Below are 112254 nucleotides of genomic sequence, written 5' to 3'. Positions count from 1 at the left end.
CGGGCGCCATCTTGCGCTCCAGACTCAGCCTGTCGACGGTGGCGACCAGCGTCTCGGCGCCCAGATGGGACCGCTCGCTGCGGCTTGCAAGGTAATGGCAGCCGTCCGGAGAGAGCGAGAGAGCGCGCGCCTCGGCATGCAGGGCGATCAGCTCTTCCATCATCGCATCGTCAGGCGCGGTGATGTCGAGGCGTAGCGCGGCGCGCAGCCGCGTGCCCAGATCGGGCAGGCTGACCTCCCAGGCGCGGCCATCAGCAGGCGTGGTGGCGGTCAGCAGCAGCGGGGTGGCGCTTTCCTGAGCCCGGTTCCAGCGGTGGAACAGCGCGGTCTCATCCATGCGGTCGGCATCGTCCACCGCCTCGCCCGCGCCACTTTCGGCAAACCAGCGCGCCAGCAGGCTCTTGCCGCTGCGGGCCGGGCCGAACAGGATCGCGGTGCGAAACGGCCAGCCCTCGGTCTGCTGGCAGGCTTCGATGGCGCCGAGATTGGCGTTGCCCACCACGATACGCGACGGCGTATCACGGCCCGGCATATCGAGCGGAAGAGCAATTTGTGCGGGCATAGATGTAACCTGTTGATCTCTTTAGCGGTGGATGCGCAGCGTATTGCCCGCCACGGTCACCTGCCAGCCGCGCGAACGCAGCGCTGCGGCCAGTTCGGCCGCCGTTCCGCCGAAGGTCACCCGCATCACCGACGTGCCGCCGATGGCGATGCTGGTGGTTGCGGCGCCTTCGACGCCTTTCGTCTCACGCACCCCGCCCAGCGCCTGATCCACCGCCGCCGCATCGGGCGAGGCGAATTGCACGGACAAGGCGCTGCTGCTCGCGGCGGGTTTGGCCTCGGGCGTGGGTGCCGGGGTGGGCTGAGCCTGCCCGGCCAGCGCATCGGCCTCGGCACGGGCGCGGGCGGCGGCCTGTTCGGCTGCGGCGGCCTCGCCAGTGCGAATCAACTGGGCCAGACCCGGATCGATCGTGGGATGATCGACGCTCAGCGTCGGGTCGGATTTGAGCTGCCCACTGGTCATCGCCTGCGTGAAGATCTGGTCAAAGCGCAGCACCGCCTGGGCGAGCATGGCGGGCACCTGCCCTTCGTCAGGCGCGGTCAGCGTGAAGCTGTCGATCAGCGTGTTGTCGGGGCCGAGGCGGGCGGTAAACGTGCCCTTCACCGGGCCGCCGGGCCATTGCCGCTCCAGCCGGGCCTCGGGGATCAGCACATTGCTGGCGCCGAAACGGTCGAGCAGGGCGCGCCACCAGATGCGGCTGCGGCGCCCCGGCTGCCCCGCAGTGATCAGCAGCGAATCGCTGCCGGAACCCTGCGGGCGCACATAATCGATGGCGCTGGCCCCGGTGTGGAACTCGGCCCAAGCCTTTTGCCAGACGCCGCGTACCTCATAGACCTGCGCGACGCCGCCGGAGTACAGCACCGGCATCACCAGCATCGGCGCCGAGCGCAGGCCGCCCGTAGGCCCATGCCCGGCGAGAAAACCGCTGGCCTTGCCGCGATCGAAGACGATGCCCAGAGTCGCGCGATAGCGATGGGGGCCAAGCTGCTCGCTCTCCACCACCACGGCGGAGACCAGATTGCCGATGGCATCGGCGCCCATCTCGGGCCCGCCCGCCTTGGCCCAGGCCTGCTTGTAGGCGTCATGCCAACCGGCCTGACGCGCTTCCGCAGCGGTCTTGCCCTGCACATCGACCTGAATGCCGTTGATCTCGATATCGCCGGTGGTGATCACCGGGGCGATGCCACGATCACCCTCGATCTGGGCGATCAGCCGGGCCGAACCAAAAGCCGCGATTCCGCCTGCCAGCGCCAGCGCGCCGACCCCGGCCAGCACCGCACGCGGACGCGCCCGCACCATACGGCGCAGCGGTTCGAGCAGGGCTTCTCGGGGCAAAAGGGTCTGCATCAGGCCTTCAATCGTCAAAAGCTGTGAGCCTATTGGCGTAACCCCCATGGAAATCCAAGCCGGAAAGCGCTAGGCGGCGCTCGAAAGCTGTTCACTACTCAAAATTCGGCGCCACTTGCGCGCCGTTTCGCCGAAAGCCGAGAAGCCGCCATGACCGACGACAACAAGACGCCCACCAGCTACACCTACGAACATTCCGGCGTGTCGATCGCCGCCGGCAATGCGCTGGTGAAGGCCATTGGCCCGCTGGCCAAATCGACCGCGCGCCCCGGCGCTGATGCCGATCTGGGCGGCTTCGGCGGCTTCTTTGACCTGAAGGCGGCGGGCTACAAGGACCCGCTGCTGGTGGCGGGCAATGATGGCGTGGGCACCAAGGTCAAGCTGGCCATCGACCATGACCGGCATGACCGCATCGGTGAGGATCTGGTCGCCATGTGCGTCAACGATCTGATCGTGCAGGGCGCCGAGCCCCTGTTCTTCCTCGACTATTTCGCCACCGGCAAGCTGGAGAACGGCGTCGCCGAGCGCGTCGTCGCGGGCATTGCCGAGGGCTGCAAGATCGCGGGCTGCGCGCTGATCGGCGGCGAAACCGCCGAGATGCCGGGCATGTATGCCGCTGGCGACTACGATCTGGCCGGCTTCTGCGTCGGCGCCGTCGAGCGCGGCGAGCAGCTCACCGGCGACCGCGTGGCCGAGGGCGATGTGCTGCTGGGTCTGGCCTCTTCGGGGGTGCATTCCAACGGTTATTCGCTGGTGCGCCGTCTGGCCGCCGACAAGGGCTGGAAGCTCGACCGCCCCGCCCTCTTCGATGCCGACCGCCTGCTGATCGACTATCTGATCGAGCCGACTCGCATCTATGTGAAGACCCTGCTGCCCTTCATCCGTTCGGGCCGTATCCATGCCCTCGCCCACATCACCGGCGGCGGGTTGCTGGAGAACGTGCCCCGCGTGCTGCCCGCTCACCTGCATGCCCGCATCGACGCCGGTGCGTGGGAGCAGAGCCGCCTGATGGCTTTCCTGCAGGCCCAGGGCAACATCGAGCCTGAGGAAATGGCCCGCACCTTCAACTGCGGCGTGGGGATGGTTCTGGCCGTGGCCGCCGACGAAGCCGAGGCTCTGGCCGCCGACCTGACAGCTGCTGGCGAAACCGTCTTCACCATCGGCGCCATCGAGGCCGGTCAGCGCGGCTGCACCGTCTTCGGCGACAACGAAGTTTGGTCGGCCCGCGCGCCCTGGACCGCCACCCATAATGCCTGATGTCATCCGCCAGCCCGCGGCTCCCAAAGCCAGAGTCGCGGTGCTGCTGTCGGGATCGGGCACCAATATGGCCGCGCTGCTCTATGCCAGCCGCGCGGAGGACTGCCCTTATGAGATCGTGCTGGTGGCCAGCAACAATCCGCAGGCAGGCGGACTGGCGCTGGCCGCCGCCGAGGGTATCCCCACCTTCGCCCTGCCTCACAAGGGCATGACGCGCGCCGAACATGATGGGGCGATGGATGCCGCCATTCGCGAGGCGGGTGCCGAATATGTTGCGCTGGCCGGTTATATGCGCATCCTCACCGAGGATTTCGTGCGCGGGTGGGAGGGGCGGATGCTCAACATCCATCCCTCGCTGCTGCCCGCCTACAAGGGGCTGCACACCCACCAGCGTGCCATCGATGCGGGCGACAGCCATGGCGGCGTCAGCGTCCATCTGGTGACGCCCGAGCTGGATGACGGCCCCGTGCTGGGCCAGACCCGCGTGGCGATCCTGCCCGGCGACACGTCCGAGACGCTGGCCGCCCGCGTGCTCTTTGCCGAGCATCAGCTCTATGCCCGCTGCCTTTCGGCCTGGGTGAAGCGCGAAAAGTCGCCCGAATGGCTGACTGGCAAGGTGCGCGAACTCGCCCTTGCCCTGCCCGAGGCTGACGAAATCACCAGCCATGGCATGGCCTGTTTCGGCATCATCAAGGGCAAGAAATTCGCCTATATTGCCAACAATCACCATGCGGACGGCCATGTCGCCCTGCTGGTGAAGATCAGCGGCGCCGATGAGCAGGCCGCGTTGATCGAGCAGGATGACGAACGCTATTTCCGCCCCGCCTATTTCGGTGACAACTGGATCGGCATCCGCCTCGATCTGGGCGATACCGATTGGGACAGCATTGCCGAATGGCTGCAGCGGAGCTGGCGTGCGGTAGCTCCGCGCAAGCTGGCGCATCTGATGGATGTGGCGGATCAGTTTTAGGGAATAAAGGGAAGGTGCGAGGGCGGCGTCTTTATTGGTCGCATTCCTCAAGAGGAATGCTCCGGGCCCTCGCGCTCCCGGAACGTCTTCCGGCGCAACCTCAGTGGCTCCCGATCCAAGCGCAGCACCTCTCCACCAGTGTTGCAAAATCATCCGTCAAGCCGGGCTTTATGCGCGACGAAAGCGGCCTGTTCATCTGGCAGCAATCTTGGCAAAGGCACCACTCGGCCGTCACCGGTCAGAACCATAAGGATTATCGATGCGCTCTCCCTCGCGCAGGCTCGCCCTGCCGCTCGCCCTCATCGCCGCCTCTCTGATCGCCGCCACCCCGGCCATGGCGCAAGGAGGCATGGGTGGAATGGGCGGCATGGGCGGCGGCATGGGAGGCATGGGCGGTGGCGGCATGGGAGGCCGCGGCGGGCCGCCGATGGATGACACCCCCGCCCCCACCGGCCCGATCGGCCCCCGCGACATGAAGCCCATCTCGCTCAAGAAATTCGACGCGGCCGTCGAAAGCATGTTCCGCGCCGCCGATGCCGATCACAACGGCATCGTCACCCTGGCCGAGTTCAATCAGGTCGTCACCGCCCGCCGCGACACGATCATCCGCGCCCGCTTCAAGGCCATCGACACCAACCATAACGGCCAGATCGATGAAGGCGAGTTCATCGCCTGGCAGGCCAAGCTGGGTTCGGCCGCACTCTCCGAAAACGGCGGCGGCGAATTTGCCGAGATCACTCCCGACAGCATCGGCCCGGTTCTGGGTGATGGGGAGCGCGACGATGCCCTCGCCGCCGCTGTCGAGCCACTCAACGCCGTGGTGATCGCCAAGGCCAACACCGATTACGACGCCGGCATGAGTCTGCCCGAACTGCTGGCCTATGAACACGCCCGCTTCGACAAGGCCGACACCGACAAGGACGGCACCCTGTCGCGCGACGAGATCGACAAGCTGATGCCGGGCCGTCGCGGCGGGCCGGGCGGCTTTGGCGGTCCGCCGCCGCGTCGATAAGGGGTTAAGGGAAGAAGATAAAATGCGAGGGTGTTACACCCTCGCGCTCCCGGAACGTCTTCCGGCGAAAGGGCAGTGGCATCGCATCGTAGCGTGCCAACTCTCCATCAGCACAACAGAAAGGCGCCGCAGGCAGGAAGCCCCGGCGCCTTTTCTCGTTCGAAAGCCTGCGGCGCGGCGACCTAAGCTCCAAGGCCGAACCCGATGCGCAACGCAGACAGTAAAGGGAGCGCGAGGGCGATGGCCCTCGCATCTTCCCCTTAACCTTCTTACTTGGCTGCCAAAGCCGCTTCCAGAGCCGCCACACGCTCCTTCAAAGCCTCAGCCTCCTCACGCGCACGGGCGGCCATGGTCTTCACCGCATCGAACTCCTCGCGGCTCACGAAATCCAGACCGCCGAAGGTCTCGCGCAGCTTCTCGCGCGCGCCATCGCGGGCTTCGCGGGTGGCGCCGGCCAGCGTGCCCGCTGCGCTGTTCATCAGCTTGACGACATCGGCCAGAAGGGGGTTTTCGCTCTGCATGGGTCAGGTCCGTTCGGATAAATGGTGTTCCCGAACCCGTGCCAGCACGAGTCCGCTTGAGGAACGCCTTAACGCCCCGACGCGCGGGGCGCCAGCCTTCAGAAAGTCACATGCACAGCCCCGGCGGCCTGACCGGCGTCATGGGCATCGGGGTTGAGGCTCAGCACCTGCCAGTTGAGCAGCGTGGCGAACAGCACCCAGGCCATCACCGGAGCCAGCAGCCATGCCGCCACCGGGCGCAGCCGGGCAAAGAGGAAGATCGAGGCGGCCAGTGTGATGGCCATCACCACCACATCGCCCAGCGCCAGAGCGATGTTGTGCTGGCCGAAGAAGATCACCGACCATGCGAAATTGGCCAGCAGATGCAGGGCGAAGACACCGATTGCCAGCCCGCGTCCGTGCGAACCGCGCGCGCTGGCGATCATCGAGAGCGCCACGCCCATCAGCACATAGGCCACGCTCCACACCACCGGAAAGGTGCTGGGCGAGGGATAGAGCGAGGGCTTGGCCAGCGTGGCAAACCACGGGTTGTCAGGCCCGCCGCCCGCTGCCGAAGCGGAAACGAAGCCGAGCAGCAGCATGGCGGGCACCAGCACCACCACCCAGCGCAAGAGGCCGGCCAGCAACTGGCGCGAAGAGGCAATCTCGGTCATGCGGTAGGAGACCCTGCTCGAACGGTGATAGGCATCCTGCCCGTCGCGGGCGACATTACGGAAAGATCCGTGGGCGGGAAAGGATTCTGTTGCGGTGAACTGAGTGCCCCCACGATGCGAGATCCGGTCGGCGGGCCGCGCATTGGAGTCGGGCCGGGATTGGGGCATCGTCGAGGTCATAAGGCGGGAGAACCTTTGCATGAGATCCTTAACAAGGCGTTCATCATGCCATGGTGGCTTGCCCGCGCAAGCCTTCGCCAACAGCTTATTCCGTTTCGGAGATGATTACCCCAGCCCTCTTGCCTCCGGCAAATCCGCTATGTAGAAATTCTGCCCTCAAGCGTCCCCGCGATGGGCCGAAATCAGGAACTCGACATTGCCTTCCGGGCCGGTGATCGGGCTTTCGACGATGCCGTCGACCACGAATCCCAGACCCTCCACCCAATCGCGCACTTCGCCGCAGACACGCTCATGCAGCGCCGAATCGCGCACCACCCCGCCCTTGCCGACTTCGGTGCGGCCCACCTCGAACTGTGGCTTGATCAGCGCCACCAGACGGCAGTCGGGCGCAGCCAGCCTGAGCGGCACATCTAGCACCTTGGCCAGGCCGATAAAGCTGGCATCGCACACCACCCAGGCGCAGGCTCTGTCGATCTGCGCAGGGGTCAGCACACGGGCGCTGGTCTGCTCCAGCACGGTGACGCGCGGGTCCTGACGCAGCTTCCACGCCAGTTGGTTGGTCCCCGAATCGACCGCGAAGACATGCTCCGCACCCTTGGTCAGCAGCACATCGGTAAAGCCGCCGGTCGAACTGCCGATGTCCATCGCGGTGACGCCCCTGGGATCGAGCCCGAAGTGATCGATGGCATGGGCCAGCTTGATGCCGCCCCGGCTGACCCAGGGATGATCGCGCCCGCGCGTTTCAAGCGGCGCATCCTCAAGGATCGTCTGGCCCGGCTTGGCGATCTTGGTCTCACCGGAAAACACCAGCCCGGCCAGCACCAGCGCCTGAGCGCGCGAGCGGCTCTCGACCAGCCCGCGGTCAACCAGCGCCTGATCCACGCGGATCTTGGCCTTCTTGGCGGGACGAGGTGGTTTGTTTTCAGAAGACTGGCTCAAGCGGAAACCTGTTGACGGTGAAAGAAGGGTTCGACTCTTGCCGAGCCGGGCCCCTCATTCCATAGGGAGGCCATGAAGGCAAATCGCGCTCCCTCGCCCAAACGCTCGCCCGTCCTGCCGGATATGGGGCGCCTGCTGCGCCATGGCCTGAGCTGCGCGCTGATCGCCACGCTGGCCGCCTGCGCCAGCCCGCCGCCGCCCGCCCCGGCGCCCCGGCCACGCCCGGTAGCCCCCGCGCCGACCCCGCCGCCGCCTCCCCCGCCCGCCCGCATCACCGACTGGCACGATGCGCCGATCACGCCGGGCACCTGGCACTGGGGCCGCGAGGGCACCGAATCGGTCGCGCGTTACGGCAAGCCGGGCAACAGTGTTTTCGTGGTGCGCTGCGCGCCTGCCAGCCGCACCATCTCGCTGGACCTGCCCAATCCGGGCGCGACACAGAATGTCAGCATGAGCGTCATCACATCGAGCCAGACGCGATCCTTGTGGCTGCAGCCGCGCGGCGCATGGCTGGAAACGGTGTTGAATGCGCGCGATCCGCTGCTGGATGCCATGGGCTTTTCGCGCGGGCGTTTTGCGGTGACGGCCAGCGGCGTGGCCTCGCTCTATCTGCCCAGTTGGCCCGAGGTTTCGCGCGCCATCGAGGACTGCCGCCAGTAACGACGGAGCTGCGGTAAACCGCTGATCTCAGCCCTGTTGATAACTTGCGTGACCCGCAAAGCGCACAGCATATTGGCAGCAATAAATCGCAATTCAAGTCTTGTTGTGCAGCGCAAAAGGAGTCACACCTTGCGTCAAGGCCAGTCGGTCGATGCCGGTTGGCCCCGTCGCAAGGGTTGGGTCGGTGCCGTGCCACAAGATCCTCCTCGCGGCCAACTTGGCTCAACAGCGCGAAAGGAGGTGATCCGATGTCTCATGGTTCAGCAGAGAGGTCGGCAACCCGCATCGCGGAGCATTATCGCTGAGTTTCGATTAAGCGATAAAGGCTTCGTGGCGGCACTTCCCGGCCGCTGACCATGCGAAGGGCTGTGATGGTGACGGGCCATCGCAGCCCTTCTCATTTGGGCGAAGGGTTTGTTTGGAGATCCGGCGCAAGCCGGATGTGCAGCACCGGCCCTCTCCCCCACCCGGCCACCCAACGGCAGTATCATATGGGTGGCCGGGTGGGGGAGAGGGCCGGTGCCGCGCTGAAAATGCGCTTTCGCGCATTTTCCAAACAACCGCCCTGAGTCGTTGTTTCCTGCGCGAAACTGCCAGCTTTGCCCCCTGATCGCCCTGTGCTAGACCAGAGGCCTCGCGAATTTTTATGTCTCAAGACTTGCCCTGGGTGAAATTTTACTACAAAGAACCACCCATCCGAGTCCCCCAAGGAGTATCCATCATGGCGAGTGCCGCCGAACTGACCATCACCCCCCTGCCTCACCCTGCCCCCACCCCGGCGGATGTGCGCGCGGCTGTGCTGGCCAACCCCGGTTTCGGCACCAATTTCACCGACCATATGGTGACCATCGAATGGACCGAAGGCAAGGGCTGGCATGATGCGGTCATCGGCCCCCGCGGGCCCATCCCGCTCGATCCGGCGGCCAGCGTGCTGCATTACGCTCAGGAAATCTTCGAGGGCCTCAAGGCCTACAGCCATGCGGACGGCGCCATCGCCATGTTCCGCCCCGAGGCCAACGCCGCCCGCTTCAACGAGAGCGCCAAGCGCCTCGCCATGCCCACCCTGCCCGAAGAGCTGTTCGTCGAGGCGATCAAGACGCTGGTGCTGGCCGATCGCGACTGGATCCCGCAGCAGGATGGCGCCTCGCTCTATCTGCGCCCCTTCATGATCGCCACCGAGGCGTTCCTCGGCGTGCGCCCGGCCAAGAACTACAAGTTCATCGTGATCGCCTCGCCCGCCGGCAATTACTTCAAGTCGGGCGCGCCTGCAGTGTCGATCTGGGTCAGCCAGTACACCCGCGCGGCGCCGGGCGGCACGGGCGCGGCCAAGTGCGGCGGCAACTATGCCGCCAGCCTCGTGCCTCAGGCCGAGGCCATGGCGCTGGGCCACGATCAGGTCGTCTTCCTCGATGCCGCCGAGCATAAGTGGATCGAGGAACTGGGCGGCATGAACCTGTATTTCGTCTTCGAGGATGGCACGCTGCTCACCCCGCCGCTCTCGGGCACGATCCTGCCGGGCATCACCCGCGATTCGATCCTGGCCCTCGCCCGCGAGGAAGGCCTGACCGTCCGCGAGGAGCGTTACAGCATCGACCAGTGGCGCGCCGACGCCGCCTCGGGCAAGCTGCTCGAAACCTTCGCCTGCGGCACGGCGGCGGTGGTCACGCCGGTGGGCAAAGTGTCGGACACCGACAGCAGCTTCACCATCGGCACCGGCGGCCCCGGCCAGACCACCGGCAAGCTGAAGGAACGCCTTGTCGCCATCCAGCGCGGGCAGGCTCCCGATACGCATAGCTGGGTGAAAAAGCTGGCCTGAAACCAGCGGCCGCACGGGAATTTTCCCAACGCGGCCACCTATCATCGATTCGCATAAGGCGCCCCTCTGGCAAGGCCGGTCGGGGCGCCTTATCTGTTCACCCACAGCGTCCCCTCATCAGGAGTGCCATCGGTGACAGAGACTTACATGCCCCCCAAGGTCTGGACATGGGACAACAAGCCCGGCGCCTCGGCCGCCGCGCTTAACCGCCCCACCGCGGGCGCCACGCATGACAAGGACTTGCCGGTCGGCGAGCATCCCTTCCAACTCTATTCGCTGGGCACGCCCAACGGCCAGAAGGCGACGATCATGTTCGAGGAACTGATCGAGGCCGGTCACGCCGCCGAATACGATGCATGGTTCATCGGCATCGGCGATGGCGACCAGTTCGGCAGCGGCTTTGTCGACATCAACCCCAACTCCAAGATCCCCGCCCTGCTGGACCGCTCCGGCCCCGAGCCGGTGCGGGTGTTCGAATCGGGCTCGATCCTGGTGCATCTGGCCGAGAAGTTCGGCGCCTTCCTGCCGACAAGCGGCCCCGCGCGCACCGAGACCTTCAACTGGCTGATGTGGCAGATGGGCTCGGCGCCCTTTATCGGCGGCGGCTTCGGGCATTTCTATTTCTACGCCCCCGAGAAGATCGAATATGCCATCAACCGCTATGCGATGGAGACCAAGCGCCTGTTCGACGTGGCCGATCGCCGTCTGGCCGAAAGCCGCTTCCTGGCGGGCGATGATTTTACCATTGCCGATATCGCCACCTTCGGCTGGTTCCGCGGGCTGATCCAGGGCGATGCCTATGGCGATGCGGCGACCTTCCTGTCGACTCAGGACTACGCCCATGTGAACCGCTGGGTGGCCGAGATCGATGCTCGCCCCGGTACGCGCCGGGGCCGCTTCGTCAACAAGCCGAGCGGCGGTTTGCGCGAGCGTCACGCGCCCAGCGATTTCGAGGCGCTTGATCCGGCCCTGCTGGCCGGAACCGTGCCCGCCTGAAGACGGCGGAGGAATAAGAGGGTGGCGGGGCGAAAAAATCCCGCCTCCCTCTTGCCCCGGCAAACCAAATACGGCAAAGCGCCCGTCCTCGGCCCGACAGGGGCCGCGATGCTGGGGCGTAGCCAAGCGGTAAGGCAGCGGTTTTTGGTACCGCCACGCGGAGGTTCGAATCCTCCCGCCCCAGCCAACATCCTTTCCCAACCGTTCCCAACTGGTCCCAAAACCCTTTAGTTTCCAAGGCCTCGGGCTATGCGCCCTTCCCAACCGTTCCCAGCGGTTCCCAACTGTTCCCGAACACGTTGGGGGTATTCTGGGGGTATTTGGGAAAACCCTTGGGGGTATTGAATGTTGACGGACAAGGAATGTCGGGCAGCAAAGGGCGGCGCGAAGCCGTTCAAGCTGGCCGATGCTCATGGACTTCATTTGTTTGTGAGCACAACCAGCTTCAAAAGCTGGCGGTTGAAGTATCGATTTGGCGGGCGGGAGAAGGTGTTGACCTTCGGCCCGTATCCAGCGGTGAAGCTGGCCGATGCGCGCGAAATGAGCGCGAAAGCGCGCGAAATGCTGCGGCAGGGATCGGACCCCGGCGCCATGCTGAGCGTGAAGGCGCAGAAGAACAGCGTGGCACAGGATCTGTCTCGGTCATTCGAGAAGGTCGCGCGCGACTGGCATTCAGTGCAGAAAGCGCAATGGAAGCCCCGGCACGCGGACGACGTGCTGGCCAGCATGGAGACGGATCTGTTTCCCAAGTTGGGGAGCAAGGATCTTTCGGAAATCAAAACCGCCGAATTGGCATCGCTGCTGCGCAAGGTGCAGGATCGCGGCGCGGCGGAAACGGCCTTCAGGCTGTTGCAACGGATTTCGGCGGTGTATCGCTTCGCGCGGGCCTGCGAACTGGTGGAGCACAACCCCGCCGAGACGGTGGCCGATGCGTTGCAACCGGTGGTGAAGCGCAAGCGCCGTGCCCTGCTGACCATCGAGCGAGCGAGGGAGTTCCTGATCGCATTCGAGGCGGCGCGGGGCTTCCCGGCGACCAAGCTGGCATCTCGCTTGCTGGCGCTGACAGCCGCCCGGCCCGGCACGATACGCTTGGCCGAGGCGCACGAGTTCGAGGATTTGGACGGGCAAGAGCCGATCTGGCGGGTTCCGGCCGCAAAGCTGAAGCTGAAGCTGGCCGAGAGCCAGGAGGAAGCCTTCGACTTCATCATACCCCTGTCTTGGCAGGCCGTGGAGACGGTGAAAGCCGCCAAGCTGTTCGCCGGGCGGCGCAAGTATCTGTTTCCTTCCACGGTGCATTCGCACCGGGCGATCACGGACAATTCGCTGAACCAAGCGTATCGCGCCTTGCCCGATTGGGGCGGAAAGCACGTTCCGCACGGGTGGCGCGCCTCGTTTTCGACCATCATGAACGAGCGATCGCTCACCATGGGGCAGATCGGGGACAGGCAGGTTATCGACCTGATGCTTGCGCACGTCCAGCAGGGCGTCGAGGCACGGTACAATCGCGCGGCGTATATGCCGCGACGGCGGCAGTTGGCGCAGGAATGGGCCGATCTGCTTTGCGTTGGGCTGGCCAGTCTCGAATCGCTGGTGGACCTAAAGCGCCGCTGACCTTCGCACAGGAGGCCGCACGATGAGCGCGGCCTCTTTCGGCAATCTGCTGGGCGGCGTCATGGCCGTCGCGACCGCGCAGGAAAAGCCGCGCGCGGGCGTATGGCGCGGCAGCTTCGATATCAACGATGAAAGGTCGCAAGTGGGCCGTCGCCTTGGCGATGGCTCCTATGGTCAGGGCATGAGCGTCATTGCCGCCATTCGCGAGACTGCCTTCGAATGGATCAAGGATCTGAAGAAGGAAAAGGGCCGGGAGAACAAGCTGCGCTGGGACGTTATCAATACGCTCTGCGCGGTGTTGGGCTTTACGAACTTTAAGACCGGCGAATGCACCCCCACATATGAACAGATCGCAGCCGCCGCAGGATGCTGCCGTCTGACAGCAATCCGCCATTGCGCCATCCTGCGCGAAAACAAGCTTCTGGACTGGGTGCGGCGCAGCCGGGGCGGTGATGGGAACCGCAACGAGCAGGCACCTAGCTCGTACATGTTCGAGCTGAGCCGCTTGCCGACCAAATTTCAGATCCATATGCGCCAGATCCTGAAGCGCATGGGCATCAAGTTGGAATGCCACCCCGATAGGAAGGGTTCCGGGCCCGTGCCCAACAAGGGTCAGCGCTTGGCCGAACGGGTGCTAAAGGGATTTGCGGCGGCAACGGGCCGACTGACCCAGAAGCGCCGCCGTGAGGATCTGGAAGCCGACGCGGCCTTCGTCAGGAGCGAAATGGCGCTGTTTGGGGACATTCCCACCGACCAGTGGGCCACGATACGCCACCCCGACGATATCGACGCCCAGCGGGCTTACAGCGAGCGTATGGGCATCCCTTTTTTTGGGTTTCAGGGTAACAACAATGCACCTGATCTGGGACTTACAGAACTTTAAATAAAAGGAATGAAACAGCTTAAGGCTGTTTCATGAGCGTTGGACGATAAAGTGCCCGCTGAGAGGCCCCCAATCACCCCGAAGGATCGCCAAAGGCACCGTCGAACGGAGCCGCTTGCGCGGCTCCTTGGCTGTCCAGGGGGACAGGCGGAAATCGAGGCTCATTCTTTCAACCGTCGCGCGCGCGGCGAGTTCCCTTGTGGTGCATTTTAGTGCGTAAATCCGCATAGGCAGCGTTTGGGGGCAGGTTTGCCCCAAAAACGCCGGTTTCGGCGCTGTACGGGGCGTATAGCGGCCCGGAGGACTGCATAAAATCAATCCAAAGAGAGCGAGGGCGAGGCGTGGGGGCAACGGCGATGCTCGGGTTGATGCTCGATCCCCTCGCGTAATAATATTTCACACTCTTGCAATCTTTCGAGGCGCAGAAAAGGGGCCGAGGATCGCGCCCCGGCCCCTGTCAGGGGCTCTGAGTGTGTGTGTGTGAGGTCGGGCGGCCCTGTATGGTGCCGCGCCTGTACGGGGCTGTGAGGGGCTTAGCGCGCCACCTTCCGCGCCGCCTTCTTCGTCAACAGGTCAGCGATGGCCTCATCGAGCAGTTGCTGCACAGTCGTGCCTTCCTCGGCGGCAAGGATCTTCAGTTGTGTGCTGACCTCTGCCGGGAAGTGGCCGCCGATCAGTTTCATCCCCACGCGGTTCCGCTGCACCGCGCGCCCGGTCGCCGTGACCTGCGCCGGGTCAGTCACTGCCGCTGCGCTCGATGCCGCCCGGCGGCCACGCTGCGGCGGCGCGGCCTGTTGCTCATCGACCGGCACAACCTCGGCAGATGCGCGGTTGAGGATTGCTTGCAGGGAATTGCCCGGCCTTTTTGTCATCGAGTCGGCTCCTTCGCCGCGCCGTATAGCCGTATGCTAGTATACTTGTATAGCGCATCGACTTCCGCCGCCGCCTTGCCCTTGGGCTCATACTCTTGGGCGGCCAGTCCCGTGGACTGCGCGCGGGAGAATGCCTTGCGATCACCGATGACCACCGGGCAGACCTCTGTACCGAGTTCGGCAATGGTCGCTTCAGCGTCGGCCCGCTCATAACCGCGCGGCGAGACGAACGTCAGCACCACGGCGGCGGGCTTGCCGAGTTGCTTCACCACCTCCAGCGTGTGCACCATGCTCATGGTGTCGAACACTGCGGCGCGCGTCGGGATCAGCACAAGGTCGGCATGCTGCGCCGCCATCTGGGCAACGTCGCGGGCCACCGCCGCGCCGTCGATAATCACCAGATCGGTGCCCGCACTCTTGGCGGCGTTGATGACCGCGCTCAGGCGCACCGCCTGAAGCGAGGAAACAGCGGGCGTTTCGGCCTCACGCTCATCACTCCAAAAGCTGGCCGTGGCCTGCGGGTCCAGATCGAGGATGGCGGTTTTCTTGCCATCGGCCTCGGCGGCCACAGCCAAGCAGGTGGTCAATGTCGTCTTGCCCACCCCGCCCTTCTGCGAGAGGATCGCTATCACCTTCATCGTCACACCTCATTCACTGTATGGCAGTAAGATAGTATACTTGCATGCTATCTTACTGCTCTTGCACTTCCGTCCCCGGATTGCGCGACCGCAAGAGCGCGCTGGGGTGCATGATCTGACCATTGTTCGCATGATAGGTCAGGCGCCCGCCTTCGATCCACCGCATAGGCAATTCGAAGATGCCGCCAAGCATGAACGGCTCGATATCCCCCGGATGGTCAGCCAGATACGAAATCAGGTGGCCCGCCGTCTCCACACCACCTACGCCAGCCTCTTGGGACAACCCTTCGGCGCAAGAGTGGACCATCGACAGGAAATCGAGAAGCGACCAGCGCGATAGGCGCTCTACGCAACCCTCCCCTATCATGACTGGCCGCCGCTGGTCGGATTCCTGAAGGTGACCCTGCGCACGGGCAGCATGAAGCTGGCAAGTTCAATCTTCTGGCGCCGCTCGAAATCAGCGAACTGGACGGTAGATCGGCTCTGGGGGATCAGCGTTAGCCGATCCCCTTTGCGCGGTGCCAGCGTCACGAAATGCCCAGCGCGTTGAGGTAGACCTCAAGAATGGCGTCCTGTTCCTTGCGGTCATCGGGCTTCATCTTGCGGATACGGACAACCTGACGCATCGCCTTCGGGTCATAGCCGGAGGCCTTGCCCTCAAGATACACGTCCTTGATGTCGTCCTGAATGCCCTTCTTCTCTTCGTCCAAGCGCTCGATACGCTCGATCAGCAGGCGCAGACGATCATCCCCAGCCAAGTCGGCCATGGTCATTCCTTTCGATGTTGGAGATTGGCGCCCGTGCACCATGCACGGACGTATGCTAGTATACTTTTATACTTTCAGGACAGCGCCTGAACGGGCGGCCTATCGTGCCGCGCATTGATGCCGGTGCTGTCGCTTTCATCGATGCAGCACCATGCCCCTTCGCGGGCATCCCACCGATACCAGCGCCCCCATGTGCGGGGCTTGTCATGGGCGAGCCAGCGCAGATCACCATCGAGCGGAGGCACGAACCCGGTATCGCTGCCCATGACCACCTGCCCGTTGCGCCACAAGGGCTGCGTATCGCGGCGGCGCAGAATGACTGCCGGGGGCGCGCCCATCAGGTCCAGCAGGCCGGTCATGCCGCCCCTGCCTCCTGCGCCTGCGTGATGTTCGCATACTGGTCGATGGCGTCCTGCTCAGGGATCGCGATCTCATCAGGGTTGCCCTTGCGGATATGCCATCCACCATCGCGCGTACCAGCAATGCGGAATGCGACTGCACGGTCATATCGGCCAGCGTTAGCGATGAAGCGGGTATAGCCGCAATGGTTAGGCCCCCACCAAGCAGCATGCTCGTTGGACCAGACGAGATACTTCGGGGGGCTCATTCCGCCTCGCCCCAGATCGGCATGGGCATGATCTCGACATCGCGTGCGGAGAGTTCAAACCTCCTGAGGTTGGCCAGCAGGAAATAGGTGCCACCGCCTTCGCGCCCGCTGGCATAGACCACGGGGCTTTCCTCGTTGGCCACCATGAAGTCGCGCGCCTCCCGGCTAAGCAGGGCACCGCGCGGAACAAACGGCATCACGCCAAAGAATTTCTGCACCGCACCGACAATGCCGGTGGGATTGATCGCCTGTTGCAACATCATTGAAACCCCTCGTTTCTCTGCGTCATCGCATAAGCATGGCAGTATACTAGTTGCATAGTATACTCAAATGAAAAGAGCAGGCCGTCGCAAAAAATCTTGAATGGATGTTCGTCTTATGTTCCATTTGCGGGATGGAACGACTCACCTCACCCCTTATCGCTGAGGCCCTCCTGTCCGCCCCCGGTTGGGCGCGGGTGGGCCTGACCTCACCCAAACCGGACCTTCGCGAAAATGCTGCGCGGGAACTGGCCGACGCCATCGCGCGCGCTCTGTCGGCGCCGGAGCAGATCAGCCAGGACGAGGGGCAGCACACGCTGGCGCTGTGACGCCATGCGGTGGGATGCTGATCGGGCCATGAAGCCCACCTATCTGTTGGATGCCGCCGCGCTGCACTATTCGATAAAGCCGGTGTGCCAGTGTGGCCATAGCGCCACCTTCGACTCTATGGGCCTATGGTGGCATTACGAACGCCGGGGCTGGAATGACCACTTCCCCGAGGTCCGAAAACGCTTTTGGTGCCTGATGTGCCTGTCACGCGCGCGTCGGAAGGTCAGGCCGGTGCGGATCGAAATCGCTCGCGTGGATGGGTCAGAGATCGTGCTGCCGCTGCCTGATGAACCGACTTGGAAGCGCTACGCGAGGCTATTGCGTTAACCCCACCCCCACTTCGTTAATGCAGGTGCGGCAACCGAAAAAAATCGCTACCAGAGAGTCAGAACGAGTCTCGATTGGCGGGTTTATGTTGGTCAAGCAGCAAAAAGAATACCGTAGCGCAATATTCCTGGATGAGGAATTTCTTCACAACGTCAATTCACGTTTTGAACAATTCAAGGGACTGTACGCCAAATTTCTTTCAAAAGAATACAAACTTGAAGCGGGACAACTTGAAGCAAATTTAGAAAAAAATGAAATAAAAGACCTAAACACAAAATTTGCCGTAGAAAAATTCAGAAAGAACTCTCCCGTTAAATTTGATGCCAATTGGGAAAATGGCAAGAGCGTAAGAGGAGTCTCGCTCGAAGAACTAAAGGAAGTTCTTGAATACGAGTCAAGCAATCCAACAAGAATCCTTGTGGAGACAGGTGATTATGGGCAATTCCATATCTCACTGAATATCAAAACATCGTTCCTTTCCACGGCAGAACTGAGTGCGCACGCCGAAATGCGAGACCTTCCCGTGATTTGCGAGAGCATTGATAACATTGTATCAAAATCTACGCCCGAGTTTAGCATACTACATCACTCGATCGTCGCCCGATTAATTCAAACTTGCCTAATACTGGCGGCGCTTGTCTTTTCTTATCTGAAGCCAGTTGGTCCAGACCCCTCAATATATAAGATCGCCACAAACCTAGGTTTACTCTCTGTACTATGGGCATCGTGCTATTTTTATGTCAACTTTTTCCCGCCAGTGACATTCAAATATGGAAACTATAATCAGGGAAAGACTAGAATCGCAGCAGCCGCTTTCATTTTTACGAATATAGCTCTTCCATACTTCTCGAGCAAAATTTCTTAAATACGCCCAATAGCCTTCTGTTCGGTCGACAACAATATTGCCGTACCGGCAGAAATCCCTAGGGCGACACAAAAGGAGCGGCCAGATGCAAACGCCTGAAATTCACCTTTTGAAACAGGCTTTGCTCGAAGCCTATGAGACATTTGCCGACAAGCGCATCAAGAATATCGACCGGGGCCAGCGGTTTATTGTGGACCTTCGAACTTCCAACGATATTGCTTCCGATGGTAGCCCCTATGGCTGGTTCTGCTCGATGTTTCTTGACGTCAACGATGCACACAACGTCACGCTAAGAATAATCAATATTCCCTCCAGCCCATCTGTGGCCGATTGGCTGGAGAAAAACGCCCGACCGGCAGGGCAGTTCGCCTATCAAGCCACCTTTTCAAAGGGCGAAGAAGTCAAGCTGCTGGATCTCGCCCGCTCCGTGGATGCCATCACGGCGCGCGGCAGGCGATATGACGTACCATCCTATAAATACGCCGTGCCCCGCGTGGTTGAAGCACTACAAGTTCTTTACAGAGCGCTTGCCTCAGGCTGGCAAGCGCACGGCTAGGATTTCGTCCCAGCAGCGGAGGCGAGCAAGGTGGCCATATCCGCCGGTTCCTTAAACTTCACGGCTTCCCAGCCCAGCCATTCGTTCACTTCCTGAAGGCGCCATTGCAGTGGGCCTATTTCCATATGGTAATAGGCCCGCGCCGCGTCGATCACGTTCCCGAAACCGGTGCCATTCTTGGGCACGATGCCCAGAAGCTGCGGCGGGGTGCGGTGCGCTGACAGCATATCATCGCGCGTCACTTCCTTGATGGGCAGGAAGTGGTCATTGGCGTTGGTCTCAGCGATCGGCACCAGCTTGACGCCATCGGGCTTCCCGCCGGGGATGTGCAGGTAGAGGTTGCGGAAGTTGCCCGGCCCCTTGGCGCCGCGCAGGGCTTTGCGCAAGGCATCGCTGTCGGCGTCCATCAGCATGGGATCGGTGACATGCAGGATAAAGCCCGCGTGTGCGCCGTTCAGAAAATACCGGCGCCGGAACAGCGTGGCATTTTCGTTCAGCAGGCCCGATTGCAGCGCGGAGAGATATTCCGGCATGCCGTAAATCTCCTGCAACGGGTCAGGCTCAAGCAAATGGTGCACCGTCCCGGCAGGCAGCAGATGGGGATCATAGGTCAGACGGCCCGGCTGAACGAACCAGTGTTCTCCTTCATTCAGGCCGACGCGCGTCCATGCTGCTGGGCTCGTTTTCAGCCGATAGGTGCCGCCCAGCTTGTTGGGCACGTCCTGCAAAAAGGCATTGCCGAAAATCAGGAAATCCAACGCCCAGCGCGAAAATTCCGCCTGGCTAAAGCGGTCATTGGGCACGAAGCTGTGCGCCAGCATATTGCGCTTGAGAATGATAGCCGACTGGTGATGCGAGGCCATGCGATAGGCCCGGCCAAGCCCCACAGGGCTGATGGGCGGCTCATACCATTTGCTGCCCCGTACCACTTCGAACATGTCGAAAATCTGGCTGCGATCCAGCACGCTTTCGGGGGCGCCGAACTCATAGGCGCTCCACGGTTGCCGAGCCTCGCCCTCCGGGCCGCCAGAGGGCGCCAGATCATTGCCGGGCTCGTGCATTACCAAATCTCCATGGTGGATTTACCGCTGTTGCCTTCGGTGCTGTCGAGCGGTTCAAAATAGAGGGCGTGCATCACCGCCCACGCGAGGTCGGCATGGCCCACGCCGCCGCCACGGCTCGCGGTGAAGGTGATGACGTTGCCCTTGGTCTCTGGCTTGATGGCCATGAAAGAGGTGGCCATGTCGTTCCAGCTACTCTCAAATTCGAGGCGCCCGGCGCTGATCACGTTCTTCGCCTTCAGCACCAGCGACGTCTTGAGCGGCACCGAATATTGATAGGCATGCGCCATGGGGAACCACTTGCACACTAACGCATGCACGGCGCGGCCCGCGCCAGTGGTGTCGATACCGATCTTCGTGACGTTGTACTTGCCCGCCATCGCCTTGATGGCAGCGGCCTGCCCTTCGAAATCGAGCCCCTTCAGGCGCTTCTTTTCCAGCACGCGGAACTTGCCGCCCGCCTTTTGCGGCGGCGCCACAACCACCAGCGCGGCGTCATCCGCCGTGGCGCTCTCGCTCGCATTGGGATCATAGCCGATCCAGACCTCGCCATTGCCGAAGGGGCGTAGGGCATAAGGCTGAAAATCGCGCTTCCAGACCTCCCAACTGTCCACCATGCAGCGCCGCATGATGTTGAAGGGGAACATGGTCTGGCTGTCGTCGAGGAACTGGCACAGGAAAAGGTTCTGATATTCGGTGACCGAATAGCGCTTTTGCAGCTTCTCCGGCGTGGCCAGATCGAAACCGCTTTCCACGGCATCCTCAATCGACACGATCTGGCGCCAGATTTCATCGGGGCCCAAGGCGCCGCCTTTCAGCGCGTCATGAGTGATATCCAGTTTCACCTTCTCATGCTTGGGGCGCTCCGAATTGAAGCGGTCGCCGCACCACATGGGGTAGGCTTCATGCGCCAAGGTCGAGGGCGTCGAGAACAGCGTCACCGAATAGCGGTCATGCGTCGACATGGCCGAGGCCACGGCATAGAGTTCCTCAAAGCCGTAGATCCAGAAGCATTCGTCAATGATGACGTCGCCATGATAGCTCTGCGCGGTGCGATAGTTGGTGCCGAGGAAATACAATTCGACGGACTCAAGCGCCTCGCCGTCTTCATCCTCGCCGCGCTGAATGACGATGGGATCGCCCTTCAACTCGATTTGCAGCACGCGTCGCACCCACTGGATGATGTAGGTGCGGAAGACGTTCGCCTGCGCCCGGCTCGCTGAAATGAAGATTTGCGGGTTGCCGGTTTCCAGCGCCCGCAACAGCCGCTCGCGCGCGAAATACCATGTCGCGCCGATCTGGCGCGACTTGAGGATCATGCGCGTTTGCAGGGACGTGGTGGACAGCCACAGCTTCTGATAGCCGAACAGCTTGCCCTCAAGATCGGCGCGCAACTGTGCCGTCATCTCGGGCGTGATGAGGTTTTTGGCCTTTTCCTTCTTGGCCTTCACCTCGGGCGTGTTGCGGTTGCGCACCTTGGGGTTGAGGTCGGTCTCATTACCGCCGTCCAGATACTTTTCCACGCGGGCGAAGCGCTCGAACTGGCGCCCGAGAAGGTCGATTTCCTTGTAGTCGGAGCCGGTCTTTTTCTCTTTGGCGATCAGCACCTGATAGCGTTGGAGCGTGCCCTCCCCAGCCTTCTGGATCGCGCTGGCCTCGTCCCATTTCTGGCGGACCTTCCAACTGGCAACCGTCGCATAGGGAATGCCAAGTTCCTGCGCGATCTGGCTGATATCCCAGCCCCGCCAGTAGAGCGAACGCGCCTCCACCTTGCGCGCAACGATGGGCGCGATGTGAACGACATTGCTGGCTGCGCCATGATCGGGCGCGCCTTCGTCTCCCACCTCAACAGGCAGGTCATCGGGGGGCAGATTATCATCCATGCCCCGACCGTGGCGCAAGGATCGCGCGGCCCCCACGCGGGGCCATTGTGGGCGACGATCCGACAATATGGGCGCGTTGAGAAAGGGCCGCCGGGGCGCTGATGTGGGCTCACCAAGCGGCACCCGGTGCCGTCGCAATTCAGCCCGGCGCGCCCCGCACCAGCGCCATAACCTAGGACGGAAGTTTCAGCCTATGGCGACCCCTGCCCCCAAATTCTTCTGCGTGGCGACCGAAGGCGCGGCCACCGATGGCCGCGTCATCAGCCGCGACGACATTCTGCAGATGGCGGAAACCTATGATTTCGCCACCCGCCCCGCCCGCGTGAATGTCGAGCACGTCAGGGGCGTCGATCCGACCGGCCAGTTCGGTTCGTATGGCGACGTGCTGGCGCTGAAAACCGGCGATGTGCAGGTCAAGATCGGCGGGAAGGACGTTACCCGCCTTGGCCTGTTTGCCCAGATCAGGCCGCTGGACAACCTCAAGGCCCTGAATGAGGCCAAGCAGAAGCTGTATTCGTCCATCGAAATCAATCCCGACTTTGCCAGCACCGGCAAGGCCTATCTGATGGGCTTGGCCGTCACGGACAACCCGGCCAGCCTTGGCACCGACATTCTGCAGTTCTGTGCGGGCATGGGGGCCGCTTCCTTCCTCGCCGCGCGCAAATCCGACCCCAGTACTCTGTTCGCCGCCGCGCAAGCCGTCACCTTCGATTTCAGCGAAGCCGCCGCCGATCCTGCCGGTTCGGGCGCGAACGAAGGGGGCATTCTGGACAAGATTTTGTCCATTCTCACCTTCTCCCACCAGCAGCCGGCACCTGTGGTCACGCCCCCCACCGCCCCGGTGACGCCGCCCGCTGCCCCGGTCGCGCCTGCGGCCAGCCCGCCTGCCGGGCAGGCGCCCAGCGACCAGTTTTCGGCGGCGCTGATGGCCATCGCTGCCGGGCAGGATCAGGCTTCCGCGCGCCACACCGCCCTCGATCAGAAGTTCACCGCGCTGATCGCGAAGCTGGAAGGCACGCCCGCGCAGAACTTCAGCCATCGCCCTGCCGCCACCGGCGGCGCCAACGCCCACCAGACCGACTGCTGACCAGCCCGCCCCCGGCCCGGTCCCCCTCACGCCCAAGGAAGTCCAATGGAAGAATTTACCCAGCAGCGGTTCGACGAATACACCCAGCGTCTGGCCGAACTGAACGGCCTCTCGCATCAGGCTGTCACCACCCGCAAGTTCACCGTCGATCCGTCCATTCAGCAGACGCTGGTGACGCGCATGCAGGCCAGCAGCGACTTTCTGGGCCGCATCAATGTCGTGCCCGTGTCCCAGCTTAAGGGCCAGAAGGTCGGCCTGACGATGGGAGGCAGCATCGCCAGCAACACCGACACGTCCACCGGCACCGCGCGCAAGGGCATCGATCCCACCGGTCTGGACAGCAATGAATATGAGTGCTTCCAGAACAACTACGATACGGCTCTGCGCTATGCCAAGCTGGATATGTGGGCGCAGTTCCCGGATTTTCAGGAGCGCATCCGCAATGCCTGCCTCAAGCGCCAGATGCTGGATCGCATCTGCGTGGGTTTCAACGGCACCAGCTACGCCAAGACGTCGAACCGCGCCCAGAACCCGCTGCTTCAGGACGTCAACATCGGTTGGCTTCAGCACATCCGCGAGGATGCGCCCGAACGCCACATGTCCGAGGTCGAAGGCGGCAAGAAGGCTGGCGCGATCACCTTCGGCACGGCGGGCGACTATGACAGCCTGGACTCGCTGGTCTGGGATATCAAGGAAAGCCTGCTGCCCGAATGGGCCGTGGAAGATCCCGACCTCGTCGTCATCGTCGGCCGCAAGCTGGTCCATGACAAGTATTTCCCGCTGATCAACCGCTCCGAGGGCAGCCTCGATATGATGGCCCGTCAGGCGATCATGGCGGATATCCAGTTGGGCGGCTTGCCGGTCGAGCGCGTGCCCTATTTCCCGCCCACGGGCATCCTCGTCACGAAGTACGACAATCTGTCGATGTACTTCCAGAAGGGCTCGCAGCGCCGGGAAATCAGGAACCAGAGCGAACTGGATCAGGTCACCGACTTCCAGTCGTCCAACGATGCCTATCCGGTCGAGGACTACGATTATGTGGCCTTCGCCGAGAACATCGAAGTGCGCAATGCCGATGGCAGCAGCACCCCGGAGACGGGCACCGGCTCGTAACCTCTAACCCTTCGCGGGCCGGTTTTCGCCCTTTCTCCGGCCCGCATGGCCCCGCGCTGTCTCCCCTCCGGCGCGGGGCCACCCCTCCCCTCAAGGATTATCCCGATGATGTCTCCCGCTCGCCGCACCTTTGCCCGCAAGATGGCCGCCAAGGCCGGTAAGAGCGCCCATGCCCGCCCCGGCGTGCTGCCCGCCGCCGAGGATGGCCCCGCCGCCACCGAATATGAGCTGATGCGGGCCGCGCTGGGCAATGACCTGCGCCAACTCAGCAACACGCAGTCGCTGGAAAAGAAGATCGAACTCAAGCGGGGGATGATCGAGCGCTATCGCGACTGGATCGAGGGCGCGTTGGCCGCCGAGAAACCGGCGCAGGATGACATTGTGACCACCATGCTGGTCTGGTCGATCGATATCGCGGAATGGCCGCTAGCGCTCGATCTGGCCCGCCATGTTCTGGACCACGGCCTGACGCTGCCCGAGCGCTACAAGCGCGATCCGGCGGTGCTGGTTGCGGAGGAATTTGCAGAGGCTGGCATCGTCCCGGAACCCACCATCGATCTGGCCACCCTCCTTCAGATCGAGGGGATGACCGACATGTCCGACATGCCAGACGAAGTGCGCGCCAAGGTGAACAAAGCCATCGGCCTCGCCTTCAAGGCCCGATCCGACGCCTTCGACCCCGAGGCCGATTCCGGCATGGCCGGTGGCAAGCCCGCGCTGATCGCCGCCGCCCTCGCCAGTCTGAAGCGCGCGGTGGAGTTGGACAGCCGCTGCGGCGTCAAGAAAATCATCACCTCGCTTCAGGCCGAAGCTGCGCGCATTGAGAAGGACAAGGCCGCATGAGCCACGCTGTCGATCGTATCGCCGTGCGTTGCGCGGTGCTTGTGGACCCGATTGCGAAGCAAAAGGGGTTCACCCAAGGGGCCGATGCAGCGGGCTTCACCGCTTCATCCGGGAGCCTGATCGCGCTGGCCTTACGTGAACTGGTCGCCCAAGCATCCGACGCGGCGAAGGCTTATGCCCGTGAATGCCGCTGGCAGGGCGTCGAACCCCGGCCCGAAATCATGGCGCTCAAGGTTCCTGATGAGGCCGATCTGCTCGAAGAGGCCTTCCACACGGCCATGAAGTCCACCGATGGCACCAGCAAATTCCACACGTTTCTGCGCGGACTGGAAAAGTTCGACCTGCGCGTCGTCTTCGCCGAGCCTTCGCCCACCCCGTAATCAGTTGCGCCCCGCAGCGCCGGGGGGCGGGCGATGGCCAGCGGCTTCAGCTTGCTTTGGCCAGAAGGCCAACACCCTCACCCCCCACTTCTTTCCCGCCGGAAGGTGCCCCGCATGACCACGTCCTCGCCCATCATCTTCAAGCCCGCGCCGCCTGCCTCGGCCCCCGGCGCCGTCTTCCCCGGCGATGGCTGGTGGCCGGATATCGATCTGGCCGCCATGCGCGCCGCGATGCGGGTGGGCGAGGTCGTGACCGATCCCCGCCTGATCTTTGCGCTGGAAAGCGCCGCCGTGAAGGTGGGGGATGATCTGGCCAACTGGCGGGCCGCGCGCGAGCGGCAGGGCTGCGCCTCGCTGGCCGAGGTCGCGCCCAACCAGAAGGTCAATGGCAAGCCGCGCCTTGTCTCCCTCTACATCGGCGCCATGCGTTACGCGGCGCTGGCCGAACTGACTGCATCGGCCACTGACGTCACCGCCACCGCCACCGATGAAACACGCCAGGACGCGAAGCTGGACACCGGCTGCTATCTGGAAAGCCTGCGCCTTCAGAATGTGCGCGCCATCATGGGCTTCACGCGCGTTGCCGTCGAACTGATCTGATGACCACCACCGCCACGGCCTATGCGAACGAGCGGCTAGACCAGCTTTGCTATCGCGTGCTGGGCACCACCACCGGCGGAGTGGTCGAGGATGCCTTGACCCTCAACCCTGATGTGGCGGACGCAGGTGTGTTCATCGCAGAGGGCACGGTCGTAACACTGCCTGATGTGCCCGTCGCCACCCCCGCCACGCTCGAATCCGTGTCGTTCTGGGATTGATCGCATGAAGCCCGACACCCTGCGCGCCGCCATCGTCGCCGCCCTGCCCGCGCTGGAAAACGATCCCGAGCGCCTCGCGATGTGGATCGAAAAGGGCCGCATCCGCTCGCCCATGACGGCAGGCCGGGGCTTCGAATGGGATTATGTGCTGAACATCACCATTCAGGACTTCACCGGCCACCCATCCATCCCCTTTCTGGTCATCAACGATTGGGCACGCACCAACCAGATTGAACTGGTGCAGCCCGGCGACAAGAGCGGCTACCAGTTCGAGGCCGATGTGGTCGATGTCGGCACCATCGACTTCCATATCCAGTTGAACCTTACCGAGCGCGTCAGCGTGACGCGCGGCGAGGATGGCAGCGACACCTTGCAGCATCTGGACGACACCGCCTTTCTGCTGACCGATAATGAACCTTGGGGCACCCTGACCAAGGTCACCACCGGCGGCGAGCAGACCTATCCCGGCCCGCCCTTGCCATGAGCGATATGGACGCCCTTGAACCGTGGCTGGGCGGCCTGCTGGCCAAGACCGAGCCCCGCCAGCGCATGGCGCTTGCCCGCCGCGTCGGCCAGATCATGCGCAACTTCAACGCCGCGCGTGTGCTGGCCAATGTCGAGCCTGACGGCACGCCCATGGCCGAGCGCAACCCCAAGAAGCCCCGCAAGAGCGGCAAGGCGCGCAAGGCAAAGCAAAAGCGCATGTTCCGACGCATCGAGCTTGCGCGCAACATGCAGGTGAAGCCCTCGGCAGATGAGGTTTCCCTGTCCTTCAAGGGCCGCATCGCCAAAACGGCAGAGGTCCACCATTTCGGCCTCGAGGATGCCGTGGATCGCCGCATCCGCAATTCTATTCGCGTCCGCTACAAGGCGCGCCGCCTGCTGGGCTTTGGCCCCGGTGACCGTGACGCCATGCTGACAGAAATCATGAACTGGCTCGAAAAGCGCTGATTTCACCGCTTATAGGCTGGTAGCGCAATAAGCTTCGCGATAGGGGCATGCCGCGCCCGGTTGCAGCCATGGCCCTCCTGCCATCGTAACCGGGCCACCTTTGTGCATCCGGGTCGGGTCGCTTTCGCCCGGATGCACAATCAGCGGGCTGAGTGTCTATTTTAGTTGACACCGAAAGATCGGATGTCTATTTAAGTAGACATGAAGACGGTCAAAACCACCCCCCAATTCACCGCTTGGATGCAAGGCCTCAAAGATCGTCAGGCAGTTGCGCGCATCCGCATCCGGATTGATCGCCTCGCGCTGGGCAATCCAGGACAGACCCGCAATCTGAAGGGCGGAGTGGCGGAAATGAAGATCGACTTCGGCCCCGGCTATCGCGTCTATTTCACCGAGCGCGGCGGGGAACTGGTCATCCTGCTGTGCGGCGGCACCAAGAAAGGGCAGAATGACGATATCGCGCTTGCCATCCAATTGGCGGCGGAAATCCAGACCGGGGCGTGAAAGGAGACAGAACATGGCAATCGAACTGACCACCTATGACGTAGCGGAACACCTCGACAGCGAGGAAGAAATCCGCCTCTATCTTGAAGCGGCCTTTGAGGATGGCGACCCCAAAGTCATCACCAACGCTATCGGCAATGTGGCCAAGGCGCGCGGCATGTCCGAAGTGGCCAAAAGCGCGGGCATCAGCCGCGCAGGCCTCTATCGCGCCTTGGGCGAAAACGGCAATCCGTCGCTCGAAACCCTGTCGGCCATCCTGCACTCCTTCGGCATGCGGCTTGCGGTGGCAGCGGCGTGAAGCGAAAGTCTAGGCCGTATAGTCAAGCCGATCTGGATGCCGTGAGCGACAGCCCGGAATTGACTGCCGAGGATATCGCCCAGGCGCAGACCTTCGCCGCCGCCTTCCCTGCCCTTGCTGCCAAGATGGTACGCAAGCCGGAGGGGGAGACGGCGGCCTGAATTAGATCAGCCATAATCCTGAATAAAGGCATCAAAACATTCACTGCCTCGCCAAATGGTTTCACCACCTAGCGCGGTCCAGTTGCCTTTTAGGGTATCGCCGACCTCGATAGCACCTTCATCCCCAAGAAGCTCCACTACCGATACAGTTGAACCACTGTGTACTTTCAGCATCGAGCCGTTCGCCCAGACTTCCACGACTTTTCCGTCTTGCATATCATGCTCCTAAGAATGGAGCGGCAAGGGTATCACCAATCGCGAGAGTCGAAGGCCTGTTTCAATAGCTGTTGGCGAGAAAATCGATGCGCCGGGCAAGTCGCCGATACTCCCGCCCGGTCGGGTGAACGCGATCCGGTGACAGGCTCCGAATGCGCAGTGTGGCGTCGCCATAGCGGGCGGCCAACGTTTCCACTGCGCGGGCAGCGCGCGCGTTGCATGCCGGGATGATCCACACCACACGCGCCGCCTCGATCTGCGCCCTGATGGCCTCGATCTGGGGTGCGGTGTCGATACCGCGATCATTGCTCCCCAGACTGATGACCACGCGATCGGCCTCAATGCGCGTTGTGCGATAGCGCGCATACCAGCGGGCCGATGACCATCCCTTATGCGCGAGGTTCAGGCATCCGGGGCCAGCGGCATGCACGCCGTCAGCGATGCTGTCCCCCAGATCGATACAGGCCGTCACTTGACCGCCTCGGGCGCCGGGCTGGCGGGCGCGTCACTGGCGACCGCAATGCCCTCGGCAATCATCTCTTGGCCAGCCTGATACAGTTGGACGCGGAGCGCGGCTTCTGCGTTGATTTTGAGCCAGTCGGCGCGGGCAACGGATACCATGTCGGGAGATCCGGCGGTGTCGTCATCGCCTTGGGCAATACGATCGGTTCCGGGCAGATCGGCTTTGCAGGCGACACCTTCAGCGGCGGGCGCGGGTGACAGGCGGGCAACAGAGACAGCATGAGCAACGGCAGCAGCCGCGACATGCGCGAGATAGTCAGGGGTCTGCGCATCGGTATTCCTCGCGATGGCGGCCGATTTTTCGGCGGGTTCATGGTTTGCCTGCGACTGTGCGGCAGCGGCCTGTGGTTGGGCGGCCTTCACCTCCTGCAGCGCGGCTTGGGCCTTTGTGGCCATCTCCTTCCAGCCCTCGACATTCAGGAAGGGCAGTGTGAAGGCGCCCGCCTTGAACTGCCAATGCAGGCCGTCGATGCGAACCGTCTGAACGGTGAAGGCCAGCGCCAGAACGGCGATGGTGATACCGGCAAGGATGGCGCCAATGTTGGCGCGCAATAGGGCGAGCGTTGGCATGGGCATGGTTCCTGCGGATGGCGCCGCCGCGCACCCGGTTGAGGCTGGCGGCGGCGCGGGCTGGCGTTAGTCGGCGGACGATGCCGTGCAGGCGGCGGCGCTGTCTGCCGACATATCCGACCAGCACGACGCGCTGCTGTCGGCGGTGGAGTCCGACCAGACCACCGGGCTCCAAACATCGACCGGCGAAAAAAGGCCTGTCGTGGCCGAGGGGGCGGTGTCAGTCATGGTACTGGACGGCACCCAGCCATCGCCAGCGGGCACCCACCTGTCGTTGCTCGAACCCGTGGAGAGCGGTGCGGCCCAGTAATCACGCTCGGCTTTGGCCTTTGCCTTGGCTTTCGCCTTCCATGCGGCCCGGAAGCGCGCCAGCTTGCCGCGCAAGCCCAGCAGATAAAGGAAGGCCGAGGCCCACAGGTAGACGATCAGCAGGCCGACCGCGATAGGCACCAAGAGCGCCAGCGCGGGCACGATCAGCACCGCAAGAAGGACGTAAATCGCCAAAGTCAGCAGAGGCGACAGCCGAGCAGAAAGGAACAGCAGGAACGGCATCGAATGCCCTTTCGTTGAGGCGCTCAAAGCGCAGGATTAGGGAGAGGGAAAGGTCAGGCCACGTCCATCAGGCAGAGGGCCTGTTCACGCCCACGGCGCTTCACAAGGCCGTCCACCACTCTGCCGCCTGCCCTGTTGAACCATGTCAGGCTGGTGCAACTGGCCTTGATCTGGCCCGCGTTGATCTGCGCGCGCATGGTCGATTTGCAGTAGGTCGGGGTGCCGACATTGTAGGCCAGCGAGACGGCGGCGGCGCGCACTCGGTCGCGGCCCGGAATGGTCAGAGCGAGGCCGGGCGTGCAGGCCATGACCTCCTGTCCGGTTTCGGCCAGGCGCGATTCCAGCATGACCGCGCATTGGGCCTCGGTGAAGATCAGGCCCATCTTGATGCCCTTGCCCGTCAGGCCATCGCAGGCCGTGGCAACGCCCACCATGTCCAGATAGACCTTGAGATACTGTGGGCCGCTGACCGGCTTCACCGTGGCCGCGCCATCCTTGGCGATGGTCACGTCCACCTTGCGCCCGCTTTCCTCGGCGGGAATGTTGGTGAGCAACAGCGCGGCGGTTGCCGGGCCGACGATGAAAGCGAGCGTGCCTTTTTTCAGCAGGCCGCGCGCGGCGCTGGCTGCTTCGATGGGTTCACCGGGCATCGGGGAGCCTTTGCTTCAGGAGGCGCAGAACCGCCGGGCAGATCGCGAAAACGATGATGGCCGCCGCCGACACCGCCGCTGGGCGCCAGTAAGCGGGCACATAGGCGACAAGGCTGGTGACGATTTCCGGGTGGTTGACCACCGGGGGCACGGCCAGCCCGATCAGGGCGTAAAAACGGATGGTCCACAGGCGCCACCAGTGGCGGGCTTCATCGACCAGCGAGAGACGCTTGCAGATCATTCCGCGCCCTCCTTGCCGAACCAGCGGCGAACGGTGCGCGTCTCGAAGATGCGAATGGCCCAATAGACCACCGCGCAGGCCGTCACGATGTTGACCTCACCCGCATAGGCGAAGGCAGCGGCCACAGCCGAGGCCAGCGCATCGAGCGCGTGTTTCAGGATCGGGGGGAAAAAGGGCATGGGGGCGGCTCCGTTCTTGGAACCACCATCGCTTTTCGCCCGGCTTTCTCTATGCGCGCCCATTGTGGGCTAAGCCGCCACAAGCTTTACTTGCCGTAGAGCCTCGAAATTGTTTTAGCGTCAGGATCAAAGGGGAATTTCATCATGACCGCACCGGCGCCGTTCGGCCTCCGCTGGGAGAAGCCGTATAAGGACAACAATTGCCATCATGCCATGCTTGGCGCCGTGCAGATCGGCGCCATTGGCGAACTCGCCATCGAGCCGGGCGCATGGTGGTACAAGGTCGATGGTGTCGATGTGAAGTGGCTCGCCAAGCGCAACGGCCAAGTCAAAAGCAGGGACAGCGCGCGCAAGGCCGTCGAGCGCGCTTGGGTGGCGTGGCTCAAGGCGTCGGGACTGATGCCTGCCGATGCCCCCGCCACAAGCGAAAACCCCGCCCATGCCAGAGAGGCATAGGCGGGGCATGATCTCGAAGTAAGCCAGCCTAGAGAGCAAGCAACGCCCGGAGGCTGCGCGCTACAAATTTGGCCGTCATGCCGTAGCCGCGCTGGGGTGTGGGGTGGCGGTTATCGATGTAGCGCCCCAGCGGGTTGCTGTATTCCCAACTGACGAACAGCCGCCCGAAATCCAACAGGGGCAGGTTGTACTGCGCGGCCAGATCGCGGATAACCTGAACATACTGGCTCTGATTTGCATAATTCCCTCCGGTCGCAGCGATGTTGCTGGGAAACGGAATGCTGAGAATGATGTCGGTGGTGGGAAGCAGGGCTGTGATGATCGCCTGCATATTTGCCCGGTATGTTGGCACGGGAACATTGAGCGACCAATCGTTGATGCCCAGATTGATGAAGGCGGCCACCGGTTTGAGCGCCAGCAGCACCGACAGGGGCGAGCGGTTGTTGGTGGTGGCCGCCCATTCGACGCTCGAAGATCCAGCTTTGGCCATATTCGCCAGCATCACCTTGGGCGCGGTCGAATTGCGCAGCGTCATCCCCTGCACACGGGGAGCACCTGCGACTTTGGTAATCACCACAGGCTCAGTGCCCAAAGTCTTGGAGAGGGTGGAAAGCGTGTAGTTGCTGGGCGTAAGCACCACATTCGTGACAGAGCCAGAGCCGAACTGCACGCCTATCGTGCTAGGCGTACCCCCGCAGGAGAGGACAAGGTCCAACTTGTCATAGGCCTTGTTGTTCGTGAACGTGATCGCCCCCGTCGCAGCGTCGAGCGAGAGCGGATAGCCACCAATCGAAAAGTCGCCACCAAAGCCGACCCCAGTGCCCAGCGTAAGGCGCGAGTCATAGCCAGGGAGATCGGAAACCGTCGAGGTACTGATCTGATTGCCGTACCAGCCATTCTCATCAATGGCCATGAAGGGCGAGATCAGCGGCAGCAACTTCCACGGATAGGAGTTCGACTTGAGGTCGCCCGCCCCGCGCGTGCCCGCCATGGTGCTGTCGCCGATGAAGGCGAACAGGGTCTGGGTGAGCGCCACCCCGTTTTCCGCGTCGAGCAGGGCATTGTGCAAGCGCGGAACCAGTGTTGCGTCGAGGCGTGTGCCCCCGAAATGGCTCGTGCCCGCCGCAACCGCGCTGGCTGCTTGCCTCGCCTTCAAATACGCCGCTGCTGCTGAAACCATGAGTCAGCCTTCCTTACTGCGCGATGCGATAGGTGAGCGACCCGGCGGTCAGTGTCACCGTGAGGTAATAGGTGGCCTTCGCGTCTGTCTCGGTGCCGACCTGTTCATTGACGATGGCGCCCGTGACGGCAGTGAAGGTCCAGCTTGCCCAAGCATCGCCCCCCGCCGTCAGCCCGGCCATGGTGACGCCCCCATCGGTGGAGCGGACAAGCTGCGCCTTGCCGGTAGCGCCGGTGCCGACCAGCGTTGCCCAGATTTCGCGAACAAGCTGCGGCTTGAAGGGACCGAAGGTGTGCGCGGCGGTGTCGGCCACCGAACCGGCGAGCGGCGTGCTGGTGGCGGCCATGGCGCCGGGCGGGGCCGTGGCAACCACCTCGGCAAAGGTGCCATCGCCCATATCGCGCTGGCGGCGCTTGATCCCGTTCAGAATGGTGTTGGTGAAATCGGCCATGGATGATCCCTATTGGCGTTTAGCTGAGGACATGCGGGGCCAGCCCCGCGTCAGGTGGCGGGGGTGTCGTCCGCGTCGGTTTCGGGTTCTTCAGCAGCTTGCGCGACTGGGCCGGGGGCCTCGGGCTCGGGCGGCAGATTAACCAGCGCGCCGAGCTTGATCTTATATTTCACGCCGTTGCCCACGGCGATTACCCGCTCGGCAGTCGCGGCGGCGTCATAGGCCCCCGCCGCGTCAAGGCAGGCGTTGACGTTGCGCTGATGGGTCACCCCGGCATAGATGAAGGTGACCGGCACGCTGGGCGGCTGCGTCGCGGCGTCATAGGCACCGATGGTGATATCGACCGGATTGGTTTCCTCGGCGGTCGTGGCGTCCGTGGTGGCGGTGGTTTCGGCGGTGGCCATGTTCGATCCTTTGCTTATGCGGCTTTGAGAGCGGCAACTTCGGCCAGCAGCGCATCGATCTGCGCCTGCTGTTCCTTGGTGCGGGTGAGAGCGATCTGGAGAGCGGCGATCACCTCCGGCATCGCCTTGGTGGCATCCATGGTCTGATAGACCGGGCGCGTGCCGGTCTTTTCCCATGACCAACCCGCCGGGGTCTGAGCTTCGGTAATATCGACCAAGGGTGCGGGCGCCGTGCCGCTGGTCACCATCAGAGGCTGCGCGGTGCCGATGTCCACTTCGCCGTCCTTGACGCCCTGCACGGCATCCGGATTCACCTCCGCAAATTCATGGGCGATGAAACCGTTCATGCGTTTACCACTGGCGATCATGGTGAACTCGCAAGGCCTGTAGGCCATGATGGTCGCTTCCGGATCTTCGATTGCCCGCACCTCATCCTTGAGGCGGTGGTCGGAAACCGAGTTCAGAAACACGCCGCCATCGGTGACAGTGATCGTCCCCATCTCGCGTTGGTCGCCGCTCACCTGCCGCACAAACTGCAAGGCCCGGTAATCTTGGGTGTCGTAGGTCGATACCCCGTATCCTCCCGGCCACGGCGTCATGACCCTGAGAGCGCCAGACCCCTGAATATCCGAGGCGCCGATGCCGCGCGCGCCGGATATCTGGACTGCCCCGTCAGATTGCGAAATTGCCATGCGCTCATTGAGCGAGGCGTCGTTGTAGAAGCTGAGGCGGTTACCGTTACCGGCGATCCTCACTCCGCCGGTGGTAGCGCCAAAGTAGACACCGCTCTGGAACAGAGCATTGCCCATAAAGGTGTTTGCCTGATCGCGCCGGGCGTAGGCCGAGGGATCGACACCCGCGAGAAGCCCGGCATCAAGCCCGGAGCCTGCACCGTCATTTCCGGCGTGCCAGAGCATCAGGCCATTGAGAAATGCCTGAGCCGTCGAGCTGTAAAAATCAAGATTGCCAGACAGGGGCATGATCATCCGCACTGCGTTGGCGATGATGATTTTCAGGACATTGTTCGCTCGATCATAGAACATGTAGTCCTGGTCATCGAAATTGATCAGAGGCGTGACGCCACCGCTCAGATCGAAGTAAAATCCGTTGTCGCGCCTGATCGGCCCGGTGAACGTGTCGCCCGCCCTGTTGGCTGGCACATAGCCAAGACGATCTGTGATGCTGGTGTAATAGCTGGGAAGTTGACCGGCGAACAACCCCGCGTCGAGCCCGGAGCCCGCGCCGTCATTGTCCGGACCCCACAGGTCCTGTCCATTGCGGCGCATCGCCCAGCCATTGAAATTGATCCATGCCTTTCCGGCGGTGTCATCGGTGACAAGGTTGCCCATGTCAGTGCTATCGACCTGCGCTTTCAGGCGACCGTTATTCCCCCAGCCAATAAAGACCGTGTTCGCCAGTTGCCCGGTGCCGCCGCCTTGGCGAACAGGCGTGTAGCCCAAGCGACCGGTGATATCGGTGTAGAAGCCCGGCAACTGGCCAGCGAGCAGACCGGCGTCCAAACCCGAACCCGCGCCGTCATTGTTCGGATGCCAGACCGGCACACCGTTGACGCGATAGCTGTTCCTGACGTCGAACAAACCGGAACGGGCATCATAAAAGCCATTGATGGAACCATCAAAGGTGCGAAAGGCAAGGCCGTTCCAGAGTTGCAAGAACGCATTGGCAGTCGAATAGCTGGCGGCATCGCCATTGCCCGCGACCAGCCCGTTGGTGCCATAAGAGCCCGCAACCAAGAGGGACGGCGCTGTGAGGCTTCCGCTCATGGTATCGCCCGCCCGGTTGACCGGCGTGTAGCCAAGGCGCGCGGCAATATCGGCATACCAACTGCCATGTTGACCGTCGAGCAAGTCGGCATCGAGCGCGCTGCCCGCGCCATCCTGCCGAAGCAACCAGCCCAGCACCGCGCCGATAGCAGTAGCAGGCGTCAGCGCCGCCAACGCTTCGGCACCTGCCTGCGCCTCTGGCGTGGTGGCGAGGCGCACCACGCCAGCGGTGGTCGTGGTCGCAGGCGGGTTGAGCCATTCGGTGGCGCCGAATGTGATCGACGTGGCGGTGTTGTCGGCCAGTTGGATATCCACCGCCAACAGCGCCTGCGAAGCGGCGGTCTTGGTCAGGATCGGGTCCGCCTGACCATAGACCGCAAACAGGGTGCCATCGCTCAGATAGATGCCGATGGACCGCGCGGAATAGGCGTCGGCGCTGGCATCCGTCATCGTGACATGGATCATATCGGCGGCCACCGTCAGGCCGCCGACGGCGGTTACCTTCTTGAATTCGCCGGGCAGCGGCGTGCCGGTGACGGCGCTGGTCGACAGACCAATGGCCGCAATGACCAGTGCATTGGTGCCGGTGTGGCTGGCGTTGATGAGTGCAGCGCGCCCGGCGGCGGTGATGGTGATCGGCGTGGACATGGGGGCTCCGGTCAAGCTTCGTGACAGGTGAGGCGCGCGAAAACGGCGGGGCGCGCCGCGCGGGCGATGGTCAAGGTGGCGGTGAAACTGGCGGCAATGGTGAAGGTGAAGAAGCTGCCCACCGGCTTGGTGCGGGTAACGTCAGCCATCAGGCCTGAGATGAAATCGGCGGTGGGCGCCGCCGCCTGACCGCCCAGCGCAATCTGCAGGGTGAAGCTGCGAGGGATGCCCTTGGGCTCTTGCTCGAACCATTCCTTCAGCACCGCCGTGCCGCCATAGGCCGCAATCACATCCTGCACGGATCTGGCGGTGCCCTTCTTGCGGTGGATGGTGATCGCCTGCGCCACGCGCGTGCGGCGAAGCTGAAGTGGCGTGGCCGGGTCCCACGTCTCCACGCCCACGGTGGACGCGAGCCAGGGCAAAAAGGCCTCGGGGCAATCTTGGGCCGACCACAGCGAGCGGATCGGGTTGGTGACGGCCTCAAGGCGGGTGGTGCCCACGGTTTCGAAGGCCAGCACCAGCGCTTTGGTGTTGGGCGGCAGGACGCTGCGGGCGGTCATTCGCCCACGCCCATGTTGGCCACCGTCGAGCCGGTGCAGTTGCCCGCCTGCTGCTGATTGACCGGGATATCCTCGGGCGGGCTGTTCAGCTTCACATTCTGAACGCCCTTGGGGCACAGGGCGGTGATGATCGCCGCGCGCACGATATCGCGGCCTAGGCGGCGCGATGCCGCCTTGTAGTCCTCCAACTGCTGCAAGGCCTTGGCCAGCACCACGGCCCGGTCGGGGCCGTCGAAAAAGGTCAGTTCGGCATCGATCCCATAGTTGAGAATTTCGGCCGACTTGACCTTAACGTAATCGGTGAGCGGGCGCACATCATCGCTCGACAGGGCCGCATCGACGGTATCGAGCAGGGTTTCCGGCGCCGTGCCGTCGCCCTGCTTTGACAGGACGCAAACCTCCACCGTGCCCGGCCAGACCGCTTCATCAAGCGTGGTCTGCATGGCGGCCGTGAGCGCTGCATCCGCGCCATGGGCGGCCAGTACGCCCATAACGAGCGCCTTAATATCGTCAGGCTGAGGCGCGTTGACCGACACGTCCTGCACATCGGTCGATGCCGCCAAGGCATGAAAGATATAGGCGCCCTCCGGCCCGGCCACCGAATAGCCCTGCGGCGCCTGCACGATCAGCGCGCGATAGCTTTCATCGTCGAGCATCACGGCGGCGGTGCCGGCGGTGGCATCTGCCGGGGTGACGACAGGGCGGGCTACACCCATCAGCGCGCCCAGATTGTCCAGATCGCCCTTGATCGCATAGGCGACCATCACCGCCTTGACCGCCTCATTGACGCGGGTGCGCCAATAGACTTCGCGGTAAGCCAGCGCCGACAGGATCTTTGTCACGGGATCGCCGGGGAAGTTCGGATTGAAGTCGATCAGCGGCGTCGCGATGGCAACGTATTCGGCAAGGATCGCCTCAAAATCGAGCGTTTCCACGCCCTCGGGTGCGGGCAATTGCGACAGATCGATGGTGGAGCTTGTAGCCATGTAGATGGTAGTGGCCGAGGCGCCGCCCACCCGCGACGCGCGGCCATTGTGGCGCCCCGCCCGACAATTCCGCACCATAGAGACGCCGCTGTGGTCGCCCCATGGTCGGGGCATGAGAACGCCCGAAGACACCCCCTCTGATGCCGATCAGATCATCCGCGAAGGCACGATTGCCAGCGTGGATGCCGATACGCGCATGATCGTGGTGGAGTTGGACGACGAAAGCCTGACGCCCCCGATCAAGTGGTTCGAAGCTGGCGCCGGGCCCATGTCCACCGGGACCGACCCTGAGATTGGCGAGGGCGTCATGCTGCTGTGCCCCGGCGGCGAGATCGGCGCGGCCCGCGCGCTGCGTGGCCTGCCCCGCCCCGGCTTCCCCCAGATCGTCAAGGCCAACACTGCCCTTGTGAAATACAAGGATGGCACCACGCTGTCTTACGATTGGGCCGCGCACCAACTGGTCTACACGCTGGCCGCCGGGGCCACCTTCAAGGTGGTGGCAGAGGCCGGGGTGACCTTCGAAGGCCCGCTTCACTGCACCGGCCCCATCACCAGCGACGGCGAGATCTCCGGCGCCGAGGTCAAAGCAGGCGGAATCGCGCTGGGCACTCACAAGCATGAGAAGGTCGCGGCGGGCCTCGTCATTTCGGGCGGGCCGGTCGCATGACAACCAGCATCAGCCATACCACCGGGGCGGTCATCTCGGGCGATGCCTATGACGATGAGTGCATTGAGGACCTGCTGTCCACGCCGCTGGTCACCTACCCCATGCGCCCGGAATACGGGTGGATCGGGTTTGAAATCCTCGATCAGCCCCTCACCCGCGCCACTGGCCTCCTGCTGACCTCGGCGGCGGCCATGGCCATGCGCCGTTGGCTCCCGGCCATCAAAATCAGGAAGGTGACGCTGACCGGCGATTACGCGCGCGGCACGGCGGCCCTGACGGTCGAGCGCGTGCGGCGCGGCCCCTCAAACTCCCTGACCGCCCAGACCATCCCCCTTTCTCGCTGAAGGATCGCCCATGCACGGCATCAAAACCAATATCCTGTCGTCCACCTCTCTGACGCCTGCCACCGTCGCCACCTCGGTTATCGGTCTCGTGGCCACCGGCACGGATGCCGATGCCCTCACCTTCCCGCTCGATACGCCGGTGCTGATCACCGATGTTACCGCCGCGCTGGCCAAGGCGGGCAAGGTCGGCACGCTTTATCCGGCGCTGGCCGCCATTCAGGGCATTGTCAGCCCGAAAATCATCGTGGTCCGCGTGGCGGTCGATGCGCAGGATCAGGATACCAAGGTGCTGGGCACCGCTGGCGTGGCGGCCTACACCGGCATGCAGGCCCTGCTGATGGCCGAGGCCAAGACGGGTGTGCGCCCGCGCATCCTCGGCGCCCCCGGCCTAGACAGCGAGGACGTGACCAACGGCCTGATCGCTGTTGCCAAGCGCCTGCGCGGCTTCGCCTACTGCATGGCCGAGGGCGCCACGCGCGACGCGGCGGTCACCTATGCCGAGCAGTTCGGTGACAAGGAACTGATGCTGTTCTGGCCCGCATCGAACAAGGGCGCCACCCACACCATCGGCTGCGCGCTGGGCCTGCGCTCCTACATCGATCAGACGCAGGGCTGGCAGAAGACGCTTTCGAATGTCGTCATCACCGGTATGACCGGCACCGCCTATGATGTTTCGTGGGCAATGGACGATGACACCACCGACGCGGCGGTTCTGAACGCCGCCGGGATCACCACCATCATCTGTTACAACGGCTATCGCTTCTGGGGCAATCGCACCCGCTCGGATGAGGATGCGTGGGTCTTCGAAAGCGCTGTCCGCACCAGCCAGGTGCTTCAGGACACCTTTCAGGAAGCGCTGTTCCCCTACATCGACAAGCCGATCACCGAAGCGCTGGTCAAGATGCTGCTGACCAAGATCAACGGCGCCCTGCGCAAGATGGTCACCAACGGCCAGATCATCGGCGGCAAGGCGTGGTTCGATCCCAGCAAGAACGCCTCGGGCGATCTGGCGGCGGGCCGTCTGGCGCTGGATTACGATTTCACGCCCTGCGCGCCGCTCGAAGAGCTGACCGAAAATCAGACGATCACCGACACCTATTATACCGGCGCGCTGAGCGGGCTGGCCAACACCTCCAACGCCGCTGCCGCCTGACGCGCCGCGCCGATCCCCCCTATCTGACAGGAGCATTGCGCGATGGGCTTCCCCGCGAAACTCAAGAATATGAACCTCTATCTGGACGGTATCGGCCACAGCGGCATCGTTCAGGAAGTCACCCTTCCCAAGCTGGCGCTGAAGATGGCCGAATGGCGCGGCGGCGGCATGCTCGGCCCGCTTCAGGTCGATCAGGGCCTCGAAAAGATGGAACTGGAGGCCACCGTGGGCGGCCTGATCGCAGGCATGCTGCGCCAGTTCGGAATCGGCTCGTTTGACGGTGTGCATGCCCGCTTTGCCGGTGCCTTTCAGGAAGAGGGCGGCGGCGCGGTGCGCGTGCTCGAGGTCAACGTGTTGGGCCGCTGGACCACCATCGATCTGGGCCAGCAGAAGGTGGGCGACGACACCCAGCACAAGGGCACCTTCGCGGTCGCCTATTACGAGTTGAACGTCGACGGCGAGAACTGGCTCACCATCGACTTCCTGTCCATGGTCTTCCTCGTTTTCGGTGTCGATCGATACGAGGAAATCCGCAACGCGGTCTCCGACTAAGCCCCTTTCCCGCCCCGGCGCGAATTTGCGGGCGCGCCGGAGCGGGAAGCCATTTCACCGCATCCCCCGACCTCGAAAGGCATCCCCATGACGAAAACCCCCACCGCCCCCACCCTGACCCTGCCCGGCGTCGCCAAGGCCGTCACCGTGAAGCTGTCCGAGCCGATCAAGCGCGACAATGGCGTGACCATCGACACCCTGACCCTGCGCCGCCCCAACGCGGGCGAGTTGCGCGGCCTCAATGTCAACGGGCTGGTCAACGGCGATATCGAAAGCCTGATCGCCCTCACGCCGCGCATCGCCATGCCCACCGTGGGCCCGCATGAAGCCGCCGCGCTCGATATCCTCGATATCGGCGAGATCGGCGGGGCCATCTATGGTTTTTTCACGAAGAAGACGGCGGCCCCGGAGACGGATCAGACCACGGAGGCCTGACCGTCGATGACATGATGGCGGACATTGCCGCCGTCTTTCATTGGCCGCCCGATGTGCTTGAGCCGATGAATCTTATCGAACTGGCGCGTTGGCAGAAACTGGCCGTGAAGCGCTTCAAAGACATGCGAGGCGTTGAATAATGTCGAACGATCTGAACCTTGTCGTTCGCTTCACGGCTATGGACGGACTGTCCGGAGCGCTCAAGTCCATGGTCGGACTTGGGCGCTCTTCCAATTCCGAAATGAAGGCCATGAACCGCGAGCTTGTGCAGGCCAAGACGCGGTTCAAGGAACTGGATGCGGCGATCAGCCAGGGCAAACTTACCGACAGCATCAGGTATCGCCATGAGTTGGCGAAACAGGAAGTGGCCAGCGCCGAAGCCCTCATCACGCGCAAAAAGCGCCTGATGGAGATCGAGGGCAGCATCTCAAAGATGCAGAAAAGCGCCTCGGCCTACCGCCAAGAGGGCATGGCCACCCTGATGGGCGCCGCCGTCTTTGCCGCCCCTGTTGCCGGTGTTGCGCATGCTGCTGGCGAATTTCAGGCCATGCAGAACAAAATGCATATCCTTGGGCTGGGCGACAAGGCGGTCGATGAATTGACTGCCTATTCCAAGGCCATGGGCGTCGCCGGATCGAGCGCGAAAGACAACATGCGCTATCTGCTGGAAGCGCAGGGCGCCTTCCGCGAGAGCGGCGAACACACCATTGAGGAACAGTTGAAGGGCGCCAAGCTGATGGCGCCCTATATGGCCAAGATGGCGGCCACGCTGAAGGCCAGCGGCCATGAGATGAGCGAAGATCAGGAACGTTACTTCCTGCGCTTCGTCGAGCAGGCGGGCGGCACAACGGACACGCACCGCGCCGCCTCTCTGACCGATGGCCTGTTTCGCGCGATCCAATCGTCTGGCGGCACCGTCGATGCGGCGGCCTATCAGGGCTTTTTGGCACGCGCCGGCACTGCGGGCATGAAGCTGTCCGCGCGCACCATGTTTGCCGATTTTGAGCCGCTGATCGCGGAAATGCACGACAGCGCGGGCGTCGGCCTGCAAAGCGCCTATTCGCGCATGAACGGCATGGTCAAAAATCAGGCCGCCGCCAGCGAAATGCTGCGCCTTGGCCTGTGGAACAAAGACGCCATCATCTACAACAAGGTCGGCGGCATCAAGGCGTTCAAGAACGGCGCCAATCCGATGAACAGCGAGGCCGCCGCCAGCCTCTCCACCGATCCTGTCGAGTTTTATCGGAAATATGTGCTGCCCGCCTATCAGAAGCGGGGCGTGAAGGATGTTGAGCGCGAAAATATGCTGCTGTTCGGTAAGACCGGCGGCGCGCTGTTCAACCTGATCAACAAGCAGTTGCCCACCATCCTGCGGTCGCGCGAGGCCTTCGAAAAGACCCAGAGTCTCGATCAGGCCTATAACCAGACCAAGGATAGCTTTTTCGGGCAAGGCGGCCAGTTGAAGGCGGCGGCGCAGGATTTCCTTGTCGCTGCGGGCGGCAAGGGCGGCCTGCTGGAAAACATGACCGGCGCCCTGCGCATGGCCACCGGTGCCGTGCGCGGGCTGACCGATGCCGCCAACGCCCATCCCACCGCCTTCCGCTGGATCGGCACTGCGGTCATGGCGCTGGTCGGCATGCGCCTTGCTACCGGCGCGGCCAAGCTGGCCTTTGGCGGCCTGCTGGGGCCGGTTGCCCAGCTATGGGGCGCGTGGAGCAAGTTTCGCGCGGCGGGCACCATTGCTGCGGCCTTCCCCCAGATAGCGACGGCCTTCAACGTCGTGCGCGGCGCCGCGCTGTTTATGGCGCGCGGTGTCGCGCAGGCGGGCGCCATGATGCTTGCGAACCCCATGGTGTTGCTCTGGACGGGCATTGCCGTGGCGGTGGGCGTGGCCGCCTATGAAATCTACAACCATTGGGATGAGATCAGCGGCGCCTTCAGCCGTGGGTGGAACAACATCAAGAGCACCCTTGGCGAAGGCGTCGCATGGGTGAAGGGCAAATGGAACGCCTTTAGCGAGGGCATCAGCGGCTTTTTCGAAAAGCACTGGACGCGCATCCGCAACGTGTTCCTGACTGCCATGGTGATCTTTACGCCCATGGTGGCCGCCCTCGTCTGGGCTGGCACCAAAATCTACAACAATTGGGACCGCATCACCGCCGCCTTTCGTGAAGGCTGGGACAGCGTCAAGGCGTTCTGCGCCCCGGCGGTCGCGTGGCTGCGCCAGAGGCTCGGCGCAGTGGCGGGCGTGCTGGTCTGGCTTGGTGGCAAGGCCTATGAAGGGTGGGGCGCAGTAAGCGGCGCCTTCAGCCAAGCGTGGACCAGAATCAAGGCTGGCTTTGGCGAGGGTATCGATTGGGTGAAGGGCCGCTGGACAGGCTTCACCGCATGGCTGAGCAGCACCACGCTGGGCAAGGCTGTGCAGTGGGGCGCGGATATCGCCTCTGGCGCGGCCAATGGCATCAAGAAGTTCGGCGCCAAGGCCATGGATGCTGCGGGCAACATGGCGGACAATGTGGGCGGCAATTTCGCCAACCAGTTGCAGATCCGCTCACCCTCCCGCGTGTTCATGGCATACGGCGGCCATATCGCCAGCGGCTTGGCCATCGGCCTTGATCGCAGCGGGCATCATCCCGTCCATTCCATGCGCCGCGTGGCCACCGCTGTCGTCGGCGCCGGGGCCATGTCGCTCGCCCCGGCTGCCAGCGCAAAGCCGGTGCTTGGCGCGCCCGGTGGCCTGCGCGCCGCTGCTGCGGAGAGCGCCCGCGCGCCTGCAGCTTCGCGTGGCCCGGTCAAGTTCGAGATCCATATCCATCAGCAGCCCGGCGAAAATGCCGATGCGCTGGCTGATCGGGTCATGCGCAAAATTCATCAGGCCACCCGCGCCAAGGGCCATGACAGCTACGGAGACGATTTCTGATGTTTGTCGCCATTGGCCTTTTCATCTTCGACACCAGCACTGCGCTCTATAATGAGTTTGAGCGGCATCGCATCTGGGCGCAGGCACGCAAGGATCGTTTCGGCGTGCTGCCTGCCGTCCAGTTCACCGGCCAGGCATCGGATAACGTCACCATCAACGGGACGCTGATTCCCGAGATCACCGGCAAGTACAGCCATATCGAGACACTGGCCGAGATGGCCAATACCGGCGACGCCTATCCGTTGGTGATGCGCGATCAGGTCATGGGCTTCTTCACCATCGAGAGTCTGGAAGAGAAGCACACCAACATCATTGAGGGCGGTTACGCGCGCAGCATCGATTTCACCATCGAGCTGATGCGCGTGGAGGAAGGCGAAGACGCATGACCGGCTATGTGAACCCGAAACCGGCTTGGAAGGTGACGCTTGGCAACAAGGATCTGACCGAGAAAATGGCCCCGCGGATTATCAGCCTCACGCTGGTCGAGGACACGGGCGAGAAAGCCGATAGGCTGGAAATCTGCCTGTCGGATCACGATGGCAAGCTTGCCATGCCTAAAAAGGGCGCGCTGCTGGCGGTCTCGCTGGGCTGGGAGCGCGGCACGGGGGTCAAGGTCGGTCTGGTGTCAAAGGGCACCTTCAAGGTCGATGGCATTGGCTGGGGCGGCGGCGTGAGCCAGGAGTCCGATACGATAACCATCTCGGCGCGGTCGGCGGATCTGGCGGGCAGCTTTCGCAAGCGCAAGAACAAGAGCCACCACGGTCAGACGCTGGGTCAGATCGTCGCGGCGGTTGCGGCGGCCAACGGTCTGACTGCGAAATGCCACCCTGATCTGGCCAGCGTTGTCGTCACCTCGGCAGAGCAGGCCCACAAGAGCGATATGCAGTTTCTGCGCGATCTGGGCCGCCGGTATGACGCTGCCGCCACGGTGAAGGCAGGAAGGCTGATTTTCAGCCCGCACAGCGCGAAAACCACGGCAGGCGGTAAAACCCTGCCCACACTGACGATCACGCGCCAGATGGGCGGCAGGCCCGAATATGAGGAGTCATCGCGCGACAGCGGCCAGAACGGAGCGGAGGCACAATATTTCGACCAGAGCACCGGCAAGCGCGTGGTGGTCGGCGCCGGGGGCAGCACGCGCAAGCGGCTGAAGCGGATCTATTCCAGCAAGGCTGACGCGGCGGCGGCGGCGGGGTCGGAAAGCAACAGGCTGGCCCGGCGCGGCGGGCGCTTAAAGTTCACGCTGTCTTATGGAGATCCGGCGGTGGCGGCGGGCGCGCGGGCCAAGGTCAGCGGCTTCAAGGCTGAGATCGATGCCAAGGCGTGGCGCATGGTCAACGTGCAGCACAACATGAGCAAGGACGGCTACACCACGGATCTGGATATGGAATTGGCGGGCTGACCGGCCCATCAATCGAACATGTTCTATTGCATTCGAAGATACGGAAATTCATGCTCATCCATAAATAAACAAAATTCCGCATGAACCCAACGACCATGCCGATTTGCGGGAAGATTATGATGAAAAACAATAGGGTCTTGGGGAAAGGGCATACTGCGCCCAGCCTTGCCTTTCAAAAATTCCTCCCACAAGTCGTTAAATTTGAAAACGTAATCTTGGGAAAAATGTACTTCGATCATCTATCCGACTCCGTTGCGATAGGGAGGTCAAGATACGTCTCATGCTATCGCAAGGGCAAGCTTCTGGCCTGAATCCTTGTTGTTCAAAGCGGTGGAAAAACGATTTGATGAGAATGGCGGGCTCACCGGCCCGCCATTCCTGCAAAGAGGAGCTAGCTTTAGACCTTGACCTTACAATCGCTCAATTGCGGGCTACCCATCACTTCATCAACGCCGCCACAGATGAAGGTCAGGCTTTGCCCCTTATCGATCTTCGCGGCATCCTCCTTCGATAGACCGTGGACGTCTACATCAGAAAGCTTGCCCTCCTGAGTGAGGCCCATTCCCATGGACTCACCGAACCCGCGCAACTTGATGACAGGCGAGTCACCAATATCAAGGTCGATATCCTTGACCTTCCCGGTGACCTCGAGCGTATGCCCGTCATAGGTCAATTTGGCCTTTGCTTCATTCTTCTGGAAGGCCTTGGAAACTTCGGCAGCAGTTACCTTGAGCGCCGGGGCCCCCTGCGCTTCAGAGGCTTTGCCGCCACCAGAATTGGCGCCGTCCGAGCCACAGCCTGCCAGCAACAACATTGCAGCCGCACCTAATAAAATCCGCATATAAAAATAGCCCCTGTTACTAAGCCAATTGGCCAAGACACAGGGGCGATAGGGGGGGCTTACGAGTCGGGTAAAGATTAAATCTGAGTGGTTTAAAACTATTCTATCATGCTAGGATGCGCTCAAAGCTTTCGATGGAAGCCAGCAATTCGGCCCAAAAACTCAACATCACCTTCTGCCACAACTTCATCAGGGATCGCGGGATTACCGGGCATCAGGCGCAGGCCATTGGCCGTCTTGCGCACCCTGCGTATCATGAACATGCCCGAATAACGCATCAGCCAAATGGCATCCATTCGGTCAAGAGCGCGCAGCGAGGTATCGATCAGAAGCAAATCGGTATTCAGCAGCGTGGGGGCCATCACGTCACCGATATTTTGCACCAGCATCACAGTGGATAGGTCCGCTTGGGTGTGCATCCGCACAAATTCGCGATCCATCATCAGGGTTTGCAGCTTGGCAGGCAGATCGTTGACGTGATGGCGCGACGTTGCCGAAAGATCGATTTCCACCAAGGGGATCGTAGTGCGCTTGCGCTCAAACTGTGCCGCCGGGATATCGTCGGTGTGTATCGTATCCACCTTCGTGTTGCTGAAATCCTCCTGATTGAGCAGATCGGGCAAGCATTCCTCCGAAACAGTTCCGCCCTGCCCGTCACTCAGATCAATGCGCTGATCGGTATCGGCCAGCAGCCAAGAGACGTTGACCTTGAGCGCCTTGGCAATAGCCGGAAAATGGCGCGTCCGCTTAATCTTCAGTGTGAAAATTTGGCTGATCGCGCTGTTGCTTAGGCCCGTGGCCGAGGCAAGGCTGGACTGGTCAATCTTCAAGTCAGCCATGCGCGCTTTAATTCGCAGCACCCTTTCAGCCGTCAGATCCACGCGAAAGTTCCCGTCGCTTTCAGGGCGAAACGGGATCACGTTGTCATGGCCGCTGAATTTGCCGTCTTCGGTCATTAAAGTAGCCTTGCCTTTTAATTAAAAAATATTCATGATGCCAAGGTTATGCATACGCGCGGCAAAACTCCCCCATGCCCGGCATTCAGCGGGCCAGAGCCGATTCGCCCTTGGCTCGGCCAGTTCATAATCTGTCTTAACGACAGAGCACAGTCTGAAGTGGCGTTTCAGTGCGAGACTAGACCCCACTTCAACCGCACTTCAAAGCGGAGTTGGCGCGAAAACGGCTCAAAACCTCATCAAAACGGGTCATGCCTAACGAAAAGCCAACATTTCTTAACCATGCGTTATAAAATTCACTGAAATGAGGGTTGAAGTGATGGAAGCCGAATCCCCTCCCCTTTACCTGCCGCCAGTCGCCACCCGCGACGGCAATCTGCGCTGCCCGCATTGCACGAGGCCGGGCCAGCGCCGCACCAGCGAGGAAGTCACCATTTTGGTACGCGGCCTTCATTTCCGCTGCACCAACGACCTCTGCGGGCATACATGGCACGCAACGCTTCAGTATGATTACGGCATCGTCCCCTCGGCCATCCCCAACCCGGCGATGGCTGAACTGCCCATGCGTACCCCGCGCCGGGAAGACGTGATGGCCGCCATTCGCCGCGCTCGTTTCTGCGCCGAAGGTTCAGAAGACGATTTGAACCAGATGGACCTTTTCGACCGCTACGCGGCCACACTCTAAGGAAGCACCCCATGCAGCATGAAGCCAGCGGCCCGGTGCCGCCACAGCCTGTTCCCCACACCTATGCCCGCCGCCCGATCCGCACCCCAGACCGACGCATGCAGATGATCGTGGCGGCGGTCGAGCGCGACGGCGCGGCCTATTCCCCCTTCGCACTGGAAGAACAGACCGGCCTGTCGCTTGACGGTATCCGCCGCTTTGCGGCCCAAGCCGTGGTCGCCCCGCGCAAAGTGATGACGCCCGATGGGCTCCAAGAACTCAATATGGTCGAACTCGGCATGATCCGGCCAGAGGACGCCATCCGCATGGGCAGCGAGGCACTGGCCGCTTCCCTGCGTATCGCCCTCAAGTCCCATATGGATGGCAAACCCGAGCCCGCCCGGCACGTGGTCCGCGCGGCTGACTTGCTGCGCATGCGCCGCCTGCCGCGCGGTCGTGGCGACAAGCGCCCTGTGGTGGCGCCGCGCACAATGTGCCCGCGTTGTGGTGCGCGCTCGGACGTCGATGGTGGGTGCAAGCATCAGCGCGCGCTGGTGCCCGCCGACACTATCGAAAAAGGACGCCCGCATGCCTGAGACCGCCGCCCGCCAGTTCCCCGTCAATGTGCTGTGGGCGCTGGCCGCCAACGGCATCCGCGCGGAGGTGGTGGGCGATGCCCTGCTGATCCATGGAGATTGCCTGCGCGCGCTGCCACAGTTGGCTGAAGCCGGGGTTACGGACGTGCTGGCCGATCCGCCCTATTCGAGCGGCGGCATCCACAGCACCGCCCGCACGCTCGCCACCAGCAACAAGTATCAGGGCCCCAAGGCGCGCGGCCTCTATCCTGAGTTTTCGGGAGACAACCGCGATCAGCGTTCCTTCACGCTGTGGTCCACCTTGTGGCTGGGCCTGTGCCGCGAAGTCACCCGGCCCGAGGGCATCATCGGCGTTTTCACCGACTGGCGCCAGTATCCCGCTACCACGGATGCCTTGCAGGCCGGTGGTTGGACGTGGCGCGGCGCCGCCGTGTGGGACAAAACCGAGGGCACCCGCCCCCGCAAGGGTGCCTATCGCAACCAGTGCGAATTTCTGGCGTGGGGCAGCAACGGCCAGATGGGCAAGGAAGGCCCCTGCGCCCCCGGCGTGTTCCACCATGAGGTAGACGAACAGGCTGATTTCATCGCGCCGGAGTACGTGCGCCTCGCCACCCAGAGCGAGAAGAAGCACCATATCGCGGGCAAGCCCACCGCGCTCCTGGCCGATCTGCTGGCGATCTGCGGCGATGTGATCCTCGATCCCTTCATGGGCTCCGGCTCGACCGGCGTTGCCGCAGTCCGCACCGGGCGCCGGTTCATCGGCATCGAGATGGACGCGGCCCATTTCGAGACGGCCCGCAAGCGCATCGCGGAAGAACAGGGCATGAGGCTGGCCGAAGTCATCCCGCCCAAGGCCGTCATCTACGTATCGGCAGCCGCTGCGGAACAGGCCGAGTTGAAAGCGGCGCTCGACGCCTACATGGCCAAGCCGCTTCCCGAAGCGACCACCTTGAAATTCTGCGAGTACGCGCCCTCTTTTGAGTTGGCCACCCGCCCGCATGCGGTCTGGGCTGGCCTCGATCCCGCCGCGAAGCCTGCCGCCGCGTGATCGTGCGCGCCGCCTCCGCTGTCGATGCCTCTTGCGCGGTGGTTCTCTGGAACCCCGCGCATCGGGCGTATCTGAGTGCGGCGGGCGATCACTTCACCCGTCGCCTTTCGCGCGCCGCATGGATGACGCGCGAGGCAGCGGAGGCCCTGCGGGCCACGCCCGACCACAGCCACATGGAGATTGAACCGGTGGGCTTCGACCAGCCTTCAGTGCGCGCGCGTGACGCGAAGCGCGCCGATCTGGCGGACCTAACGGAAACGGAATTGCTGCGCCGGTTGGTGCTGGGCTTGAGCGCTAGGGATCGCTCCCAAGCCCCGCACTGGTGCGTCGTGATGGACTCGCTGGGCCTGACCAGCGCGGCGGCAGTGGGTTTGTGCCGCCGGTTGAACATCGACCCAATTGAAAGGACGGGACGTTGATTTTGTGTGGAATTCAGGGGGCAGGTTCCAATCGGTTCTTGCCAATGGGTTCGAATCCCTATAGCCATTTTCAGGTCGGCACGAAAACGGTGCCGATGCGGTGTGGTAACCGGTCAAAACGATGCGACCCATCGCAGCGTCAGAAGATTTCTGGCGCGCTTTTTTATGGTCGGGCATACACGGGAGGCTTCGCGCCTGCCGGTTTTGCATCGCTTCCCGGTTTACCACCCCGGTATCGCCCGGCCACCAAAAATCCCTTTGATAGTCGGGCTCTCCTCGGGGGTCTGAACTGATGAGCAAGGATAATGGGGACCAAACGCCCCGCGTCGTCGATCTGACGGTTTTTGACCCACATTACGTGCTGCCTGAAGCGACCAAGGAAGGCTTGGCCGATGTTTTCGGCTCGCTGGATGCTGTCGCCGCGCTGGTTGAAAGCGCCGATCAGGAAGCAATTTCGCTCGCCGGGCTCGCGCCCCTGCACCGGAGCCTTTCAGATCTGGGCAAGCGGTTGCTGGCCGATGCCACTCGCCACTTCCCCAAGCACATCGGGGCACCTTTGGCATGATGATGAGCGCAAATCTGTCTCCGGATACGGCCATGGCCATCCTGCGCCGCCCTCAAGTCGAGTCGATGACCGGTCTTAGCAGGTCGAGCATCTACCGCATGATGAACGCGGGCACGTTTCCCAAGCCGCTGCGACTCGGAGCGCAGGCTGTGGGCTGGATTGAGGGCGAAATTCGCGACTGGATCGCGGCACTTTCCCCCAATCACATCTAAATTTTGGGGGTATCTCTGGGGGTATTATGCCCCCTGCCCCCTTCCAAAAACGGCAGATTTGCGAGGCTAAAATGGCATATATGGCACCCTCCCGCCCCAGCCAGTTGTCAGGATTTTCGATTGTGGTCCGCCACTTAAGAAAATCGTAATGAAACAGCCAATTGATCTTTTCCGAATCCACTTGATTCGGCTTTTTTGTCCCTATCACGTCAAATCGCGGTGGTTCACGATGTGGACTCAGTTGGCCTGAGTTCGCCTGGTTTGGACAACAATTGTATCGCGATGTGTATCGTGGTTTTTGGATGCGAGAGCCGACCATGGAGTCGGTGATGACACGCAAGGTTACGCTATCCACCGCAGCGATCGAGGCGCTGCGAAAAGGTTGCATCGTTGACGGGATGGCCCCCGGTCTGGTCCTGGAAGTTCTCTCCAGCGGTAAAAAGAGCTGGAAATACGCACGGCGGATTACCGGGCGCAAACAGCTGCTGCGTTGGACGCTCGGGTTCTTCCCGGCTTTCCCGATTGCCGATGCGCGCAAATGGGCCACCAATATCAACGAGCAGGTCGAAAAAGGCATCAACCCGCGTGAAGTGAGCGCGCAGCAGAAGCGCGCGGAGATGACCGTCAGCCGAGCGCACCAGCTCAACATGGAGGCTGTGCTTGACGGACGGGCGTCACGCGCCAAGCCGATCAACAAGCCCCGAACCATCAAGGACAAAAGGAAGATCTTCGAACTCGACATCGCTCCGAAGATCGGCAAGCGCAGCATATACGAGGTTACGGAGGACGACCTCGTCAAGCTCGTCAACGATAAGTGCAAAACCGCGAAGGTCCGTGCCAATCGCCTCGCCGCCGAGCTGAAGGTCTTTTTCGGGTGGGCCACGGGGCTGCGAGGCCGCGAGATCGGGCTCAAGGTTGATCCGTCAAAGCAGCTCGGCGATCTCAAATTCCCCGAAAAGCCTCGCACCCGCAAGCTCTGTCAGGATGAGATCGCCTGGTATCTCAAAGGCCCGCGCGATCACCCACTGCCGCTCAGCGCGGCAGCACCCTCAGCAAGATGCGGGCACCGGCCGTCGGCGGCACGCGGCCATCGAGCAGCGCATTCTGATTGATCATCTGGCCATAAAATTCACGGGTCCGCCCACCATCCACGCCAACATTGCTGGCTTCGATCGTCGCACCTGCGTAGGCGCCCTTGGTGTTGGTGAGCAGAACCACATCGGCGCGGCCAAGATTGGCCTGATCCGCAGTCGAATAGGTGACCACCGAAAGACCGGCGTTGGCGGTCAGCGCGAATTTATTGTCGCGGCGGAAAGCGTTGACGGCCTTCTGGTTCATCAGCAAGAAGATCAAGGACCCGCCCTCACCGCCGATTTGCAGCCCGGCGCTCAAGCCACCGAAGTTGAAGAACGCGGGCGAGGTCCAGTTCGTGCCATGGCGCACCGTCACCACGCCGGCGCCGCCTTTGCCGCCGATGATAAAGCCAGCCTTCCCGTATTCCGGCACGATATACATGCCACGCGCCTGGCGCATGATACCGGCCTTGCCCTGATCGCGCTGAAACTCGACAGCGACCGAGGCCGCCTTGTCGACCAGCCTTTGCGGGCCATGCGCCTGGTCGCTGTTCGCGCTGGGCGCGCGCGCGCGGGCCAGCGCCGGGCCAACCAGTGCCAGGGTCGCCATGGCGGCGCAGCCAATGATGGTCGCTGTAATCGATCGCTTCGTCATGATGGGTACGTCCTGGAAGGTCTGGAACATGCGGTCTGTCACTGCTGTCAGCCCGGTCTCATTCCAAATCAAGGGGCATGAGGGTTGTTCCTTAATGCTTTGACCAAGATTGCGCTGACCGGAACGCCCGAACGCTCCCCGCATAAAATCCTCCCTGCGATGCACCCATTCCCGATCAGGCACATTCTCCCTTCCGGAGACAGCTTTCGGGAAAACCCTCATGGCCGCCAGATCACTGCCGTTCGAGACGCAGGAACCATCATCGAAGGGCCAGGCGAAGGCCGCGCTGCAATCCCTCAATTTCTTCATGGCCGACATGCAGGCGGGGATCGGCCCGTTTCTGGGCGTTTTTCTGCAGCAGCGCGGATGGACCTCCGGCCCCATCGGCACGGTGATGACCGCCGGGGGCGTGGCCGGCATGATCATGACGGTGCCAGCCGGCGCCTTCATCGACCATACCGAGAAAAAGCGGCTGGTGGTGATCGTCACCGGCATCTGCACCGTGTTGGCCTCCTTTCTCATCCTGTTGTCGCAATCGGCGCCGGTTGTGACCGTCAGCCAGATCGCCACGGCAATCGCCGGGGCCGCCATCGGCCCGGCGGTGACGGGCATGACGCTGGGCATCGTGCGGCAGAGCGGCTTCAACGCTCAAAACGGACGCAATCAGGCCTGGAATCACGCCGGCAATATGGTGGGAGCAGGCTTGTCGGGCTATCTGGGCTGGCGCTTTGGCATGGTGGCGATCTTCTACCTGGCCGCGGTCTTCGGCGTGCTGGCCATCGCCTCGGTTCTGGCGATCCCCGAGCGCGCCATCGACCATCGCGCTGCGCGTGGCCTGGAAGCAAAAAGTGCCGGGAACGATCAGGCACAGGGTTTCCGGATGCTGCTCGGCAATCGACCGATGCTGATCCTGGCGGCGGCGCTGGCCTGCTTCCATCTGGGCAATGGCGCCATGCTGCCGCTCTACGGGCTGGCGGTGGTGGGCGCAGGCAAAGGCGATCCGGCGATGTTTGTCGCGCAGACGGTGGTGGTAGCGCAGGGGGTGATGATCGCCACAGCCTTGCTGGCAATGCGCATGGCCGCCGGGCGCGGCTACTGGCTGGTGCTGCTGATCTCCTTTGCCGCCCTGCCGCTGCGGGGTCTGCTGGCGGGCAGCGTCATCGAGAATTGGGGCGTCTGGCCGGTGCAGGCGCTCGATGGTGTGGGCGCCGGATTACAGAGCGTGGCGGTGCCGGGGCTCGTTGCCTGCCTGCTCGGCGGCACGGGGCGGGTCAATGTCGGGCAAGGCGCGGTGATGACGGTGCAGGGGATGGGCGCCGCGCTCAGCCCGGCGATTGGCGGCTGGCTGGCGCAGGAGCTGGGATATCGCGTGGCCTTTTACGTGCTGGGCAGCTTTGCCGTGGTCAGCGTGGGGCTGTGGCTGGGCTTTGCCGGGATCTTGCGCCCGGCCTGCGGCGGAACGGACCAGTCTTGATGGATTGGGGCATGGGCGCTGTCTGGCTGATCTGCGGCGTGGCCACCGCAGGCGTGATCGCGCGCCCCTTTCGCTGGCCCGAGGCGATCTGGGCGGCAGGCGGCGCGCTGCTGCTGGTGCTGCTCGGGCTGATGCCGGTCGGGGCGGCGCTGGGCGCGGTCGGCAAGGGGCTCGATGTCTACCTCTTCCTCATCGGCATGATGCTGCTGAGCGAAACCGCGCGCGAGCATGGCCTGTTCGACTGGGTGGCCGCCACCGCCGCCATCCACGCCGGGGGCAGCCCGGCGCGCCTGTTCCTGCTGGTCTATATCGCCGGGATCGTCATCACCACCTTCCTGTCGAATGACGCCACCGCCGTGGTGCTGACCCCGGCCGTCTTCGCCGCCGCACGCAAGGCAAGGGCCGATCCCCTGCCCGCGCTGTTCGCCTGCGCGCTGGTGGCCAATGCGGCCAGCTTTGTGCTGCCCATCTCCAACCCGGCCAATCTGGTGCTGTATGGCGGCGCGATGCCGCCGCTGGGGCAATGGCTGGGCTCTTTCGCCCTGCCCTCGCTGGCTGCCATCGCCGTGACCTTCGCGATGCTGCGCTGGGCAGAGCGGCGCAGGCTTGCGGGCCATTGTATGAGCGATCTCACGCGCGAACCGCTCTCCCGCTGCGGGATGGCGGCCATGGCGGGGATCGGCGCTACGGCAGTGCTGCTGATGATCATGTCGGCCACCGATCGTCCCTTGGGCTGGCCGACCTGCCTTGCCGGTATGGCCACGGCGCTGGTGGTCTGCGGGATGGCGCGGCAATCACCAGCCAGGGTTGTACGCTGCGTGGCCTGGGGCGTGCTGCCGCTGGTCGCCGGACTGTTCGTGCTGGTCGAGGCCCTGGACCGCACTGGCGGCATCGCCCTTGTCGCCCGCGCCATGGGCCGCGCCTCCGCTGATCCGGCATGGGCTGCGGCGCTTTCGGGGACCGTCCTGGCTTTCGCGTCCAATCTGATGAACAACCTGCCCGCCGGGCTAATTGCCAGCATGGCCGCGATGCAGGCCCATCCGCCACGGTTGGTGGTCGATGCGCTGCTGATTGGTGTCGATCTGGGCCCGAACCTCTCGGTCACGGGTTCGCTTGCCACCATCCTCTGGCTGCAGGCGATCCGCCGTGAGGGCGAGGATGTGGGCTTTTGGCAATTCCTGAAGACAGGCACCGTGACGATGATCCCGGCGCTTGCCGCAGCTCTGGCGATACGGATCCTGATCGGTTGATGTTGAGCAATGAAAGTTGATCTGCTGGCAGCGACCGCTCATTCACCGATCTGTCTGCGGGATCACGACAGGCGCCCGGTCTCATCCGCTGCCTGTCGTGATGCGCCGAGCAAGGCCGCCATGCCCACGGCGAACAGGGGCAAGGCGCTTAGCGCCAGGCTCACGTCCCCGCACCAGCGCCATGCCAGCACTCCCAGAATGCCACCGATCATGAAACAGGCAATCGTCCCGGCATGCAGGCGCAGCTTCAGCAAGACGGTCGAGCGTTCCTCATCGCCCATACCGCCTCTTGGCATGACAATCAGCCGTGCCAGACCAATCCCCAGATCGGTTGCCATGCCCGAAACATGGGTCGTGCGCACGCGAGCCTGTGAAATATGGGTCACGATGGCATTTTGCAGCCCCATCAGAAAGCTGAGCCCCAAAACGAGAAACGGAATGCCAGGCCCGCGCGCCATCGTGAGCCTGATCAGCACGAGGGCCACCAGCATGGAGGCTTCGGCCAGAACAACCCAGGCATAGATCGTCGCAATGTCCCTGCGCAGGCCAAGGTCGATCGTCAGGGAGGATACGGCAGCTCCACCGATGAAGGTGAGCACAATGAGCAGATAGCCCGTCCCATGCCACCATTGCCCCATCGCGATCAGGCTCGACAGTGTCGATACGTTCCCGGTCATATTGGCGGAGAAGAAACCGACGGCGTGAAAGGCAGCAGCGTTCAGACTGCCTGCTACACCCGCCAGAATGAAGGCGAGGCGCCGATCGAGGTGCTGACTGCGATCGTCTCCGCGTTGGATCAACACTCTGTGAGGACTCCTTCCGTGGCGAATGCCTTGTTGCAGGTTTTAAGGACGCCGGGACGCGGGCAGTTCAGGGTACTCCGGCCTCGTGTTGGAAGTCGAGCTGGTTGATAGGGCGACAGGTCGGTACCGCTGACAAAACGACCCTTCTCGAGCTCTGCCCTATACGCCGAGGCCAGCCTTAGGTTCAGGTGGGGCAGTAGGGCGGCGGCGCTGCTCCGGTCCGACGTTGACTGGTGCATGGCCTATGCTTGAAATTTATCGCCAAGAATTGGGGCAATCCACCAAATTAAGTTGGGATTAATTCCACCGTCAGCTCATTGACACTTTTTTCCGCGCTCAAAAATGGCGAATTTCTGCGGCTTTTTAGAAACTGGCACGCCCCCTGCAAATACTCAGGCATCGCTGCTTCGAACAGTTCGGACAGCACCAGCAGAGGAAACCAAACCATGTTCAACACCATCCGCTCCGCCGCCCCCCGCTTCCTTACCGCCGCTGCCGCCAGCAGCGCCGTGATCGCAACCTTTGCCCTGGGCATGGCTCCGATGACCGCCCATGCTGCCACGGCGACCGACACCACCGTCACCGCGCTTCATGCGCCGGTCGAGATCAATGACAATGGCGCGCCCAGCCTGCGCGTATCCTATGCCGATCTGGACCTGAACAATGCGGCCGACCGCAATGAGATCAACCGTCGCGTCGCCCATGCGGCCACACGGGTCTGCGCCCCGCTGCGCGGCAACACCATGGAAGTTGAGCGCTCGGTCGCCTATCAGACCTGCCGCACCGATGCGATCGCCCAGGCCGTGGCGCAGATCGAAAACTCGGCAGACTGATCCGGTATGCGAAGGAGGGAGGCGAATCCTCTGTGCGCCTCCCTTCATCAGTGCAGACAATCCTCACAGAGAAAATCGATATGCCGAAGCCTGCAAGATCTCGCTGTCCATAAAGATCATGGGGAATTTTTTATTCATGGCATTAGCGACGAAGCATTGTCTTAATCCGCCCTTTTTTTTTCGGACGCCACCCTAATCGCGGTCGCGCAACATCACCGATACCCGAGCCGCAGTATGGACCGCTGACAAAGGCGACATAAAGGGACTCTGTCGTAATCATCGAAAGCGGGCCTTCGTTCATCCAACACTCCAGTGCCAACCTCTCCCGCAAAGCCGGTACGGTTGATAGCCATATCGTGATCCATGGCGCTGAAAGTTCGGGAACGCGCTTACCGCCGACCCAATACGACCAACACAGTTCCCGACATCACAACTGAATTGAGATTATCCGCGCGCCCCATAAAGATCGCCACCTCCCCTTGAGGACATCAGCCCCCTCACCCATCGTCCAGATGCTCCTGCCGTTCAACATGGGCGGCGATTTCGCTCGCAGTCAGCCAATCGGGCTTGCAGGCAAATCCGGTAAAAAGCGGCAGCTGATCTGCATAATGGCGGTCGGGCTTCCCATCTTGCGCGATAAAACCGCTTTGCCCAGGCGCCGCCGCTGAACACATCGATGCCCCCTGTCGATCGAGCGTGACGCGCAGGCTGACACTGCCCCGATTGCGATAGGGAGCGACCACCTTGTCCTCATCCTCGCCCGCCCATGGCACGCCCACCACACTGCGCGCGGCAAACTGCATCGGCGCAACAGGCGTGCGCCACCGATCCATGTCAGGGCCTTGCGCCCTGGAGAGGTCGCTCACCGCATCGCGCAAAGCGTCACGCACCAGGGCCTGCGCATCGCGGCCATGCAGGAAGTCATAGGCGAAAGGCGCGCCATCCTGCCCCCGGCGCAGCGCATACCATAGCAGCTTGGCCCCGCTGCCCGGCTTGGCGCTGAGCGGGCTGAGCGCGGGGAGATAACCGGTGGCGGCATATTTGGCGTAGACATCGGCGGGCAGGTCGGCTTTCAGCAGCCGCTCCAGCGCATGGGCGAGCCAGGCACGGAACAGGGGAACGCCGGGGCCATCATAGAAGCCCGAGACGGCGCTTTCAGTCAGCCGTCCATCCCAGCCCGCGATCCGCACGGCAGCCTGACGCAAGGGATCTCCCTCCCCAAGCCCTGCCACCGCCTGCGTGATATAGGGCACGAAATAGCGATGGTTGAGATCGGCCAATGCCCCATAGCGATCGATATCCCAGATCTCCTTGTCGCTCAGCAACGGCTTGCGGTTCAGAGCTGCTGCCAGTTCGTTGACCCGGTCGATATGCGAGTAATCAGCCCCGTCGCCCTTGAGCCCAGGCATGGTCTTGTTGTTCCAGCTCACCAGATAGCCCTGCGGCGGATTGAGCTGCTTGGGATTGGCTGAAAAGGGCAAGGTTCCGCGCCATTCCATGCTGCCATCCCCCCTGGCAGGGAACTGAACCGGCTGATTGGCGGGCCGGTCAGGCAAACGGCCAAGGCCAGCATAGCCGATGTTGCCACGCCCATCGGCATAAAACCAGGTGATGGAGGCCGAGACACGCGCGGCCTGTTTGAGGAAACCGTCCCAGTCGCGCGCCTGCCCCACATGAGCCCAGCCCATCAGCGTCTCGATTTCATGTCCCACCCAGCTTCGCTTGAGCGCATAGGCGGTATGGTTCGCCTCATCCCAGCCGGTGACAGGTCCATGCACCGTGGCCCAGGCGGTGAAGGGCACATCCGCCTGCCCCTTGACCCGGATCACCTCATGCCGCGCGATCATCGGGCGCCAGGCGCCGTTATAGCGGTAGCGATGCATGTCCTCGGGCGCGAGTGTCTCCTGATAAAGATCGTTGGTGTCCAGCGCGCCCACGGTCGATCCCCAGGCGATCGTGCCATTGGAGCCAAAGAACACCGCAGGCAGGCCGACCGGCGTGGTCCCCGTCAGATCGAAGCCCGCGCCATGCAGGCCGATGCCGTAGATGATCGAGGGGTTGAACCATCCCTGCTGCGGCCCGTTATACAGCACGGTGTGATGCTGGTCCGAACGCTTGGGGGCGATCACCCAGGCATTGCTGGCCGTGGGCATGCCGGCGGCGGCAACCGGGCCCAGACGTGCCTCCTGCCCGGCCTGATAGGCCAGAGCCGCTCCGCGTGACACGCCGCGCAGACCGGCTGCGCCAGGATCGGCCTTCGCCTCGGCGGGCGATGCGGATCCCTCGGGCGCGGCAATGGTCGGGGCGGTGGGGTCTTCCAGCCAGCGCAGCTGATGGTAAATCCTCTCGCCTTCCTCCGCTCCCTTGGCCGCCTGCAGTTCACTGAGCAGATTGAGGTTGGCCAGCTCCATATTGCCCGAGAAGAAGCGGTTGAGGATCAGCCCCACCCATACCGCCGCAACATCGTCGGCACTCCAGCTGGAAGGTTGGAAACCGGCCGTGACGAACTGACGGGGCAGAAGCTTATCAGGCTGGGCCATGACCGCATGGATGCGGGCATTGAAACCGGCAGCATAGCCTTCGAACATCGCGCGATCATTGGCCGGAAGCGCGGCGAGCTGGCGGTGAAGCGAGGCGGGGTCGAACATGCCCCGCGTCGCCTTGTCCGTCGCCAGATAGGCCCCTCCCAACACCTGCGCCACCGTGCCTTCCGCCGAACGCTTGACCATTTCCATCTGATAGAGCCGGTCTTCGGCCACGGCATAGCCATAGCCATAGAACAGGCCATAGGTCGTGTCGGCATAGACATGCGGCACGCCATAGGTGTCGCGCTTGATCGTCACCGGACGGGCCTGCAGGCCACCGGCGGTCAAAGCGAGTGTGAGGGCAGCCAGCGAGGCGAGGCGTTTGAACGGCAGGAAAATCATGACAGCCTCAATCGGCAAAGAGTTGGCAGGAAAGGAGATTGCAGCGCGAGACCATGACCGCACTCCACGCTGATGCCACTGCCGCGCATCGCGCCTTGGCAGCCGCAACAGGAGTGACGCCTCGATTGTCCCATGCCGGCTTCATGCGATCAGCGCCTTGAGCGGCACGTCGGCATCGGCCAGCCTTGCAGGATCGACAGCCGCCCCAGCCTCGACAAGCTTGCGCCCCTGCACGTAGTCCTTGGTCCGGTTGACGCAGTCGAGCGCGATCACCCGGCCCTGCTTGAGATAGATCACCGAGAAACTGCGCGCGGCCCTGTCCTCGCGCAGCACGGTGTCGTCATATCCACGCGATATGCTGGCAGTCTGCAGCTTGAGATCATACTGATTGGACCAGAACCAGGGAAAGGCGCGATAGGGCTGCGCGTCACCACAGATCGCCTTGGCCACGCAAACCGCCCGATCATTGGCATTCTGCACCGATTCCACGCGCATCGCCTGCCCGCCCGCATAGGCGCAGGCAAAGCTGGCGCAGTCACCGATGGCATAGATGTCAGGCAGCGAACTGCGGCAATGCGCATCGATCTCCACCGCCTGCGTTCCAGCAGCACCGGCAGCGATCAACGGCGTGATCGCGGGCACAATGCCGATCCCCACGATCACCGCATCGGCGGCCACCAGCGAGCCATCGCCCAAGCTGACACCGGAGACCCGCCCCTCACCCTCCAGCGCGGTGACAGTCACGCCGGTGCGCAGATCGACGCCATGGGTGCGATGTTCAGCCTCATAGAAGGCGGAAAGCTCGGGGCCAGCCACGCGGGCAAGAACGCGAGGCGCGGCTTCCAGCAGCGTGACATGACAGCCCATTTTGGTCAGCACGGCGGCGGCTTCCAGCCCGACGTAGCCGCCGCCGATCACCGCGATGTTGTTCACGCCGCCATCGATCTCGCCCATCAATCGGTCACAATCTTCACGGGTGCGCACGGCATGCACACCCGCCAGATTGGCGCCCGGACAGGACAGGCCACGCGGATCGCCACCGGTCGCCCAGACCAGCCTGCCATAGGCCATCTGCGCGCCATCCCTCAGCGTCAGCAGCTTTGCCTGCGGATCGACAGCGACCACCTCGCAGCCCAGATGCAGCGCAATGTCCTTGTCCTGCCAGAACTGCGCCGGGCGGATGTAGAGCCGCTCGAAGCTCTTTTCCCGCGCGAAATACTCCTTGGAGAGCGGCGGGCGCTCATAGGGCAGTTCGCTTTCGCGACCGATCAGGGCGATGCTGCCTTCAAAGCCCTGCTGACGCAGCGCGATGGCGCATTGGGCCCCGGCATGGCCACCGCCCACGATCACCACATCAGCCATGCTTAATCCTCGGGCGCGATGGTGACGCGCAGACCTGCCAGCGCCTCGGTCAGACGGATCTGGCACGACAAACGGCTGGCCGCGCTGCGATGGTCGCTGCTGTCGAGCAGATCGTCCTCATCGCCGCTCATTGCATCGAGGTCAGGGCTTTCGACAAAGACATGGCAGGTGGCGCAGGAACAGCTGCCACCACACAGCGCCTCCAGATCGCCGACATCGGCCTGGCGGATCGCCTCCATCAGCGAAAGCCCCGAGGGAGCCTGTGCCTGCGTCTCGCGCCCCTGGCGGTCGACAATCGTGAAACTGATCATGTCTTTCCTTTTCAATCCATTGCGCCATGCGGGATCTGCGCCACCGCATGGCAGCGCACCGCGCCCAGCGCGCCGAAATCCGCCTCGGCCCTTTGCCCCGCGGCGATGGGATGCATGCCAGTCAGCGCGCCGGTGCAGACGATCTGTCCTTCACGCAAAGGCTGGCCCAGCGCCGCGCCCTGCGTGGCGGCAAAGGCCAGCGCCGCCCAGATGCCGCCCGGCAGGCGCGATGTGTCGCCCTGGCCCACCACCGCGCCGTCGATCCGCGCGATGCAGCCCAGCGCGGAAAGGTCCAGAGCGCGCCAGTCGGCGATCGCCGGGCCCAGCAGCGCGCCATTGTTGTTGCCGAAGCAGGCGATCGAGGCCAGCGGCCCCAAAGCGTTGATATCGGCCATGGGGCTACCCGCCACCTCGATGCCGACATGCAGACCGGCCACCAGATCGCGCGCCTGTTCGGGCGAGATCGCACCATCGGGCGCATCCTGCCCCAGCACCGCGACGATCTCGCATTCCAGCAAAGCCGTGCCACCCGCGATCACCGGGAAGATGGCCTCCTCGCCCGCCTGCCGGATGGCATCGGCATCGATGGGTCCGGAGAAACGGTTAACGCCGAAACGCTCGGCCCATTCGCCCAGCACGCGGCCCACCTTCACCCCGCCTGATGGACGCCCCCAGGCCGAGGCCACAGCCTGCTGTTGGGCATAGGCGTCCTCCAGCGTCTCGGGAAAGTCAACGGGCCATGCCGCCAACCCGGCAGCCGCGCGACGGGCGCGAGCGAAGGCTTCCGCCGTCGCGGCGCTCATGCCGCCTGCTCCCGCTGGGTCAGATGGTGATAGTCGCGCCCGTAATAGGCCAGCGCGCCCTGCCCCCGGCCCGGCACCACCTGCTCGACATGGCCGATGAAGATGGTGTGCGTGCCTGCCTCGATCACCTGCTCCACCCGGCAGGGCAGCGCCACCTGCGCTTCGGCCAGAGCGGGCATGTCGCCCTCCAGCAGCACGATATCCCCGGCCTGTGCAAGGCGCTCGTCGATGGTCAGCCCCCGCGCGGAAAAAGTGCCCGAGACGCCATCCTGCCCGGCGGCCAGCACATTGACGCAAAAGCGCCCGTTCTCCACCAGCACATCATGCATCCGCGCGCTGCGGTTGATGCAAACCAGCAGGGACGCCGGATCGTCGCTGACCGAACAGACCGCCGTGGCCGTCATGCCGTGGCAGCCCGAGGGGCCATGGGTGGTGATGACATTCACCGCCGCGGGCAGCGCCGCCATGGCCTGCCGAAATTCCTGTTGCGAAACCATATCTATGCTCCTTGCGGCGGCCACAGTGGGCCACCCGCGATCAAGCCCTGCGCCAGAGCGTATTCCTCGGCCAGAATGGACAGGGCGCGCGCCACCCCCGCCTCACCCGCCGCCGCCAGCCCATAGAGCGTGGCACGGCCCGTCATCACCGCATCCGCGCCGCGCGCGCGGGCGATGGCAAGATCCACCCCGCGCCGCGCCCCGCCATCGATCAAAACCGTGGGGCCATCGCCCAGCCGGTCGCGCACCGCCGCCACCAGATCGAGCGCGGGCAGCGCCCCATCGAGCTGCCGCCCGCCATGGTTCGACAGCACGATGCCGTCGGCGCCTTTGGCCAGGGCGCGCGCGGCATCCTCGGGATGACCGATGCCCTTGACGATCAGCGGCCCGCTCCAGTGCTGGCGCGCCCAGCCCAGGATCGACCAATCGAGCGCGGGGTCGATGGCCTCGCGCACCCAGCGCGCCGAGGGCAGCAAGCCGCTCTGCCCCTGCGGCAGAAAAGGATAGAGATTGGCGAAACCGGGCATGCCCCTGGCCCAGACCTGCGCCATCCAGCGTGGATGGCGCGCGGCGTCCAGCATCGCGGGCCAGCGCAGCGCATTCTCGCCGCGATAGAGCCGGGTGTTCCAGGCGCGCTTGCCGTAAAGCTGCGCGTCAACGGTGATGACCAGCGCCGCCGCCCCGGCCTGACGCGCACGCTCCACCAGAGCGGCGCTCGCCCCGCGATCGCGAAAGGCATAAAGCTGGAACCAGTGCCGGGCGCCGGTTGCGGCCACCTGCTCGATGGTGGCGTTGGAGACGGTGCTTTGCGTGAAAGGCACGCCAGCGCGCGCCGCCGCGCGGGCCAGCGCCAGATCGCCCTCGTGCCAGTGCAGCGCATTGAAGCCGGTCGGCGCGATCACCAGCGGCAGGGGCAGGTCTTGCCCGAACAGGCGGATGCCCGATGGCGGCGGCGGCCCGGTCAGCACGCGCGGAGCGAAACGCGCCTGCGCGAAGCTGGCCAGATTGGCCGCCAGCGTGTTCTCATCCTCGGCGCCGCCCTCGAGAAATTCCGCGACGAAACCCGGCAGGCGACGCAGCGCCATCGCGCGCAGATCGGCGATGGCAAGCGCGCGCGAAGGGGCTCGCCCGGTATAGAGGCAGCGCAGATGCGTCACATCCAGGCGACCGGCTTGACCGCGCGCATGGCGCACACTTGGCTGTCGAAGACCATTTGCGCGGCGCGCCCGCTCTCGGTCAGCTTCTGGGCCGAGGCGCGCGACCTCTCGGCGATCTCCGCACCGATCTGGCGGTCGGGGCCTGGGATCTGGCCGGCGGCGCATTGCACCTCGGCGGCGCGCTGGGCGATCCAGAGCAGGAAGAAGGTCGAGGCGATATCACGCTCGCACACGGCGATGCCGTGGTTGCGCAGCACCAGCACATGCTTGTCGCCCAGGCTGGCGAGCATGTGCGGACGCTCGTCGGCGAAGAGCGTGATGCCCTCGAAATCGTGATAGCCGACGCGGCCGATCAGCTGCGCGCCGTAAAAATTATTATGGTCGAAGCCCGCCTCCTTCATCGCCACGGCGGAGATGGGGATCGAATGGGTATGCGCCACGCAATGCACATCGTGGCGATGGCTGTGGATCGCGCCATGCAGCGCGAAACCGGCGGGATTGGCGCTGTAATCGGACTCGCTCACCTTCTCGCCATCCACATTGACGACCAGCAGATTGTCCGGCGTGATCTCGGTGTAAGTGAGGCCAAAGGGGTTGACGAGATAGGCATCCCGCCCCGGCAGACGCACCGAAATATGGTTGAAGATCAGCTCGCTCCAGCCGAAGTGATCGACCAGATGGTAGAAATTGGCGAGGTCGATGCGCAATTTGCGCTCGATATCGTGGTCGCTCATGCGCTCTCTCCCTGATGGCGCGCGGAAGGAATATGCGGGCGCAGCATCAGCAGGAACAGGCCCACCGCCGCCATCAGCACCGCGAGAAATCCGAAGAAACCGCCGTAACCCTGTCCGACCAGCACCGCGCCGACGGCGGAACTCGCCAGTCCTCCCAGGCGCCCCACACCCAGCGCGACGCCCACGCCTGTCGCGCGCAGATGGTCGGGATAGGCATGCGAAGCCAGAGCGAAGAGCATCGTCTGCACGCCCACCAGGCAGAAACCGGTGAGAGCCATGGCTGCCTCGACGACATGCGCCTCCTGCGTTGCGCCGACCACCGCGATGGAAGCTACCGCTGCCGCCGTGCCCGCCAGCGCGAAGCCGGTGATCGTCGCCTTCGAACCCAGACGCCCGATCAGCAGCGCGCCCAGCGCCGTGCCCAGAATGCCGCCGAAGTTGAAGGCCGCGAGCGCGAGGCTGCCGGTGGCGATGCTCTGCCCGCCGCGCGTCAGCAGCGTGGGCAGCCAGTTGAAGCAGGTGTAGGCCGCCAGCAACCCGGCCAGAAACAGCCCCCAGATCAGCAGTGTTGTGGTGCCCAGCCCATCGGCGAACAGGGCGGCAAACTGGCCCTTGCTGTCAGCAACACCAGCCTCGACGGCGGCGGGGACCACGCGGGCGCCCAGCCTGTCGGCCAACTTTTCCAGATCGGCAACCCGCCCCTTGGCGCGCAGATAATGCGCCGATTCTGGCAGGCCGAACAGCAGGATCACCGCAAAAGCCAGCGGCGCCACCCCGCCCACCACAAACAGCGAGGGCCAGCCAAACAGCGGCACCAGCTGCGCGGCAACCACGCCCGCCAGCATCCCGCCCAGCGGCATACAGACCATGCTGGCCGTCACCGTCAGCCCGCGATGGCGGCGTGGTGTGTATTCGGCCAGAATGGCGATGGCCACCGGCATCGCCCCGCCCATCCCCAGCGAAGCCACCAACCGCGCGGCAAAGAACAGCGGCAGGCTTGTGGCAAAAGTCGCGCCCAAAGTGCCAAGCCCGAAGATCACCAGCGCCCCGATCAGGCAGGGCCGCCGCCCGATCCTGTCGCCCAGCCAGCCTGAGACGGTGGTGGCAAGGCTCATCGCCAGCAACCCGCCCGCGATGACCGGCACAAAAGCCGCCTTGTCCACGCCCCAGGCCTTCATCAGCGAGGGCATCGCCACGCCCAGCAGCTGGATATCGAAACCATCGAGCACCACCGCCAGCACAGCGATCAGCGCGCAGCGGATCTGGAACGCCGTAAAGGGGCCTTCCTCCAGCGCCTCGCGCAGGGTCGGGCGCAGCTTCACGGTATCATGCATGTCGTTTCCCCACCTCGCGCGCGCCGTTCAGCGCATGAACAACCCGCCATTGATGTCCCAGGTGGCGCCCGAGACGAAACCGGCATCGCGCGCCGCCAGACGCACCACCATATCGGCAATGAAGGAAGCCTCGCCCAGCTGACCCACGGGAATGTTGGCTAGCATGCCGGGCATCTTGTCCTGCGACACCAGAGCGCGGACCATCGGGCTGTCGATGGGGCCGGGCGCGATGGCGTTCACCGTAACGCCGAAGGCTGCCAGATCACGCGCGAAGACCTTGGTCAAGGTGACGATCGCCCCCTTGCTGGCGGCATAATGCGCGCCAGTGGTGGTGCCGCCGTTCTGCCCGGCGAGCGAGGCCATATTGACGATGCGGCCATAACCCGAGGCCTTCATGCGGCGCCCGAAAATCTGGCTGGCGGCAAAGGTGCCGCGCGCATTGACGGCCATCACCTGATCCCAGTCCTCCAGCGTGATGTCGAGCACCGGCACCGCCCGGGTCAGCACCGCATTGTTGACCAGCACCTGCGCCCCGCCCCAGCGCGCATCGAGATCCGCAGCCACAGCTTCAATCGCCGCGCCATCGGTGACGTCGAGCGTCAAGCCGATGGCCGTGGCACCCGTGCCGTCCAGCGCCTGCGCAACGGCCTGCGCCTTGGCGCCATCGACATCGGTGACCGCCACGCGATAACCCGCGCCATGCAGCGCGCGCGAGATCGCCTCGCCAAGGCCGCTGCCGCCGCCGGTGATGATCGCGACATCGCTCACAGCAGATATCCGATACCGTGGAGGTAATCGTCGCAATTGGCGAGGCGCACCACCTTGCGGTCAAGCTTGATGGCGCCCTCTTCACGCACAAGGCGATAGGTCACATCGGCGGCCAGCACGCGGGTGCGTTCGTATTTGTACTCGACGAGCACCATGGCGGCGCGCAGATCGATGCGGCCCTCGCCTTCGCCCGTCACCACAAAGCGCGAGACGGTGCGCACGGTGCGCGCGGGCGGCGCCGCGCTCATCGAGAAGCCCGAGAGCAGGCGCTTGACGCGGGCCTGACGCATCTCCTCGTCGTCATGGGCGACGTTGAGCTGGTTCTCGAAATCTTGCGTCTCATGCTCGACCGGGATGGTGTAGCACCCATCCCTGGTCCACAGGGGCAACCACGGCTTGTAATCCAGCCGGTCGAGCATATCGGCCTCGGCCCAGATGAAGCGGGTGGCTTCATCGAGCGAGATGGCGGTTTCGGTCATGGTTGCGGTGCTCATGCCGTCATCATCCTCTTCCACTGCTGATAGGCCGCGCGCATCCCCACCTCGGAGGAGGCATCGCCAGCATTATGCCCCGGCTGCGGGCGGCCCTCGGGCGCCTCGCTGCCACGGTTGAGCATGATCCATAGATCATCGCCGGCCCGCGCCCCGCGCTGCACGCGCTCCCAACCCTCGGCGTCGTCGGGCGTGCCAAAGCCCATCGGGCCCTGGAAGTGCTCGTGCAGACGCAGGCGGGCACGGTTGCCCGCCGGGGACGGCGTGGTCCTGGCATCGCCCATGCCGATGGCGACATGCTGGATCTCGGTCTCGGCCACGCCCACCGGGCGCAGCACGCGGAAGAAAGCCATCGAGCAGGCGACATTAGGGAACAGGTTGAGGTTGAAGCCCGTGCCCCCCACCGCGCGCACGATCTTGCGCACAGCATCCTCATCATGGCCCTCGGCGCGCAGTTCCTCGGCCAGCTCTGCAAAGCGGTCAGGGATCGGTGCGTCGAGGTTCTCGTCCAGATCGATGAGATCGGGGATCATCACCATCACGCTATGGCCATGGCCCAGATCCTCCACCCAGCCGCCCGAGCCGATCACATCGAAGATGTTCTCGGTCTCGGCGTCCAGACTGTCGAGGAAGGTCTTGTGGACGATGGGGAAGTGATAGGCGTCCGTCGTGTTTTCCAGCTGGATCTTCCAATTGCCGGGGAAGCGGAACTTGTGCTCGCCCAGCACCTTCACGCCGAAGCCCGCGCCCTGCTTCATGAACAGGTCCATCCATTTGCGCGCGGGGCCCAGAAACTCGACCAGCGGCTCGATGTCCTCCTTGAAGGTGGCGAAGATCATGCCCTGATAGACTTCGGTGCGCAGCTTGATCAGGCCGAACTCTTCCCGGTCGAGGCCTTCGGGATAGCCATCGGCATAGGGCACCTTGCGCAGGCCGCCGTCGATGTCATAGCTCCAGCCGTGGTAGGGGCAGACGAAGACCGACTGCTTGCCCTTCTTCTTCTCGCAGACGCTGGCCGCGCGATGGCGGCAGCGGTTGAGCAGCGTGCGGATCTCGCCCGCCTTGTCGCGCGTGACGATCACGGGCTGGTTGCCGACAAAGCTCTTCTTGAAGGTGTTGGCGCCGGGCAGCTCGCTCTCATGGCCAACCCAGACCCAGGTGTTCTTGAAAATGCGCTCCATTTCCTCTTCGAAAATGGCGGCATCCTTGTAGAGCGCGGTATGGACGCGGTCCTGTTTGACCAGCGCGGCATAATCGGTGCTGCTCATGCGCTTTCCTCCGTGGTGGGTTCAGGTACCGAAATGGGGGCCTCGTCGTTCCACGGCCCCACATCGCGGGAAAAGATGTTGTCGGTGGTGAAGGCCGCGATGCGCCAGACGCCATCCTCGCGCGCCATCTCGATCGAAATCGCGGCGCTGCGCAGGTCGGAGCGGCCATCGCGATAGGTCGAGACCTGAAGCATCATCCAGCTGGCGCTGGCGCCGGAGCCCGGCCCCTCATGGACCGTGACGATCTCGCTCGCCAGATAATGGGCATTCAGCACGAAATGCGGAGGGTCGGCATAGGCGCGCAGCATGCCCATGATGGCGCTACGCCCCTCATGCCGGCCAAAGGCGCGAGCGTAACGCCCCCGCCCTGCCCAGACCGCATCGCGGGTGAACAGGGCCTCCATCGCCGCCCAGTCGGTGTCCGGTCCCAGCGTGTCGCACAGGCGGAAATAGGTGGCGACCACCAGCCGTATCGCCCCTTCCGCCTCAAGGCGTGCGACGCGCCGCGCCAGCGACGCCAGATCGGGCGGCGTATCGCTCATGCGGGGATCACCAGCTCGCGGCCGATGCGGGCTTCCACGCGCATGTACTTCCACAGGCGGTGCTCGCCCACCTCGATGGTGCGGAACAGGTTGCAGGCGGCGACCACCGTGGCGCGGTCCACCACATCGGCCATGATGTAGAAGGTCCAGGGCCAGCCATTGGGCGAGGTGCCCACCATCGTCTCGTCATCGTCCAGCGTGCCCAGCACGGTGACGCCGGGCAGATCGCGGATGCCCTTCAGCATCTCGCCGGTGGCGGCCCAGACCTTGCCGATCTCGGCGGCGGGCAGGTCGAAGAAGTTCTGAAGCACGGCGCTGCAGAAGAGGACGCGAAGGGGTTTGGGTGTATCGGTCATGACGTAAAACCTTTCAGGGAAAACCGGGAGCATTCTGCAGGCCAAGCAACACCTTGCCCGCATTCTGCCAGGTGCCTTCCGACAGGAAGGCGTGCTGGGCGACGACCAGCGCATCCTGCAACTGTCCCGCCAAAGCATGGTCGCGATAGATGCCGGTGGTACCCGAGAGGGTGAAGGCCTTCTGGGTAACATCGGCGCCCGCGCGCGCGGCATGGGTGGAGGCCAGACGCAACAGGCCGGTCTGCTTGACGCTCAGCGTCTCCCCCGCTTCCAGCGTGGCCCAGGCATCCTGCGTCACCTCATAGAAGAAGGCACGGGCCGAGCGCAGCGCGGCTTCGGATTTGGCGATTTCGCTCTGCACATAGGCGCGGTCGGCCAGCGTGGGGGCGCCGGTGATCGAGGCGCGGCCACCGGCCATCTGCGTGATCGTATCCAGAGCAGCACGCGCCACGCCCAGACCGACAATCGCCAGCACCTGCGCGGCAAAGGCCATGGAAGGATAACGATAGAGCGGGCTGTCAATGGTCGGCGTGCCACCGCGCACGAAGGTCCATTCCTCGGGCACGATCACATTCTCGACGAGCAGATCGTGGCTGCCCGTGCCCTGCAGGCCGATCACGTCCCAATTGGGCTCTATGGTGACCTTGTGCGCGGGCATCACCGCCATGCGCGGCAGGCCGCCGTCATCGGCATCGGCAAGCTTGACCCCCACGCCGATCAGATCGGCCCCGGTCGAGCCGCTGCCGAATTTCCAGCGGCCGGAAACCTGAATGCCGCCCGCGACGCGCTGTGCCTCCTGCGGAGGAAACAATGCTCCGGCAAAAATCACATCGGGGCCGTTCGCATAAAGCTGCCGCAAGGTCGCCTCGGGCAGCGAGGCCAGATACATGCAGGACACGCCGAAGCTGGCCACCCAGCCCACCGAACCATCGGCCTGCGACAGGCGCTCGACCATCTCGAGAAAGGCCATCGGCGAGCATTCATCGCCGCCATAGCGCCGCGCCACCAGCGCGCGATAGACACCCAGCTTGCGCAAATCCTCCACCACGTCGGCAGGCAGCTGGCCCAGCGCGGCAAATTCGGCGCGGCGGGCTTTCAGGCGCGCGATGAAATCATCATGGATGGCCAAGGCCTCCGGGGCTTGGGCCGGGGCGGTGGCATCCTGTGCAGCAGCCGCGATCATGCGTTTGTCCTTGTCGTGATATCGATAAAGGGGATGTGTCGGGCTGCCGCGCTCAACCGCGCGTCCTGCCCCTTGGCGGCGACCAGTTGCAGCGCAGCCGGACGCCCCGACGGCGTGGCCAGCGGCAGCGAAAGCGCCGGATGGCCGGAGAGGTTGAAGGGACGCACCAGCGCCGAAAGACGCAGAACCGCTGCCGGATCGCCCAGATCGTCGAGCATCGGGGGAAAGGCCGGCAGCGTGGGCAGCGCCAGAATGTCGCAAGCCGTCAGCGCCGCATCGATCGCCAGCGTAACATCGCGGCGGATGCCTTGGGCCCAGGCGACCTTGTCCGGCGTGGCCACGGCGGGCGCGGCGCGCAGCCGTGCCTCCACATCGGCCCCCAGCAAGCCGGAGGAGAGCAGATGGGCATAGGCCTCATGCGCCTCGGCAGCCATCAGGATGACCCCGGCCTCGAAAGCCTCCTGCATCAGCGGCAGGTAAAATGGCCTTACGCTGTGCGGCGATGCTGTGACGGCCCCGGCCACAGCCTGAGCGATCTCTTCATCGGCCTCGGCAATCACCGTGCCGATCCGCATCGGCCCAGCCTCGGCCTGACCATAAATCGGGTCCATCAGCGCCATGGCCCTGTCCAGCAGATCGAGCGAGCGCGCAAAGACGCCGACGCAATCCTGCGAGGAATGCGCCGGATGCACGCCGTCGCGGCTAAGCCGCCCATAGGTGGGCTTGAGGCCGATCACCCCGCAGCAGGCCGCAGGCAGACGCACCGATCCGCCCGTATCCGAGCCCAGCGCCACATCGACCAGCCCGGCCGCGACCGCCGCCGCCGATCCGCTGGAGGATCCCCCCGCAATTCTGCCCGGATAGAGCGGATTGGGCACGGTTCCGGTCCAGCCGTTGATGCCGGTCATGCCATAGGCCAGCTCATGCATGGATGCCTTGGCGGCGATGCGCCAACCGACATCGGCCAGCGCCTGAACCACGGCGGCATGACGCGGCGCCGGCTGACTGTCAGCCAGAGCGCGCGATCCGCAGGCGGTGACGCGTCCGGCGATGTCGATGCAGTCCTTGATCGCGACTGTCGGCATGGCGCCTTCGGTCGGATAGGTTTCGACGAACATGGAGGAAGTGAGGTTGAGCATAGGATTCATACTGTGCTTTTACGTGAATAGTCAACTTATTTATCACTTGCTTGTTGAAAGGTATCGTGGCCAAGGATAGGAGCCGATCAACAGGGCCGTAAGGCTGCCCTTCAACAAGAGACGAGACCATGGCCGACACGCCGGTGACCACCCCGACCGATCCCGACGAGTTCCGCATGGAGCAATGGCCGTTCTATTGGCTGACCCGCTTCACAGGCCATTATCTGCAGCGCATCGAACTTACCCTGAAGGCGATCGGCCTCGACGTGCCGCGCTGGCGGGTGCTGATGTCCTTGCGCAACCGCGATGTGCTCAGCGTCAGCGAGATTGCCGATCATGCCATCGTCAAGCTGCCCACGATGACCAAGATCATCCAGCGCATGCAGGTCGATGGGCTCGTCGTCTCGCAGCAGAGCGCCACCGATGGCCGCGTCACCGAAGTGCGCCTGACTCAAGCCGGGCGCGAAGCCGGCGAGCAGGCCTGGAAAGCGGCCAATCGCATCTATCGCCGCGCCTTCGAGAATGTCGAGGCGGGCGAGATCGATATGCTCAATGCCCTGTTGCAACGCCTGTCCTATAATCTGTCGGATTGATCCGCTGGTGGATACGGCGCCGGTTTTTCGAGGACCGGCGCCGCTCCCCCTCATGACTGTTACCAGTTGTAGGTCAGCTTGATGCCGTAGGTGCGCGGCGCGGCCAGAGCATAATTATAGGCGCCGAAGCTGGCATTGGCGGTGGTGATGACCACGGCATTTTCCAGATTGCGCACATAGGCCTGCAGGTTCCACTTGGCGCCCGGCGCCTCATAGGTCAGCATGGCATCGCTGCGAAAATAGCCGTCGTTGCGCTGATAGCCGTAGTTCTCGATGCCGAGATAGGAATAGCTTTCATAGTGGGTCTGCATGCGCGGCGTCAGCTTGCCTTGCAGGAAGCTGAAGTCATGCTGGATACCCGCATTGATCATCCAGGTCGGCGCCTGCACCGCACGGTTGCCCGCGAAATTGGTGGTGCAGGCCCCCGTGGTTGAATGCACGGTGCACAGATCCTTGAAACGGCCATGCAGATAGCTGGTCGACAGGTCGAGGCTGTCACGCGGGGTCAGCGCCAGCACGCCTTCCACTTCCAGACCATAGATCTCCGAGCGACCGGCATTGATCACATAGCTGGTGCCCGCGCCCGCCGAGGAACCCGAGGGATTGACCACCGAGACCTGCTGGTTGCTGTAGTTGTAGTGGAAGGCCGAGACGTTGAGCTGCAGCTTGTTGTCGAGGAAACGGTTCTTGGTGCCCGCCTCGACCGCGCTGATCGTTTCGGGCGCATAGTCGAACACGCCGGTGCCGAAGATGGTGGTGAAGCCGCCGGGCTTGTAGCCGGTGTCATACTTCACATAGACCAGATTGCGCGGCGTCGCCTGCCAGTTGAGCGCGGTGTGATAGGTCACCTTGCTGCTGGCGACGTAACCATCCTGCGGCACATTGCCCGCGCCCAGGTTCTGATAGCCGCTGCGGCTCTTGGTATCGTGGGAATAGCGGATACCCGCTTCCGCCGTCAGCCCGTCGATCAGCTCATAGGACGCCTGGCCGAACACGCCTTCGGACCGCGCATTCACGCTGTAATCGAAGATGTAGCGGTTGGTCGGCGTGCTGGAGGTGGCGTAAGTCTGATAATAGGTGAGCAGCTTGTTGTCTTCGTTGAAGTAATTGGCGCCCATCTGCCATTTGAAGCGGCCCGTGCCATTGGAGACGAGGCGGACCTCATGCTGCTGATCGCGCGGGTTCTCGTTGGGCTGATAATAGTTGCTGGCGTTGGTGGTGCCGTCCAGATCGCGCAACTGATGATAGTTCATGTCGCGATAGCCGCCGATGTACATGGCGGTGGCAAAGCCCAGATCATATTCCACATCAGCCTGCACCGACTTGATGGTGTTGCTGATATACTGCGCGGGATTGCTGTGCGGCGTGCCGTTGATCTGCAGATTGGGGCGATAGCTCCTGTCCACCGTGGTGAAGGCAAAACCCTCGACCGTGGGACCTACGCCCGACATCTTCGAAATCTGGCCGGTAAGCTGGATCTTGAGGCGGTCGATCGGCTTCCAAAGCACGCTCAGACGGGCCGCGCTGGAATCGGCATCGTCGCCGTTCTGGCCAAGGCCCTCGGCCGTGCGATAGCCGTCATGCCTGGTGGTGGCGAAGGAGGCGCGCACTGCCAGCGTGTCGCTGACCGGAACGTTGATCATGCCCTGCGTGGTGAGCGCATTGTAATTGCCATAGCCCACCGAGGCGCTGGCCTCGAAATGGTCCTTGGGCTTGGCCGTGATGAAGTTGATCGCGCCGCCTGTGGCGCTGCGGCCGTAAAGCGTCCCCTGCGGTCCGCGCAGCACTTCGACGCGCTCCAGATCGAAGACCGCGTCCGACAGGCCGGTGGGGCGCTGGATCGAAAAGCCGTCGATGCTGATGGCAATGGCGGGATCGGCGATTTCATTGGTGTCACGGCTGGACACGCCACGGATGCCCACGACGACAGCGGCCGAGTTCTGGCCCAGGCTGACCGAGGGCGCCAGCTTGGTCATGTCCTGCAGCGTGGCGACATTGTTGCGGGTCAGCGCCTTGGCATCGAAGACGGTCATGGCCACAGCGGTCTTCTGCGCGGTGCTTTCGCGCTTCTGCGCGGTCACCACGATGTCGCTCACGCCCGAGGCGGCGGGCGCATCGGCGGCAGGCGCGCTCTGGGCGTGGGCCTGACCCATCACCAGCAGGCTGGCACCGGCCATGGCGGCGGCGGCAAGAGTTTTCTGCATCGTCCTCATGGTTCTTCCCCTTATCTTGGGCGCGATCCCGTCACGCATCTATAAATTGATCAATCAGGTGAATATTCATTCATTTACACAAGCGCATACCGCGCTGCCCCTTTGGCGAGGGACAGCGCCCTTACATCGTCACCGCTTGGAAACCTTGGCGCTTAACCGGATATCCTGAGACGAGCCGCCCACCAGAACGCTCCTTTCGCCCGGCACAAATGTCCATGCATGCGTGCTGCTGTTCCAATATTGCAGGCTGCGGGCCGGGACATGCACCGTCACCATCCGGCTCTCACCTGGGGCCAGCGTGATACGGTCAAAGCCTGCCAGCGCCTTGACCGCGACTGGCGCGGGCGAGGACTGAGGCGCCCCCAGATAGACCTGCGCCACTTCATCGGAAGCCACCTTGCCGCTGTTGGTGACGGTGAAGGAAGCATCCAGCCCCCCGTCCCCGGCAGGCGATACCTTCAGCCCGGCATAGTCGAAATGGCTGTAGCTCAGCCCATAGCCGAAGGGATAGAGCGGCTTGACGCCCTTGCGCTCAAAGCCGCGATAGCCAACATCGATGCCTTCGGAATAGACCACCGCGCCATCGGCGGCAGGCTTGCTGCGCTCGGGATGTGCGGGGTCATGGGTGGGATAATCGGCCAGGGCCTCTCCCCAGGTGAAGGGCAGGCGCCCGGCGGGGCTGGCGCGCCCTTCCAGAATATCGGCAGTCGCCTCCCCGCCCTTGTCGCCCGGCCACCACATGTTGACCACAGCCTTCACCTTAGAGAGCCACGGCATGGCCACCGGCAGGCTGGTGTTGAGCACGACAATGGTGTTGGGATTGCGCGCGGCAATCGCCTCGACCAGCGCATTCTGGTCGCCCGGAATGCCGAAGACCGGGCTCTGGCGCACCCAGACGAAGACCACGGCCTTCTTTGCCGAGGCCGCCTTCTCGACAGCCTGATGGACATTGGCGGCCTTCTGCTCGGGCGTCATCCAGGCCAGACGAACCTGCACCGGAGCATGCGAGGTGTCGCTGAAGGTGCGCAGCTCGATGCTGTGCCGGCCCGCGCTCAGCGCCACATCGCGGCGCACATTGTCCAGCCCGTCGGTGGTGGGCAGCAGATTGTCCTGCCCCGCCTGCACCGTATCGCCATGGCGCGCGCCGGTCATCGAGGCGGTGTGCGACAGCGGCTTGCCATCGACGATCAACTCGGCATTCGACCCCAGCACCTGCAGGTAAAGCCCATAGGTGCCGGCAGCGGGCACGGTCAGCTCGCCCTTCCAGCTCAGCGTGCTATCGGCCGGCAGCGCCTTGCCCGATGTCGCGGTGAAATCCAGCGCAGCATCGCGGCCCACCGGCGTGCCATCCCGATAGCGCGTCAGCCCCTCACCCCAGGCCGAGGCCGGGATCGGCGTGCCGGTCATGTCATTGGCCACGGCAAAGGCGATCTCCTTGCCGGGATGACGCTCCTTCAGCACATCCACAGTGCCGCGCTGGGTCGCAACGATGCCCAGCGAATGCTCGGCATTGATGCCCAGCGCCACCACCTGATTGGCGCCCGGCCCCACCAGCGCCAGTCCATCCATATCCGACGGGGTCAAGGGCAGGATACCGCCCTCATTCTTGAGCAGAACCGCCGCATCACGCGCCGTTTTGACGATGATGGCCTCGCTTTCGGGCGCGGGGGCCAGATGGGTCGGCTGGTGGGTCTTGCCGTCCAGATAGCCGAAGCGGTTCATTTCATGCAGCACGCGATAGGCCGCCTGATCGACCGCCTTCTGGCTCACCAGCCCGCGCGACAGGGCCGTAGCCATGTTGATCGGCGCGGGATCGTCAGGAAACTGACCATGCATGGCCGCCGCGCGCGCGCTGCCGCCCGCCGCCGTTGCCGGTGTGCTGTCCTCGGGCATCGCCCGGCTGAAGACATAGCCCAGTACCGACATATCCATGGTCAGCGGTGCGATGGGAGCCTTATCGCCATCGAAATAAGAGCGGGTGATGGTCAGCCACGGGCTGCCCTTGGGCATCAGGCCGGGCATCTCCATGTCCAGTCCCGCCGTCACATCCTGCGGTTTGTGCGCGCCGCCCCAGTCGGAGGTGACATAACCCTTGAAGCCCATCTCGCCGCGCAACTGGTCGGTCAGCAGCTTGTGATTGCCGCAGGCGAACTGACCACCCACCTTGTTGTAGGCGCACATGATCGAGGACACGCCGGCATCGACCACATCCTGAAACGGCGCCAGATAGACTTCATGCAGCGTCTGATCGTCGGCCACCATATTGTAGCCGGTGTTGTCATAGCCGACGAAATGCTTGGCCTGCGCCATCACGCCTTCGTTCTGAATGCCTTCAACCTGCGCGGCGCCCATTTTGCCCGAGAGGAAAGGATCCTCGCCAAAGGTGTTCCAGCCGCGCCCCACCGCCGTGTCGCGCAGAATGTTGATGAAGGGCTCAAGCACCACATCCACGCCCAGCCGCTGCGCCTCTTTCGCGATGACCTGCCCGTTGGCCTGCGCATCGGCGCGGCTGAAGGTGGCGGCCAGCGCCATGGTGGCGGGCGGAGCAATGGAAGGCTCACGCGTCAGCACGCCGGGAGGGCCATCGGCCATGCGCAGCGCGGGAATGCCAAGGCGCGCAATACCGCCCAGATAGCCCGCCTCGCCCTGATCGGTGACGGGACCTTCCTGCACGCCCCGGATCATCTCGATCTTTTCCGCTGAGGTCATGCGTGCCACCAACGCCGCAGCGCGGGTGTCGGTCGCGCTCTCAGTGGTGGGAGCCTGTGCCAGAGCCGAGCCCGACAGCAGTGCCAGTGCCACCGGCGCGGCAGCGACACAGCCGAGCAGTCGCGAGGTCCGGCATAAAGGGCGAGGACTGGAAAAGCGCATCAGGGACTCCAAGACTTGATAAAACAATTAGGAGAAAATTTAGTTGAATTGTCAACTCAACTGGCCTGCGTCAAATGCCCCATGGCGCGGCAAGCCCAAGTTCGCGGTTACGGTCAGCCCTGGCGTTTCAGGTAGGCAATGCTGTCGGTGATGGCGCCCATCGGATCGTCAGAGCGATCATATTCGACATAAAAATGCTTCACGCCGGCAGCACGCGCCGCAGAGAGCAGACGCGGCAAGGGCAAGGTCCCCTGCCCGACGGTGGCGAAATCGCCAGTGGCCGACATGTCCTTCACATGGCAGCCAAAATACCGGCCCTTGTTACGCTCCAGATAGGCGAACGGGTCGCCATGGGCCTGTGTGATCCAGTAGAAATCCAGCTCCAGCTGCACGGTGCGCGGATTGGTGTTGGCCAGGATCAGATCGTAAATCAGATCGTTGCCCAGCTTCGCAAATTCACGCGCATGGTTGTGATAGGCAAAGACCAGACCCGCCTTCGCGCACATGTCGCCTGCCGTGTTGAACAGCTTCAGCCAGCCGTCGAGCATCGGGCGGCTGGCCATCTGCTCTTTGAACAGGATCGGCCAGACGACATAGCGCTGGCCAAGCGCATGGGCCTTGACGATAGCGTCTTCCACAATGGAAAGCGTGCGCTCCTGCGTGAAGGCGGCCAGATAGTTGGCGCGGTTTTGGTCCGTGGTGATCTCGCGCCGGGTCCAGGCTGCGAAGGAAGCATAGACATCGTCGGGCGCGATATGCTGTGATGGGGAAATCAGACCGCAGCCCTCAAAGAGCGCACGCAATTCGGCGGGCGGACGGCCGAAGCTGCCGATGGTCTCGACCTCGCGATAGCCCAGAGCGGCCAATTGGCGCAGCGTTCCAGCGAAATCCTTTTCCAGGAGAGCCAGGACGGTGAACAATTGGACACCCCAGGGCTGACGCCGCTCAGCTGCCAATGCTGAGCCAGCCGAAGCCAGCAGGCCAGCCGCACCTATAGCTTGCAATGTTTCTCGACGGTTCATTGATTGCCTCCCCGATCGCATGGACCATCAGGCCTTCTCGGATCGCCTTGTTGGTCGACCATGGCCTGCTCCAGGGAAGCTGCGCCATTTTACGGTCATATTCAAGTGATTTTTATCCATATGCCATTTAGCGCGACTTTGCCAGGAATGTGACTGGGGTAACCCCGCCCGCCATCCCAATTATCGACGCAAGACATCCGACCTTTTTTCGCGACACATCTGAAGACAGCAGCGCAGCCTGCGTTACCCTCGACGGTAATTACATCACTGCTCGCTGGCCGGGTAATGGGCATGGCTTCGAAGGCGCATTGGTATATCTGGTGCGTCGATTTCGGGAACCACTGGCAAACATGCGATCCAGTTGTTCGCAGCATATCCCTAAAAGCCGCCAAACATTCACTTAATAGGTCGACATGCCGTTACTGCGGAGAGGCCCCCAGTATACGGGTACGTGAGCGGGTAAATTCGCCATTTCTGAAACCAATTACACCGTCAGTTCCAGCTGTTATTTTATCAAGGAGAGAACTTTGAAACATGTTGGTCAGGCAGGCACACCTTTCGAAAGAACCTGCCCCAGCTCAAAGAATTACTGTTTCAGACCTAATTTTGTGACCTTCTGTGACAACTGGAAGGCTGAACCAACGGCGCAAGCGCGGCTGAACGGTTGAAACCCTCATAGCCGACGCGGAGGTTGCGTTGCCCGCATCGACAAACGGAAGCGAGCGTGCATGCAGCATCCGGACGCGCTTCTGGGGCTGCAGGTGTCTGCACGCGGGAACAACTTTGAAGTACCGACGGAAGGCCGTGTCGTTAGACTTGGGCAGTCCATCGCAGTAGGAAGATTGCACTGTCGACAAGGGCCTCGCGCTTGTCCGAAGGAAGGTCACGCACATCTGTTGCAGTGTGGTGCAGCACCATACCAACCAGCGTATCGAACACGAAGGCCATATGATCCTCACTCACATCAGGGGCCAGAGCGCGGAAGGCGGTGTAATAATGCTCGCGTTCCTGTCGCTTGTGCATCTGGGTGATCTCGCGCAATTCGGGCGAGCGTGAAATCGCTTCGGTCAGGCTGACAATACCCCGCCCGCGCTTGCCCGAAACATAGGTGATGAAGGCATCAACATGGCCCAGGAGAACCGCCTTGGGCGGCGTACCTTCCGGCAGGTGCGGCTCGACCTCGCGCGAGGTCTCATAAAGCATGGTCGCGATCAGGGCCGATTTCGAGGCAAAGCGCCGATATAGCGTGGTACGGCTGCATCCGGCCAATTCCGCCACAGCCTCGAAGGTCAAGCCTTCATAGCCCCTGTCGGCCAACACATCCCAGGCGGCATCGCGGATCGCAGCATCCTTGCGAGGGTCACGCGGGCGCCCCCGCCCTCTTTCCTGTTCATGCGAAGTCTGTTGCGAAACGTCCGGCACGGATTGTTATGGTCCTGTCTGCAAAGGCGGGAAGGGCCTGTTTAGGGCCCTCCCCCCCCACCTGCCAGTGTTTACTTGGCCAATTTGCCCGCGCCGAAGCGCTGGCGGAAGTCGGGCAGGTCGATGGTGAAATCGTCTTGCCCGTGGAATTCGGCATCGGACATCTTCGGCTTTTCGACCGCCTTGTACCACGCGGCATAGTCGGGCGTATCGACGCTCTGGCGCTTGTAATGGGTGGAATAGGTCCGCGCATGGACGGTGGGCACCTTGCCGCCCATATCGAAGGTGAGGAACCGCAGCCAGCCATCGCCGATCCCCTCGCCCTGATGGAGCTGAACGCCAGCGTCGATGGCGGTCTGGCGGCGGTCCTGATAGTCGGCCAGGATCTGGACCACCGGATGGCCGAAATGGTTGTTGTCGATGCGGCGCGACTGACCGTGTTCATGGCCGCACAGCACCATGAAGATCTGGTCGTTCTGGCTGATCAGCTTGTCCCACACCATCTGCGGCGTGTTGTCGTCATCGTCGACAGCATGGTTGTCGATCATCGGATTGGGCAAGCGGTCGCCATTGTTGTCGAGATAATCATGGGTCGAAATGATCGTCGGCAGGCCGGGATGATCCTTGATCACCTGCGCGGCCCAGGCCAGCGAAGCGTTGGGCGCATCGAACTGCAGGCCGATATGTAGGAAGCGATAGCCGCCCGCCTCGAAGATCTGCGCACTGTCGGCGCCGCCGTCATGGCTGGCGACGTACCAGGGCTGCCCCTTGAAGAAGGGCGTTTCAGCGCCGAAAACGCTGCGGAAGTTGTCGAGCCCGCCCGAATGCAGCATGCCCAGGCTCGACATGTCGGTGAACTTTGCCGCCGGGGGATGGTTGGCATCGGTCCACATGGCGTCATAGTCATGGTTGCCCGGCACGACCGAGAAGGGCGTCTTGCCCGCGATCATCGAGAAGCCCTCGCGCGCGGTGGGCATTTCGATGGCGCGCACATTGGGCGTGGGGGCAAAGCCCTGGTCCATCATCGGATTGGGCACGCGCTTGAAACCGCGCGCCTCATGCGCCGGATCGATCTTCAGGCTCTGATGCTGCCAGGTGTCACCCAGCGAATCCACGAAGGCCACATCGCCGCCCGCACTTTTCAGGCGGCTGGCGATGTAGCGCAACTGATCAAGGAACATCACGCGGGCGTCGAACTTGAAGCCCTGCGCCGTCTGATGCGTGTAGTCGATGTAATTCTGCGTGTCGGGGATGACCGCGATGCTGAATGTCGCATCCTTGGCGATGGCCGCCGAAGCGGTGCAGGCAAGCGCTGTGGCCGCCAGTAGCGTGCGAAGAAACGTCATGGGGTAAACTCCGTGTCGTAGGGGGGTCAGAAAGAGAAGCGCAGCGTGGCGCCATAGGTCGCCGGATCGCCGAAGAAGGCCACGTAAGTGCCGGGCAGCAGCGTGCCGTAATTGAAGTAGTTGGTGGCGTAGTGAACGTTGGTGACGTTGCGGCCCCAGAAGGACAGGTCCCAGCGCTGATCCGCCGTATGCACGCCCACCCGCAGGTTGAGCAGACCGTAATCGCCCGCCCGCGTCAGGACGGAATCGTCGAGCGAGGCGAAATAGCTCGACCGCCACGCATATTCGCCGCTGACATAGCCCACGAGCCCATGTCCGACCTTGTGTTCATAGGTGCCGTTGACGCCGGCCGTCCATTGCGGCGCTCCGGCGATGGGCTTGCCGGACAGGTCGCAGGTCGACTGGTTGATCACCTCCACCGGGCAGGGGCCATTCACATAGCTGCGATATTTGGCGTCATTATAGGCCACGAAACCGCGCAAGGAGAGGCCGTCGAAGGGACGAGCCGTCGCTTCGGCCTCCACGCCCTGGGTGCGCGCGCCGCCCGCGTTGGTCAGCAACTGCACCGTCTGATTGTTCACCGTCTCCAGCACATTGGCCTGATAATTTCGGATATCGGTGCGGAACACATCGAGGTTGAACGTGAGGCGGTGCTTAAACCACTCGCCCTTCAGACCGATTTCGTAATTGGTCGCGGTTTCAGGCAGCACTTCCAGCGAACTGCCTCCCAATCCTGTGGGCGGCAGGGTGGTGTTGAGTCCGCCCGCCTTCTGCCCACGCGAGATCTGGCCATAGACCATCAGCCCCGGCGCCGGACGGTAATCGGTGCTGAAGAGGAAGGAAGGCGCGGTGTCGGAGATCGCGGCGTGAACCGGAGCTGCTGCAGCGCTGGCCAGCGCGGAAACCGCCTGCCCGGTCGTCGTCGAGACCGGATTGGGGCGGAACACATCCTCGCTGCGCGTTTCATGGGTGACGCGCACGCCCGCCGTGATGTTCCAGCGCGGCGTCACATGCCAGTTGGCCTGGCCGAAAGCGGCATAGCTGTTGGTCAGCGGATTGGCGAAAGTATCCCACTGCGTGTTGTTATAGGCCAGCACGCCGGCCACCGACGGGGACAGTTTCGCATAGATGGGCAGCAGCGCATCGGAAATACCCGTCAGCCAGGCGGCCGCTTCGGGACCATAGCTGGTGTATTGATCGGTATGCACCTGCTGGCGGAAATAATAGAGCCCCACCACCGTATCGATGTTGGCCACGCGCGGCATGGCAAGCCGCACTTCCTGCGTGATCTGCTTGTCGTGGATGTGATAGCCGCCATACATCACATCGGCGCTGCTGCCCTCGGTGTCGGAGGCGGAGTTGTACTGCCAGTAACGAAAGGCGCTCAGCGAGGTGAGCGTGAAGCCATTGCCGAAGGACCAGTTGACCTCGGCCGATGTCGCGGCCTGACGCGTACCGGTGCTGAAGGGGCCGCCCGCCGCGCTGCTCTGCCCGGTGGGATCGATGGTCAGCTTGGCACCCGTGGCGGCCAGCTTGGCCTGGATCGCGGCGGGTGTGATACCCATGCTGGGGATCACCGAGACCGCACCCGAACTTTGCTGCTCGCTGGCATATTCGCCGATCAGGCGCACGCTGAGATCGCTGCTGGGCTTGTAAAGCAGCTGCAGGCGCCCGCCTGCACGACCCAGCGTGTTCTCCTTATGGCCGGTGGTGGTGTCATACAAGGTGCCGTCGCGCGTGGTGCGATAGGCGGTGGCGCGGAAGGCCAGCGTGTCACTGATCGGCCCGGTGACCGAGCCTTGATATTGCTGGTAATTGTAATTGCCGTAGGAAAGCCGCGCCTGCCCGCCCCATTTGAAATCGGGCAATTCGGTGGTGATGTTCACCGCCCCTGCCGTGGTGTTCTTGCCGAACAGCGTACCCTGCGGCCCACGCAGCACCTCGACCTGCTTGATGTCGATCAGATCCGAAGCCGCCATGCCGGGACGGCCCAGATAGACGCCGTCCATAAAGACGCCGGCGCTGTTTTCCAGCCCGTCGCTGCCCGGATTGTTGCCGATGCCACGGATCGAGATGCTGGTCTGGTGGCCGTTGGTGACCACCACATTCGTGCTGGGCACCAGCTGATTGAGATCTTCCAGCCGGATATGGTCATTGGCGCGCAATTGCTCGCCACCGATGGCGGTGATCGCCACCGGCACGTCAGAGAGCTTCTCCTTCACCTTGCGCGCTGTAACGAGGATGTCATCGCCCTGTTCAGGGGCGGGCACAGCTGCGTCCTCGGCGTGGACCGCAGCAGCGAAGGTAAGCGAAAACAGGGCGGCAAGTGCGCCTGAGGCGGTGCTCAGGCGCAGCGGACTCCGGGGGGGGCATGCAATCTCTCCTGATCGAAAGAATATCGATACAGATGCGTCCCGTAATTTCGTTTAATGACGATTCGATGGCATTGCGTGCCGATAAACCGTTCATTCGCAGATTGAGTCCGACCGCCTCGACATGGCTGAAGTTCTGATTGATGTTCTGTGCACGCCATTCTCATCCATAGTGCTGAACTATGGATGGCCAAAAAAACACGATCATTGCGGAGGGCGCCAATAACACTTAATCGATTTGGCAAAATCGGGGAGACATGGGCCATGCGCAGCGTAACTCGCAGAGACTTTCATCATGTCATACTTTCTGCTTTAGGCAGCTGCACACTTGGCAGTCTTTGCTCAACCGCCTACGCAGCAGACGACGAAAGCCTCACTTTCGTGCATCCAGAACTGCGTCCTTTTGCGGCGCAGTTGATGAAGCTCGCCGGTGCCATGCCGGAGCTTTCAGCCCAAACGCTGGCGGCCACACGTCAGGCCATGGGGGGATGGGCGCAGCCACCGCTGGCCTCGCCAGCATGGGCGAAACGCCTCGTCCCCGGAATGGCTGGTAACCCGCCCGTCACCGTTTATGTCATCAACAGCACGCCTGGAGCGAAGCGCCCGGCGATCCTCCACACCCATGGCGGCGGATTTGTCAGCGGCAGCGCCAGTGACATGCTCGCCGATCTCCAGAGGCTGGCGCTGGAGCTCAACTGCACGATCGTCACGGTCGATTACCGTCTGGCGCCCGAAACCACCTATCTCGGATCGACGAAAGACACCTATGCCGCGCTGGAATGGCTGCACAACCAGGCTTCGTCTCTCGGTGTCGACGCCGCGAGGATTGCGGTCATGGGCGAGAGTGCCGGTGGTGGTCACGCTGCCCTGCTTGCCCTGAAAGCGCGCGAGGTCGGCAAGATCGCGCTTGTCGCGCAAATCCTGATCTATCCGATGCTGGACGATCGCACAGGCACGGTGACAACTCCGCCCGCGCCCATTGGCACCATCATCTGGAATGCGCAGAAAAACCGCTTCGGATGGCAGAGTTTTCTGGGGCAAGCGCCTGGTACTGCTCAAGTGCCGGTCGAGGCCGTGCCAGCGCGATGCCAGGATCTTTCCGGCCTTGCCCCCGCCTTTATCGGCGTTGGCTCGGTTGACCTGTTCGTGAACGAGGACATCGCTTATGCCCACCGCCTGATCGACGCAGGCGTCCCAACACAGTTGGAGGTGGTACCGGGAGCGTTTCACGGCTTCGATGGCATTGGCGCAACGACCGGCGTGGCTAAAGATTTCACCGCTGCCAAGATCAAAGCGCTCCGCCAAGCCTTCGCCTAATGATCATGGTCCGCTGACAAAGGCGTCATCCAGAGCCTCGATCCAACCCCTTGATAGCTGCCCATTGTTCATTCGGAATGCGATGTTTCACCCTTAGGCAAAACCGGCTCTGTGCCGACCACCACCTATGGACAGATTGGACTGTATTGCATACATCAATCACCAACACACATAGGGCAGGTTTTATCCTTTAACTGGCAAAGCATGCTGAAGTCAGAGCGGGGAAAACCACCGGGTCTACGAAAATGCCCCGTCTAAAGCCCAGCACCGGAGGTCGGGATGAAAGCAGCCTTAAACTTTGCGATTGCCCCCTTGATGATCGCAAGTCTTGGCGCCATGCCGCTTCCCCTCAAGGCGCAAGCGCCGCAAACCGATCAGGCTGCCAGCACACCATCCCCATGGCCTCCGCAGATCCGCGCGGAAGTGCCGTACCAGCCCATCGCCTTCCCTTCCGAAGGCAACCAGCATCTGTTCTATGAGCTCTATCTTACCAATTTCTCGCAGAGTCGGATTGGCCTCGGCAGCATCGAAGTGTTCGATCCGGAGCGCCCTCAGTCGCCCCCCTTGGCTCGCTTTGCGGGGCGGAATCTCGCCAGCATAGTTCAGACGATTGGTAGCGACAGCGATCATACCACCGCCACCGAGCTTCCGGCCGGCAGTACACTGGTGGCGTTTTTTGAGGTCAAGATACCCGATGGCATCCCGGTCCCACGGCAACTGGCTCATCGCATTGTGCTCGACAACACTGCCGTTACTGTTGGCCTTTTCCATCCTGGCCGGGGACCTCTTAAAATTCTGGGGCGCCCGGTCACCGGAGCCGGTTGGCTGGCGGCGGACGGTCCCGGAAGCGATCCTGACAACCATCATCGTCGGGGGCTCTTCCTCCGCGACGGCATACTGACGGACTCCCGCCGCTTCGCGATCGACTGGAAAATGGTGAGAAACGGCCAATCCTGGCAAGGCAACCCGCATCTGCCCGCCTCCTATTTCGCCTATGGCCAGCCATTGATGGCGGTTGCCGATGCTGTCGTCATCGAAGCAAGCGATGGCCTGCCCGACAATCCACCCGGACATGGCGCCGATTTCCACCCCGCAGTGCCGGTCACAATCGACAATGTGGGCGGCAATCATGTCGTGCTCGATCTGGGAGATGGCCAATATGCCCACTATTTTCACATGCGCGCTGGCAGCCTGCTTGTGAAGACAGGAGATCATGTCCGGCGCGGGCAGCTTATCGGTGCGATAGGATCATCGGGCGACGCGCGCGAGCCGCATCTGCATCTGGAGATAACCGATGCGGTCGACACGCTGCGTGGTGAAGGCCTCCCCTATGTCATTGACCATTACACGGTGATGTCGGACCGGACCGACCAGAGGGATCTGCGCAACCAGCAGTTGCCGCTCGATGGGATGGTCATCGACTTCGGAAACTGATTTCAGACGCGTAAGACCCGAATATTGATACATCGAGGCCCTCCAGCAGTTTCTGGTCCTGCTTTTCGCACGGTTCGAGATTTGAGGATTCACTAGATCGATCACGGTTGACCTGCTCGATCACGCCCGAATTCGCCTCTATCACCGGGAATTGTGGAGCGGCGTGCACAATTGCCCTCCCCTTCATCTCATCATGAGCAGCGCCGCCGTTTGGGTTTCGGGCGGCGGGTACAGAGATGCTGGTTGTGGCGGCGATTGCAAGGATCCGTCGGGAATACCGGGATGGAAAGCCGCTCCATCAGCCAGCGCAGCCGCCCTTGCCACAAAAGCGCAACAGAAACTAACTAACTAGACGTTAGTTAATGTGCCATCCCAAGGATTTTTCATGATTCTCCCTCGCGCCTTGCTCCTCGCCACCACCGGGCTGGGCCTGATCCCTGCTGCAGCATGGGCGGGAGACGATGCCGCCCAGAGTGGCGCCTCGACCGATATTGTGGTCACCGGCACCCGCGCCTCGGTTGCCAAGGCCACCCAGATCAAGCGCGCCGCCAACCAGATCATCGACACGGTTTCCGCCAGCGAGATCGGCCAGCTCCCCGATTTCAACGCGGGCGATGCGCTGCGCCGTGTCACCGGCGTCAACACGCTGACCTATCAGGGCGAACCGCGCTTCGTCATCGTGCGCGGCTTCAATCAGGGCTACAACGACGTGCTGGTCGATGGCTTCAGCCTGGCTGCCACGGACATCAACATGGGCATGACCACCTCCAACGGCCGCCAGATCTCGATGGAGGTTCTGCCCGCCAACCTCGCTTCGCATATCGACGTCATCAAATCGGCCACGCCCGAGACCGAGGGCAATTTCATCGGCGGTCTGGTCAATTTCGTCACCCCCAGCGCCTTCGATTTCGCCAAGCCCACCCTGTCGCTTTCGGTGAAAGGCGGCGAGGCGCTGGACAGCAAGGCCAATGGCGGCAACCACTTCGGCGGTCAGGCCGAGGTCGCGGGCGCAACCCGCTTCGGCAGCGACCAGCAGTTCGGCCTCTACCTCTCGGGCACCTATTGGCGACGCGACATCAATGTGGCGCAAGAGGAAACCGGCAGCACGCGCAACTGGTACACCAATGCGGGCACCGTCACCACGCCCTATGGCGGCAATGGCTATGCCGTGCCCGCCAATCGTATCTACTACAACTATCGCAACAAGCGTGAGCGCTTCGGCTTTCAGGGTCGGCTCGACTGGCATGGCGAGAGCGCCAAGGCCTATATCGCCTCCTACTATTTCAACCAGCGCGAGAATTCCACGCGCTACACCACCAATGCCGCTGTCGCTGCTACCGCCACAGACAGCAACCAGACACCCACCAGCGGCACGCTGAGCAACGTCACCCAGACACAGCAGTTGGGCCGCTATCTGTGGAAGCGGCAGGTCTACGGCCTCTATGGGCGCGGCGATGTAGAATTGGGTGGCGGCTGGAACGCCGATCTCGGCGCCAGTTGGTCGCACAGCTCGGTGAACAACCCGCAGATCGCGGATTCCTTCGCCCAGAGCAATATGGCCTTCAACTATGACACCAGCGGCATCGCCCCCTCCTTCACGGCGGTGAACGCCGCCAATGCGGCCAATGCCAGCCTCTACAAGACCACCTCGCGCACGATGGAGACCTATTCGCTTTCCTCCAACCGCTATGATGTGCAGGCCAACATCTCGCGCAATGTCGGCGCGCAGGATCGCGGCTTCGGCATCAAGGCGGGCGCACGCTTCAGCGGCACGCGGCAGGGCGTGGGCTATTATGGCACGACATGGTCGGGTCTGGGCTACACGCTGGCCGATGTGACCAATGGCTCGGGCATCTGCGGTTACCAATGCGACACGCCGATCCCGATGATCAGCGGCGCCGCAGCCGACAGCAAATTCGCCCAATATGCCGCCAGCGCCACGGCCACAGTCAACACCGCGTCGAACGCGGGGGGGACCTTCAAGATCTCGGAAGACATCTGGGCCGGTTACCTGCAGGGCCAGTGGCGCAGCGACCGCCTGCTGGTGGTCGGCGGTGTGCGCCTTGAGCAGACCCGCTTCGCCTCCAGCAGCACGCAGGCGACCAATGGCGTCTATGCCCCGGTCAGCGCCAGCAAGTCGTACTTCGACGCGCTGCCCTCGGTGAATGTCATCTTCAACACCACCGAAAACAGCAAGCTGCGCCTCGGCGCCAGCATGAGCGTCGCCCGCCCGGCCTACAGCGCGGCGGCGCTGCATGGCGGCGTGCTCAACACCACATCGTCCACCCCCACGCTCAGCACCGGCAACCCCGATCTGGCGCCCCGCCGCGCCCGCAATCTGGACATTGCGCAAGAGTTCTATTTCGACCACGGCCAGGGGCTTTTCGCCGTCTCGGGCTTCTACAAATGGATCGAGAACGAGATCTATTCCTATGGCGCCTATCAGACCATCGCGGGCGTCTCGACCCCCGTGCTGGTGACGCAGGCCCGCAACGCCACCGGCCTGACCCGCGCCTATGGGCTGGAGGTGAGCGCCTCGCATGATCTCAGCTTCCTGCCCGCGCCCTTCGACGGTTTCGGGGTCAGCGCCAATGCCACATTCGCGCGCGCCCATGTGCCCATCACGCTGAGCGACGGTTCGGTGCGGGTGATGAACAATCTGGCCGAGCAGCCCGGACGCATCATCAACGCCTCGCTCTATTACGACAAGGGTCGGGTCCATGGCCGTCTGGCCTGGAACCATCTGGGCCGCCTCTGGGACGACCGCTATCCCAACCTGACCCCCAGCGGCTTCTACGCCAACCGTATCCAGCAGCCGACCAACAATCTCGATTTCCAGATCTCCTATGATGTCACGCGCCGCTTCACCGTCAGCTTCGATGCGCAGAACCTGACCACGCAGGGCATGAGCTATCGCTACGGCACCAGTCAGGAGCTGCTGCAATCGGCTTTCAAGCTGCCCACCCAGATCCTCTTCGGCGCCAAGGTGAAGCTGTGAGTCGCCGTCGCGACATTCTGGCGGGCGGCACGGCGCTGCTGGCGGGTCTGGCGGCCCGCCCCGTCTGGGCCGAACAGGCCAGCGAAGGTACGCCCCTGCCCCCCGATGTGGGCCGCAAATTCACCCGCGACGGGCTTGTGATGCCCTTTGCAGGCAACACCATCATCTGCCATCTGCCGCAACAGGGGCCCGACAGCGCGCCTTTCGATACGCTGCTCGACATCTACCGCGCCTTGCCCGCCGAGCCCTGGGCGCGCAAGGTGGCGGTGCTGCCCCCCTCCAGCTATCACATGACCATCATCGGCGGCGCCAATCAGAAAGAACGTCGCCGCCCGCTCTGGCCCGCCGACCTGCCGCTCGACCTGCCGATGGCCGACTGCAACCGCATTCTGGGCGAAAGGCTGCGCGCCTTCCGTCTGGGCGCGGAGGCCGGGCCCTATCGCATGCGCGTCAACCCGCAGGAGCCCGCGGCGAACGAACGCCCGCTCACCCTGCGGCTGCTGCCCTTCGACACCGCCGAGGAAACCCGCCTGCGCCGTCTGCGCGACCGGCTGGCCACGCTGCTGGCGATCGAGGACAACGATCACGACCATTACGGCTTTCACATCACCCTGGCCTATCAATTCGCCAATCTGACCCGCGACGAGGATACCGCATGGCGCGCGGCCCTGCGCCGCTGGAAGGCGGCGATCATCGCGCGGGCCCCGGTCATCACCCTTGGCCCGCCGGAATATTGCCTGCTGGAGGATATGTTCGCCTTCAAACGGCAGTTCTACCTGTCCTGATGGCGGCCCCGTCATCAAGCTGTCATCGGGGCCAAGCAGGCCTCATGCTCGATGACGGGGCGCTGATGCCCCTTGCCTTGTGCTGCCCTCAGGAAGGACAGATCGTGCCGCGCCTGCCCCGCCTGTCCACTCTGGCGCTCTATACGCTGGCGCATGCGGGCAAGACGCTGTTCTGGGTGGTGAGCGACCTCTATTTCGTGTGGATGGTCACGATGGTGGGCGGGGTCAGCGGAGCGCGGGCCGGGTTGGGCATCGGCCTCTCCATCCTGCTGGCGGCGGGAGCGGATTATCTGGGCGGCCGCTGGCTGGGCGGCAGCATGACCACAGCCGCTGGCCATGCCCGCCTCCAGCTTTATGCCTGTTGCGCCACCGCGCTGGCGCTGCTGGTTTTTGCAGGCGCCGGTCTCCATCACGGCCCCCATCTGGCCGAGGCGATGATGGCCGCGCTGATCCTCTTCCGCCTGACCTATGCCGGGCTCGACATCACGCAGAACGCCGTCCCCGCGCTGATCGCCGCAACCGCCGCGCAACAGGCCGATTACGCCATGTGGCGCAACATCGCGGGCGGCGGCATCCGCATCCTGCTGAGCGCCGGTTTCGTGCCCCTGCTGGCCGGCCATGCCCCGCGCGAGCAGGCATGGCGCTTTCTCGTTCTGGCACTGGCCATTGGCGTGGTCGCATGTCTGGCCGCCCTCGCCCTGACCCGGCGGTTGGCGGATGGTCTGGCGGATCGCGCAACATTGCCCCTGCCGGACAATGCAGACACCGGCCCGGACCCGCCGGGCCTGCTGATCGCGATGGGGCTTGCCTCGCTGGGCATGACGCTGTTCCAGCAGCTCGAACCCTTTCTCGCGGCACATCTGCTCGCACAGGCTTCGGCAGCATGGGCAGGCGCGCTGTTCATCACCGGCGGCAGCGCGGGCGGGCTGATCTCCCAGCCCTTCTGGCGCGCCCTGATGCTCGGATATGGTGCCCGCCGGTTGCAGCAGGGCGTGATGCTCGCCTGCCTGATCGCGGCCACCCTGATGGTCGCACCCGCATGGGGCCAAGCATGGTTGATTGTCTGGGCCATCCTTGCCGGATCGCTCTATGGCGCGGCTGCCGGAGGCGTGCTGCTGGCGCTGTGGAGCCGGATCAATGCCAGCCGGCCGCGCGATGCCCTCGCGCGGATCAGCCGCTTTTCCGCCGGGGCCAAGCTGGGGCAGGCCCTGGGCCTCGCGCTGGCTGGCTGGCAGATCCAGAACCAGCCTCTTGCCCTCGCCGCCGCCATGGCGCTGGCGCTGCTGCCGATGATGGGGGCCATGGCTCTCCTGACCGCCGCCGCGCCGCACCGGCAGCCTGTTTGACAAACCTCTCCCTCCTCTCCAACGATCAAGACGCCATGATGCCCAAGCCAGACATGCCTGCCCTGCCCGCCCCGCTTCCTTTCCGTATGCTCTCGGGCAATGAGCGCCTCGTGCTCGGCCTCATCCGCCAACTGGGCCCGGTCTCCCGCGCGGAGTTGGCCCGCAAGACCGGGCTGACCATCCCCTCGATCAGCCGTCTGGCCGAGGCATTGCTCAAGGATGGGCTGATCCTGGCCGAGGAAAAGGTGATGATGGGCCGCATGGGCCAGCCCAGCCTGCCGCTCGTGCTTGCCCCCCAGGCCGCTTTTGCGATCGGTGTGGCCGTGCGGGCCGACAGCCTGACCGTCACCCTCTCTCACCTTTCCGGCCGGGTGGTGGCCCAGATTCGCGAAGCCCACGAAAATCCCGCGCGCGAGGCGGTGGAGGCCAGGATCATCGCGCTGGCCAGCAACCTGCTTGAGGCGGAAGGTGTCTCGCCCCGGCTGTGCGGCATCGGCATTGCGCTCTCAGGTTTCTATCTGGCCGGACAGCAGCAGATCAACGCTCCGCTGGGCATGGAAGATTGGGCCATCGAGCGGCTGGAAGCCCTGTTGCAGGAGCGCATGAAGGTTGCGGTGGTCATCGAAAATGACGGCAATGCCGCCACCATCGGCGAATATTTCCAGTCCGGGGCGGACTATCCCGCCAGTTTCGCCTATCTTTACATCGATCGCGGCCTGGGCGGCGGTGTGATGCTCGACGGGCGGCTGATGCGCGGCAGCCATGGCAATGCGGGCGAGTTCACCGGCATGCTGCCCCCCGAGGCGCGGGCGCACCGCCCGACGCTGGAGTTGCTGCGCACCATGCTGGCACAGGACGGCCTGTCCTTCGCCACGATCTCCGCCATGCTGGAGGCCTATGACGACAGTTGGCCCGCCACGCAGCGCTGGCTTGACACGGTGACGCCTGCGACGGACGCCATCGTGTCGGCGATCGGCGGCGTGCTGGATTCGCAGGCCATTGTGATCGGGGGACGCATTCCACCGCCGCTGGCTGAACGGCTGGCACAACGGGTCGGCTGCTATTCCGTCCCACTGCGGGGCCGGGATCGCCCCTTCCCAACCATCAGGGCACACATGGCCGATGTCGACGCAGCGGCCTTTGGCGCGGGCATGATGTGTTTCCAGCGCTTCCTCCTGGACTGAAAATGAAGCCCGAGGAGGGCGAGCGCTGACATTGCGGACATTCAGCACGCTTTGCCCGTGTCCCAAGAGCTGTCGTTCGCTCAGATCTCACCGATGACGGCCTAGCGACATCCCGCTGTTGGGTGCCCTCGCCTCCCTTGGCTGCTCTCCCGCCCTCCTTCGGCTCGGGCGGGATCACAAGCCGGCTGTAAATCGTGTCGACAGTCCGGCATGGCCATGGGTCTGCCACAAGGACCATACCGCCTCGATCAGGCGCCCTGAGGAAAGCACGGCGCTGCCAGACACCTGTGTTGGCGATGTTCGCCGGCGCCCGGCCGATTGCAGGGCAATCCCATCACCGATGTCATGCATGACGGCTTGCCCGATCTAGGGGAAGAGAGCCGCAAGGCGCCCCCATGCCGCGTCACGCAAGGCCTCACCAAGGGCTTCCAAGGGAAGGTGGCAGACACGCCGATAGCGGCCCGTCACCATCGAAATCCACAAGTAGCCATCCAGCCGGTCGACAGCAAAGCCGAGTTGGGCCAGCGATGCTTCCGACCCTACACCGCGAATGGCCAGCATTCGATCCACCACGGGCAAGAGCACCGGGTGCCGCAACCCCGAGCGCATCAGCACCTCAAGCGTTGCCAGCTGCTTGCTACCGCTTGCCGCACTCAACGTCTCCACAATCAGGGCGCGGCTGCGTTCACGGCCCTCGTCGGTCATGATGCGGTAGGCCCGACTGCACATTTCATCGAAAGCCGCGCTGATCAGATCCTGCTTGGAGCCGAAGAAATAGGTCACGGCTGACAGCGACACCCCCGCCCGAGCGGCCACGTCGCGCTGGTTGAGGCGATCAGCCCCCTTTTCCGCCAGCGCATCGAGCGCCGCGTCAAGAATGCGCAGGGCCGTTTCATTGTAGCGGCTGGACGAGGCGTCGAAATGGGCCGCTTCCTGCATCCGGTTCGGGATCAGTACGATGCTCTGGCCTGTCATGCGCTGATGCAGGCGCACCGCTGCTCCGGAAATCCACGCCGCCCGATGGGCGCTGGAGGCCAGCGACAAGGTCGTCGAACTGAGCGCCAGGGCCAGATCCGCCCAGAGCGCCCCCTGCGGCGCAGACGCACCGAATATGGCGGTGAAATCCTGCCAGAATACCGCCTCGGCCTCCGTTTCAGCGGCCATGGCCTCGACGATGTCCGGCCAGCCACTGGTGATCGCTTCCTGTTCGAGTTCGCGCAGCAGCGCCAGCAGGGGCCGGCTTTCCTCGATCCGGATCTGCAGCAGGGCAGCGAAGGCCCCCGCCGGATCGATCCAGATCGGCAGCATGACATGCCCTTCGGCGCGATGCTGCAGGCGCCAGTCGGCGGAGGCGGCGAGGGCCTGGGCGCATACGGTGGCGATCAGCTGTTCGCGATTGCCGAAGTGGTAGTTGATGGCTGAGGCACTGCCCCCGACACGGCTGGCCAGCGCTCTGGCGCTCAGCGCCGCCAACCCTTCCTCCAGGGCAAGGTCATAAGCGGCGACTTTCCAGCGATCGATGGCGGGAGAGCGAGAAGATTCTGGCGCAAGCATCCCTGTTCTGTCGTTCAATTTGCCGGCCCGCGCAAGGAAAAATGCCACTGAACAAGTGGTCTAATTTTTCATCCCTTCCCGCATGAAATCCTTGGATTGATGCGTGCCAGCGTTGCACGAAAATTTTTATGCCGACGCTTATTATGCTGATATTTATAAACTTTATTTCCAGCTCCAACTCAAATCTCGCATTTTCCTGCATTTACCCCGGTCAAAATCGCCGCGCCATGTCACGGAACTGTCAAGCGCCACGCCTACTGAACAATCGTTCTGTTTATCGAGTCGAGCCATGCCCCCCCCCTGCATGCTGCCGCCTCGCCCAAGACCCGATCGAAAGGATAATGATAACAATGGCAGACAGCACGCCCCCCACCCCTTTCAGCGTGGCGGTGATCTGCGACACGCAGAATTACGTGGACCACAACAATCAACGCGAGGCCGGCTTTCCGCTCAATGCCCGCGAGATGCTGTGGGACATGATGAGCCATATCGCGCGCAACGCCCGGTCCAACGGCGGTGACATCGCTTTTGCCACCGGCCTTGGCGACAATTGGCAGCACCCCAGCGTTGCAGGCCCCGATGCGCAGCATGCCGATGCCGGCGCCGCCGCAAATCCGGTGATCGAGCGCATCCTCCCCGCCTCGCCCGAGGCCCTGCGCGAGGTGGAAATGCCCGCGGTGCGTCGCGCCTGGGAGATCGTGGCGCAGGCCATGCCGTTCTCGGTGGTGCCGGGCAATCACGATCACGACCATCTCTGGACCGATCCCAACCACCCGCCGCTGGTGGCCGAGGCCCATGGCGAGGTGATCGATCTGATCGACCAGATCGGCGGGCTGCATGTCGGCGAACTGAACAACTGGACGCAGGTCTTCGGCAGCGACACGCCGCTGTTCCGCGATCGGCCCTGGTATGTGTCCTCCTTCCGCGATGGCGCCAACAGCGCGCAGTTGTTCGAAGGGGGCGGCTATCGCTTCCTGCATCTGGGTCTGGAAATGTGCCCAGACGATGCCGTGATCGCCTGGGCGCAATCCGTGATCGACAGCCACCCCGGCCTGCCCACCATCCTCTCGATCCACGAATTCATCAATGAGGCGGCCGAGCGCAAATCCATCGCCGCGCTCGACCTCACCCGCATGGACCCCGAACGCAACAGCCCGCAGGATCTGTGGGACAGGCTGATCGCCCCGAACGACCAGATCCTGATCACGCTGAACGGCCATTTCCACGGCGTCAACCAGCGGATCGACCGCAACGCCCATGGTCACAAGGTCTATCAGTTCCTCGTCAACTATCAGTCGCGCAAGCAGGCGCTCAAGACCGCCGCCCCCGAAGCCAAGGTGCTCGACGGGCTGGGCGATGGCTGGATCCGCCTGCTGACCTTCGATCTGGGCGCCGCCATGCCGCGCCTGCGCCTGCGGGCCTATTCCGCGCATTACAAGGCCTTTGCCAGCGATCTGCCGCATTACGCGCAGTGGTACGGCCATGAACATCCCGAGATGCCCCCGGCCGAATTCCTGGCGCTCGACGAGACCGAGATTCTGCTGGATGATTTCCACGATCGCTTCGCCACAGCGGCAACGGCGCGCGACGCCGCCCTGCTGGTCGCGGAATAATGTTCCGCGAAGCCGATCCCGTCGCGATGCAGGGCAGCAGCCCTGCCTCGCCGGCCTCCCTGCCCGCCCCCGGCATGAAGATGGCGCTTTACGTGCTGCTCCTCATGTCGCTCATCTCGCTTATCGGTTCCTATGACCGTTATCTGGTCGGCATTCTGGTGGAAAGCATCAAGCATGATCTGAAGGTGAGCGATGGGCAGGTCGGCCTGTTGACCGGGCTCGGCTTCGCGCTGGTCTATTCCCTGCTGGCGGTGCCTGTGGCGCGCCTCTCCGATGGCGGACGACGCGTGCCGGTGCTGGCTCTGGCGCTGATGCTGTGGTCGATCATGACAGCCCTGTGCGGGGCGGCGGCGGGCTTCCCCATGCTGCTGCTGGCCCGCATGGGCGTGGGCGTGGGCGAGGCGGGCTGCGTACCCACCACGCAGGCGATCCTCTCCGATCATTTCCCCGAGCGCTGGCGCGCCACCGCCATTGCCATCGCCACTGTGGCCAGCGGCATCGGCCTGATGCTGGCGGGCGTCTGCGGCGGCTGGGTGGCGGATCATTGGGGCTGGCGCGCCGCCTTTCTGGCGGGGGCCATCCCGGGCCCGCTGCTGGCATGGCTGCTCTGGGCGACTTTGCGCAAACCGGTGGCGCGCAAGGCATCGCTCGATGCGCCCGCGCTTCCCATGACCATGCGGCAGGCGGTCGGCACGCTGCTGGGTGTGCGAAGCCTGCGCCTGATCTATCTGGGTTATGCGTTGGCCACCATGGCCGCCTACGCCACCATTGGCTGGGTACCCGCCTTCCTGATGCGCAGCCAGGGGCTGTCAGCCAGTCAGGTGGGGGCCAGCTATGGCTCGATCAACGGCATCGCCATGATCGTGGCCCTGTTCGCCGGCGGCCTGCTGGGCGATATGCTGGGCCGTCGCGACCGGCGCTGGGTGGTGTGGCAGATGGCGGGATGCTTCATTCTGGCCTGCCCGGTCACCATCGCCTTCCTGATGGCGCATGATCTGCGCATGGTGCTGTGGCTGGCCGTGCCGATGACCCTGCTGGCCATGGGCAGCGGCAGCACGGTCTATGCCACCATTCAGGATCTGGCCGGGCCACGCCTGCGCGCCACCGGATCGGCCCTGTTCCTGCTGTTCTTCAACCTTGCCGGTGTCGGCATCGGTCCTTCGCTGGTCGGCTGGCTGAGCGATGCCCTGCATGGCCGGTTCGGCGGCGACGCACTGCGCATGGCACTGGTCGGCATCTCGCTCACCTATGTTCTGGGCGGCCTGATCATGCTGTGCGCGCTCACCTCCATCCGCCAGGATATGGCCCAAGCCGGCCAAAGAGGCGCCCGCCCTATCGGCTGACCGGCCCCGCTTTAACCCAAGCCAAAACCTTCCTCCCCGCCCGGTGGCATCCGCCACCGGGGTGGCCCGGCGCGCCTCGCGCATCGGCCTTTCCCTTACACCCCGCATCCAAGGAACAGGGCATGCCCCGCAAGACCACGTTCAACACCCACCTCCTCTCCTGTTGCGCGCTTGCCATGGCCGCCGCGCTGACAGCCCCGGCAGCCCATGCCGGAGACGCAAGCGCCGCAGCGGCAGCGACGCCCGCCCAGAGCGGGGAAGTGGACGACATCGTCGTCACGGCCCGCAAGGTGAAGGAACGCGCAGCCGACGTGCCGATCGCGATCTCGGCAATCGGCGGCGACCGTCTGGGACAGAACCAGCACATTCGCCTCGAGGATCTCAATCAGCTGGCCCCATCCACGGTGGTGGTCATCACCAACGGGCACCAGACCACCATGTCGATCCGCGGCATCGGCAACAATCCCGGTTCGGACGGCCTTGAAAACAGCGCGGGCGTGTTCGTCGACGGCGTTTATCTGGGGCGCCCCGGTATGGCCTCGATGGATCTGATCGATATCAAGCAGATCGAGCAGTTGCGCGGCCCACAGGGCACGCTGTTCGGCAAGAACACCACGGCGGGCGCCATCAACATCACCACAGAACTGCCCGATTTCAAATGGGGACTGAAGGGTGCCGCCACTTACGGAAACTACAACTACAAACAATTCCAGGGCTCGATCACCGGCCCCATCACGCCACAGCTGGCTTTCCGCCTGACCGGCTATTCCACCACCCGCGATGGCGATGTCTACAACGTGGCCAACGGGCAATGGGTCAACAATCTCAACCGCAATGGCGCGCGAGCCCAAGTGCTGTGGAAGCCCAGCCCGGACTTCAGCCTGCGCCTGATCGGCGAATATTCGGCCGAGCAACAGAGCACCGGCGCGCTCGCTTTTCTTCCCACCATCGGTTCACAAGGCACCGCCCTGGCCGCGAAGGTGGCAGCGATCGGCGGCACGATCATCACCAATCCCCATGTCGGCATGATCGCCAAAGGCCTGGTGGTCGATCCGAGCGGCGCCTACACGGCCGCAGGCGGCCCGCTGGAAACCGGCACGCGGCAGGGCGCCGGTTCAGCAGAAATCAACTGGAAGCTTGGCGGCTTCACGCTCACCTCACTCACCGCCTTCCGCTACTGGCAATATGACTCGCGGGCCGACACGGAAAGCAGCAGTGCCGATGTGCTCTATGGCGGTTATCACATTCAGGACCGCCAATGGACGCAGGAGCTGCGTCTGGCCTTTCCGCGCATCGGCAATGTTGATCTGATCGCGGGGGTCTATTACTTCAACCAGTTCGTCAAGACCGATGCCCACACCGAATATGGCGCGGACGCACCGGCCTATCTGTCCGGCCAATCCAATGCGACGCTGCAAACAGAAGCGGCGCTCTATAATTCCAACCCCGCAGCCTATGCCGCCTATGCCTCCATTCCCGCCGTGCTCGGCTATGCGGGCAAGCATGTGAACACCTATGCCGATCCCCTGACCCGTTCGATCGCCGCTTTTGGCCAGGCGACCTGGCATGTGATGCCCAAATGGAACATCACCGGCGGCGTGCGCGTGACACACGAAACCAAGCAGGAAAACGTCTGGAGCGGCACCACCAACAATGATTGGCAGGTTACCCCCGGCGCGGTTTTCGTCAGGATTTCGGACACAGCGCCGAGCTGGCTGATCTCCTCGGACTATCATCCGACTCCTTCGCTGATGACCTATTTCACCGTCTCGCATGGTGAGAAGGCGGGCGGCCTCAACACAACGCAGGCACCCGGCACCCTCCCGCTCGACCAATATGCCGTGCGCCCGGAAACCGCGACCAACTACGAGGTTGGCATCAAGGGCGACTGGTTCCACCACAAGCTGTCCGCCACACTCGACGTGTTCCGGATGGACATCAGCAATTATCAGGCGAATGTGACCCAGGTCGTCCCCAGCCCGTCGGGCGCGGGGGGCATGTCGATCATCAACCCCATCGTCAGCGCGGGCGCCGCGCGGACGCAGGGCGTGGAATTTGAAGCCACCGCGGCTCCGGTGCGGGGGCTGAGCTTCCACGGCTTTGTGGCCTACAACGATGCCAAATATCTGTCCTACACCAGCGCGCCCTGCCCGATCGAGGCGCCGACCGGTTCGACCACCTGCGACCTGTCGGGCAAGCCGATCGTGGGCGCGCCCAAATGGACCATGGGCCTGAACGGAACGGCCGAAACGCCGGTCGGCAGGTCTCGCGCAGTGTATTTCAGCCCGGAAGTATCGTGGCGTTCGCACTATTACGGATCGAACGACGATTCGATCTATTCGATCACCGGCAATTACGCGGTGGTCAATCTGCGGCTTGGCATCCGTGACAATGAAGGGCGTTGGGACCTTTCGTTCTGGGGCCGCAATGTCGCCAACAAGCGCCGGATCAACAATTACTTCAATTACGGCACGCTGGTGCCCGGAACTCTGGTCGCCTTTTTTGGCGACCCGGCAACCTATGGCGCGACGCTGCGCGTAAAACTCTGATCTTGAGACGAAGGGTCTGATCCATGAAATTTGCAAAAAACCTTCTCGCGGCTTGCGCGCTTGCCGCCCTTGTTCCCATGCAGAACGCGGCAGCGCAGGCGCCCGCCAGCACGACTTTCACCATCGCGGTCATTCCCGACACGCAAAATTACGTCGATTTCAACCATCAGAAGGACGCGGGCTTTGCCTTCGATGCCGCGCCAATGCTGCTGGAGCAGATGCAATTCGTCGCCGACCATGCCCGTAGCCAGGGCGGGGACATCGACTTCGTCATGACGCTGGGCGACGCATGGCAGCATCAGACCTTGCCCATCGATCCGCGCAGCCAGGCGCTGGGTCTGAAGCGCGGCAACAATCCGATGATCGACGCCTTTCTGGCGCCAACACCCAAGGTGTTGACGGTGGAGGCGCCCAAGGTGAGAGAGGCTTACGAGCTGATCAGCGGCAAGGTGCCTTTCTCCGCCGTGCCGGGTAATCACGATTACGATGCGCAGTTCCCGGATTCCAACCATCCGCCAAAACCGGTGATCAAGTCCGAGGAAGACATCGGTATGCTGCATGTGGGCGGCCTGGACAATTGGCGCTCGGTCTTCTCGGATCAATCCGACTTCTTCAAGGACAAGCCATGGTATGTCGCCAGCCATGATGGCGGCGCCGACAACGCCCAGATCTTCACCGCAGGCGGCTACAAATTCCTGCATATCGGCTTGCAGTTCGATGCTCCCGAAGCATCGCTAAAATGGGCGGAAGAGATCGTGAAACGCTATCCGGGCCTTCCGACGATCATCTCCACGCATGATTTTCTCCAAACCGGCGGTGCGCGTGAGCCCAATCCGATCGTCGACAATCACGCGCTCGATCCGGATGCCAACACGCCGCAGATGATGTGGGACAAATTCATCGCCCGGCACGATCAGATCTTCATGGTGCTGTGCGGCCATGAACATGCCCAGTGGTTCCGCACCGATCCCAACCGCTTCGGCCACCCTATCTATCAGTTGCTCTCGGATTATCAGGGGCGGCAGCAAACTGTGAAGGATGCCGGCGCGAAGTCTACGCCTGAAGGCATTGGCGATGGCTGGATGCGCCTGATGACCTTCGATTTTGCGAACAGCGTGCCCAAGGTGAAGGTTCGCACCTATTCGACCCATTACAAGAAATTCAGCAGCGAGGTCGCGGATTATGCCAAATGGTACAAGGGTCAGGAACATCCCAAGATGGACGATGCCGACTTCAACGCAATGGACGATTTCAGCTTTGAATTGACCGATTTCCGTGCCCGGTTTGGGGCTCCCAAGGCTCTCTAGGTTCCAGCGCCAAGCGACCGCTCGACCTCGACAGAGGCAGCCTCATTCATCGAATCCGGTGAGGCTGCTCTCTTCGGTGCGAGCTGCTTTTCTGGTCTGTCCGGTTTTGAGCGGCGAAAGAAAACTCTCCATCGCTGTATCATCCCAGCCATGGCCTGACCGGCTCATAGAGTGGGTCAGGCCATTATTCTGCGTCAGGTTTTGGAACCTCTCGCTTGCCTATCGGCGGCACTGAACCGAATAATGCAGCAACGCATAAGGCCAGCGGCACCGATGAAGCGAGCACTCCCGGCGTCCGAACCGCTCGTCCAAGCCCTGCCAATGGTCATGTGGTGAGCGGGCCTGCGCTACCGTCAACGGTTTGGCTCGTCCGGCGCCGGGTGCCCATGTCCCCCAGAATACCGATGATGGTGCCGCTCAGGATCATCGCCCCTCCGGCCAGCGCCCGCGCTGAAATCGGCTCTGCCAGCACGATGCTCGCGAAGATCAGGCCGAAAACCGGTTCTGTGCTCATCAGGAAGCTGACCTTGGTCGGGCTCGATCGGCGCACGGCCAGGTTCTGGATGTAAAAGGCGGCAATCGTGCACAAAATGGACAAAAAGAGCAGAGCCTCGACGAACGGGACTTGCGTCACAACACTCCGATCAACTTTGACACCCGTCACGGCGGCAAAAACGCAGGCCAGGACGAAAACCGTTGAGGATTGCACCGCCGTCAGCGCCCCGGAGGAAAGCTGTCGGTTCCGCATCAGCCGCTTGGTCGATACAACCATCAACGCACGCAACCCGGCCGCGACCAGAACCAGCCCATCTCCCGCCGAAAGGGCGGTCAACTGCTTGCACAGCACCGCCACGCCGGCACAGGAGAGTATGGCAGCCCCGACCACACGCAGGGGCGGACCGCGCCGCGCCAGGCCATAATCCAGAAGCGGCGTCATCACGGTGCAGAGCGAGATGATAAAGGCAGCGTTCGTTGCCGATGTCCGGCTTACACCGAAGGTTTCCGCAACAAAAATCGCAAACAGGATTGTCCCCAATGCCAGCGAGGCCGCAAAATCCGAGGCCTTGACGGCAACGATCTCGCGCCAGTTCAAACAGGTCATCACCGCCGCGGTGATCGCAAATCGCAAGCTGATGAGGGCCAGAACCGGAACAAAGAACAGCGCGGTTTTGGCCACCGGATAGCTGGCGCCCCACACCATGGCGATGCACAAAACCGCGCCATCGGCCGCGAAGGCACTCCAGCGCCCGGTGTGTCTCCGCACAAACGCCCGTCTCTGTTCCATGGATCACCCCCGATGTTGCCTGCCTGGGCACGTAGGGGTTGCTCACGGGCGCCTCTAGAACGAAAGTGCGGATCAGGCAGCGGCCTTGTAAGCGCTGGGGGTTGTCCCCACGATGGCCTTGAAATGGCGGGTCATATGGCTTTGATCGGCAAAGCCGACGAGCGCGGCCACCTCCGCCGTGGGAACACCGGAGAGAAGCAGCCGGCGCGCCGCATCGATTTTCAGCCCCAGATGGTAGGCATGAGGGGGCAGCCCGGTATGACGCTTGAAAAGGTCGATCGTCTGCCTGCGCCCCAGCCCCGAAACCCGGCAGAGATCCAACAGCGAGACATTGCGCTCGACATGGGCATGCAGATAATCCCTGATCGCCGCCACCGACGCGGGGGCCTGGCGCTGATCCGGATCGCGCATGAGCGAAGGCGCAAGCTGGCCGACCACGACATGCACGAGCGCCTCCAGCGCGCTATCACTGGCGAGCCGCGATGGCGCGCTGTGCAGCGCGCCATGATAGCACCTGAAGGCGTCGGCAAGGTCTCGATCCGGCCAGAAGGTTTGCCCGAAATCGGGTTGCGTTCCATGCGGGCGCTCGAAGCCTTCGCTGACCAGATCGGCCATCACCATCTCATCGATATAGACCATGCGCTGGACCCAGCCGCAGTCCGCCGCGGCGCCTCCGAAATGGATGTCGCCTGGGCGCATGGTGACGATGGTGCTGCCCGTCACCGAATGCTGTTCACCGCGACACCAGACCGCATGGGAGCCCCGGTCGATCAAGCCGATCACGAACTCCCCATGAGCATGAGGTTTGAACGTCTGCGTGACATAGTGCCCGACCATCGTCTCGATGCCGGCCACCCCGTCCGGTCGTCGAAACGAGGTCACATCGGGCTTGAGTGCGCTGGTCATATCAAGATCCGAGAAACGAATGCCATTGAACCCCTGCCCTATGCTGCGGCAAACACCAACATAATTGCGGTTATCTTCGACTTTCCGCTGCTGTGCGTGGGTGATCAAGCATCACTGACTTGGTCCCTGCCGCTGACAAAGCGATCCTTCCCCGCCCCAAATGCGCTCCTCGTAAGCTGCCTTTCGTTCACACGGTAGATAGTTATTGAGGTGGACGGTATCTCGGCGATGCTGGCGCGCCAGATCATCCCTTCGATCGCGCTGCTCGATGACGCCCGTCGGCAAGAGCCGCGCCCCTTGGCGCGGGCATGCTGCCGCTATAAAACGCTTATTTTCAAGCACATTGCAGCACAGAACCGTTATTTGGACGGGTGATTGCCATCAACGGGGCAAAGGCGCACAGTGCCACTCATGCGCCGTAAGGAACTCCGCATCGCCCTGGTCTGTTATGGCGGGATCAGCCTTGCCGTCTACATGCATGGCGTGACCAAGGAAGTATGGCATCTGGCCCGCGCGAGCACCGCGCGTCAGCGCCCCGGCCACCAGCACACTGCCCCGTCCCTACATCGCGTCGAACAGGTCTACGCTGCCATGCTGGACACGATCGGGCAGCGGAGCGGGCTCAATCTGTCCATCCTGCCCGATATTGTCGCCGGGGCCAGCGCGGGCGGGCTCAACAGCGTGTTTCTGGCCCAGGCCATTCAGTCGGGCCAATCGCTCGAACCGCTGACGCGCCTTTGGCTGGAACGGGCCGATATCGACCAGTTGCTCACCCAGGAAGAGGGCACATGGCGCGGGACGGCCAAGCAGTGGCTGGCGCCGCTGATGGGGCGCATGCTGGGGGCCGGGGAGCCGGTTCCGGCCGCCGACGAGCCGGAGGTGCGCAGCAGGCTGGCCCATCTGGTGCGCGCCCGCTGGTTCGAGGCCCCCTTCAGCGGCATCGGCTTTTCCGGCATGATCGCCGAGGCACTCGACGAGATGGCCGCCAGCCCGGCAGGCGAGCGCCTGCTGCCCGATGCCCACCCGCTCGACCTGTTCACCACGGCGACGGACTGCACCGGCTACGTCCAGCGCATCGCGCTCCACAGTCCGGCCTGGGTGGAGGAGCGCGAACACCGTGTGTCCATCGATTTTCGGGCCTCATCCACGGCGGGCCCCTGGGCCTCCCTGCCCGAGCTGGTCTTTGCCGCGCGGGCCACAGCCAGCTTTCCCGGCGCCTTCCCGCCGTTGCAGGTGAGCGAAATCGACCGAATGATGGCCGACCGGGGCGAAGCCTGGCCGGGGCGCGACGCGTTTCTGGCGCGGATCTTGCCCGCCCATGCGGCCAGCGGCGATCTGTACAAGGTGGCCCTGATCGACGGATCGGTGCTGGTTAACGCCCCCTTTGGCCCGGCCATCGCCGCCCTGTCCGCCCGCCCCGCCGAGGTGGAGGTCGACCGACGCCTCGTCTATGTCGACCCCACGCAATCGCGATCCCTGCATGCGCAACCCGCCGAGGACGGCCCACCGGGCTTCTTTCCGGTCATCTTTCGCGCGATTTCAACCATTCCGCGTGAGCAGCCCATCCGTGACAACCTTGAATCGCTCACCCGCCAATCGGCCGCCCTGCAGCGCGCCCATGACATCGCCACCGGCATTCAGGACGAAGTGACCAAGGCCGTGCGGCTGGTGTTGGGCGAAGAGATCCTGGGCGCGCGCCCCTCCGCCAGACAATTGGGCGCATGGCGGAACGCCGCGCAGCGCGCCGCGGCTGAACAGGCGGGCTATGCCTATCACGCCTATGCGCTTTACAAGCTGGAGGCCACGCTGGACCAGATCGCCGCCGGCACCGGCGCGCCCCGTGCGACCTTGGGACGTTGGGCGCGGGCCAACCTGCGCCTGACGCCATCGGAGGGGCCGGGCCTGTCGGGCGAGCTGATCGGCTTCCTGCGCGACCATGACGTGGCCTATCGTCAGCGGCGCATGCGGCACCTGATCGCGCGGCTGGATCAGGCGCGCGAGGCGCAGCCCGAAATCCCCGAAACCGCCCATGACCGGGCCAGCACCGCCGCGTGGCAGGCGCTCTCGCTGACGCTGGACGTCGCACAAGGTGGGCCGCAGGGCGCGGCAGGCGCGGATTGGGCGCGCCATCCGGGTGCGGCGCTGCGCGATCTGGCCGAAGCGCGAAGGATGGACCGGCTGGACAAACAGGTGGATGCGGTTCTGGCCGAGGCGCTCCCGGAACTACCCGATGCGCTGGTCCAGGCGGTGATGCTGGCCTACCTAGGTTTCGCCTATCATGACGCCGCCACGCTGGCATGGTTCCAGCAGAACGACCTGGCCGAAACATCGCCCGTGCACATCGATCGCATCTCACCCATGGACTGGCAGGGCGACCAGAGCGAAACCGGCCTGGCGCGGCGGCTGAAAGGTGAGGCGATGCACCAGTTCGGTGCCTTTTTCAGCCGCGCCTATCGCGAGCACGATTATCTGATGGGGCGCCTGCACGGCGGCGCGCGCCTGCTCGACATTGTGTGGTCGGCTTGCCCGGTGACCATCCCTGTCGAGGAACGAGCGGCGATCCGGCGCGCGCTGTTCACCGCCATCCTGGACGAGGAGGAAGGGCAACTGACACGGATCCCCGACCTGATTGTCGCATTGCGCGAGGAACTGGGTATCGCATGATCCCATGCATGGTGGTGACCAATCAGTCCTATAGGGCGCCGGCGATGTGACGAAGGCTCTGTCTGCCGAAGAGGAGCAGCGCTTTCATTGAGCCTACCGCGCTGGGGGGGGCCGCCAATTGGCTCTCGTGGGTCCAGGAAAATCTGTCATGATTTCTGTCATGATTTCTGTCATGATTTCTGCCATGATTTTATCTGCGCCGTAAGCCGAAGGAATCGGATTATGACCAAGAAAATCGCCCTCACCCCCGCTGCAGTTGACACCCTGACCCGTGGCCCACTGGCGGAGCTAAATACACCTGGACTTGCCATAAAACTACTGGGGACCGGTAAGAAACGATGGCAGTGCCGTCGCGGTGGGCGACAAGGTCGATTTCGAGATCACGATCAAGGGCAGCGCCGGCGAGGTGGCCTGGCGATCCACATCGGCATGTCGTTTGCAAAGTAAAATTCTGCGGAAATGCAATTTTGAGATGTGGCGTTGTTTTGGATAGTCAACCAAAGCGGCATCTTGCATATTACAAGCATGCCCTCATCAATCTCGACTCGTGTTGTGCGGCTTCAGCCTTGGCTTAATGTCCGCAATGTGGAAGCCTGTTTTATAACGCTTCAGCAGGGCGCCCTCATCCTAAAGGATCGCGGCAAGACACTGCTGGACGAAAATTTGGCTGGAATCCATTTGGCAAACAGGCCTCCAGACGGCACCTTTGCGACGACGCATGCTCAGCGGCTCCCTGATGGCGGCTATGTGCTTGCTTCTTGCAGATCAAAGGTCGGTGAACGAAACCTCCAGATTTTTGGGCCGTCTGGACGCTTCGTGAGAAGCTTCCCCATTGGCGATGGAATTGAACATCTCGCGGTGGATAGCAGAGGGCGGATTTGGGTTGGCTATTTCGATGAAGGCATCTTCGGTGGCGATCCACTTTCCGCTCACGGACTGTCACGCTTCGATCAACACGGCGACTTGGAGTATCAGTGGAACGGCCGCCCCAATGCCCCCATCGACGATTGCGACACGCTGACCCTGGACGACAATGACGCAGCCTGGATATGCCCCTACAGCCCATATTTCGTGGCGATGATCAAAGGCTTTGAAACCCGGACCGTACTTCCCAAAGCACCAGTCTCGATCATGAGCGGCTTGCTCGTTGGTCCAAAACATCTGGGCTTTGTGGGGGGCATCGACTTCCACGGCGTAGGCGATCAAAATGGTTTCAGGATCAATGTTTCACCTGAAGGCAGCAGGATCGAGGCAATGCCAAAGGTCGGGCCTGATCCCACTCCAAAGGACAGTGTTGTCACCATAGTATCGCTGGAAACCGGCAACAGGACGCAGGTGCAAATCCTCGATCAGTATTCGGCACCCATGACATTTCGTCATAATGTTTCATGCCGTGCAGGGGCTGCACTATGCTGGAACGGCAGCCATATATACAGGTTTAGCCTGGACAGCCTTCTTGCTGCCTGAGGCCATTCCCTGAAAGAATTGTAGGCCTGATTTTCCACGCAGCCACATCGTTTTCCAGCGTAGAGCAGGACGGCAGGTTTTCAGCTTCGCGCGCTCGCTCGGATCGGCGGACTGATGAGAACTGGAATGCTGAAAAGCTGCGATCCTGGGACGCCTTCACCTCAGACACCAGGTAGGCTCCATACCTATGGCTACTCAATGATTTGGGCTGAGAAAAGCCACTTGTCAGGACACGACAACGTTGCGGACATTGCTCATGAGTAGCTTGGGCAGAGGCAAAAGTGAATACTCAGAATCCTCAACCTCTGGGTAAGGCCCATCGAGCCCGTCCGCTCCAAGCCCCAATGATGGGATGCTTTTCAGAATCCAGAGCCGGCCTGAAATGCGCGCGTTGCTGGATCAATCGGCAAGTCGCTTCATCGAGCGAAGTCGTCCCACTGCCTTCTGTCACAGAGCATGCCGTTACCCGGCCTTGCGGGTTAATTATGACGCGAAAACCCGTCACGCCCTTCGCTTTAGCGCGCAGAGCATCTGCCGGATAATCGCTTTGCGTGACCCAAGCCCCCGGATTCCCGGTGGGCAGAGGCGCACTTGCGCCTTGTGGCAGAGGTACGTCGTCGCCGGTTGGGGGCTGCATCGATGACGCCTTCGGGGCCGCCTGCATCAGCAGCACTGTCATCATCGTCACAGCCAGCATAAATACCCTCGAAGTCTTTTTGACTAATGATTGAGTGATGCCCCCTGTCTCGCACCAGTTTAAAAAATCAAGCATATTTGCGTTGACCGGGGGAGCAATTACATAAGCACCGACCCATTCCTGCTTTGTAACAGCCTGCCGGCTTTCGCATTGGAATGATGTCCGCTAACCAGACATATTGGTTGTAGCGCCTCACTGGCCGGTTCCTTGATTCCGGCACGCAGCTGCCAACGCACGAGCTGGCGACCTTCTACGATGGCTATGTTGGGGGGGCAGACTAACCCCACCACCCGCACAGTTCGGGCACATCGGGTGCGGAGGGACGATCAGTCATTCGAACCATCTGAATTCGAAGCTCGCCGCTGCCATATGCGATACGCGAACCATGCCAAATTTATCAACCCAAGCAACCCGTCGATCGGGATTATCCATGATCGAATCTCCACTCTCCCGGCGACGCCCAACATCCACCATGCAAAGAAGACCCAAAAGCTAACTTGCGCGGCGAGCAAAACTGAGTTCTTTCCGTCCGTACTCACTGATCTCACCCCTCGAACATCAATTCGATCGCGCCGAAGATGGCGGTCTTGGCGCATGTTCACAACGTTGTCGTGTCCGGTCAGGAGGATTGTTTGCAGATCCCAAAGTAAAAGAGATCCCCATGAATGAAGGGACGCTTAGGATGGACTGCCCGTGGCCCGGAATGGCCGCTCTGTTGGCGGCAGTCGACCGTTAGCTTCGCGAGGCTCAGGCAGCCGCTCCTGTCAGAACCGGTCGTTCACGACGGTATGTACGAACGGCATAGTTTGGGCCGGGAGATCTCGCTCCGACGCCACGGGTAGGGCTGACAAACCCGCCATTCTCTGGCCAAATTTCGCCAGTCAAATGCTACCAGTCGGTCATCAGGTCAGTGGAGTTCTTAACGGCGAAAAATGGAGGATAGCGGTCGATCCATTTCCAAGATCTACAACGACCAATTCCAGATTATAGCTTCAATTATTTGCGCACTAAGGCGCGATTTGAAATGTTTTGAGCTCGTCCATCAGAGCTAAACCAAAACGCTAGATAGTCGTCTGCTTACCATCGCGCGCCAGACGCAAAAGCAAAGTGCCAGAAGCAATGTTCCCGCCGAAACGCCGATCACGAAACTATAGTCAACGTTGGGGATGACAAACGGCAGCAGGCCGATCGCTAGTGCAGGCGGCAGGTGAAGATCGAACAATCGAAGCACCATGATCCCGAACAGGACAGTTGCCGCCGCCGCCAGAGGATTGCTCCCCCAGGTCACGACAAGAACCAGCCCCATGCCCGCTGTCAGCGAGCAGAGGATGGGAAGGGTAAAAGGGCGCTGTGCCCAGGGGCATGCTTGCGCGTGGGCAAACATCTCAAAGGCGATGACGACAAGCGGCGGAAACAATAGAAAGCGCCATCCCGTTGCCTGCACCAAGGCCAGCGCGATCACCAGAAAAGCCAGGAAAAACGGCACCCAGGACCAGTCTTTGGGCGCTGCTTGGAGCGTTTCATCGCGATTCCGCGATGAAACAGCGCTGGCAGGCGAAACCACAAGGCAACGCCAGAGCGGCGACAGCAAGGCCAGCGTGCCCAAACCTAACAACAGCGAGGGCGCATAAAGGGTGCTCCTGATCCCGAGCGTCAGCGGGAATAGCCCGGCTGACATGGCAGGCGCGATTGGAGATTTGAGCGCCGCGATCATGGCAATGGCGATCCCCACCGTCAGCAGCACCGACACCGGGCCATAATCGAGATGCCGCGTCACCAGCGTACCGACCGCGCCGACCAGCAGCGGCGTCGCCACCAGCATGACCGGCGCCCTTGCCCATGGCCCATAAGGCGCCTTGAAAATGCCATAGGCCAGCGCGGCGAGTTCAGGAAACATCAGCGAGGGCATCGCCGCCTTGTCCGCCACATAGGCGACCAGCAGGATGAAGACGATCGTCGGCAGATCGCTGATGATGAAGCTGCGGGCCGTCACGTTGGACATGATGTGTGTCCACGCCGGCCGTTTACGGATCCGTTCCACGCTGAATATTCCGATCTGATAGATTTGACTTGAGCGGCGGCCTTATGGGCCGACCTGTGTCATGCCCGCCCTGATCTCGGCCATGTCGCGTGAGCCGATACCCCAATGTTCGGGCGCCACTTCGGTCAGGATGATCCTGACGGCATCCTCCGGCACAGCCAGAATGCCGACGGTGACCTCGGCGATGGCCTTGATAAAGGCTTTCTTCTGTTCTGGGGTGCGACCGGTCAGCATATGCACATGAATGGCGGGCATCGTTTTGTCCTTCGTTCGGAGAGTGATGCGCGGACCATGCGGCAGGACGAGGCGGGAGCGTATGGCCGGGCGGATCAAAGCGATGACCGTGCGGATCAGAATGCGGGCGTGCTTCAGATCTGGTTCGTGGAGGAAAGTCGCGGTCAGGAGTACGATTGGGGGCTAGCCTGCTGCCGATTACCCTTCCATATGCACGCGATCGCCTGTGCGCTGAGCTGCACGATGAGGAGAGCCGCTGACAAAGCCGCCATTCCCGGTCATGCAACGGCACGCTGAAAACTGCTGTCCATTCAGCATCATGAGAGCAGGAGAAAGGCCTCCAGTTCACTGATAGCTTCCCGGTCCGCCAGCATCGCCAGCGCATCTGGTGATGCCAGAGGCAGGGGCGGACCCAAGCCGCAATCCAGCCCCAACCTAACTGCCATGTCCACATAGGCCTCGCGGCTGCCGGCGACGGCGTGATCCATGCCGAGATGCCGCAAGATCGCCGCACCATGGCGGGAGGGCATCGTTTCGCCTGGCAGAGTCACAACGGGCAGCCCCCATGCCAGTGCCTCGATCAGGGAGTTGCACCCCGACCAGCCAAGGCTGTCGAGCATGATATCCGCGCAGCCCATCGCCGCGCGATAGTCATGTTGCGCCATGCGCGGCAGGATGATGCAATAATCCTCGGCGTTCAGCCCCTTCGCCCGGAAGGCGGCTGCCAGCCTCTCGCGGAAGCTGAGCGTGAGGGACGAACTGCCAGGAAAGGCGATGAAGACGAAGCAGGCCCGAGGCACGCGCAAGGCGATGGCGGGGAAGACATCGTCATCGCCCGGCCGATATTTGTAAGGGGACTGGCCGCTCCAATAGATCACGGCATCCTCGGGCAGGCCCAGCGCGGTGCGATCTGTGGTTGCCGGTGGCAGGGCCGGAGGCGCGAAAGGGCTCGACAGGCCGGGTAGACGCACCAGCCTTTCGGCATAGCGCAGATCGCCGTCCTCAGGCTCCATGGCCTCGCTGCTGAGGAAAGCGTCGATGGTGGGATAGCCGCTGGTTACAGGATGCCCCCAGGAGGCATATTGGCGCGGCGCCAGTCGCATCGCCGCAAGGCGCGCGACCATCGGGTCCATGCCGATTTCGGGATAGATCAGAACATGGGGCCGATCTCGCGCGATGGCCTCACGCCAGTCCCCGGTCGAGCGCGGGCCTTGCGTGAAATGCTCGAACAGGGCCCTTGCGCGCGCTGTTTCGGCATCGCATTCGGCGCTGGTGTGATAGGCAAAGAGGTCGAAGCGCGCCCGGTCCAGCCCCTCGACCCAACCTCTTGTGGGGATCTGCCAGACCGAATGGGCCCGGATATGGCCGCAGACGATGCCAACTCGCAGGCGCTCCCCGGCCCGCACCGGTTCGGCAAGCGGCGTGGCAGGAAAGGCTGCAGCCATGACGCGGCACACCAGCCGGCCATAACGGCGTTGCAGGGCAACGTCGTTATGGCCGTGATAGGCCAGATAGAAAGGCTGGGCCGCGCCGACGCCGGGTGCCAGTGCCGCCGGGCCAACCTCATCGGCATAGGCTTCAAGTTCGCCAAGCGCCTGCTCGTAGGCGGCGCGGTTGCGATCGATCTGCGCCTCATCCTCATGAAACGGAGGCAGATGCGCCATACATAGCGCAAAGCGGGCGGCGGCCAGATCGGGCGCGCGGTCGATCAGCGCTTGCAACAGGCTGATCGCCTCCGGCGTGCGTGCCTGATCCTTGCGCACAACGGCCAGATTGTAGAGCGCATCGTTAAAGCCGGGCACCATGGCCAGGGCGCGCTCGAAAGCGTCTCCCGCCTCGTCGATCCGGTCCTGCATCTTGAGCGCGATGCCCAGCGTGTTGCACAGGCCCGCATCCTCGCCCGGTGTCAAGGCGGCCCGGCACAGGGCTTCAGCCTCTGCAAAATCCCCCAGTGCATTATGGATAACCGCCAGATTGCCAATGAAATCCCGGTTACCCGGCGCCAGTTCGATGGCCCTGAGCGCATGAGGCAAAGCGGCCTCGACCATGCCAAGACCATGCAATGTGCTCGCCAGTGCGCCGTGCGCCGCCGGATGGTCGGGCGCGCAGAGGGTGGCATGACGAAGAAAGGGCAGAGCAGCCTCACCAAGGCCCTGCCGTGTGAGAAGCAATCCCAGCCTGAGCAGGGCCTCCACCGATGCGGGAGAGATGGCCAGAAGCTGCCGATAGACGTGCTCGGCCTCGCTGCCACGCCCCGCACGTTCATGGATGGCAGCCAGCAGCAGAGAGGAAACTTCCCCATGCCCGACAGCCAGGGCGCGTTGCAGCATGTCCACGGCCTGCCCGTCGCGCCCGGCCCGGCCCGCCAGCAATCCGCCGAGATGAAGGCTGGGGCCGTGGTCGGCCTGTATCGCCAGCGCCTGCTCCACAAGATGCATGGCGTCGGCCTCATTGCGCAAGCGCAGGCATTCGCGGGCCTGGGCGTAGAGATTGTCAGCCATGCTCATCATCAGGGCTTAGCTCTCGACCATCTTCAGGGTGATGTCCACGCCTTGACATCCTGCCCCCTGTGGCAAGCCATCTTCAGCAGGCCGCGCGATGCCGCGCCGCACAAGAGGGTTGCGAAGGCTGGGAAATTATGAAAAAACCTCTGCAAGGCAACCACTGCACCGACGCATGGCCATGCCTCCATCTGTTTCATGATATGTCAAGCGGCAAGGACGCCATCAATCCGGTTCACAAGAACCATGGTTGGTGGCGGTTTTTATTGCTGCGCCCCAAGGATCACAAAAGAACAATCAAGACAAACACACAGTCATAAAATCGGTTC

General features: G+C 63.0%; 115 protein-coding genes and 1 tRNA gene (1 of these 116 cut by a window edge). 58 read left to right on the top strand and 58 right to left on the bottom strand.

Annotation, left to right across the window (positions count from 1 at the left end; translation table 11 throughout):
* Both ABDW49_RS08540 and ABDW49_RS08535 read right to left on the bottom strand, forming a co-directional pair.
* Positions 1-562: the 5' portion of an ATPase gene (locus tag ABDW49_RS08540; protein WP_343611180.1), read on the bottom strand. 59 nt of this gene lie to the left of the window's left edge; only the first 562 of its 621 coding nucleotides appear in the window; its start codon is at positions 560-562; the stop codon falls past the left edge of the window.
* Positions 563-583: 21 nt separating this feature from the next.
* Positions 584-1909 carry a heavy-metal-associated domain-containing protein gene (locus ABDW49_RS08535; protein ID WP_343611178.1) on the bottom strand — a complete coding sequence of 442 codons (1326 nt, stop codon included), beginning with the start codon at positions 1907-1909 and terminating at the stop codon, positions 584-586.
* 150 nt (positions 1910-2059) lie between these two features.
* On the opposite strand from ABDW49_RS08535, the gene purM reads away from it, so the two are divergent.
* The 3 genes from purM (at position 2060) to ABDW49_RS08520 (ending at position 5148) form a co-directional block, all read left to right on the top strand.
* Positions 2060-3166 (top strand): phosphoribosylformylglycinamidine cyclo-ligase, encoded by a 1107-nt coding sequence (gene purM / locus ABDW49_RS08530; protein WP_343611177.1) that lies wholly within the window; start codon positions 2060-2062, stop codon positions 3164-3166.
* The gene (gene purN / locus ABDW49_RS08525) at positions 3159-4136 is read left to right on the top strand and encodes a phosphoribosylglycinamide formyltransferase (RefSeq protein WP_343611175.1); all 978 of its coding nucleotides are present in this window, start codon (positions 3159-3161) and stop codon (positions 4134-4136) included. The genes purM and purN overlap by 8 nt, the downstream gene beginning before the upstream one ends.
* 259 nt (positions 4137-4395) lie before the next feature.
* Positions 4396-5148 (top strand): EF-hand domain-containing protein, encoded by a 753-nt coding sequence (locus ABDW49_RS08520; protein WP_343611174.1) that lies wholly within the window; start codon positions 4396-4398, stop codon positions 5146-5148.
* Between the two features lie 269 nt (positions 5149-5417).
* Here the strand turns inward: ABDW49_RS08520 and ABDW49_RS08515 are convergent, their stop codons facing one another.
* From ABDW49_RS08515 to ABDW49_RS08505, 3 genes are all read right to left on the bottom strand, one after another.
* On the bottom strand, positions 5418-5669 hold the full coding sequence (locus ABDW49_RS08515) for an accessory factor UbiK family protein (protein ID WP_068081407.1): 252 nt from the start codon (positions 5667-5669) through the stop codon (positions 5418-5420).
* Between the two features lie 98 nt (positions 5670-5767).
* Entirely contained in the window at positions 5768-6322 is a 555-nt protein-coding gene (locus ABDW49_RS08510; protein WP_343611172.1) for a TspO/MBR family protein, read from the bottom strand.
* Between the two features lie 336 nt (positions 6323-6658).
* Positions 6659-7441, bottom strand: a complete 783-nt coding sequence (locus tag ABDW49_RS08505) for a TlyA family RNA methyltransferase (protein ID WP_343611171.1) — start codon at positions 7439-7441, stop codon at positions 6659-6661.
* A gap of 72 nt (positions 7442-7513) precedes the next feature.
* Here ABDW49_RS08505 and ABDW49_RS08500 point away from each other — a divergent pair, with 72 nt between their 5' ends.
* From ABDW49_RS08500 to ABDW49_RS08475, 6 genes are all read left to right on the top strand, one after another.
* A complete protein-coding gene (locus ABDW49_RS08500; protein WP_343611170.1) occupies positions 7514-8101 on the top strand; it encodes a hypothetical protein in 588 nt (195 codons plus the stop codon).
* 721 nt (positions 8102-8822) lie between these two features.
* On the top strand, positions 8823-9917 hold the full coding sequence (locus ABDW49_RS08495) for a branched-chain amino acid aminotransferase (protein ID WP_343611169.1): 1095 nt from the start codon (positions 8823-8825) through the stop codon (positions 9915-9917).
* Between the two features lie 132 nt (positions 9918-10049).
* Complete coding sequence (gene yghU, locus ABDW49_RS08490) at positions 10050-10913, top strand: glutathione-dependent disulfide-bond oxidoreductase (RefSeq protein WP_343611168.1); 864 nt, start codon at positions 10050-10052, stop codon at positions 10911-10913.
* 112 nt (positions 10914-11025) lie between these two features.
* Positions 11026-11100 (top strand) — tRNA-Gln (locus ABDW49_RS08485).
* Between the two features lie 158 nt (positions 11101-11258).
* Positions 11259-12524 (top strand): integrase arm-type DNA-binding domain-containing protein, encoded by a 1266-nt coding sequence (locus tag ABDW49_RS08480; protein ID WP_343611166.1) that lies wholly within the window; start codon positions 11259-11261, stop codon positions 12522-12524.
* Between the two features lie 22 nt (positions 12525-12546).
* Positions 12547-13407 carry a hypothetical protein gene (locus ABDW49_RS08475; protein WP_343611164.1) on the top strand — a complete coding sequence of 287 codons (861 nt, stop codon included), beginning with the start codon at positions 12547-12549 and terminating at the stop codon, positions 13405-13407.
* 533 nt (positions 13408-13940) lie between these two features.
* Here ABDW49_RS08475 and ABDW49_RS08470 read toward each other — a convergent pair.
* From ABDW49_RS08470 to ABDW49_RS08440, 7 genes are all read right to left on the bottom strand, one after another.
* Complete coding sequence (locus tag ABDW49_RS08470; protein WP_343611162.1) at positions 13941-14279, bottom strand: ribbon-helix-helix domain-containing protein; 339 nt, start codon at positions 14277-14279, stop codon at positions 13941-13943.
* Entirely contained in the window at positions 14276-14917 is a 642-nt protein-coding gene (locus ABDW49_RS08465; RefSeq protein ID WP_343611160.1) for an AAA family ATPase, read from the bottom strand. Before ABDW49_RS08465 ends, ABDW49_RS08470 begins: the two co-directional genes overlap by 4 nt.
* A 52-nt stretch (positions 14918-14969) precedes the next feature.
* Positions 14970-15173, bottom strand: a complete 204-nt coding sequence (locus tag ABDW49_RS08460; RefSeq protein ID WP_343611158.1) for a hypothetical protein — start codon at positions 15171-15173, stop codon at positions 14970-14972.
* Between the two features lie 271 nt (positions 15174-15444).
* Positions 15445-15684, bottom strand: coding sequence for a DUF2312 domain-containing protein (locus ABDW49_RS08455; protein ID WP_343611156.1), 240 nt, complete (start codon positions 15682-15684; stop codon positions 15445-15447).
* A 74-nt stretch (positions 15685-15758) separates the two neighbouring features.
* Entirely contained in the window at positions 15759-16043 is a 285-nt protein-coding gene (locus tag ABDW49_RS08450; protein WP_343611154.1) for a hypothetical protein, read from the bottom strand.
* Positions 16040-16291, bottom strand: coding sequence for a hypothetical protein (locus ABDW49_RS08445; protein WP_343611152.1), 252 nt, complete (start codon positions 16289-16291; stop codon positions 16040-16042). Before ABDW49_RS08445 ends, ABDW49_RS08450 begins: the two co-directional genes overlap by 4 nt.
* Positions 16288-16554: a hypothetical protein gene (locus ABDW49_RS08440; protein ID WP_343611150.1), complete on the bottom strand. Its 267-nt coding sequence runs from the start codon at positions 16552-16554 to the stop codon at positions 16288-16290. The genes ABDW49_RS08445 and ABDW49_RS08440 overlap by 4 nt, the downstream gene beginning before the upstream one ends.
* A gap of 131 nt (positions 16555-16685) precedes the next feature.
* Between ABDW49_RS08440 and ABDW49_RS08435 the strand changes: the two genes are divergently transcribed.
* The 4 genes from ABDW49_RS08435 (at position 16686) to ABDW49_RS08420 (ending at position 18629) form a co-directional block, all read left to right on the top strand.
* Positions 16686-16880, top strand: coding sequence for a DUF6771 family protein (locus tag ABDW49_RS08435; protein WP_343611148.1), 195 nt, complete (start codon positions 16686-16688; stop codon positions 16878-16880).
* A 28-nt stretch (positions 16881-16908) separates the two neighbouring features.
* The gene (locus ABDW49_RS08430) at positions 16909-17208 is read left to right on the top strand and encodes a hypothetical protein (RefSeq protein ID WP_343611146.1); all 300 of its coding nucleotides are present in this window, start codon (positions 16909-16911) and stop codon (positions 17206-17208) included.
* 85 nt (positions 17209-17293) lie between these two features.
* Complete coding sequence (locus ABDW49_RS08425) at positions 17294-18073, top strand: hypothetical protein (RefSeq protein ID WP_343611144.1); 780 nt, start codon at positions 17294-17296, stop codon at positions 18071-18073.
* Between the two features lie 85 nt (positions 18074-18158).
* The gene (locus tag ABDW49_RS08420; RefSeq protein ID WP_343611142.1) at positions 18159-18629 is read left to right on the top strand and encodes a hypothetical protein; all 471 of its coding nucleotides are present in this window, start codon (positions 18159-18161) and stop codon (positions 18627-18629) included.
* On the opposite strand, the gene ABDW49_RS08415 is transcribed toward ABDW49_RS08420, so the two are convergent.
* Together ABDW49_RS08415 and ABDW49_RS08410 are read right to left on the bottom strand one after the other, a co-directional pair.
* On the bottom strand, positions 18626-19690 hold the full coding sequence (locus tag ABDW49_RS08415; protein WP_343611141.1) for a phage portal protein: 1065 nt from the start codon (positions 19688-19690) through the stop codon (positions 18626-18628). The genes ABDW49_RS08420 and ABDW49_RS08415 overlap by 4 nt on opposite strands.
* Entirely contained in the window at positions 19690-21573 is a 1884-nt protein-coding gene (locus tag ABDW49_RS08410) for a terminase family protein (RefSeq protein WP_343611140.1), read from the bottom strand. The genes ABDW49_RS08415 and ABDW49_RS08410 overlap by 1 nt, the downstream gene beginning before the upstream one ends.
* 193 nt (positions 21574-21766) lie before the next feature.
* On the opposite strand from ABDW49_RS08410, the gene ABDW49_RS08405 reads away from it, so the two are divergent.
* The 10 genes from ABDW49_RS08405 to ABDW49_RS08360 all read left to right on the top strand — a co-directional run bounded on the left by ABDW49_RS08405 (position 21767) and on the right by ABDW49_RS08360 (position 27567).
* Complete coding sequence (locus ABDW49_RS08405) at positions 21767-22660, top strand: GPO family capsid scaffolding protein (RefSeq protein WP_343611138.1); 894 nt, start codon at positions 21767-21769, stop codon at positions 22658-22660.
* A gap of 45 nt (positions 22661-22705) precedes the next feature.
* Complete coding sequence (locus ABDW49_RS08400; RefSeq protein ID WP_343611137.1) at positions 22706-23773, top strand: phage major capsid protein, P2 family; 1068 nt, start codon at positions 22706-22708, stop codon at positions 23771-23773.
* 105 nt (positions 23774-23878) lie between these two features.
* Entirely contained in the window at positions 23879-24616 is a 738-nt protein-coding gene (gene gpM, locus ABDW49_RS08395) for a phage terminase small subunit (RefSeq protein WP_343611135.1), read from the top strand.
* Complete coding sequence (locus ABDW49_RS08390; protein ID WP_343611134.1) at positions 24613-24996, top strand: hypothetical protein; 384 nt, start codon at positions 24613-24615, stop codon at positions 24994-24996. The genes gpM and ABDW49_RS08390 overlap by 4 nt, the downstream gene beginning before the upstream one ends.
* Positions 24997-25110: 114 nt before the next feature.
* Complete coding sequence (locus ABDW49_RS08385) at positions 25111-25596, top strand: head completion/stabilization protein (protein ID WP_343611132.1); 486 nt, start codon at positions 25111-25113, stop codon at positions 25594-25596.
* Positions 25596-25814: a tail protein X gene (locus ABDW49_RS08380; RefSeq protein ID WP_343611131.1), complete on the top strand. Its 219-nt coding sequence runs from the start codon at positions 25596-25598 to the stop codon at positions 25812-25814. Before ABDW49_RS08385 ends, ABDW49_RS08380 begins: the two co-directional genes overlap by 1 nt.
* A 4-nt stretch (positions 25815-25818) precedes the next feature.
* Positions 25819-26298: a phage tail protein gene (locus ABDW49_RS08375; RefSeq protein ID WP_343611130.1), complete on the top strand. Its 480-nt coding sequence runs from the start codon at positions 25819-25821 to the stop codon at positions 26296-26298.
* Positions 26299-26303: 5 nt separating this feature from the next.
* Positions 26304-26765, top strand: a complete 462-nt coding sequence (locus ABDW49_RS08370; RefSeq protein WP_343611129.1) for a phage virion morphogenesis protein — start codon at positions 26304-26306, stop codon at positions 26763-26765.
* Positions 26766-26966: 201 nt separating this feature from the next.
* Positions 26967-27269 (top strand): type II toxin-antitoxin system RelE/ParE family toxin, encoded by a 303-nt coding sequence (locus ABDW49_RS08365; RefSeq protein ID WP_343611127.1) that lies wholly within the window; start codon positions 26967-26969, stop codon positions 27267-27269.
* Between the two features lie 13 nt (positions 27270-27282).
* Positions 27283-27567 (top strand): addiction module antidote protein, encoded by a 285-nt coding sequence (locus ABDW49_RS08360; protein ID WP_343611126.1) that lies wholly within the window; start codon positions 27283-27285, stop codon positions 27565-27567.
* A gap of 167 nt (positions 27568-27734) precedes the next feature.
* Here ABDW49_RS08360 and ABDW49_RS08355 read toward each other — a convergent pair whose 3' ends face one another.
* The 7 genes from ABDW49_RS08355 to ABDW49_RS08325 all read right to left on the bottom strand — a co-directional run bounded on the left by ABDW49_RS08355 (position 27735) and on the right by ABDW49_RS08325 (position 30658).
* The gene (locus ABDW49_RS08355; protein WP_343611124.1) at positions 27735-27944 is read right to left on the bottom strand and encodes a hypothetical protein; all 210 of its coding nucleotides are present in this window, start codon (positions 27942-27944) and stop codon (positions 27735-27737) included.
* 61 nt (positions 27945-28005) lie between these two features.
* Positions 28006-28416 (bottom strand): SGNH/GDSL hydrolase family protein, encoded by a 411-nt coding sequence (locus tag ABDW49_RS08350; RefSeq protein WP_343611123.1) that lies wholly within the window; start codon positions 28414-28416, stop codon positions 28006-28008.
* Entirely contained in the window at positions 28413-29036 is a 624-nt protein-coding gene (locus ABDW49_RS08345; protein ID WP_343611122.1) for a hypothetical protein, read from the bottom strand. Before ABDW49_RS08345 ends, ABDW49_RS08350 begins: the two co-directional genes overlap by 4 nt.
* 66 nt (positions 29037-29102) lie before the next feature.
* Complete coding sequence (locus tag ABDW49_RS08340) at positions 29103-29588, bottom strand: hypothetical protein (RefSeq protein ID WP_343611120.1); 486 nt, start codon at positions 29586-29588, stop codon at positions 29103-29105.
* A 53-nt stretch (positions 29589-29641) separates the two neighbouring features.
* Positions 29642-30238, bottom strand: a complete 597-nt coding sequence (locus tag ABDW49_RS08335; protein WP_343611119.1) for a lysozyme — start codon at positions 30236-30238, stop codon at positions 29642-29644.
* Positions 30228-30479: a hypothetical protein gene (locus tag ABDW49_RS08330; RefSeq protein WP_343611117.1), complete on the bottom strand. Its 252-nt coding sequence runs from the start codon at positions 30477-30479 to the stop codon at positions 30228-30230. Before ABDW49_RS08330 ends, ABDW49_RS08335 begins: the two co-directional genes overlap by 11 nt.
* Positions 30476-30658: a hypothetical protein gene (locus ABDW49_RS08325; RefSeq protein WP_343611115.1), complete on the bottom strand. Its 183-nt coding sequence runs from the start codon at positions 30656-30658 to the stop codon at positions 30476-30478. The genes ABDW49_RS08330 and ABDW49_RS08325 overlap by 4 nt, the downstream gene beginning before the upstream one ends.
* A 144-nt stretch (positions 30659-30802) precedes the next feature.
* On the opposite strand from ABDW49_RS08325, the gene ABDW49_RS08320 reads away from it, so the two are divergent.
* The gene (locus tag ABDW49_RS08320; protein WP_343611114.1) at positions 30803-31114 is read left to right on the top strand and encodes a hypothetical protein; all 312 of its coding nucleotides are present in this window, start codon (positions 30803-30805) and stop codon (positions 31112-31114) included.
* Positions 31115-31142: 28 nt separating this feature from the next.
* Here ABDW49_RS08320 and ABDW49_RS08315 read toward each other — a convergent pair whose 3' ends face one another.
* Genes ABDW49_RS08315 through ABDW49_RS08290 form a run of 6 tightly spaced genes read right to left on the bottom strand, consistent with a single transcriptional unit; the run spans position 31143 to position 37205 of the window.
* Positions 31143-32294 (bottom strand): SGNH/GDSL hydrolase family protein, encoded by a 1152-nt coding sequence (locus ABDW49_RS08315; RefSeq protein WP_343611113.1) that lies wholly within the window; start codon positions 32292-32294, stop codon positions 31143-31145.
* 13 nt (positions 32295-32307) lie between these two features.
* The gene (locus ABDW49_RS08310) at positions 32308-32745 is read right to left on the bottom strand and encodes a hypothetical protein (protein ID WP_343611111.1); all 438 of its coding nucleotides are present in this window, start codon (positions 32743-32745) and stop codon (positions 32308-32310) included.
* 50 nt (positions 32746-32795) lie between these two features.
* On the bottom strand, positions 32796-33149 hold the full coding sequence (locus ABDW49_RS08305; RefSeq protein WP_343611110.1) for a hypothetical protein: 354 nt from the start codon (positions 33147-33149) through the stop codon (positions 32796-32798).
* A 14-nt stretch (positions 33150-33163) separates the two neighbouring features.
* A complete protein-coding gene (locus ABDW49_RS08300; protein WP_343611109.1) occupies positions 33164-35581 on the bottom strand; it encodes a tail fiber domain-containing protein in 2418 nt (805 codons plus the stop codon).
* 11 nt (positions 35582-35592) lie between these two features.
* Entirely contained in the window at positions 35593-36141 is a 549-nt protein-coding gene (locus tag ABDW49_RS08295) for a phage tail protein I (protein ID WP_343611107.1), read from the bottom strand.
* The gene (locus ABDW49_RS08290; protein WP_343611106.1) at positions 36138-37205 is read right to left on the bottom strand and encodes a baseplate J/gp47 family protein; all 1068 of its coding nucleotides are present in this window, start codon (positions 37203-37205) and stop codon (positions 36138-36140) included. The genes ABDW49_RS08295 and ABDW49_RS08290 overlap by 4 nt, the downstream gene beginning before the upstream one ends.
* Before the next feature lie 34 nt (positions 37206-37239).
* Here ABDW49_RS08290 and ABDW49_RS08285 point away from each other — a divergent pair, with 34 nt between their 5' ends.
* From ABDW49_RS08285 to ABDW49_RS08245, 9 genes are all read left to right on the top strand, one after another.
* Positions 37240-37794, top strand: coding sequence for a phage baseplate assembly protein V (locus ABDW49_RS08285; RefSeq protein ID WP_343611105.1), 555 nt, complete (start codon positions 37240-37242; stop codon positions 37792-37794).
* Positions 37791-38138: an oxidoreductase gene (locus ABDW49_RS08280; protein WP_343611104.1), complete on the top strand. Its 348-nt coding sequence runs from the start codon at positions 37791-37793 to the stop codon at positions 38136-38138. Before ABDW49_RS08285 ends, ABDW49_RS08280 begins: the two co-directional genes overlap by 4 nt.
* 10 nt (positions 38139-38148) lie before the next feature.
* On the top strand, positions 38149-39291 hold the full coding sequence (locus ABDW49_RS08275; RefSeq protein ID WP_343611103.1) for a phage tail sheath subtilisin-like domain-containing protein: 1143 nt from the start codon (positions 38149-38151) through the stop codon (positions 39289-39291).
* A gap of 42 nt (positions 39292-39333) precedes the next feature.
* On the top strand, positions 39334-39843 hold the full coding sequence (locus ABDW49_RS08270; protein WP_343611102.1) for a phage major tail tube protein: 510 nt from the start codon (positions 39334-39336) through the stop codon (positions 39841-39843).
* Positions 39844-39930: 87 nt separating this feature from the next.
* Positions 39931-40278, top strand: a complete 348-nt coding sequence (locus ABDW49_RS08265) for a phage tail assembly protein (protein ID WP_343611101.1) — start codon at positions 39931-39933, stop codon at positions 40276-40278.
* A gap of 11 nt (positions 40279-40289) precedes the next feature.
* Positions 40290-40418 carry a GpE family phage tail protein gene (locus ABDW49_RS08260; protein WP_343611100.1) on the top strand — a complete coding sequence of 43 codons (129 nt, stop codon included), beginning with the start codon at positions 40290-40292 and terminating at the stop codon, positions 40416-40418.
* Positions 40419-40528: 110 nt separating this feature from the next.
* Positions 40529-43198 carry a hypothetical protein gene (locus tag ABDW49_RS08255; RefSeq protein WP_343611098.1) on the top strand — a complete coding sequence of 890 codons (2670 nt, stop codon included), beginning with the start codon at positions 40529-40531 and terminating at the stop codon, positions 43196-43198.
* The gene (locus ABDW49_RS08250) at positions 43198-43584 is read left to right on the top strand and encodes a phage tail protein (protein ID WP_343611097.1); all 387 of its coding nucleotides are present in this window, start codon (positions 43198-43200) and stop codon (positions 43582-43584) included. The genes ABDW49_RS08255 and ABDW49_RS08250 overlap by 1 nt, the downstream gene beginning before the upstream one ends.
* A complete protein-coding gene (locus ABDW49_RS08245) occupies positions 43581-44600 on the top strand; it encodes a contractile injection system protein, VgrG/Pvc8 family (RefSeq protein ID WP_343611096.1) in 1020 nt (339 codons plus the stop codon). The genes ABDW49_RS08250 and ABDW49_RS08245 overlap by 4 nt, the downstream gene beginning before the upstream one ends.
* A gap of 397 nt (positions 44601-44997) precedes the next feature.
* Here ABDW49_RS08245 and ABDW49_RS08240 read toward each other — a convergent pair whose 3' ends face one another.
* A complete protein-coding gene (locus ABDW49_RS08240) occupies positions 44998-45441 on the bottom strand; it encodes a hypothetical protein (RefSeq protein WP_343611094.1) in 444 nt (147 codons plus the stop codon).
* A 122-nt stretch (positions 45442-45563) separates the two neighbouring features.
* Positions 45564-46397, bottom strand: a complete 834-nt coding sequence (locus tag ABDW49_RS08235; protein ID WP_343611093.1) for a LexA family transcriptional regulator — start codon at positions 46395-46397, stop codon at positions 45564-45566.
* Positions 46398-46716: 319 nt separating this feature from the next.
* Between ABDW49_RS08235 and ABDW49_RS08230 the strand changes: the two genes are divergently transcribed.
* From ABDW49_RS08230 to ABDW49_RS08200, 7 genes are all read left to right on the top strand, one after another.
* A complete protein-coding gene (locus ABDW49_RS08230) occupies positions 46717-47082 on the top strand; it encodes an ogr/Delta-like zinc finger family protein (protein WP_343611091.1) in 366 nt (121 codons plus the stop codon).
* 11 nt (positions 47083-47093) lie between these two features.
* Positions 47094-47657, top strand: a complete 564-nt coding sequence (locus tag ABDW49_RS08225; protein ID WP_343611090.1) for a hypothetical protein — start codon at positions 47094-47096, stop codon at positions 47655-47657.
* Positions 47650-48705, top strand: coding sequence for a site-specific DNA-methyltransferase (locus ABDW49_RS08220; RefSeq protein ID WP_343611088.1), 1056 nt, complete (start codon positions 47650-47652; stop codon positions 48703-48705). Before ABDW49_RS08225 ends, ABDW49_RS08220 begins: the two co-directional genes overlap by 8 nt.
* Entirely contained in the window at positions 48702-49124 is a 423-nt protein-coding gene (locus ABDW49_RS08215) for a hypothetical protein (RefSeq protein WP_343611086.1), read from the top strand. Before ABDW49_RS08220 ends, ABDW49_RS08215 begins: the two co-directional genes overlap by 4 nt.
* 292 nt (positions 49125-49416) lie before the next feature.
* Positions 49417-49689, top strand: coding sequence for a hypothetical protein (locus tag ABDW49_RS08210; RefSeq protein WP_343611085.1), 273 nt, complete (start codon positions 49417-49419; stop codon positions 49687-49689).
* Positions 49686-49901: an AlpA family transcriptional regulator gene (locus tag ABDW49_RS08205; RefSeq protein ID WP_343611084.1), complete on the top strand. Its 216-nt coding sequence runs from the start codon at positions 49686-49688 to the stop codon at positions 49899-49901. Before ABDW49_RS08210 ends, ABDW49_RS08205 begins: the two co-directional genes overlap by 4 nt.
* Positions 49902-50230: 329 nt before the next feature.
* On the top strand, positions 50231-51013 hold the full coding sequence (locus ABDW49_RS08200; protein WP_343611083.1) for an Arm DNA-binding domain-containing protein: 783 nt from the start codon (positions 50231-50233) through the stop codon (positions 51011-51013).
* On the opposite strand, the gene ABDW49_RS08195 is transcribed toward ABDW49_RS08200, so the two are convergent.
* Positions 50934-51773, bottom strand: a complete 840-nt coding sequence (locus ABDW49_RS08195; protein ID WP_343611081.1) for a lipid-binding SYLF domain-containing protein — start codon at positions 51771-51773, stop codon at positions 50934-50936. The genes ABDW49_RS08200 and ABDW49_RS08195 overlap by 80 nt on opposite strands.
* A gap of 76 nt (positions 51774-51849) precedes the next feature.
* Between ABDW49_RS08195 and ABDW49_RS08190 the strand changes: the two genes are divergently transcribed.
* Positions 51850-53103 carry an MFS transporter gene (locus tag ABDW49_RS08190; protein WP_343611079.1) on the top strand — a complete coding sequence of 418 codons (1254 nt, stop codon included), beginning with the start codon at positions 51850-51852 and terminating at the stop codon, positions 53101-53103.
* Positions 53104-53114: 11 nt separating this feature from the next.
* Complete coding sequence (locus ABDW49_RS08185; protein ID WP_343611077.1) at positions 53115-54353, top strand: arsenic transporter; 1239 nt, start codon at positions 53115-53117, stop codon at positions 54351-54353.
* 62 nt (positions 54354-54415) lie between these two features.
* Here ABDW49_RS08185 and ABDW49_RS08180 read toward each other — a convergent pair whose 3' ends face one another.
* Positions 54416-55156 (bottom strand): YoaK family protein, encoded by a 741-nt coding sequence (locus ABDW49_RS08180; protein WP_343611075.1) that lies wholly within the window; start codon positions 55154-55156, stop codon positions 54416-54418.
* 446 nt (positions 55157-55602) lie between these two features.
* Here ABDW49_RS08180 and ABDW49_RS08175 point away from each other — a divergent pair, with 446 nt between their 5' ends.
* Positions 55603-55989 (top strand): UrcA family protein, encoded by a 387-nt coding sequence (locus ABDW49_RS08175; RefSeq protein ID WP_343611073.1) that lies wholly within the window; start codon positions 55603-55605, stop codon positions 55987-55989.
* Positions 55990-56486: 497 nt separating this feature from the next.
* Here the strand turns inward: ABDW49_RS08175 and ABDW49_RS08170 are convergent, their stop codons facing one another.
* From ABDW49_RS08170 to ABDW49_RS08100, 15 genes are all read right to left on the bottom strand, one after another.
* Positions 56487-58916, bottom strand: coding sequence for a penicillin acylase family protein (locus ABDW49_RS08170; protein ID WP_343611071.1), 2430 nt, complete (start codon positions 58914-58916; stop codon positions 56487-56489).
* Positions 58917-59057: 141 nt separating this feature from the next.
* Complete coding sequence (locus tag ABDW49_RS08165; RefSeq protein ID WP_343611069.1) at positions 59058-60278, bottom strand: FAD-dependent oxidoreductase; 1221 nt, start codon at positions 60276-60278, stop codon at positions 59058-59060.
* A gap of 2 nt (positions 60279-60280) precedes the next feature.
* Positions 60281-60589, bottom strand: coding sequence for a 2Fe-2S iron-sulfur cluster-binding protein (locus tag ABDW49_RS08160; RefSeq protein WP_343611067.1), 309 nt, complete (start codon positions 60587-60589; stop codon positions 60281-60283).
* An 11-nt stretch (positions 60590-60600) separates the two neighbouring features.
* Positions 60601-61392, bottom strand: a complete 792-nt coding sequence (locus ABDW49_RS08155; protein WP_343611065.1) for a fumarylacetoacetate hydrolase family protein — start codon at positions 61390-61392, stop codon at positions 60601-60603.
* Positions 61389-61889, bottom strand: coding sequence for a flavin reductase (locus ABDW49_RS08150; protein WP_343611063.1), 501 nt, complete (start codon positions 61887-61889; stop codon positions 61389-61391). Before ABDW49_RS08150 ends, ABDW49_RS08155 begins: the two co-directional genes overlap by 4 nt.
* 2 nt (positions 61890-61891) lie before the next feature.
* Entirely contained in the window at positions 61892-63046 is a 1155-nt protein-coding gene (locus ABDW49_RS08145) for an alpha-hydroxy acid oxidase (protein ID WP_343611062.1), read from the bottom strand.
* Entirely contained in the window at positions 63043-63780 is a 738-nt protein-coding gene (locus ABDW49_RS08140) for a class II aldolase/adducin family protein (RefSeq protein ID WP_343611060.1), read from the bottom strand. The genes ABDW49_RS08145 and ABDW49_RS08140 overlap by 4 nt, the downstream gene beginning before the upstream one ends.
* On the bottom strand, positions 63777-65114 hold the full coding sequence (locus ABDW49_RS08135) for an MFS transporter (protein ID WP_343611058.1): 1338 nt from the start codon (positions 65112-65114) through the stop codon (positions 63777-63779). Before ABDW49_RS08135 ends, ABDW49_RS08140 begins: the two co-directional genes overlap by 4 nt.
* A 27-nt stretch (positions 65115-65141) precedes the next feature.
* On the bottom strand, positions 65142-65882 hold the full coding sequence (locus ABDW49_RS08130) for an SDR family NAD(P)-dependent oxidoreductase (RefSeq protein ID WP_343611057.1): 741 nt from the start codon (positions 65880-65882) through the stop codon (positions 65142-65144).
* Positions 65879-66376, bottom strand: a complete 498-nt coding sequence (locus ABDW49_RS08125; protein WP_343611056.1) for an aromatic-ring-hydroxylating dioxygenase subunit beta — start codon at positions 66374-66376, stop codon at positions 65879-65881. The genes ABDW49_RS08130 and ABDW49_RS08125 overlap by 4 nt, the downstream gene beginning before the upstream one ends.
* Positions 66373-67641, bottom strand: coding sequence for a Rieske 2Fe-2S domain-containing protein (locus tag ABDW49_RS08120; RefSeq protein WP_343611054.1), 1269 nt, complete (start codon positions 67639-67641; stop codon positions 66373-66375). The genes ABDW49_RS08125 and ABDW49_RS08120 overlap by 4 nt, the downstream gene beginning before the upstream one ends.
* Positions 67638-68183, bottom strand: a complete 546-nt coding sequence (locus ABDW49_RS08115; RefSeq protein WP_343611053.1) for a nuclear transport factor 2 family protein — start codon at positions 68181-68183, stop codon at positions 67638-67640. The genes ABDW49_RS08120 and ABDW49_RS08115 overlap by 4 nt, the downstream gene beginning before the upstream one ends.
* Complete coding sequence (locus tag ABDW49_RS08110; RefSeq protein ID WP_068079358.1) at positions 68180-68539, bottom strand: hypothetical protein; 360 nt, start codon at positions 68537-68539, stop codon at positions 68180-68182. Before ABDW49_RS08110 ends, ABDW49_RS08115 begins: the two co-directional genes overlap by 4 nt.
* Positions 68540-68552: 13 nt before the next feature.
* On the bottom strand, positions 68553-69722 hold the full coding sequence (locus ABDW49_RS08105) for an acyl-CoA dehydrogenase family protein (protein WP_343611051.1): 1170 nt from the start codon (positions 69720-69722) through the stop codon (positions 68553-68555).
* Complete coding sequence (locus ABDW49_RS08100; protein WP_343611050.1) at positions 69719-70861, bottom strand: amidase family protein; 1143 nt, start codon at positions 70859-70861, stop codon at positions 69719-69721. Before ABDW49_RS08100 ends, ABDW49_RS08105 begins: the two co-directional genes overlap by 4 nt.
* Positions 70862-70989: 128 nt before the next feature.
* Between ABDW49_RS08100 and ABDW49_RS08095 the strand changes: the two genes are divergently transcribed.
* Positions 70990-71454 (top strand): MarR family winged helix-turn-helix transcriptional regulator, encoded by a 465-nt coding sequence (locus ABDW49_RS08095; RefSeq protein WP_343611048.1) that lies wholly within the window; start codon positions 70990-70992, stop codon positions 71452-71454.
* 59 nt (positions 71455-71513) lie between these two features.
* Here ABDW49_RS08095 and ABDW49_RS08090 read toward each other — a convergent pair whose 3' ends face one another.
* From ABDW49_RS08090 to ABDW49_RS08065, 6 genes are all read right to left on the bottom strand, one after another.
* Positions 71514-73658, bottom strand: coding sequence for a TonB-dependent receptor (locus ABDW49_RS08090; RefSeq protein ID WP_343611047.1), 2145 nt, complete (start codon positions 73656-73658; stop codon positions 71514-71516).
* Positions 73659-73796: 138 nt separating this feature from the next.
* Positions 73797-76538 (bottom strand): glycoside hydrolase family 3 N-terminal domain-containing protein, encoded by a 2742-nt coding sequence (locus ABDW49_RS08085; protein ID WP_343611046.1) that lies wholly within the window; start codon positions 76536-76538, stop codon positions 73797-73799.
* 113 nt (positions 76539-76651) lie between these two features.
* A complete protein-coding gene (locus tag ABDW49_RS08080; RefSeq protein ID WP_343611044.1) occupies positions 76652-77458 on the bottom strand; it encodes a sugar phosphate isomerase/epimerase in 807 nt (268 codons plus the stop codon).
* Positions 77459-78370: 912 nt separating this feature from the next.
* Positions 78371-78982 carry a helix-turn-helix domain-containing protein gene (locus ABDW49_RS08075; RefSeq protein ID WP_343611043.1) on the bottom strand — a complete coding sequence of 204 codons (612 nt, stop codon included), beginning with the start codon at positions 78980-78982 and terminating at the stop codon, positions 78371-78373.
* Between the two features lie 71 nt (positions 78983-79053).
* Positions 79054-80328 carry a metallophosphoesterase gene (locus tag ABDW49_RS08070; RefSeq protein ID WP_343611041.1) on the bottom strand — a complete coding sequence of 425 codons (1275 nt, stop codon included), beginning with the start codon at positions 80326-80328 and terminating at the stop codon, positions 79054-79056.
* Between the two features lie 26 nt (positions 80329-80354).
* Positions 80355-82598 carry a TonB-dependent receptor gene (locus ABDW49_RS08065; protein WP_343611040.1) on the bottom strand — a complete coding sequence of 748 codons (2244 nt, stop codon included), beginning with the start codon at positions 82596-82598 and terminating at the stop codon, positions 80355-80357.
* A 366-nt stretch (positions 82599-82964) separates the two neighbouring features.
* Between ABDW49_RS08065 and ABDW49_RS08060 the strand changes: the two genes are divergently transcribed.
* The 6 genes from ABDW49_RS08060 (at position 82965) to ABDW49_RS08035 (ending at position 91764) form a co-directional block, all read left to right on the top strand.
* Positions 82965-84017: an alpha/beta hydrolase gene (locus ABDW49_RS08060; protein ID WP_343611039.1), complete on the top strand. Its 1053-nt coding sequence runs from the start codon at positions 82965-82967 to the stop codon at positions 84015-84017.
* 279 nt (positions 84018-84296) lie between these two features.
* Positions 84297-85451 (top strand): M23 family metallopeptidase, encoded by a 1155-nt coding sequence (locus tag ABDW49_RS08055; protein ID WP_343611037.1) that lies wholly within the window; start codon positions 84297-84299, stop codon positions 85449-85451.
* Positions 85452-85836: 385 nt separating this feature from the next.
* A complete protein-coding gene (locus tag ABDW49_RS08050; protein WP_343611036.1) occupies positions 85837-88449 on the top strand; it encodes a TonB-dependent receptor in 2613 nt (870 codons plus the stop codon).
* Positions 88446-89234, top strand: coding sequence for a DUF1868 domain-containing protein (locus ABDW49_RS08045; protein WP_343611035.1), 789 nt, complete (start codon positions 88446-88448; stop codon positions 89232-89234). The genes ABDW49_RS08050 and ABDW49_RS08045 overlap by 4 nt, the downstream gene beginning before the upstream one ends.
* A gap of 44 nt (positions 89235-89278) precedes the next feature.
* Complete coding sequence (locus ABDW49_RS08040; RefSeq protein ID WP_343611033.1) at positions 89279-90580, top strand: hypothetical protein; 1302 nt, start codon at positions 89279-89281, stop codon at positions 90578-90580.
* Positions 90581-90615: 35 nt separating this feature from the next.
* Positions 90616-91764 (top strand): ROK family transcriptional regulator, encoded by a 1149-nt coding sequence (locus tag ABDW49_RS08035; protein WP_343611031.1) that lies wholly within the window; start codon positions 90616-90618, stop codon positions 91762-91764.
* A gap of 366 nt (positions 91765-92130) precedes the next feature.
* Here the strand turns inward: ABDW49_RS08035 and ABDW49_RS08030 are convergent, their stop codons facing one another.
* Positions 92131-93366 (bottom strand): helix-turn-helix domain-containing protein, encoded by a 1236-nt coding sequence (locus ABDW49_RS08030; RefSeq protein ID WP_343611029.1) that lies wholly within the window; start codon positions 93364-93366, stop codon positions 92131-92133.
* A gap of 302 nt (positions 93367-93668) precedes the next feature.
* Between ABDW49_RS08030 and ABDW49_RS08025 the strand changes: the two genes are divergently transcribed.
* The 4 genes from ABDW49_RS08025 to ABDW49_RS08010 all read left to right on the top strand — a co-directional run bounded on the left by ABDW49_RS08025 (position 93669) and on the right by ABDW49_RS08010 (position 100130).
* Positions 93669-94931, top strand: coding sequence for a serine/threonine protein phosphatase (locus ABDW49_RS08025; RefSeq protein ID WP_343611027.1), 1263 nt, complete (start codon positions 93669-93671; stop codon positions 94929-94931).
* Positions 94931-96274: an MFS transporter gene (locus ABDW49_RS08020; protein WP_343611025.1), complete on the top strand. Its 1344-nt coding sequence runs from the start codon at positions 94931-94933 to the stop codon at positions 96272-96274. The genes ABDW49_RS08025 and ABDW49_RS08020 overlap by 1 nt, the downstream gene beginning before the upstream one ends.
* Positions 96275-96396: 122 nt before the next feature.
* Complete coding sequence (locus ABDW49_RS08015; RefSeq protein WP_343611023.1) at positions 96397-98823, top strand: TonB-dependent receptor; 2427 nt, start codon at positions 96397-96399, stop codon at positions 98821-98823.
* Between the two features lie 23 nt (positions 98824-98846).
* A complete protein-coding gene (locus tag ABDW49_RS08010) occupies positions 98847-100130 on the top strand; it encodes a metallophosphoesterase (protein ID WP_343611021.1) in 1284 nt (427 codons plus the stop codon).
* Positions 100131-100455: 325 nt separating this feature from the next.
* On the opposite strand, the gene ABDW49_RS08005 is transcribed toward ABDW49_RS08010, so the two are convergent.
* Positions 100456-101415, bottom strand: coding sequence for a DMT family transporter (locus ABDW49_RS08005; RefSeq protein WP_343611020.1), 960 nt, complete (start codon positions 101413-101415; stop codon positions 100456-100458).
* Between the two features lie 72 nt (positions 101416-101487).
* Positions 101488-102429: an AraC family transcriptional regulator gene (locus ABDW49_RS08000; protein ID WP_343611019.1), complete on the bottom strand. Its 942-nt coding sequence runs from the start codon at positions 102427-102429 to the stop codon at positions 101488-101490.
* Positions 102430-102531: 102 nt separating this feature from the next.
* On the opposite strand from ABDW49_RS08000, the gene ABDW49_RS07995 reads away from it, so the two are divergent.
* The 4 genes from ABDW49_RS07995 (at position 102532) to ABDW49_RS07980 (ending at position 106452) form a co-directional block, all read left to right on the top strand.
* Positions 102532-102696, top strand: a complete 165-nt coding sequence (locus tag ABDW49_RS07995; RefSeq protein ID WP_343611018.1) for a hypothetical protein — start codon at positions 102532-102534, stop codon at positions 102694-102696.
* 36 nt (positions 102697-102732) lie between these two features.
* The gene (locus tag ABDW49_RS07990) at positions 102733-104985 is read left to right on the top strand and encodes a patatin-like protein (protein WP_343611017.1); all 2253 of its coding nucleotides are present in this window, start codon (positions 102733-102735) and stop codon (positions 104983-104985) included.
* A gap of 222 nt (positions 104986-105207) precedes the next feature.
* Entirely contained in the window at positions 105208-105432 is a 225-nt protein-coding gene (locus tag ABDW49_RS07985) for a hypothetical protein (protein ID WP_343611015.1), read from the top strand.
* Between the two features lie 63 nt (positions 105433-105495).
* Positions 105496-106452, top strand: a complete 957-nt coding sequence (locus tag ABDW49_RS07980; protein WP_343611013.1) for a hypothetical protein — start codon at positions 105496-105498, stop codon at positions 106450-106452.
* Between the two features lie 1745 nt (positions 106453-108197).
* Here the strand turns inward: ABDW49_RS07980 and ABDW49_RS07975 are convergent.
* The 3 genes from ABDW49_RS07975 to ABDW49_RS07965 form a co-directional block, all read right to left on the bottom strand.
* Entirely contained in the window at positions 108198-109151 is a 954-nt protein-coding gene (locus ABDW49_RS07975) for a hypothetical protein (protein WP_343611011.1), read from the bottom strand.
* 81 nt (positions 109152-109232) lie between these two features.
* Positions 109233-109445 (bottom strand): 2-hydroxymuconate tautomerase family protein, encoded by a 213-nt coding sequence (locus ABDW49_RS07970; RefSeq protein WP_343611009.1) that lies wholly within the window; start codon positions 109443-109445, stop codon positions 109233-109235.
* Between the two features lie 296 nt (positions 109446-109741).
* Positions 109742-111934: a tetratricopeptide repeat protein gene (locus tag ABDW49_RS07965; RefSeq protein WP_343611008.1), complete on the bottom strand. Its 2193-nt coding sequence runs from the start codon at positions 111932-111934 to the stop codon at positions 109742-109744.
* Between the last annotated feature and the right edge of the window lie 320 nt (positions 111935-112254).

The sequence above is a fragment of the Novosphingobium sp. genome (assembly GCF_039595395.1).
Classification (GTDB): Bacteria; Pseudomonadota; Alphaproteobacteria; order Sphingomonadales; family Sphingomonadaceae; genus Novosphingobium.
The sequence above is the reverse complement of the archived record's forward strand: the minus strand, read 5'-3'. Positions and strand labels throughout refer to the sequence as shown.

Bases quoted from the DNA above. Each gene is read 5' to 3' on its own strand.
- ABDW49_RS08535 (WP_343611178.1), bottom strand. From the start codon at position 1,909: ATGCAGACCCTTTTGCCCCGAGAAGCCCTGCTCGAACCGCTGCGCCGT.
- purM (WP_343611177.1), top strand. From the start codon at position 2,060: ATGACCGACGACAACAAGACGCCCACCAGCTACACCTACGAACATTCC.
- purN (WP_343611175.1), top strand. From the start codon at position 3,159: ATGCCTGATGTCATCCGCCAGCCCGCGGCTCCCAAAGCCAGAGTCGCG.
- ABDW49_RS08520 (WP_343611174.1), top strand. From the start codon at position 4,396: ATGCGCTCTCCCTCGCGCAGGCTCGCCCTGCCGCTCGCCCTCATCGCC.
- ABDW49_RS08515 (WP_068081407.1), bottom strand. From the start codon at position 5,669: ATGCAGAGCGAAAACCCCCTTCTGGCCGATGTCGTCAAGCTGATGAAC.
- ABDW49_RS08510 (WP_343611172.1), bottom strand. From the start codon at position 6,322: ATGACCGAGATTGCCTCTTCGCGCCAGTTGCTGGCCGGCCTCTTGCGC.
- ABDW49_RS08500 (WP_343611170.1), top strand. From the start codon at position 7,514: ATGAAGGCAAATCGCGCTCCCTCGCCCAAACGCTCGCCCGTCCTGCCG.
- ABDW49_RS08495 (WP_343611169.1), top strand. From the start codon at position 8,823: ATGGCGAGTGCCGCCGAACTGACCATCACCCCCCTGCCTCACCCTGCC.
- ABDW49_RS08480 (WP_343611166.1), top strand. From the start codon at position 11,259: ATGTTGACGGACAAGGAATGTCGGGCAGCAAAGGGCGGCGCGAAGCCG.
- ABDW49_RS08475 (WP_343611164.1), top strand. From the start codon at position 12,547: ATGAGCGCGGCCTCTTTCGGCAATCTGCTGGGCGGCGTCATGGCCGTC.
- ABDW49_RS08470 (WP_343611162.1), bottom strand. From the start codon at position 14,279: ATGACAAAAAGGCCGGGCAATTCCCTGCAAGCAATCCTCAACCGCGCA.
- ABDW49_RS08465 (WP_343611160.1), bottom strand. From the start codon at position 14,917: ATGAAGGTGATAGCGATCCTCTCGCAGAAGGGCGGGGTGGGCAAGACG.
- ABDW49_RS08455 (WP_343611156.1), bottom strand. From the start codon at position 15,684: ATGGCCGACTTGGCTGGGGATGATCGTCTGCGCCTGCTGATCGAGCGT.
- ABDW49_RS08450 (WP_343611154.1), bottom strand. From the start codon at position 16,043: ATGACCGGCCTGCTGGACCTGATGGGCGCGCCCCCGGCAGTCATTCTG.
- ABDW49_RS08445 (WP_343611152.1), bottom strand. From the start codon at position 16,291: ATGAGCCCCCCGAAGTATCTCGTCTGGTCCAACGAGCATGCTGCTTGG.
- ABDW49_RS08440 (WP_343611150.1), bottom strand. From the start codon at position 16,554: ATGATGTTGCAACAGGCGATCAATCCCACCGGCATTGTCGGTGCGGTG.
- ABDW49_RS08435 (WP_343611148.1), top strand. From the start codon at position 16,686: ATGGAACGACTCACCTCACCCCTTATCGCTGAGGCCCTCCTGTCCGCC.
- ABDW49_RS08430 (WP_343611146.1), top strand. From the start codon at position 16,909: ATGAAGCCCACCTATCTGTTGGATGCCGCCGCGCTGCACTATTCGATA.
- ABDW49_RS08425 (WP_343611144.1), top strand. From the start codon at position 17,294: ATGTTGGTCAAGCAGCAAAAAGAATACCGTAGCGCAATATTCCTGGAT.
- ABDW49_RS08420 (WP_343611142.1), top strand. From the start codon at position 18,159: ATGCAAACGCCTGAAATTCACCTTTTGAAACAGGCTTTGCTCGAAGCC.
- ABDW49_RS08415 (WP_343611141.1), bottom strand. From the start codon at position 19,690: ATGCACGAGCCCGGCAATGATCTGGCGCCCTCTGGCGGCCCGGAGGGC.
- ABDW49_RS08410 (WP_343611140.1), bottom strand. From the start codon at position 21,573: ATGGATGATAATCTGCCCCCCGATGACCTGCCTGTTGAGGTGGGAGAC.
- ABDW49_RS08405 (WP_343611138.1), top strand. From the start codon at position 21,767: ATGGCGACCCCTGCCCCCAAATTCTTCTGCGTGGCGACCGAAGGCGCG.
- ABDW49_RS08400 (WP_343611137.1), top strand. From the start codon at position 22,706: ATGGAAGAATTTACCCAGCAGCGGTTCGACGAATACACCCAGCGTCTG.
- gpM (WP_343611135.1), top strand. From the start codon at position 23,879: ATGATGTCTCCCGCTCGCCGCACCTTTGCCCGCAAGATGGCCGCCAAG.
- ABDW49_RS08390 (WP_343611134.1), top strand. From the start codon at position 24,613: ATGAGCCACGCTGTCGATCGTATCGCCGTGCGTTGCGCGGTGCTTGTG.
- ABDW49_RS08385 (WP_343611132.1), top strand. From the start codon at position 25,111: ATGACCACGTCCTCGCCCATCATCTTCAAGCCCGCGCCGCCTGCCTCG.
- ABDW49_RS08380 (WP_343611131.1), top strand. From the start codon at position 25,596: ATGACCACCACCGCCACGGCCTATGCGAACGAGCGGCTAGACCAGCTT.
- ABDW49_RS08375 (WP_343611130.1), top strand. From the start codon at position 25,819: ATGAAGCCCGACACCCTGCGCGCCGCCATCGTCGCCGCCCTGCCCGCG.
- ABDW49_RS08370 (WP_343611129.1), top strand. From the start codon at position 26,304: ATGGACGCCCTTGAACCGTGGCTGGGCGGCCTGCTGGCCAAGACCGAG.
- ABDW49_RS08365 (WP_343611127.1), top strand. From the start codon at position 26,967: ATGAAGACGGTCAAAACCACCCCCCAATTCACCGCTTGGATGCAAGGC.
- ABDW49_RS08360 (WP_343611126.1), top strand. From the start codon at position 27,283: ATGGCAATCGAACTGACCACCTATGACGTAGCGGAACACCTCGACAGC.
- ABDW49_RS08355 (WP_343611124.1), bottom strand. From the start codon at position 27,944: ATGCAAGACGGAAAAGTCGTGGAAGTCTGGGCGAACGGCTCGATGCTG.
- ABDW49_RS08345 (WP_343611122.1), bottom strand. From the start codon at position 29,036: ATGCCAACGCTCGCCCTATTGCGCGCCAACATTGGCGCCATCCTTGCC.
- ABDW49_RS08340 (WP_343611120.1), bottom strand. From the start codon at position 29,588: ATGCCGTTCCTGCTGTTCCTTTCTGCTCGGCTGTCGCCTCTGCTGACT.
- ABDW49_RS08335 (WP_343611119.1), bottom strand. From the start codon at position 30,238: ATGCCCGGTGAACCCATCGAAGCAGCCAGCGCCGCGCGCGGCCTGCTG.
- ABDW49_RS08330 (WP_343611117.1), bottom strand. From the start codon at position 30,479: ATGATCTGCAAGCGTCTCTCGCTGGTCGATGAAGCCCGCCACTGGTGG.
- ABDW49_RS08325 (WP_343611115.1), bottom strand. From the start codon at position 30,658: ATGCCCTTTTTCCCCCCGATCCTGAAACACGCGCTCGATGCGCTGGCC.
- ABDW49_RS08320 (WP_343611114.1), top strand. From the start codon at position 30,803: ATGACCGCACCGGCGCCGTTCGGCCTCCGCTGGGAGAAGCCGTATAAG.
- ABDW49_RS08315 (WP_343611113.1), bottom strand. From the start codon at position 32,294: ATGGTTTCAGCAGCAGCGGCGTATTTGAAGGCGAGGCAAGCAGCCAGC.
- ABDW49_RS08310 (WP_343611111.1), bottom strand. From the start codon at position 32,745: ATGGCCGATTTCACCAACACCATTCTGAACGGGATCAAGCGCCGCCAG.
- ABDW49_RS08305 (WP_343611110.1), bottom strand. From the start codon at position 33,149: ATGGCCACCGCCGAAACCACCGCCACCACGGACGCCACGACCGCCGAG.
- ABDW49_RS08300 (WP_343611109.1), bottom strand. From the start codon at position 35,581: ATGTCCACGCCGATCACCATCACCGCCGCCGGGCGCGCTGCACTCATC.
- ABDW49_RS08295 (WP_343611107.1), bottom strand. From the start codon at position 36,141: ATGACCGCCCGCAGCGTCCTGCCGCCCAACACCAAAGCGCTGGTGCTG.
- ABDW49_RS08290 (WP_343611106.1), bottom strand. From the start codon at position 37,205: ATGGTGCGGAATTGTCGGGCGGGGCGCCACAATGGCCGCGCGTCGCGG.
- ABDW49_RS08285 (WP_343611105.1), top strand. From the start codon at position 37,240: ATGAGAACGCCCGAAGACACCCCCTCTGATGCCGATCAGATCATCCGC.
- ABDW49_RS08280 (WP_343611104.1), top strand. From the start codon at position 37,791: ATGACAACCAGCATCAGCCATACCACCGGGGCGGTCATCTCGGGCGAT.
- ABDW49_RS08275 (WP_343611103.1), top strand. From the start codon at position 38,149: ATGCACGGCATCAAAACCAATATCCTGTCGTCCACCTCTCTGACGCCT.
- ABDW49_RS08270 (WP_343611102.1), top strand. From the start codon at position 39,334: ATGGGCTTCCCCGCGAAACTCAAGAATATGAACCTCTATCTGGACGGT.
- ABDW49_RS08265 (WP_343611101.1), top strand. From the start codon at position 39,931: ATGACGAAAACCCCCACCGCCCCCACCCTGACCCTGCCCGGCGTCGCC.
- ABDW49_RS08260 (WP_343611100.1), top strand. From the start codon at position 40,290: ATGATGGCGGACATTGCCGCCGTCTTTCATTGGCCGCCCGATGTGCTT.
- ABDW49_RS08255 (WP_343611098.1), top strand. From the start codon at position 40,529: ATGAACCGCGAGCTTGTGCAGGCCAAGACGCGGTTCAAGGAACTGGAT.
- ABDW49_RS08250 (WP_343611097.1), top strand. From the start codon at position 43,198: ATGTTTGTCGCCATTGGCCTTTTCATCTTCGACACCAGCACTGCGCTC.
- ABDW49_RS08245 (WP_343611096.1), top strand. From the start codon at position 43,581: ATGACCGGCTATGTGAACCCGAAACCGGCTTGGAAGGTGACGCTTGGC.
- ABDW49_RS08240 (WP_343611094.1), bottom strand. From the start codon at position 45,441: ATGCGGATTTTATTAGGTGCGGCTGCAATGTTGTTGCTGGCAGGCTGT.
- ABDW49_RS08235 (WP_343611093.1), bottom strand. From the start codon at position 46,397: ATGACCGAAGACGGCAAATTCAGCGGCCATGACAACGTGATCCCGTTT.
- ABDW49_RS08230 (WP_343611091.1), top strand. From the start codon at position 46,717: ATGGAAGCCGAATCCCCTCCCCTTTACCTGCCGCCAGTCGCCACCCGC.
- ABDW49_RS08225 (WP_343611090.1), top strand. From the start codon at position 47,094: ATGCAGCATGAAGCCAGCGGCCCGGTGCCGCCACAGCCTGTTCCCCAC.
- ABDW49_RS08220 (WP_343611088.1), top strand. From the start codon at position 47,650: ATGCCTGAGACCGCCGCCCGCCAGTTCCCCGTCAATGTGCTGTGGGCG.
- ABDW49_RS08210 (WP_343611085.1), top strand. From the start codon at position 49,417: ATGAGCAAGGATAATGGGGACCAAACGCCCCGCGTCGTCGATCTGACG.
- ABDW49_RS08205 (WP_343611084.1), top strand. From the start codon at position 49,686: ATGATGATGAGCGCAAATCTGTCTCCGGATACGGCCATGGCCATCCTG.
- ABDW49_RS08200 (WP_343611083.1), top strand. From the start codon at position 50,231: ATGACACGCAAGGTTACGCTATCCACCGCAGCGATCGAGGCGCTGCGA.
- ABDW49_RS08195 (WP_343611081.1), bottom strand. From the start codon at position 51,773: ATGCGGGGAGCGTTCGGGCGTTCCGGTCAGCGCAATCTTGGTCAAAGC.
- ABDW49_RS08190 (WP_343611079.1), top strand. From the start codon at position 51,850: ATGGCCGCCAGATCACTGCCGTTCGAGACGCAGGAACCATCATCGAAG.
- ABDW49_RS08185 (WP_343611077.1), top strand. From the start codon at position 53,115: ATGGGCGCTGTCTGGCTGATCTGCGGCGTGGCCACCGCAGGCGTGATC.
- ABDW49_RS08175 (WP_343611073.1), top strand. From the start codon at position 55,603: ATGTTCAACACCATCCGCTCCGCCGCCCCCCGCTTCCTTACCGCCGCT.
- ABDW49_RS08170 (WP_343611071.1), bottom strand. From the start codon at position 58,916: ATGATTTTCCTGCCGTTCAAACGCCTCGCCTCGCTGGCTGCCCTCACA.
- ABDW49_RS08165 (WP_343611069.1), bottom strand. From the start codon at position 60,278: ATGGCTGATGTGGTGATCGTGGGCGGTGGCCATGCCGGGGCCCAATGC.
- ABDW49_RS08160 (WP_343611067.1), bottom strand. From the start codon at position 60,589: ATGATCAGTTTCACGATTGTCGACCGCCAGGGGCGCGAGACGCAGGCA.
- ABDW49_RS08155 (WP_343611065.1), bottom strand. From the start codon at position 61,392: ATGAGCGCCGCGACGGCGGAAGCCTTCGCTCGCGCCCGTCGCGCGGCT.
- ABDW49_RS08150 (WP_343611063.1), bottom strand. From the start codon at position 61,889: ATGGTTTCGCAACAGGAATTTCGGCAGGCCATGGCGGCGCTGCCCGCG.
- ABDW49_RS08140 (WP_343611060.1), bottom strand. From the start codon at position 63,780: ATGAGCGACCACGATATCGAGCGCAAATTGCGCATCGACCTCGCCAAT.
- ABDW49_RS08135 (WP_343611058.1), bottom strand. From the start codon at position 65,114: ATGCATGATACCGTGAAGCTGCGCCCGACCCTGCGCGAGGCGCTGGAG.
- ABDW49_RS08125 (WP_343611056.1), bottom strand. From the start codon at position 66,376: ATGAGCACCGCAACCATGACCGAAACCGCCATCTCGCTCGATGAAGCC.
- ABDW49_RS08120 (WP_343611054.1), bottom strand. From the start codon at position 67,641: ATGAGCAGCACCGATTATGCCGCGCTGGTCAAACAGGACCGCGTCCAT.
- ABDW49_RS08115 (WP_343611053.1), bottom strand. From the start codon at position 68,183: ATGAGCGATACGCCGCCCGATCTGGCGTCGCTGGCGCGGCGCGTCGCA.
- ABDW49_RS08110 (WP_068079358.1), bottom strand. From the start codon at position 68,539: ATGACCGATACACCCAAACCCCTTCGCGTCCTCTTCTGCAGCGCCGTG.
- ABDW49_RS08105 (WP_343611051.1), bottom strand. From the start codon at position 69,722: ATGATCGCGGCTGCTGCACAGGATGCCACCGCCCCGGCCCAAGCCCCG.
- ABDW49_RS08100 (WP_343611050.1), bottom strand. From the start codon at position 70,861: ATGCTCAACCTCACTTCCTCCATGTTCGTCGAAACCTATCCGACCGAA.
- ABDW49_RS08095 (WP_343611048.1), top strand. From the start codon at position 70,990: ATGGCCGACACGCCGGTGACCACCCCGACCGATCCCGACGAGTTCCGC.
- ABDW49_RS08090 (WP_343611047.1), bottom strand. From the start codon at position 73,658: ATGCAGAAAACTCTTGCCGCCGCCGCCATGGCCGGTGCCAGCCTGCTG.
- ABDW49_RS08085 (WP_343611046.1), bottom strand. From the start codon at position 76,538: ATGCGCTTTTCCAGTCCTCGCCCTTTATGCCGGACCTCGCGACTGCTC.
- ABDW49_RS08070 (WP_343611041.1), bottom strand. From the start codon at position 80,328: ATGACGTTTCTTCGCACGCTACTGGCGGCCACAGCGCTTGCCTGCACC.
- ABDW49_RS08060 (WP_343611039.1), top strand. From the start codon at position 82,965: ATGCGCAGCGTAACTCGCAGAGACTTTCATCATGTCATACTTTCTGCT.
- ABDW49_RS08055 (WP_343611037.1), top strand. From the start codon at position 84,297: ATGAAAGCAGCCTTAAACTTTGCGATTGCCCCCTTGATGATCGCAAGT.
- ABDW49_RS08050 (WP_343611036.1), top strand. From the start codon at position 85,837: ATGATTCTCCCTCGCGCCTTGCTCCTCGCCACCACCGGGCTGGGCCTG.
- ABDW49_RS08040 (WP_343611033.1), top strand. From the start codon at position 89,279: ATGCTCGATGACGGGGCGCTGATGCCCCTTGCCTTGTGCTGCCCTCAG.
- ABDW49_RS08035 (WP_343611031.1), top strand. From the start codon at position 90,616: ATGATGCCCAAGCCAGACATGCCTGCCCTGCCCGCCCCGCTTCCTTTC.
- ABDW49_RS08025 (WP_343611027.1), top strand. From the start codon at position 93,669: ATGGCAGACAGCACGCCCCCCACCCCTTTCAGCGTGGCGGTGATCTGC.
- ABDW49_RS08020 (WP_343611025.1), top strand. From the start codon at position 94,931: ATGTTCCGCGAAGCCGATCCCGTCGCGATGCAGGGCAGCAGCCCTGCC.
- ABDW49_RS08015 (WP_343611023.1), top strand. From the start codon at position 96,397: ATGCCCCGCAAGACCACGTTCAACACCCACCTCCTCTCCTGTTGCGCG.
- ABDW49_RS08010 (WP_343611021.1), top strand. From the start codon at position 98,847: ATGAAATTTGCAAAAAACCTTCTCGCGGCTTGCGCGCTTGCCGCCCTT.
- ABDW49_RS08005 (WP_343611020.1), bottom strand. From the start codon at position 101,415: ATGGAACAGAGACGGGCGTTTGTGCGGAGACACACCGGGCGCTGGAGT.
- ABDW49_RS07990 (WP_343611017.1), top strand. From the start codon at position 102,733: ATGCGCCGTAAGGAACTCCGCATCGCCCTGGTCTGTTATGGCGGGATC.
- ABDW49_RS07985 (WP_343611015.1), top strand. From the start codon at position 105,208: ATGACCAAGAAAATCGCCCTCACCCCCGCTGCAGTTGACACCCTGACC.
- ABDW49_RS07975 (WP_343611011.1), bottom strand. From the start codon at position 109,151: ATGTCCAACGTGACGGCCCGCAGCTTCATCATCAGCGATCTGCCGACG.
- ABDW49_RS07970 (WP_343611009.1), bottom strand. From the start codon at position 109,445: ATGCCCGCCATTCATGTGCATATGCTGACCGGTCGCACCCCAGAACAG.
- ABDW49_RS07965 (WP_343611008.1), bottom strand. From the start codon at position 111,934: ATGATGAGCATGGCTGACAATCTCTACGCCCAGGCCCGCGAATGCCTG.